The sequence below is a fragment of the Pseudocitrobacter cyperus genome, from assembly GCF_039889165.1.
Taxonomy (GTDB): domain Bacteria; phylum Pseudomonadota; class Gammaproteobacteria; order Enterobacterales; family Enterobacteriaceae; genus Pseudocitrobacter; species Pseudocitrobacter cyperus.
Genome location: NZ_JAYMYY010000007.1, coordinates 1 through 115,343, shown reverse-complemented (window position 1 = coordinate 115,343; position 115,343 = coordinate 1). Strand labels below are relative to the sequence as shown.

Below are 115,343 nucleotides of genomic sequence, written 5' to 3'. Positions count from 1 at the left end.
CCAGGAGCGCTGCGGATCATGACGCAGCACATCGCTAAACCACCAGTGACGTACACCCGTTACCTCTTCAAGCTGCGTTGGGTCGAGGTAAATCATCCGGTAACGCCAGCCGTCGGCGGTTTCTGCCTCGCCAGTGTGCAGTTCGTCGGGATTCATGGTGACAACCGAGTTTACCGACGCCACATATTGACTGCCGCGATAGCGAAAACGCTCTGCGCCCAGTTCGATGGTGCCAATACCAAAGGCTTCGTGAGTATGCGGTTCGAAAGCGTAGCGGGAGATATGCGCGTGGTATAGCTCCACGCCCGGCACCTGCGCCAGGTGTCGGAAATTGGCGCTATCTTTTTCATCTGTGAAGTAGTCAGGTACGCCCTGCACGGCTTGGCTCCTCCGGTGTCATCTTTTTATTATCGGAGATGACCCGGAGGGGCGCTACAAAAATTAACCAATTAGTAACAGTTACAGGATGCCTTTGACGCTTTCGGCAAGCGTCGTGCTCGGGCGGCCGATGAGTGTGCTGAGCGTTTTGCTGTCATCAAACAGGCCGCCTTTCGCTGCGCCAACGTCTGAGTCTGCCAGCATATCCGCCAGCCCGGCAGGCAGGCCAACACCTTTTAGCGCGGCGGCGAAATCGGCTTCGCTCAGGTTCTGATAGGTGACGGGTTTGCCACTCTGACGAGTCAGCTCTGCTACCAGTTGCGTCAGTGTCCAGGCGTTATCGCCCGCCAGTTCATAAACCTTGCCTGCGTGGCCCTCTTCGCTAATGACGCGCGCCGCAGCGGCTGCATAATCAGCACGGGTCGCTGAGGCGATTTTGCCATCGCCCGCCGCGCCGATGAACACGCCATGCTCCAGTGCCGCCGGGGCGCTGGCAAGGTAGTTTTCGCTGTACCAGCCATTACGCAGCAGGGCATAAGCGATGCCGGAATCAGCCAGCATTTTTTCGGTCTCGACATGTTCGGCGGCCAGACCAAGCGGAGAGGTATCCGCATGCAGCAGGCTGGTGTAAGCAATAAATTTCACGCCCGCGGCTTTCGCGGCATTGATTACGTTGCGGTGCTGAGGCGCGCGCTGGCCCACTTCGCTGGAGGAGATCAGCAGCAGTTTTTCTACGCCCTGAAGCGCTGCGGTCAATGCTGCTTCATCGCTGTAGTCACCCTGCCGTACATTAATGCCTTGTGCACTCAGCGCCTGCGCTTTCGTCGGGTTGCGAACGATAGCTACAAGCTGGCTGGCTGGAACGGTTTTCAGTAAGGATTCGATAACATGCTGGCCCAGTTGGCCGGTCGCACCGGTAATAGCGATCATGGGAAAGTCTTGTGAAGTGACAATAATGTTGTATATTTAAAATCAAAAAATGACATTAAAGTTGTATAGCTAAGCGGAGATAGTCCTTATTTTTGAACTGCTTAGCATTACGATTTTCCCACAATCCCAGTTACTTAATAAGCACATTTCTAGATGGAATTCATCCAGTTACTGGTGAATGCAAAGGATGATATATACCTTCGCCAACTTGTAGTGAGCATAGCGATCGTGCTCAATCATTATCTGATAGTATGTATCGTCACCATTTTTCTCGTCTGGCCGGAGAGCTGTCAAATTCGTTTTTCACTTCAGCTATAGGGGCTGAGTGTTGTATTGAAGATAAGTTAAGTTCAACACCTAAGACGCTAAAAACTCTAAATAAACGCTCAAAACTGGCGCTGACAGGATTGGATTCAAGTCTGGCATAGGCCTGCTGAGTTACTCCTAATCGTTGAGAAACCTCTTTCTGTGTGAGGCCATTTTCTTTGCGAAAACCAACCAACATGGGACGTAACTGGTTAAGGTGTTTTATCGGGTAAGTTGTATTCATATAAGATAGCCGCTGTGCTTGCGCCTGATAATTGCATCTGTAAACACATTTAACAACGTATAGGGTGTTAAAACAATAATACAGCCTATAAGTTGTTAAATGCGCATAAGGTCTGATCATAGGTTTGTAATCACAAAACTTACCTTCGGATAAAGAAGATGGCCTAACTCGCCGTCTGTAAACACTCTCAACGGAAGCCCTAGAAACAATTACCAAGTTTTCTTTCAAGTGAATACTGAATATGATGCCATAGAATAATTTTCTGTTTCAGGCATTATTGCATAGATATCATAACGTTGGCCTAGATTATTATCCTTGAGCAAGAGTATTTTATGTCGTCCAGAGTAACATAGCAAATGAAGAGGCTTATGGGCTGAATGTGTAAACGTCTACACTCTTTGCTACGGACCAGCAGGCGCAATGGAACTTTTAAGATTGCCAATATTCTCATGTGTTACAACGACCTGGCTGTAATTTATGCGGGTATTCATACATCGTGTGGGTATATACGGAGACGTAGCGGCGACATTCAAAATTTATCGAGGAGGATTCAGGATCTGAGACTGATTTACTAGGCTAGCAACAACATTTTGGTGCATGACACAGTTGGTTGTGGACAACATGCCTTAGTCTCGAACCTGAATATGCTCAAATTTATTTTTACATCAATGAATGTCGCTAACTCAATAATAAACAAGCACATAACCATACTAGTAAATTACCGGATGGCCGTTCCGGTGAGATCCGATTTTCTGGCGTATTAAAACTTTCCGGAAGTGTACCACGCACACGGAATAAGCATAGCGCCCTTTTAGGGTGGAAAGTGAGTGGACATGGGGCAGGGAGTGAACACAACATATAGCGTTACAGGCAGATGATAACACCGCTACATATTGGGATAATGGGCCGCTGCGCGCCGGAGGCCGGAAAGAAGATCCGGAACTACCTTTTTTCGGATCCTGGCAGAGGACAAGAAGGATCATTGCTGATGAGTCACCAGAAAGTAGAGTTGTTGTGATTAGGAGATTATTGAGCAGGACGCAGCTAAAAATGATTGTATACGTCATCAAATCAAAAAAAGTGTTCTTTGCTGTACGGCTGAAACACGGATCCGGGGACGGGTCAGGCGGAAAGGAGGTATCACGATTCTGCTTTTTGTGACAGGTTTTTTCTTTTTTTTCAAGTACATGACTCCAACATATTTACCGATCATCTCCGTCAGCGTCGCATACTGGTCTGCGTTATTGATCAGTTCGCCAAAAGAATAATTGATATTGTAGGGTTTACCCGACGTTTCTTTGTAATGATCCAGACTGGCACTCAGCGCGTGCAGTACATGATGCCTGAGCCGATCCGTCAGAAGTTAAGGTTGTTCGAAAGCGTCAGTAAAATTAAGAAATGAGCAGGGCCGGAACCGGCAAATTATTCAACAAGTCATTTCGGATGAGTTCGAAAAACACCAAGCCGATAACTATTACTCTATTGCTTTCAACAAAGATATGGCCACTCATGTCATGATAAGTAAAGATATCATTGATGCTATAATTGTAAAATTCAGGAACGTTATAGTCGACTATGGTGAGCTTCCGTACTTTTATGAGTAAGCCTGGCGCAGTAGGATTAATTTTTCCCGTTGCGGCCATATTTCTATGACCACAATCAGTGCCAATATTACTTTGTTTCCATAGCAGGACACTGCGCAGGATCAAATACCGTTTTCCAGTCCTTTTGCATATCCACCACCGTCCACCCTTTTTCTTTTGCGACCTGTAATCCCTCAACCAGTTTTCCACTGGCCGGAGGATGGCTGTCATAGGCATATTCACGTTGCGCATCAGTATGATGGACGATAAGACCGAATGTTTTCGCCCTCGGATTCGCCGCCGTATATTGCATCATGGCAAGATCGCCATCACTATTGCCAAAGGCCGCTACGGGCCGATGCCCCATAAACAGATGAATGGCGACCGGTTTATTGGTCGCATCATCGTTAAACGCGCCCTGCATAGTTTTCTTGATCTCTGTACCGTCCCCGGTGAGCGCAAATTCCCCGAGCGCAAAAGAGCCGACGACCTGTTCAGGCGGAATACCATACATCTTCTGCGAAAGCACCCGCATAAAGTCAATGCCACCGCCGGAGATAATCCAGGTTTTGAAGCCATTCTCGCGCAAATAGTCCAGCAGCTGGCGCATCGGCTGATAACCCAGGCGATCGTAACCGCAGCCGAAGCGCGGATCCTTTTTCGAAGAAATCCAGTTTGCCACGCGCTGATTAAATTCGGTGGTCGTAATATTGCTGTGCGTTAACGCCAGCAGCTTGATCAGTCCGGGTTCGCCTGCGGCGGCGACGGCTTTGATATCGTTGTTAAGAACCGACTGTACAAGGGGATCGTTCGCCCATTCAGGATGCTGCGGTGCCAGGCGGTTTACCTCATCAAGGGCAAACTGGATCTGGAACGTGAGCGGGGCTTCTGGCCATAAGGTTCCGTCATTATCGAAAACAACATACCTTTCTTCAGGCGGAATAAAGGTTGAACGATCGGCATCAGTTGCATTTTCCACCCACTTGACAATGGCCTTTTTGGCTGCGGTATCATTCCAGGCCGAAAGGGGCTCGGCTATTGCAGAACCGCACAGGCTGGTTAACACAAGACTAAGCAACACACGTTTCATAAATGACTCCTGTTTTAAGGGACCTGTCCCGGAAGTGCTGTGGGTTTCCAGAATCGACGGTACTGGTTACAGACAAAATAAAAGCTGCGGCGAAACGTGTGACGTAAAAACCAGAGCGTCGCACAACCCGCGATGGCCAGCACGATAAAAAGCGCAATGATGCCGGCAGGGGTGTTCGTTTTCCCCTTCAGCACTGATTCAGCACCGGCACGGGTTGCCGCGCTGACGGTATAGCGACTCCCGGGTAACTCGGCTAAGTGCCACTGAAGATGCGTTGTATCCCACCACCGCAATTTTATCGGTGGAAGCACTATCTCGCCTGCCGAGACCGGCAGGTAACGTAAAGTTTCAATACGTTGGGCACCATCAACTTCGCCTCGTCCGGAAGTGATAAAGCTATTCTGAGCCGTCAAACGCTGGGTATGTGAACCGGGTATGGCATACAGCAACTGAGGAATTTGTACAGGTGAAATATCGCCTGCGCGTATAGTCACTACACGTTCAATGACATCCCCGGCGCGAAGAACTTTAACATTAGTCGTGGTATGGATATTCACCTGCTGACTGAGCGTCAATCGGGAAGCCGGAAGGAAACGGTCGGGTTGCTGTACGTCCTTCGGCCAGGCCACGCGCTTTTCCAGAGGCGGAAGTTGGACGGTGACCGGTGCTTTTCCGGCTGCAGAAAAGGTGATTTCGTGGGCGGGTAATCGAAGTACGCCCTGATCCCACGCGGCAAGTTGCCGCTCCATGCGAATGCCGCTCCATGTGGTGGCGCCTTCACGCCGGGTCATAAGCTGATTAGGTATGGCGGTAGTGAGGAGGTCGCCGTTTTCCACAGGAAAATCGGGCCAGGACGGCGGCGGATTAAACCAGCCATCCGTCCAGAATGTGACGGCGACGCGCACGGGTTGACCCGGCACCACCTGCTCGGGCGCTATAAGTTCACGGGTAATCGTCATGGCAGCATGGCAGGGTAACGCCAGCAACAGGAATAGCCACAGGAATCTCATTCCGCTTCTCCCGGTTGCGTGCGATAAAGATTTTCCAGCAGGCCGGAAGGCGAAACGGTCAGGTTTTCGTACCACTGATTAACCTGCGGGTTAGCGCCAGCGACGGGCTGAATGTCTTTTTGATTCACCCCCTGGCCCGGCTTCAGGTCGTGTTTGATCTCATCCGGTTTGTAATCCTGCTCTTCACCCTGAGCAGACTGGCGATCTCGCTCTTTTTGCCGAAGCTGCATGATAATCGCGGCTATTTTTGCCCGATTTCCCTGGGCGAGCTGCCAGTCGGGGCGCAGGCTTAATGCCCGGTCGTAGCTGTTTAACGCCTGTTGCCACTGTTTTTGCTGAGCGTAGCTATTGCCCGTCCATACCAGCACCTCAGGGGTTTGCTGCGCCTGACGAAATGCGGCGGTAGCCGCCGGAAAATTCCCGGCCCGGTACCATGCGATACCCTGACGAAGCGGGTCAGTGTAATGCTGTGCCGCTGAATTAAAATCACCGCGCGAAAAGGCGTGTTGCCCCTGAATGTCCGGACTTATCCATGCATCCAGCCAGGCGGCATGTCCGGCAGGTTGCCAGAGCAGCAGCGGGGCGATAAGTACCCAGCAGAACAGCTGTCGCCGCCAGAAGAACAGCATACCTAACAGTGGAATTACCAGCATCCAGCCGTCGTTTCGCCAGTGCAGATCGTTACGGGCGTTATTTTGCGCCGTTACGCCCTGTTCTATATGACTCATAATAACGGGCAGGTCGTCATCTTCAGTCGTAACCAGGGTAACGGGAATGCCATCGCTGCGGACCTGTTCAAAGCGCGATACGTTCAGGCGGGTGTCGATGCCGGTCACCGCTAGCTTTTCAGGCAGTATGCCCCCTCTGGCGGTGCCGGGCACCCAGACCTGAAGCGGAAGATTTTGCTGGCCCAGCCAGGCGGCATCTTCCGCGCTGAGGTTGTCTGCGACCAGAATCATGCTGCGCGGCGCGTCAGGCATATTCTTCATCGCCAGCGATACCGCCTTCTGTAAACCAGAACCTTCCCCCTCCGGCATTAACCCCGGATTCTGTGCATGCAGAAACAGGGAATAAAAAGAGGGATCGACAGTCAGCGGCGTGGTCAGCCAGGCCCCGGCCTGATACACCACAAGGCCAAATCGCGTGCCGGGCATACGTTCCATTAATGTCATTATTTTTGTCTGCATCCGTTCATGTCGGCTGGGAGCAAGATCGCCCGCGAGCATGGCGCCGTCCTGCTGCAAAATGACCATTACGTTGCTTTGCGGCGTCAGTGCGGCAGGCAGCTGTCGCTGCCATGACGGGCCTGCAAGCGCAATAACGCCCAACATGGCTATCCACGGCAGTGCCTGCCCGACTTTACGCTGACGCCCGATGATTAACGCTTTCGCCAGCGGCTTATCCATTATCTGTGACCAGGCGCTGCGGCCTGCTGCCGGGAGCCACCAGAGCGCAATGCACAGAACCAGTAACAGTAGCCTCCAGGGATGAATAAAGTGGATGTCGCTCATGCCTTGTTCTCCCTGACGATACGATAGATCTGAAAAGCCAGTAGCAGAAGCAGCGCAGCGGCGAGAGGCCATGCAAAGAGCGGCACCCGCCAGGACCAGCCGATGCTTTTGACCTGTACCGGTGTGATGGCGTCAATCTCCTTCCAGACCGCGTCAAGAGAGGCGCCGCTGTTATCCGCCGTCCAGGAACGTCCTCCTGTCATACGGGCAATGTCCTGAAGCAGAGGTAAATCAACCTTGTCATCGCCGCTGCTTTTTACATCACCGAAGGCAATCGTATGGAGCTGCACATGGTGGCTGGTCGCCAGCTGTGCGGCGAGGCGTGGGGTTAGTTGTGATGCGGTGTCATTACCGTCCGTCAGCAGAATCGCCAGTTTACTGGCATCCTTATCGCCGGTTGAATCAAGCAACTTTACCGTTACGCCCAGCGCATCGCCAATGGCGGTTTGCTGGCCTGCCATGCCGGGCGCAAGCTGGTCGATGCGCATTTCCAGCGCCAGTTTGTCCTCGCTTACGGGGGCAAATGGCCAGGCACTATTGGCAAATATCACCAGTCCAATGCGATCTGATTTACGCGCCGCAACGAATTTTTTAACCGAGTTCTGCACCGCCTGTAGTCGGGTCAGGCCACCGGCAACGTCGTTTTTTTCCATCGATCCGGATACATCCAGGATCAGCATGATATTACGCATTGGCTTATCAATATGCTGGGGTGGAGTCAGCAGTTCCGGACGGGCAAGCGCGCAGACCAACAGGGCCCACACCAGCCAGAACATGCACGTCGCGCCCTTGCTGCTGCGCTCAGGTTGCTGATTAAGCTGTAACGCCTCGATCAACCCCGGCAAGAAGGGGACGCGAACGTACTCTTTTACGGTGCGCTCGTGGGTAAATAAAAACCGACCGATAAGGGGCACGAAAAGCGCCAGCCAGGCCCATGGCCAAGCGAAGTCGAACCGGGTGAGGTATTCAGACATAAGGGAGTCCCTCGATCCACGTGCGAAGCTGTTGACGGAGCCGCAGGGTCTCTCCCTCATTCAGGTCGTTTTCTGGCTGGCAATAGCGCAGACAGAGTTGCTCGCGTATATCCCGATCGAGAGGCACTTCTGACAAAAGGAGAGCAGGGTCAAGTGACGCGCTAACAGCTTGCCGGGAATGGTGAACCAGTAAAATCCGTTTGATCAGTACAATCCAGCTATCAACGGAGTGAGACTGCGTTATTGCTGCAAGGGCCTGGCGACGCCAGAGGTTTCGCCGCCAGCGGGCCAGGCGAATAACCGCGAAAATAAGCAGGGCAACAAGGAGCACGCCGCCCAGAATAAACCAGCCGGGCGGGAGTGGAAACCATGAGGGGGGCGCTGGCAGGAGCGGCTCGGCCAGCTCAGGTATGGAAAATCCCTTCTCTAACATTCAGACTCCTTTTTGCAGCTGCCTGAGCAGATCGCCTGCAACAACAATCTGATTAACCCTTACGCCAAGCTGCGTAAGATGTGTTTCCTGGCCGGAGAGCCGTTTGGTGATGTTCTGTTTGATGCCGTCCTGCAAGTGAGGCGAAAGCGAAAAGTCGGCCTCATGCCCTTCATAGCGTGCAGCAAGGCGCCCGCGGGAAGGTAAACGTAAATGCAGGTCGTCCAGCATAACGAACGCGCTGACTTCACCGCGTCGACGTAGCGCCGTCAGCAGGGCGTTGCATTCGTGGTCCAGATCGTGAAAATCACCGATCAATGCCACCCAGCTTCCCGCGGGAATTAACGGGATAGCGTGACGCAGCATGGCGCCAAGTGAGAGAGGATTGGGTGTTTCCCGGGGGTAATCATCGGCGACCTGATGATTGAAACGCACGATGTCGTCCAGCAACGCCGGTAACGTGCTTCCCGGGTTTCGGCATTTACGCAGTGAAAATGCGTTATCACCGAAAACCAGCCCCCCGAGCCGGTCTCCATCGTGATAGCTTCGCCAGGCCAGAATGGCGGCGACTTTGGCGGCGGCAACGGACTTGGTCTGCACCCGGGTTGAAAAGAACATATCGCGTCGCTGATCGACCAGTAAAAAGACTGGGCGCTCTTTCTCTTCGTTATAAAGCCTTATCCAGGGCGTACGCATGCGTGCTGTGGCCTGCCAGTCGATCAGCCGGACATCGTCCCCGGGTTGATACCGACGCAGGCTGTCAAAATTCATCCCCCGACCTTGCTGACGCGAGACACGCTCTCCCGCCAGCGCGCCGGGAGGAATTTGACCGGGAGGATTGGCTATGGCTCGTGCATCCGTTGCGAGTTTCATTAACGCATCGCGTTCAATCCGTACCGCGCTGCTCATCACGCCACCACTGCGTCTAACAACATTTGTACAGCATCATCCGGGGTGCAGTTATCAGCATTTGCCTGATAGCTGAGCATCAAACGATGGCGTAGCACCGCGGGGGCAACCCTTTTTATGTCTTCCGGCAATACTGCATCACGTCCTTCAAGCCAGGCCTGAGCGCGGCCACAGCGTTCCAGCGCCAGCGTTCCGCGCGGGCTGATACCGAAGGAGAGATAACCGGCCAGCGTATCGCTGATTTTCTGCGGATGACGGCTCAAATCCACGATGTTAACAATGTAATTTTCAACCGCTGGCGCGACGTATATAGCAGAAATGGCCTGCCAGCAGGCGGCAATGTCCTGCTGGCTCAGCATTAAGGTTTCCAGAGTGGGCACCTGCGCCTTTTGTGGGTCGGCCAGCTGGCGATATTTTTGCTGCTGTTCGCTGCGCACCAGCTGCATCACTTTGAGTTCGTTCTCTTTCGTCGGATAGTCTACCAGCACCTTCATCAGGAAGCGGTCAAGCTGCGCTTCAGGCAGGGGCCAGGTGCCTTCCTGATCCACTGGGTTTTGCGTGGCAAGAACCATAAACACACCCGGCAATGGCCAGGTTTTTCCTGCAACCGTGACGTGACGCTCTTCCATTGCTTCCAGAAGCGCAGACTGAACGCGCGCTGAAGCTCGGTTGATTTCATCCGCGAGGATAATATTGCCAAACACCGGACCGGGACGAAAACGGAACTGGTCTTCTTCACGCGTCGCATTTTGCTGATAGATTTCACTGCCGGTGATATCAGAAGGCAGCAGATCCGGGGTAAACTGAATGCGACGGTAATCGCCCTCAACGTGATGCGCCAGCTCGCGTACCGCACGCGTTTTCGCGAGGCCTGGCAGGCCTTCAAGCAGTACGTGGCCATCACAGAGCAGGGCAATGATCAGCATGCGCACCAGCTCCTGCTGACCAATAACCTGTTCGTTCATCCGTTGCTCGAGCTGAAGCAATTTTTCACGTTCTGTCATCGTTTCAATCCTGCAAAGTCACGTTTAACCAAGGTGGCGATCCCCACCAGAATAGGCTCGGCGTAATTGAAGAAGGCTTTAATGCCGGGGCAGAGATAGTTGAGGCCCGCTTCGCCGTCCGGAGCACGAACAATGCGGTTTTTTGGGCACTCGCCCCAGCACATCTTCAGGTAAGGGCAGGCCTTGCAATACTTCGGCAGGGTGTCGCGTTTGCCCAATCCAAACGCTTTTTGACGCTCGGAAAAGGCCAGATGTGCCAGCTGGGTATTTTCAATATTGCCAATCTGGTATTCCGGGTAAACGTAGTGATCGCAGGAGTAGATATCCCCGTTCTTTTCTATCGCCAGCCCTTTACCGCAGAACTCAGAGTGGGTACAAATCTGTGCCGGCAGCCCCATTGTCTGGGCAACCGCCGTTTCGAAGAGATTGACCTGTACGCGGCCCAAATCGTTATTAACCCACTCTTCAAAGACAGCAATTAAAAATTTACCCCAGTCGTCCGGATCAACCGACCACTCTGTAACGATAGAGTCGAGATCGCCCGGATGCGCACGGCGGCTTCCCGTGACCGGAATGACATCATCGCGCCAGAACTGCGGTGCGGTCTGCTTAAAATCGACCGGTTCTACGCACGGGTTAAACTGAACATAAGTCGTGCCAAGTTCGCGAGTGACAAAGCGATAGACCTCAAGCGGGAAGCGGGCGTTAGTCCGGTTAACCGTGACGAGGGCATTGAAGGGTACGTCGTGGCGTTTCAGCGCGTCCACACCGGTCATCACTTTATCAAATGTTGGTTTGCCGCTTCGGGTTACGCGGTAACGGTCGTGCAGTTCCCGTGGGCCATCAATTGACAGACCCACCAGGAATTTATGTTCTTTGAGGAATGCTGCCCATTTGTCGTTCAGCAAAACGCCATTTGTTTGTAAATCGTTTTCGACTCGCTGACCGGGTTTTTGATACTGTTTTTGAAATTTGACGACTTTCTCGAAAAATTCGAGCCCCATTAATGTGGGTTCACCACCTTGCCAGGAGAAGACCACCTGGTCGCCGTCCTGACCGTCTATATACTGGCGAATAAAATTTTCCAGCACCTCATCGCTCATGCCGCTGTGGCGGTCCTGATGCAGCAACTCTTCTTTGTGCAGATAAAAACAGTAGGAGCAATCGAGGTTACAGGTTGAGCCGGTCGGCTTGGCCATGACATGGAAGCGGCGCTTGTATGCTGGGCCATTGCCGTCATATTTCTCGGCGGAGGGTAACGCTTTAACGGGTAATGTGGTGCTGTACTTCATAGCATGCCCCTGAGAAGTCATATCCAACAATTGCGCACGGGTATTATAAAAAACGGGCGGATTGCGCACGCAATCCGCCTGACACAGGGTATTACTTGTTAATACCCGAGCCTTGCTCCAGCATGGCTGACGCATCGGAAATGGTGAACGAGCCCGGTTTCTGGCGCGGCGGGAACTCTTTAAACGTCGCCAGCATCTCTTTCGCGTACTTCTGCGCGCCGCCTAACAGGAAGAGACGGTCATAGAACCAAGAGTTGTAGCCCATACCATCGCTGCCTTTCTCAAGCGGATCGATCTCCAGGTCGAAGATCAGCGGCGTGCGCAGTTTGGTAAACGGATATTTCCAAAGATCCAGACCAGTGTGCTCCTGAATCATAAAATGCGCTTTCCAGCGGCCGTAACGCATGGCCAGCAGGTCGCCGTCATCACTCCAGTAGAAGAACTCTTTTCGCTGGTTTTCGCCTTTACCTTGCAGGAAGTCGAGCTGGTTGTACCCGTCCAGATGAACTTTGTAGGTCATGGCGGAGGTTTTATATCCTTTCAGCAGCTCCTGTTTGATATTCGGATCGCCCGCAGCGGCAACAAGCGTCGGGAACCAGTCATAGCTGGCAAACATGCTATCGACAATGGTGCCTGGCTTGATATGGCCAGGCCAGCGGATCATGGCCGGTACGCGGAAACCACCTTCCCAGCCGGTATTCTTCTCGCCACGGAACGGCGTCTCACCCGCATCTGGCCAGGTTGCCGTCATCGGACCGTTATCAGTGGTGTAAATGAGGATAGTGTTGTCTTCAATGCCGAGATCTTTAATTTTCTGAAGCACTTCACCAATCATCTTATCATGTTCAACCATGCCGTCGGCATACGTCCCCAAACCCGTCGCACCAATGCTGCCGTCTTTCAGATGGGTTTTGTTATGCATGCGCGTGGTATTGAACCAGGTAAAGAAAGGCTTACCGGCTTTGACCTGACGTTCCATAAAGTCGTTGTTGGCCGCCAGCGTCTCTTCATCCACGGTGCCCATGCGCTTCACGGTCAGTGGACCGGTATCTTCGATCTTGCCATCAGCGGTACTCTTAATCACGCCGCGTGGTCCAAACTCTTTACGGAAGGCCGGATCTTTCGGATAGTCCGGATTTTCAGGCTCTTCTTCAGCGTTCAGGTGATACAGGTTACCCAGGAACTCATCGAAACCGTGGGCGGTAGGGAGGAATTCATCGCGGTCGCCCAGGTGGTTTTTACCAAACTGACCGGTCGCATAACCCAGCTGTTTAAGTGCAGTGGCTATCGTAATATCTTCTTTTTGCAGGCCCTGTGGCGCACCAGGCATACCCACTTTACTCATACCCGTGCGAAATGGCATCTGGCCGGTGATAAAGGCTGAACGGCCTGCGGTAGAACTTTGCTCAGCGTAATAGGAGGTGAATTTCGCACCTTCAGCGGCAATGCTATCGATATTTGGGGTCTTGTATCCCATGGTTCCCTGATTATACGTACTCAGGTTCCAGTAGCCGATATCATCACCAAAGATGACGACGATGTTGGGTTTTGACGTGTCTTGCTTAGGGGCATTTTCAGGCGCGGTTGTGGTCGCCGGTGCGGCGTAAACACTGGATGCAGCGCCAGCTGCAAGGGTAAACAGGCTGGCAAGCATTGTCCTTTTGAAAGGCACACTCTTTTGCATGGGGAAAGCTCCGATCGTTAGTATGGCAAAATGAGTATAGCCAGGAAAAAAGTTTACCGGATTTTCTGAATGAAATTAGGCTCTTCAGCACTGTTCCTGGCATATGAACATTCGAATTCGTGACGAATGTAGAATATCTTTCGGCTCTATACAAAAGTGAAGAGTAATTACGAAATGGATTCCGAACAAAAACAAAAAAATCCAATAATAAATTTTTGAAATAGCACGTCATAAAACTGAGAAGCGAAACGCTGGCTTCACAGCAGTAATACTGCATGCTTTCGTTGTGAGGTTTTTACGCCGTTTTATTAGCTACCTGTGCAGGATGAACTATTTTTAATTAAAACATCTCTAGTTGCATCATATTGTTTCATTAAACATCTTGTTATTTCAAACAGTTAAAGCTAGCAGGATAACCTATGAACAGAGTTTACCGTCTGGTATGGAGTCATGTGGCTGGCAGCTTTGTTGCCGTTGGCGAACACGCAAAATCTCATGTTTCAGGGGGGGGCCGGGTCAGGCGTCAGCGAGCGCTGAAACTGTTATTTTTAAGCCTTACTCTCCATCCCTTTTACGCTTCAGCTGATGATGTTAACTGGTCGAGCACTTATCCTGATTACCTCTTTTCAACCGATCCCACATACAACTATGACACTGTTATTGAAACGGGTGTTGCGTTTAGCATTGATGGTCAAAACTTACCTAATCATTACGCAGCGGGCACCACGCTTAATATACTTGGACCTTTGCCGCAGTTTCCTGATGTGACGTCAGGAAGTGGCGTCACGAGCCGGGCGGTCACCCTAACCAACGCGTTACCCGGCGCGGCCGCTCCGGAGGGAAGCCGCATATTAACCATTAGCGCAACGGATTCGCAGGGCATAGTTACACCATTAACCGCTGATAATATTTCCGAATATACCTACTCACCAAATCCGGCAAATCCGCAGCAGAATCAGGAGTTGAACGTTGAGATTCCGGGCCTGGATGGCAGCTACCAGGTAATCAGTATTTATGATTCAGCTACTTTCGTTTCCGGGGATGATGTTCCTGTTGGAAACATGGAGTTGCCGGTTTACGATCCGGATTCGGTGCGGATTATGAATCAGTTTGGCATTGCCGAAGTGGATTCCCTTGGCGGCTCGGCGAATATTAACGTCGGGGCAGATACCACTGCCGCCACGCCAATTGCGGCGCCAGAAAACACTCTCGATCTACTAACCAAAAATTCTACGCTGGCAAGGGCTGACGCATCAGGCGCTGCCAGTGTCATCAACTGGCTTTCTGACAACTATATCCGTTTCCGCCCTGCGGCTGTCATCAGTGGACAGACCCAGAGCGTCGGGGCGCAAAGCACGCAATACAATTACACCCTGACATTACCAAACTATACGGCATTACCGGGCGGTAGAGTGGTGCAAGTCGGGGAACGTACGTTTGATATAACATCCTCTGCTGATATTGCTGATGTGAATGATTATCTAACCGGACAGGGGGCCTATGAGGATAAGCCACAGGTCCAGTACTGGCTAACCGCAGGCGCGCAGGTTCAGGGCGAAACCATCGATTCCGCAGTGGAAGCGCAGGCCGTTTATAACAACATCATTTCCGGGTTGCTGAATCAGGCGCAGAGCACATCCATTAATCTGACCTATAACGTATGGGAAGATAGCACGGCACACAGCAATAACGCTACGTTGGGCACGGGGGATCTCAGGGTTATTTATGCTAACGGCACAGGGGCCACTGGCACGGTGACCGAAACCAGCAGTCTGGCAGTGGATGGTGCCTCGGCGGTGATGGATGCCTTTGATGGCGGTGTGATCACGAATAATGGTGCTATCAATGCCTGGCGAAGCAGTGCCAGTAGCCCTCTGACCGTGGGTATGCAGGCGGAATACGCTACCGCAATAAACAATGGCGTGTTGAATGCCGGACTCTTCCTCGAAAAAGATGGCAGTAATCAAAATGTCAGTAACTATGGCGGCGCAGGAATGGTCGGGTTGACCAACGCCTCCCTAACCAACAACGGACTGATTAACGTTGCAGTTACCAACAACGCCACCCATAACGCCTGGGGGATGCTTGTCGGGGATAACGGCTCCATCCTGAATGCCGCAACAGGAACCATCACCGTAACAGGTAATGCCACTAATCCGGATGGTCGTGCGGGGGCATATGCTATCTACAGCGACTCGACCGGCACGGTCACCAACGATGGCCGTATTTTTATTGGCGGATCGCCCGTTACTTCATCAATGGCTGAGCCTGATCCTGTTAACCTTGTCGGCAGCGGCGATCTTAGCGCGGCTATGTACAGCACCGGTAAAGGGGACATGGTTAACAGCACGTCTGGTGTGATAACTCTGCTCGATAACACCCGCAATGCGGCTGGCATGATGATTAACGGGGGGACAGAAAACGCGACCAACAACGGTCAGATTAACGTCCTGGGTGTATTGACCTCTGCCTCCAGCGGTGATGTTTATGCAGCGGCCAATTACGGCATGTATGTGAAAGATAACGGCGGGGCGGTGACCAATAGCGGCGATATTTTTGTCGATGGTGATAACAATATTGCTCTTAACGTGCTGGCTCAAACGGCCAATGCGTCATTGACCTCAACCGACGCCAGCACCATTACCGTGGGGAGCGCGGGCGATACCGGCGGTACAGATAACCAACCCTATACCTATCGTAATTACGCTGTCTATGCCGAAGGACTCAACGGGCGTGCAGCTTCCGTATCGCTCGATTCCGATATCAGGCTGCTCTCCGCCGGGGCCATTGGTGTGCATGCGCGGGGTAACGCAACCATTGATATCGGATCCCAGGCCTCGCTCTCTTTTGAAAATACACAACAGATTGGGTATTACGCCTGGGGGCAGGGTGCCAGCATCAACATTACTAACGCCACCATTACAGATAACGCGCAAGCACAGTCAATTTTGTTTGCGGTTGATCACGGAGCGACCTTCACCGGCGATACCGGTACGGGCAGCAGCTACGATCTGATCGTATCAGGCCAGGGAGCAACGGGTGTTTTCGCCAACGGAGTTGACGATCTCAACAATACAGATATTTCAGATGATGTTGCCACGCAGCTCACAACAGGTGCAGCCTCTGTTACTGTCTCAGGCAATAATGCGATCGGCGTTAAGGTGACCGGAGGGGCCGAAGGGGCTATCACCGATGGCGCTATCACCCTGGCGGGAGACAACACCACCGCAGTGATGGTGGATGGGCGCAATTATAATATCGATGCCACCATCGATCCTGAACCGCGTGAAACACGCGTGGTTTCAGACGCAGTGATCGCGTCGAATGCAGGACAGTCAGGGATTGTCGGATATAACGTCGGCTATCTGGGTAACCTGACGCTGAATGCCGGAGCGGCAATTAACCTTCTTGGCAACAGCAGTACCGGAATTGTACTGCATAACAATGGGCAGGCCACGGTTACGGCGCCGGTGAGTGTCGCCGGAACCGACAATATTGGCGTTGATATCCAGAATGCCGGGCTGCTGAATAACGATGGCATTATTACCGTTTCTGGGGCAGCGGGTAGCGGAAATATTGGTCTGCGGGTGCAGGGCGCAGGAGCCACGGTGAGCCAGTTGGGCACCGTTTCCGCCAACGGGGGGCTGGCCGCTGTTCAACTTGCAGGGGACGGCGCAACGCTTACGGTTAACGGTTCAGGGAATCAAATAACCGCCAGTAACGGCGCAGACGGTGTGCGCATTGACAGTACGGGGGCTTCCTCGTTCGATGCCAGCAATACCACGATTGATGTAACGGGAACTGGCGCTGGCATTAATAATAACGCCAGTTCAAGCGACATTAACCTCAACAACGTGACCATTAATTCAGGCGATGGCCCGGCGATACGTACTGCCGTAACCTTTACCGCTGAGGGCAGCGGCAACACGCTCAACGTTTCAGGTAGTGGAAGTGGCTTTGCCTTTATGCAGGCTGATGGCTCGCAAACCTCCGGCAACCTTACCATCGGAACCGGTTACACCATCAATGGTAATGGGGCAGACAGTACGGGGATACTGGCGCGAACGACCGGCACTGTAAACTCCGGTTCTGCCATTACGATGGGTACAACCGCGGGTGCGGCAATAGAAGCGACCAATGCGACCAGTCTGACGAATGCCGGGGTGATTACGACCAGCAGCGATACGGGCAGTACGATCCTCGCGCAAAATGTTGCCGCGTTCAGTAACAACGGAACCATTACTTCATCCAGCACCACGAACGCGCAGTCGCTGATTGCGTTGAATGGCTCAACGACAAGCCGTTCTATCAATAATTCCGGGATAATCATCAGCAGCAGCCAGGATGCCACGGTTATCGACGCATCGGGTACGGCAAATAACACTGTAACCAATACCGGCAGTCTGCGTGCCGCAAGCGATACGGCACAGGTCGTTCTTACCGGTAGTGGCAACGATGTCATGCAAATTTCAGCCGGCACGACGCAGGGGGAAATTACCCTTGGCGGCGGTAACGATCGATTTCGCTTTACGGCAGGTGACTTTGCCGGAGGAGTGACTTTCACCGGAGTAGATGGAAATGATACCGCAACCTTTGGGGATGTTAACTTGTCGGCAGTAGGACATGTTCTGAGTGAAGGCGGTACCAACAGCACACTGACATTCAACGGGACGCACAGCAGCTCGGGATCGGCAACGATTGGCTCGCTTGCCACAGATGACCTGCTGACAGCGACCAATATTGGAACAGGGTGGAGCACACTAACCCTGGATGGCGATCCTACAGATATACGCATTATGCAGGATCTTGCTCTCTCTGGTGCCGCAGATATCAACGTCAACAATGGCGCGACGTTGCGTACAGGTGATAATGGTGTCACCAGCGGCATGGCGAGTATTCGTCAGTATGATATTGCCACCGTGGGTGCAACCAGCCTGGTCTCGTTCGATGGTGCAGGCATTCAAACCTATGGCGGTATTATTTCTGGCACTGGCAGTATCGAGCGTACTGGTGGAGGAAGTACGATCCTGCTCGGGGAGAATACCTTTACCGGGAGTACGCTGATTGGCACAGGGTCGGAAGTGGCGCTGGGCAACGGCGGCACCACGGGCAGTTTATCCGGAACCACGGATATCACCGATAACGGTTTGCTGACGGTTAACCGTTCCGATGAGGTCAATCTGAATAGCGTGATTTCGGGGACAGGAGCATTCCGTCAGTCAGGGAGCGGATTGACACGCCTGAGCGGCGATAATAGCTACGCCGGGAACACCAACGTAGAGCAAGGCACGTTGATCATCAATGGTGTGCAAACCGGAACGGGCCAGACGACGGTTCAGAGTGGGGCAACTTTGGGAGGATACGGCACGCTGGGCGGCGATGTGGTGTTCAACACCGATAGCGTGCTGCGCCCTGGCGACGACAATCGCGGCAACGGTACGGGCATTCTCTCCATCAACGGTGATTTAACGCTGGCAAGTAATACTGACAGCCAGTTCCAGCTTGGCGAAGCCTATACCCCTGGCGGAGCGTTGAATGATCTCGTCTCTGTCGCGGGGGATTTAACACTGGATGGCGTGTTGAATGTCGCGCTAACCAACGGAGGGAGCTTCCTGCCGGGAGTTTATCGCCTGTTTAACTACGGCGGAAGCCTGATTAACAATGTCATGACCATTGGCTCTCTGCCTCCAAACGATGCCGAGCTTTACAACATCCAGACCAACATTGCCAGTCAGGTCAACCTGGTCCTTGACTTTGTGGACCCCACTAACCAGCTACAGTTCTGGGACGGCGATCTGAACGGCAGTAACCATGGTGATGGTTCATCAGGAAATGGGGTCGTTGACGGTGGATTTGGTTACTGGACGGCACTGATTTCGGGAGCCAGCAATAACTGGACCCAAAGCGATGGGGTGGGCAACGCTCCCTGGTCCCAGTCTGCGTTTGCAGTCTTCCAGGGCGCATCGAACGATGTGCTGGTCAGTAATGCTTTTGGTGACGTCCGCACGTCTGGTATGCAGTTTACCACTGATGGTTATGAGTTGATGGCCGATCCCGCTAATTCGGACTCTCAACTGCACATCGTGGCGACCAATCCCCCGGATTCATCGGCGATTGATAACAGCTACGATACGGTGGGTGGGACACACGCGGACAGTTATTTCCTGATCCGTGTGGGCGACGGAGCCGCCGGCGAAGATATCACGACCACAGTAAATGTCGATCTTGTTCAGGACAGCAATGCCGATGGGGCGATTCGCCTGGTTAAAACTGACCCGGGACGTCTGATCCTTAACGGGAATAATCAGTATTCAGGCGGGACATCCGTACTAAACGGGACATTGCAGGTTTCCAGAGACAGCAGCCTGGGCGATGCAGATACGTTTGTGATGCTGAAAAACGGTGCCACGTTCCAGACGGGGGCAGATTACACCACTAAGCGCTTGTTTATTCTCGACGGCACGGCCGGAGGCACGTTTGACGTGTACGGCAACGCGTTTACGTCACAGGGCGGGATCGGCGGTGATGGTCCGCTGAAAGTAATAGATTCGTCGCTGGGTACGGATGAGGGCGTACTGAATCTGGATGTCGCCAATAGCTATCAGGGTGATACGACGCTGGAAGGTAAAAACGGCACCGGTTCATTAACGGTAAACGCAAACGTGACCGGTGCGCTGGGGAGGTCTGACAGTGATATTACCCTGACCGATGCGGCAAAACTGAATCTCAGTAATGAAAGCTCGGCAGAAGCGCATAATTTTGCCGTGACCAATGCCACCCTGGCTTTTAATGACAATGCCAGTGCGGATAACAGCACTATCGCGCTGGGCAACGGTACGCTGGAATTGAATGATACCAGTACCGGCGGAAATGCCATTATTAGCGTTAATGCTAATAGCAGAATGTTGCTTGCGGATAACGCCGATGCAGGGGCGAGCGTAACCACGAACAGCGGCACGGTTGCCTTTGCAGACAATGCGCAGGCTGCATCCGGGCGAGTCATTAACCAGACAGGAGGGACGGTAACGCTTTCGGACTCCGCAGGCAACACCTCCATCGGCTCGCTTTCTGGGGCAGGCAACGTCACGCTTGCCAGCGCCACGTTAACCGAAGGCAGCCTGAGTCTGGATGATACCATCAGCGGTATTATCAGCAGCAGCGGTGGCGGTCTGACCAAAACCGGTAACGGCACGCTGACCTTAACGGGCGCCAATAGCTATACCGGGGCGACCTCGGTATCGCAGGGCGTTCTGTTAGTGAATGGCGATCAGCGTGCGGCGACCGGAGCAGTATCCGTTACCGCCAATGCAACTCTGGGTGGGGCGGGAACGCTCGGTGGACTTGTTGATGTGGCAGATGACGGTCACTTGACCCCAGGCGCTACTGTCGGCAGCGTGGGCGAGCTCACAATGGCTGGCCTGAACCTTATGCAAAACGCCCAACTCGATTTCCAGTTTGGACAATCCGGTACGCCCGGCGGTGCGCTGAATGATCTGCTTACCGTCAATGGCGCTCTGATCCTTGATGGTCAGCTCAACATCACCCAAACCCCGGGCGGCAGTTTTGATGTGGGCGTGTATCGCGTGATTGATTACAGCGGTTCACTCACCAATAACATCCTTGAAATAGGCACTGCGCCCCAGGCCGCAGACGATCTCTATGTACAGACCTCCATTGACGGGCAGGTGAATCTTGTCAATCGCACCGGCTATACCATGCGCTTCTGGGATGGGTTTGGAGGCGACGGCGGTTCACTCAAGAATAATAGCGTGATCGATGGCGGAAACGGCGTCTGGCAGAACAGTAACGGCAACGATAACTGGACTACGGACCAGACCGATCCTGACGGGGTATTCAATACGCCATTCAGTGATGCAGCCTTCGCGGTATTTGGCGGTGAAGCGGGCACCGTCACCGTCGATAACAGCCTCGGGGATGTGACCATCAGCGGCGCGCAGTTTGCAACGAATGGTTATGTAATTAACGAGGGGGTCATCACCACCGATACTGCCGATACGCTTGTCCGCGTTGGGGATGGTACGGCGCGCGGCGCAGCCTATACTGCCACGATCAATTCGCAAATTGCTGGAAGCGGCGGTCTGAATAAAACGGATCTCGGTACGCTGATCCTCAATGGGAATAACGGCTATCAGGGAGGGACGACCATCAGCGGTGGTGTTTTACAGGTATCGCGCGACATTAACCTTGGTGCGGCAGACTCCGTGATTACCCTGGCGGGGGGAACATTGCGCTATGGCGCAGCCTTCGACACCACCCGCGATGTGGTTCTTTCTGGTGAAGGTGGAGGCGTTGATACCAATGGAAATAATGTCTCATTACTGAGTGCGGTAAGCGGCAGCGGCAATCTGAGCAAACAAGGGGAGGGGACGCTGACATTGACGCAGGACAGTACTTTCGAGGGCACAACCACTATCCGCAACGGAACATTGCAACTGGGTAACGGGGGGGAAACAGGAAATGTGCTGGGCGACATCGTTAACCTCGCCACGCTGGTCGTTGATCGTGTTGATAGTGTCGATTTAAACGGGATCATCACCGGCACCGGGGATTTCATTCAGCGTGGTCAGGGCACCACCGTGCTGAATGGGCTGAATAAGTGGTCCGGGTATACGCTTGTTGAAAACGGTACGCTACTGGCAGGCGGAATAAACAGGTTGAGCAGCGCTTCCAGCCATATTGTCAGCAGTAATGGCACCCTGGATACCGGTGGGTACAACCAGACGGTCGCAGACCTGGTAAACCAGGGAATCGTAAATCTGCGGGGGGAAAATGTCGGGTCAACCCTGACGGTCAAAGGCGATTACGTTGGGCTTGACGGCACGCTGAAAATCGCCGCTCAGCAGCACAGCCCCGGTGTAGCAGACCGCCTGGTGATAAATGGCGGCTCAGCCAGTGGAACGACCTTGCTGGATATTGACGTCAGCCGGCTCGGCGAACCAACTGAAGGTGACGGCATTATGGTGGTCGAAGCCGTTAACGGCGGCGTGACCACGGCGCAAACCACCAGGGATGCGTTCACGATCGGTTCTGACTACCTGACGGCGGGCGCCTGGGAGTACCAGCTCTTTGCGGGCGACCAGAATGGGGCCGGTGAGGACTGGTTCCTGCGAGCCGGTTATCGTCCGGATGTGCCCGGTTTCGACACCCTGCCATCCATCATTCGCCAGGCGGATCTTTTTGTACTGGGCACGCTGCACCTGCGTCAGGGTGACGAACAGCCCTATCGGGCAGATAACCCAGCCGATCAGGAAGGGCGTTTTTGGGCGCGCTACCTGACCAAAACGGTTGACCAGACCCTGGATGATGCCACCAACAGTACCAGCCACACTAACTATAACGGCATGCAGATGGGGCTGGATCTCTGGCAAAACGAGACGTGGCGTTCTGGCCTGTATACCACCTTCCTGGATACAGACAGTTCGATTGACGGTAATACAGGTATGAGTGGCGGGGCGGCGTACAACTCAACGTTTTCAACCTATCTTGGCGGTTATGCCACCTGGACGAGCACCGATGGGTTTTACGTGGACAACGTACTCCAGTATGGCTATCACTCGGTCGATCTGAAAAACCTGACCGATCATGAAACTTACCATCCGGACGGAAACTCTGTCACCGCCTCGGTGGAAGTGGGGAAACCCTGGTACTTCGGTGATACGGGCTGGGCTTTTGAACCTCAGGCTCAGTTGATCTGGCAGTGGAGCGATTTTGATGATGTCACACTCAACGACGAGGCGAAAACCCACGTCAGCGTGAAGGCCGACAACGCGGTAATAGGCCGTCTTGGGGCACGTATCACAGCGGAATACGATACCAACTACGGTAAAGTGAAACCTTACTTACGTGTAAACTACTGGCAGGAGTTAACCGACGGGCAGGATGAGGTGACTTACCGTAATACCGCCAACAGCGACGGCAAAACTACGCTGAAGGCGAACCAGCAGTTTGCCGCTACTGAAGCCGCGGTGGGTGCCACCTGGACCGTAACGGACAACGTTCAGGCCTATACCGAAGTCGGAAAGACCTGGGATAATAGCGGCAAAACCAGCCTGGATGCGGATATCTCGGCTTCGCTGGGGATGAAAATACGGTTCTGACGCGCATTGCAGAAGCGAAAGGCTGGTCTATGCTCAAAACGGTGACCGCCTTTCGCTACTCACTGAAAAATAATAGTATTCCTTACCTGTATTCGTGAGGATGAAAATGGTGCCTGAACAAAAAGCGTACAACACCCCTTCCAGTGCTCCTCAGGTCGGGACCTGATGCGCCGGCTTTTACTGGCGCTCGCCTTGCTGGCCTTTAACGCCGGTGCGGCAGGTATGATCGATCCAGAAGATGGCATGGTGGATATGAGCCATTATCTTCAGGATAATCCTTATGGATTCCTGCCGATACCGGTAGTGATTACTGAACCTGCTGTAGGTTACGGCGGTGGCCTGTTTGGGCTTTTTCTACATGGTAAGGGTAAGGAGATCGGCCACCGTTTTATTCCACCCGCGATGACCGCCTTTGGCGGCGGCGGCACGCAGAACGGCACCCGGTTTGTCGGGGGGGGGCACCGCCATACGTGGCAGGACGATCGAATACGCTACCTTGTCGCGGGTGGCTACGCCAATATCAATCTGGACATCTACTCGGGCGACATCGCCGGATTTGGCAGCAACCGCTCGGTTGAAGCCGAAACCCGCGGCTATGGCGGGATGCAAAAACTCCTGTTTCGCGTGGGCAATACGCCGTTCTTCGTTGGTGCATCGCAGTTTTGGGCGGAGATGTCGATCTCCGCCCCCAGCAATCCGGTTATCGATAAAACATGGAAACGGGTACTGGGGGAGACCAGCACCTCGTCGGGGTTGGGGATCCTGGTTGAGTATGATACTACCGATAATTTCTTCTGGCCTGGTCGGGGCGTCTCCCTCAGCGGTGAATATCAGTTTTACGGTCACTATTTTGGGGGCGATTATCGCTACGACCTAATGACCCTCGACGGTAAATATTTTATTCCCCTCTCACCACGCTGGTCCCTCTCCATTGCGGCTAACTACCAGAAACTGTCTCACTCGCAGCAGCACCTGCCGCCGATGGCACGGCCCTACATTGCACTTCGCGGAATCTCCCGCTATCGCTATCAGGGCGAGAATGTCAGTACAGTGCAAACACAGCTTGCCTGGCAGGCAACGCCGCGCTGGGTGGTTCTGGGTTTTGCTGGAGCTGGAAGCGCAGCAGACAGCGCGAGCGATCTCTATAATACGGCGGAAGTCGCCTGGGGAGCAGGTTTCCGCTATTTAATCGCTAAAGAGTACGGTCTGCATACAGGTATTGATGTTGCCTTTAGCGACCATGAGCAGGCGGTTTATTTCAACGTTGGTTCCGGGCTGTAGCCGGAGCATTTTGATCGGGAGTAAGAATGATAAGGGCTTATAGTTTCTTGCCGCTGTTATTGGCATCGGGGTTAGCCCTGGCTGAAGAGAGTGATTCGCGGACGTTTCCCATCTGGGGAGATGAGGCCAAAGCACGCGGTTATTCGATACCTTTACCCTTCGGCGTGAATGTCAGCTACATGAACATGCGTCAGAACATTGACGTCGACAGCATGAGTTTTTCCGGACTGGCCCTGGGAAACCATGCCATACCTACCGATATGTTCAATATTGATGCTGGCAGCACCCGCGAAAGGAGTAAAACAGAAAATTTACGCCTCGATATGTGGGTGTTTCCTTTCCTGAATATTTATGGGCTGGTAGGCCACACGCGTGGCTCATCGGTGTCGAAGGTGTCTGTGGATGCGGACCCCTCGCGCTATACGGGAGTCGATCGTCTTATCGCGTCATCTGTGCATCAGCTCAACAAGAGAGGTGACCTTAAAGATATTGATTTTATTCTCGATTTCAAAGGCAGACGTGGGGGAGTGGGATCACGCTGGCTGGCGGCTATGAAAACTGGTTCGCACTGGTCGACACAAACTATACCCGTACCGATTTCGATATTCTCGACGGTAAAATTTCGGCCCTGACGGTCTCGCCGCGAGTGGGATACCGTTTTCGCTTCCAGGGACCGGTTGGGGAATCTCACCTGAGTCTCTGGGTCGGCAGTATGTACCAGAACGTTCAGCAGGAGTTCCGGGGTAGTCTTTCTGACCTCCACATGCCAGCAGAGCTGCAACCGCTCATCAATACCGTGAACCAGAATGATAACGGGCGTTTCGATGTTAAACAGAAGCTGACCGCGCCCTGGAACATGTTGCTCGGCTCCCAGTATGAAATAACACCTCAATTCAACGTGCTGACGGAGATTGGTTTTAATGAACGTAACAGCTTCTTTATCGCGGGCGAATACCGATTCTGATGAAAAGTTCGGGTTTCTATTATCAGATAGCAGAGGCGTTCTGAATGGCAAAATGGTTCATTTTTATTTTACTTCTTTCCGGCATGGCCCATGCTGAAGAACATATTCTCCCAGTTAAACATGCACGTAAGGTGTATCCGGTGGTCAGCCATCTCAGCGCTCCAGAATCGCTGCGCCCGTGCTGCGCGTTTGGCTATGATCTCCGCGTCCGGGCGATGGGAGTACCCATTCCGGTCTATCAAATCGGCAATGTCTTATCGCTGGAAACGCTGGGGCGTCACCACTATAACGACAGCGCGCTGGGGGCGGTGAAAAATATCGTTGGTCTGAGTGAAGAAAAAAATGGTCTGATTTACACCCATCGCGGTGGATTTATCGATATCGCCCATGTACGCGATACGGCGGATAACACCTTCTACCTTTTCACGCGCCTTTACCCAAAACTTGGGCGGCCGTGGCGGTTTTTTTATAGCGAAGAACTTGGCGTAAGACGTATCCAGCTCCTGGACTTTACGCCCCCCGCGTCCATGGTTCAGCGCTATACTCTGGCAGCCTGGCTGGCAGGCCATCTTGCGTTTCAACTGGCCCAGTGGCATGAAATAGCGCAGTGGTATGGATTCCAGTCTGTCCCCGGATTTTCAGAAGAAATCTCCGCCTTTTCACCGGAAGATCTCTACTCCAACCTGCTGGGTGCGCGAATTGCTATTAACGTGATATTGCAGGGCGAAACGGATTCCGTAGATAGCTATAACGCTGCAATGGAAAAAGAGTTAAAACAAGCACTGCTTCAACTCGGCGTAGCCACACAAACTGAAACTGAAAGGAAATTTCGCGAACTGGACGGTGACTGGTGGAACAGCCAACGCAGAGTACCGGATAAATTCCTTGTTTTAAAAAGAAATTATAACCTGGCGCATAATCGCCTGCCGACGCCGGTCTCTTATGAGAGATCGAAACCCTTCATGCTCACGTTTCCTGCCGTCGTGACAGGGCATTTATTGTCACGCTTAGGGGAATTGCAACTCTATCCCGGGGCATCAATGCAGTCCCTCCCCAGACCGAAAAACTATTATGATCCTGCTCTATTCCAGATGCTGGCGAATAAGGCCAGTGAGGCTGACAAAACTCAACTCGAAAGGATAGAAAAATAAAGAGTTCAGGCTTGTTTTCAGTGGTTATTTGAACGTCGCATTCTATTCTTGTAGTGACAATAAATATTTCGATAATGATGATAATAAGCAGGTGGCAAATGAATAAACCTATTTTAGTCTGTCTGGGCCTGTTCGTTTCGCAGTCAGCCCACTCCAGTGGTCTCTATTTTTATGAAATTGCAACAGAGGATACCGCTCTGGCGGGGGCGGGCCAGGCTGCACGCGCGCAGGATGCTTCTACCATTGTGACTAACCCTGCGGGCATGACACGATTGCCGGATCGCATGTTCACGGGGGGACTACAGGCGATGGACGGCGATATCTCCTATCAGCTTGATGATGAAAATGGTCGAAAAAGCCCTGGGGATGTCATGCGTTTTTTCCCCAACGCCAGTGCATTCTATACCCAGAAAATGAATGACGCGCTCTATGCGGGTATTGGTCTTTACGGCAACTATGGGCTGGGCATTGATTTTGGCGACTGGACTGGGGATCGTCTCATCACCAAAAGCACCATGGTTGGCATGACTTTAAGCCCGTCGCTGGCCTATAAACTCAATGACAGGCTCTCCTTGGGTGGTTCTGTCAACGTAAACTACGGTTTTCTTTCCCTGACACGAGACGTAGGAGGCAATAACGAAAAAGAGAAGGATCACGACTGGGCCATGAGCTACCGTATTGGCCTGTTACTTGATGTCACTGACCAGACCCGTGCGGGTATCACCTGGACCAGTGAAACCAAATACGATTTTGATATTGACGGTAAAGCACGCTTCCCGAATTTACCAAACGTTGAATATGATCTTCCCATTTCCGCTCAGGTGCGTGCGCCGCAACAGATCATGTTGAGTCTGGTGCATGACCTGAATAAACAATGGTCAGTGATGGGCGATCTTGGCTGGCAGGACTGGAGTCAGTTCGGCGCGCCGCAAATCACCGTTAACGGCAAGGAACTCGATAAAAAGAGTCGCCTGAAAGACTCCTGGCATAGCGCGCTTGGCGTTCAGTACCGTCCTACAGAACAATGGCGTTTAAACGCGGGTGTAGCCTTTGACAGTACTATTTATGATTCCCAGAGTGACGTGGCACTTACTCTACCGACTGGCGATGAATGGCGCTTCGCCACTGGCGCGCAGTATCAGGTTACGCCGCAAAGTAATATTGGTTTCGCCGTCTCTTATTTACATATGCAGTCCTCTCGCGTCCAGTCGCCCGAGAGCTTAAAAGGCCATTACGATGATCCCTATCTGTGGTTTGCGAGCATAAACTACAGTTACCAGTTCTGATTTCAGGCCACAGCCAGGGAAGGCGGTATCGGGGCGTCAGAAATGGCCATACAGCGGCTACAAAATTGGAAAACAGAGATATGATCAAATACGTTTCAGCTGATTGGTTTTACCCTAGATAATTTATTGTTGTCTGCTAATAATAATGAAATTACTAACCATCAACATGGTTTGAAACAAGATAGATTGCGCGAACAAACTTTGTGACAGAAAATTTGTAACGTCCGCACCTCCACCTCCTCATAGCTCATTAGGAATATCCAGATTTACATGCCAAGTCAACAATCAATTGTCCGCTGAGGAATTTTCTGTAGGTCTATATAAATCTGGGATGTGTAACGTGAATGAAATTAAGTTTCGACTGCGGTGCCAAAACCGATGTAGTGCTGAATAGCATTTATATTCTATCAAGGATTGCTACGGTGCTGAATCTGTTTAAAGTTACTTTTCTATCCAGTAAGAGAAATAAGGCCAACATAATCAGTAGGAAATCAGGTTCCCGTCACGGTGAGTAGGCAGTGATGGGGTCTAATGAGATATAACGAATGTGCGATTGTGCCGTCTGAATTAGAAGAGACAGTCACGGCTCGCTTTTAGGTGCCTTTACCGGGCAGTTCAGGGAACTACATGTACCGCATTTGTCCGTCCCTTTATAAATATAAAGCGTTTCTGATACCTCTTTATATTCGAAAATCCCGCCATAGAGGGTTGTTGCTTTTGCATTTTCATGCCAAAAGTCAAGGAATAACCTGTTTCTTTCGTTAAATAAAGCCTTTATCATAACCGCAACCTCATATTCTTCGATATTATAAATATTTCTGTAAGGCCGCCATTTGCCTCTTTCCCTGTAGAAATCAAGTAAATAAAATATGTGTAAACTACATTTGGATGTATGGTTTATGAAATTTCGGATGGCATTTTTTAGGCAAATAGCCAGGTGTATGTAATCAGCTTTTTTGTATTCGCTTGAATTAACCTCATTTATCATTACGTAGTTTAAAGGTGGGGTTTCTTCTAGAATCTGGCTACGGTAAAGCTCACTAAAGCTGCCCTGAGGATATTCTCCTCTCAAAATTTGTTTTATTACTTCATGCGAATATCTGGCCGGTATGGCCGGGCAGAATGTTAGAGGTTTATTATGGATATCGCAAAAATTGGTCCATTTCCGCATCCATGCTGCCTTGAAAAAGCCATATCCGTTGACCCTTAACGAATCTCTGATGCAGTCGATACAAAAATTGACGGGATGACTACCGGAAATATTGTTATAGTCTCCTTTAATGGAATATAGTTTTTTTATAACTAACATATATTCCAACGGATTACCGAAAGTGTTTGTGTTTTTTCTGATGAGACCGGAGTTTTGACCAAGCGTAAGTATATCCCGGTCGCTATAACTCATAAAGTATTGTCTTATTTGTTCGCTAAGCTTTAGGTTAAATCTCCAGTGACCTTTATTGTCAGTCAAATCGGCATATTGTTCGACACCGTTAACCATGCAGACTCTGAAGATGAAACTGTGCAGCGTTTCATCTGGCTGATATGCTGTCCTTAATAACATTTAAACCTCACGTGTATTTCAGAGCAATGTCATTAACTATATCAAAAAACCTCCTTGCTTTGTAAGTATTTACATATAGATAGTTGCCTGTTTACAGGTAGGGGAAATGTTTGTGAAGCGTTGCATGTCTGTTGTTATTAACCTTGGGATAATTTACTCATGTGCATTTTTAATGCTGGGGTTGTGAGTATTAGGCACCTTCTGTAATAGCTCAGCCCGTTAGGATTGTTATTTACTTCTGGTTTCTCCCGGCGTTAACCTGAGGCCAGCATACATTATGTGGGTGCCAGATTTCAGGATACAGTCAGCTTAGCTTTAACTGATGAAGGCAATATAAAAGGAGTAAGGTTCTGGCAGGCGGCTGCGGTGAAGGGTTGTAAAGTAAGGCTTTCCACTGACTAACCATGTTTGTCCGAACAGGAAAAAGGGCTTTACAGGTATTTCCTGACCGGCTGGCCAGATGATTGATCTTCTCAAAGAGCGTTGGGGCGTTTTTTGCTGAGAGACGGTGTAAAAATCCTGCAATCAGTGGGGAATCATCATAGCTGACAAAGCCAGGCGCTGACTGACATATCAGGCTCAGCGCAGAAGCGGTGAATTTCGCAAATTCAAAATCATCATGCCCACTGAGTGAAATCATTTTTTCCCTGTTGTATGGGAAATGCAGATGCAGTGAAGAAAGTCTGGGGTCAGCGATATGATTTAAATTGACCTGATGATGATGGCAGGATGTTACGCCTGATATCTGATGCTGTCGGTGCCAGTATGCCACACCATATTTCCTGATATCAGCGTGCACACACACCGGACAGTGCTTTAACACGGCAGTGTAATGCTCTGTAAAACGGCATAATTTACACAGCGTATGTAACCTGGCGGCTGAAATGGTCAGGTCCTCAAGCTCAGCTCGGTATTCTGGTAAGGCCCATGCGTAGAGCGGGACCAGCGTCTGGTTTAACCATAGTTCGTGCCCGGTCTCTGCTGTACTCTCAGTAAGAATATTCAGCGATGTGGTTAATGAGGGATGTAGAGAATGCGCGATGTTGTTGAGAAATGACCTGAAAAAATGCTCCGCCGTCATGCCATTAACGTCCCGCGTTCTTACGCAGCGGCTGAAAAGCGTTTCCTCCGGCAGGGCGGGCAAAATGCGCATAGAACACCGTGGAAATGACTGTGACTATTTACATTATAGCTTTTACTCCAGCGAAGGGTCAGTGCACAGTAAGCCGTAAGCGGTTAAGCGGCCGAAATTTTCCTGTTCTGCAGAAAGGCTTCGAAATACCGAACGGTATTTTATACGGGTGATTTTATCCTCGAATGATTTGAGTGCATCCATCGTCTTATCATACAGCTCAGTATGCTGGGGCCGGGTCAAATCCCCTGTAATCAATAAGCATGATGACTCACTACCGTCGTCATTTATCGCTTCTGAAACAGAGTTTATCCTGTGTGTGTCAGGCTTACCGGGAACAGGATCAGGGGCTGAGAGAAAAGTTGTTATATCGGTAAAATCCTCTGCGCGTGCTGACAGGGGGGGAACGGCCGCCCTGAGCACGGCTTTATTGATGACCTCATTACCGCTTCCAATAACCTGCATTTGCGCCCTTCTGTAAATAAGTTGTGCGACGGAAAGATTGCCTCTGGAAAGCAAAAAGAGCTCTTCGTTGAGTTCCCGGGTTAACGGTGTCTCCACGTTCGTCCACTGGAGCGGCCAGAGATAGGTAATAAAAGACTGCCAGTCTGGGGTATTGTAGCCCGGCGCTGAAATTATCATAAAGCCTCCGGATTCAGCCCTTCTTGCTATCCTGAGTTTTTTAGAGAGGGTTTCTTCAAACGGGTGATTGCCACAAAAAACCAGCGAAACGCCTAGCGAATCAACAATCTCGTGCAGGAAATCAATCAGTGTGGCTTCACCTCCTGTGCGTGAGAACTTCAGCCGCTGCATTTCATCAATAACCAGAACACCGAGAAAAGAGGATTTAATCTTTTGAGCTATCTGCCGTGCCAGCGATCCGTTTCTGGTTGCCGGTTTCGTTGTGTCTGAACCCAGAACATTATCAAGCATCGCAAGGATGGATTCGCATAGGTCACGGACGCTGGCATTATAGGGACAATTAACCTTTATCCAGATGACCTGATGAGAGACACCGGGAATAGTACCCTTGTACTCTGTATGCTCAATAACCTGAGGAAAATAACCAAGAACCTGTTCCAGCATCGTCGTTTTGCCCGAACCACTGTTCCCGACAATAGTTACAGTATCGGCACTGGGATGGAAATAGCCATCCTCAGGCTCGATATCTGGTCGTTCATCCGCGTAGTAATGCAGGTATTGCTGAGTGCTGCTTTTAAGAGGGTTTCTTGCGGCGTATCCGTCCCGGATTACTCTCTCAAGATATCTATAACATTCTGTGTAGCACGTCTGGGGGCAGCGAAAATTTTTAATACGGTCAACATAATGCCTCCTGACAGAAGCTGAGCCACTCCATCGGATATGTTCATCAGGCGGAGGAAAATGGCTGAAAGCCAGCAAAATTTCCTGTTCATCAAGCATCGGGGGTAACGCTTCGATTAACGGGTTACCTCTGTGCTCGGGAAGAATGGCCTCACGATACTGTGCGATGACTTTTTTCATTTTTTATCTTCCTGAGCGTCCTTGTGACCTTTTTGCCTTGCCAGCCACTGTTCCTTTTCTTTTGGGCCCGGGAGCAGAGAGATGTTTTCGACTGTAGTCAGATGAACTCTTTGAGTTTCAGGTTTCAAAGCGTCAGTGTTTCTCCTGAGCTCCTCCTTTTTATTATTGGAAATGTTCTTCGTTCGGCTTCTGTTCTGCTCCCTGAGAGAACTGAGCCGCTGCAGCCCTGTCTCGTTTAATTTTTCAGCATAGTCATTTACGAGGTGGGTGACCGGCGTCACGGGCGATTTTTCATACTGCAGGTCAATCCAGTCGGCGAGCACATCAGATTCAAGATGAGGCATTCCTTTAAAAATATTCCGTTTCTCAAGCAGTCGGTGCTTAGAAAACGGTTTGTTTTTATCGAGACGTACATAGATATGGTCAACGCAATTATCATCGATGCGGGCATCGCAACGGGATTGACCAAACACCCGTGCAGCTGAAGCCAGGTCGTCATCACACTCATAATAAAGATTACCGTACTGTAATCCGCCGGGGGTGATGCTGACTTGTTCCGGCGGTAAAAGTCGCGAAATGACTTCATCTTCATTAATCGTATGGGCACTAAACCTGCTTTTTTTAAGGCTGATTTTCCAACTGTTCAACGGGGACATCACAAGGTCATGCTCGATCAGGAGAGGGTTTATGTACGCCAGCTCTTTAAAGATGGACTGATTATGCTCAAGAATAGCCAGAATTATTGTTCTGGTGACTTCCTGCAACGTCAAACAGGCTCGCGATGCGGGTAACGGCTCTCCTTTGATAATTTTACCGCCCCGTGTTGAGCCCAGCAGGGGATGGATTGCCTTCTGATTTAAAATCCCGAATCGCCTCTCAACCACACTTTTTCTGTCAGCCCGGTAGACAGGTGCAATTTCAAGCGCAGTCATCGGCGTGACCTTATCCTGGGGCTGGAGACCTATCATTTCACCGTTGTCACATATCAGCTTTACCGGGACGTGCGAGCATGGCCATAGCCTTTCAGAAATATTGATGTCGAACAGTTTGCAAAAATTCTTTTTGGGCATGAAACAGTTAGCCAGAGCCTGCCTGGCCGCCCTCCATGAGGCATGGTAGAGCGAGACATGGACGCCGGTAATCATTCTTGTTGCGCGGTCTACTACCGTATAAATGGTAGGTCGGCCAATCACGCTTGTCTTGTTAAGAGCAGAGACAAGATGCACATCGGCAACAGTGGCGTCGATTTCAAATACGTCTCCTGGCAGCGTACCTGTGTTCGCTGCGGAGCCTGTGCGGGCGCGCTGATTCTGTAAGAAATTCGATACGGTAGATTTTGAGCGGATCCGCGTTCCGGTGGAGATGAGTTTTTTTGACCAGTACTGAAACTGCCGCAGAGAGGGGATGTGGGGAGCTTCGTTTGCCAGCCTGGCTCTGTCAGTTTCGTCCCTGAAAAAGTCACTGGTATATTTTTTATAGGTTTCAGTAAGTGAATATCCGTTGACCTTCAGATAGTACTTCCTGAGAGACTTAACAATATTCTTTTTATCAGTATCTTTCATTAAGAACGTACTTGCGCGTTGCATCGGCAATACCCGATTTTTTTTCTTACTGCCGAGAGGCAAGGCCGTAGTTTTACGTTCTTTTCCAGGTGCTCCGCTTTTAGAGTAGGCGGGGAGAAGGCTATAAATGTTCTGACCATAACGCCAGTAAAGAACCAGTAACATTCGGAGATGAAGTGAATTTACGCCCTTCTCAGACGCGTACTTTACCAGCGCCGCCGAGCGCTTAGACAGGGCGTATTCGAAGAGGAACGTGTTATCGCTGATGAGAGGTAAAATCATTTGATAATTTTCATCCCGCTTTCTTTTACTTAGCGGGTCGATATCTCCTTCATCAACAAGCATGTAAGACGGAAGAACGAAACGGGTGCGTCCGACGGTCCGCGTTTCTACCATGTTGCGAAAGCGCTGGAATGAAAATATGAAGGGTTTGCTTATACGTCTTTCCTGAAGCTCAAAAAGAATTATGGCATCCCGATCAACATCGATGTGCAGAACCCGGTATAAGCCACGCTTCAGCTCATAAGGCCTGTTACTTTCCCAGACGCTGTTTTTTGTTATACCCATCGTTCATTCACCTTCTGATGATAGCTGTTGCTTAATACACGAAGAACGCCGAGTTCAGGTATGGGGGTGGTTAAATCAACCAGAATGAGCTTTTTGGCGATAACCACCTGAATGATGGTCATAATGTCGCTGCCTTCGACATTCAGTCTCCGGGCCTGAGACGAGCAGAGGGCTTCTAAAGCATAGTCACCTGGCTGCAATGCCTGGACAACGTCATCGAAGGGCAGGTGTTCATAGTGTGCCGTATCAATTCTTATGGCTGATGTTATCCATGCAATATTTTTACTCCTGATCCTGTTTAATTCAGAGCCAACGTACACCTTGAATTCAATGTCATGCAGAGCCCAGAAAAGGCGTTCTATTTCTAATTTTTCTGCCATCCGAAGGGTAGGGATACAGTCAGGTTTTACCGCAAAGGCTTTGTATTTAATGCCTCCGGCAGGGTCCTTAACCGTTAAAAGAAAGTCGGTAGTCATCACGTAGAGAACCGGAGGGCCTTTTACCCCTCTGACGAGAGGATGCTTTACACCGATGTGTCCGGCTATCTGTTCGGTGAGATTAAGGGGAAGGAGGGGGAACTGCTCGCGGATATCAATGACAGAATCGTTGAATTCAGCCTGGTAGAAGAAATCACTTTCAATAGAGGACATGACGTGGTGATTTCGCAGGGTTTTCAGGCCAAAGATCAAAGAACGATTACCGTGGGATTTTACATCCTGAACCCTCAGCCAGGGCTGGTAATCCTGGAGTTGACCCGAACCGACACCTTTGCTGAGTGCTTTTTCGTAATCCTCATAAGACCTAAGCCTTCGTTGACGACTCATGATAAGTATTACCGCGAAAATTATAAAAGTTGCATGAAGTGAGCCTAACTCAAATTTAAGTATACAACTTTAGTGTCATTTTTGCCCCATTGATTTACAACTTTGGCGCTTAATATACAACTTTATTGTCTCTGTACAAGTCTCCATTGGTTTGTCTTGTGTTTGAATACGCTAACACCTAAACTTACTTTTAGTAAGTACGCACAAAAAGGTAAGTGTAAAGTGAGTCAGATTAGCCTGTCGCAACAACTCAAAGAGGGGAATCTCTTCGCCGAACAGTGTCCGTCGCGTGATGTGCTGAAACACGTCACCAGCCGCTGGGGTGTATTGATTCTGGTTGCGCTGCGCGAGGGTACCCACCGGTTTAGCGATCTGCGCCGTAAGATGGGCGGGGTGAGTGAAAAGATGCTCGCCCAGTCGTTACAGGCGCTGGAACAGGATGGTTTTCTCAACCGCATCGCCTATCCGGTCGTGCCGCCGCATGTGGAGTATAGCCTCACCCCGCTGGGGGAGCAGGTGAGTGAGAAGGTCGCCGCGCTGGCGGACTGGATTGAGCTGAATTTGCCAGAAGTGCTGGCGGTGCGGGATGAGCGTGCGGCATAAATGCCCCTCACCCTACCCCTCTCCCACAGGGAGAGGGAACCGATAGTGCGGTATAAACGCTCTGCGCCGGTTTTCTCCCTCTCCCTGTGGGAGAGGGCCGGGGTGAGGGGGCATTACTTCCTCAAATCCACCTGATAAATCGCAAAACCGATATTATCCGTCTCGACCTGTTTCATTGGATACTGCGCCTTCTCTTTAATAAATGCCGCGGCTTTCTCCGATGGTGAGGTTTCAAAACGAATATCCAGCGGGGCTTTGCTGGCAATCGGCGCTAAACGCCAGTTGTTATCCGCCGCCGGATGCACCTCTCCTGCCCGTTTTGATTCGGCGCTAATCCAGTTTGCCAGCACAGAACGGTTCTCATCCGGCGAGGCAAAGGCAATATGCCCGTCGCCCGTCCCGGCAAATTTGCCGCCGTATGCGCGATAATTATTGGTCGCCACCAGGAACGTTGCGTTCGGGTCGATCGGTTTCCCGTTAAATTTCAGATCCTTCACACGTTCCGCTTTCGGGTTCACCGTCTGGCATTCGCCGTCGTAGCGGGCGGGTTGCGTAACATCAATCTGATAGGTCACGCCGTCGATAACGTCAAAATTATAGGTGCGGAAGCCATCCCAGTTGATGAGCGACTGCGGTTTTGTGCTGGTCGGGTCGATCTGATTAAACTGCCCTGCAGAGCACTCCAGCCACTCCTTCACCTCTTTACCGCTCGCTTTCACGACAACAAGCGTATTCGGGTAGAGATAAAGATCGGCGGCGTTGCGAAAGGTGAGCTGGCCTTTTTCCACTTCGACATAGCTCGCCGGGTCATTCTTACGTCCACCGGCTTTAAACGGTGCGGCGGCCGAGAGTACAGGCAGTTTCGCCAGATCCGGGTCGCCCTGAATATAGCGCTCGACGTAGGCTTTCTGCGCCATATTGACGATTTGTACGGTCGGGTCGTCCTGCACCAGCGAGAGGAAGCTGTACATATTGTCGGAGGATTTACCGATTGGTTTGCTGACAAACTCGCGGGTGGCGTCGTGATCGGCTTTTAAGATCCCGACCAGTTTGCTGTCTTCCGCCGCCAGCGATTTTTTGGCCGCTGCGTCGTAAATAGGGCGGGCTTGCGCTTTTGAGGAGGCAACCTGCCATTTCCCGCTGTCGTTATTCAGCACCAGATCCACCACGCCGAGGTGATCGCCCCACATGCCCGGCATTACCGCTGGCACGCCGTTCAGTGTGCCTTGATCAATATTCGCCCCTTTGATATTGGCAAAATCTTTCCCCGGAAACACCGCGTGAGCGTGGCCGAACATAATGGCATCCACGCCCGGTACATCGCTGAGGTAGTACACCGAGTTTTCCGCCATCGCCTGATACGGGTCGGCAGAGAGCCCGGAGTGAGCAATCACTATCACCACGTCAGCACCGTTTTTACGCATCTCCGGCACATAACGGCGGGCGGTTTCGGTGATGTCGTTGACCGTGACTTTGCCCTCAAGATTCGCTTTGTCCCAGGTCATGATTTGCGGCGGCACAAAGCCGATATAACCGATACGCAGCTTATGCGTTGCGCCATCTTTATCTTTCACCGGGGTATCTTTAATGAGGTAAGGCGTAAAAAGCGGCTTTTTGCTCTTAACGTCGATGATATTGGCATTAATATACGGAAATTTCGCACCTGCGATGGCTTTATGCAGGAAATCCAGCCCGTAATTAAACTCATGATTGCCGAGGTTTCCCACGGTGTAATCGAGCGTGTTCATGGCCTTGTATACCGGGTGCGTATCACCGGTTTTCATCCCTTTTGCCGCGGCATAATCGCCCATCGGGCTACCCTGAATCACATCACCGTTATCAACCAACACACTATTGGTACTCTCGGCTCGCGCGGCATTGATCAGGCTGGCGGTGCGAACCAGTCCGAATTTTTCGGTTGCAGAATCTTTGTAGTAGTCGAAATCCATCATATTGCTGTGCAAATCAGTGGTTTCCATAATACGGAGATCGACGGTGGCGGCATTAACGCTGGCTGCAATCAGCGTGGCCAGGAGCGTTGCGCTAAACTTAATCATCAGGAAGCGTCCTTTTCAGATCCGGGGCACAAAAGAAAATGTATATACATTCTGTTGCTTACAGGAATGTGAATCATGCCAGAAAAGACGGTGCGGAAACCGGCAGCGCTTCACAGATATCCTGGCCGTAAGGCGATGATGGGAATGGCGCAATGACTGACGATGCGATATAAATAAAACAACGAGTTAACACCGCTGCAATTTCAACGAGGTGGAGAATGTTAGAACAAGTATGTCAGCTTGCACGGAACGCGGGCGATGCCATTATGCAGGTTTATGATGGAGCGCTACCGATGGATGTTGCCAGCAAGAAAGACGATTCTCCCGTCACGGCAGCGGATATTGCAGCGCACCATGTCATTATTAAAGGTCTTCAGGCGCTGGCGCCCGATGTCCCGATTTTATCGGAAGAAGATCCGCCGGGCTGGGAGGTTCGTCAGCACTGGCAGCGTTACTGGCTGGTCGATCCGCTGGATGGCACCAAAGAATTTATCAAACGCAACGGTGAGTTTACGGTTAACATCGCGCTGATTGAGAAAGGTAAGCCGGTACTGGGTGTGGTGTATGCGCCGGTCACGAAAGTGATGTACAGCGCGGCAGAGGGGAAAGCCTGGAAAGAAGAGTGCGGCGTGCGTAAGCAGATCCACGCCCGCGATGCGCGCCCGCCGCTGGTGGTCATTAGCCGCTCGCACAGTAACGATCCAGAACTTGCTGAGTATCTACAACAACTCGGCGAGCATCAGACCACGTCTATCGGTTCATCGCTGAAGTTCTGCCTGGTGGCGGAGGGGCAGGCGCAGCTCTACCCGCGCTTCGGGCCGACCAACGTCTGGGATACCGCCGCTGGTCATGCGGTGGCCGTTGCCGCCGGGGCGCGAGTTCACGACTGGGAGGGGAAAACCCTCGATTACTCGCCGCGAGAATCTTTCCTTAACCCCGGCTTTCGGGTCTCTATTTTTTAAGTAATGTATGCAGCAGGGCTATCACCTGCTGCACCTCATCCTGCGTCAGCGCGCCGTCTTTCGCCCACTTTACGCGCCCGTCTTTATCCAGTACCGCAATCGCCGAACTCTCTTCTTCCAGTTGCCAGGCTTTCCTCACCACGCCGTTGCTGTCGACGATAATCTGTGACCATGGGAAGAGCTTTTTATTGCTCTCCAGGCTATTACGCACAAACATCCCGGTGCCGGGAATGGCGTCGTCGGTGTTGACGATGGTGGTGGTTTGATAGCGGTCATGGGGCAGGTTCGCCGCTTTAATGGCTTCAATCAGGCCGGCATTCTTCTCTTTGGCGGAAGTGCGCCCGGCAATATGTTGCACCACTCGCACTTTTCCAGGAAGCTGCGCGCTATTCCAGCTTTTGTAGCTAAACTTATCATTGTCGAGTATCAATTCACCGCGATCGGCGACGCCCACCGCGGGGACGCGCTCCCCCTCCTTCAGAGAGTGGGCGGATGCCATTAAGGGCATTAACAGGCATGAGATGGCCAACAGAGAACGTAAGGTCATGGTGTGTCCTTCTTTTTATGCAGGTGATCCGACCACTTGGCCGATGCTTTTAAGCATAAGTGCTATTGATATGTTTTTCCCGCAAGGTTAATGCCACTTTGTGGGGGAACGCACATAACCGCAGTAAATCGAAGGCTTATACTGTATTCATCGTATAGCTGAAAAGAAAATTCTCAATTATTGTAATAAAAAGGTAAATAAAGCTCCCTATACTAGGGTAGCTCTGTGGTTATGGACTATAGTTAACGGGTATTTAACATTGCGCCCCGGAGCGTTGAACCAAATTTGGAATCAACAAGGGCGTTATACTCGCAGGAGATAAGAATGAAAATTTTCCAACGCTACAACCCGCTTCAGGTGGCAAAGTACGTGAAAATCCTGTTTCGTGGACGGTTGTACATCAAGGACGTTGGTGCTTTCGAGTTTGATAAGGGGAAAATTCTACTCCCTAAGATTAAGGACAAGCAGCACTATTCTGTGATGTCCGAGGTCAACCGCCACGTTATGCGTCTGCAAACAGAGATGGCTTAACGGCAGCTAGCGGCAGAAAAGCAAACGGCTCCCGATGGGAGCCGTTGATGTTTTCAGGGCAGCTTTTTTTACGCAGCCGTTCCTTTCTCTTCGATGTCTGCCTGTTTCGGCACCAGCATCGTCGGCTTGTTATCGATACGCGTTACCAGCAACTGGTCGATGCGATAGTTATCGATATCCACCACTTCGAATTTGTAGCCTGAGAACTTCACCGCATCGGTGCGTTTCGGGATTTTGCGCAGCATAAACATCATGAAGCCGCCGATGGTTTCATAGTTGCCAGACTGCGGGAAATCGTCGATGTCCAGTACACGCATCACATCGTCAATCGGTGTGCCACCGTCGATCAGCCACGAGTTTTCATCACGCGCGACAATCTGCTCTTCCAGCCCCTGGCCGACTAAATCGCCCATTAGCGTGGTCATAACATCGTTGAGGGTGATAATACCCACCACCAACGCATATTCGTTCATGATCACCGCGAAATCTTCACCCGCGGTTTTGAAACTTTCCAGCGCTTCAGAGAGGGTTAAGGTATCCGGCACAATCAGGGTGTTACGAATCTGTACGCCGCTGTTCAGCGCCATGCTCTGATTCGCCAGCACACGGTTCAACAGGTCTTTGGAATCGACATAACCGATGATGTGGTCAATGTCTTCGTTACACACCAGGAACTTCGAGTGCGGATGTTCAGCCACTTTGTTTTTCAGGCTCTGCTCGTCTTCATGCAGATCGAACCAAATCACGTTTTCGCGCGACGTCATTGAAGACGGCACGGTACGCGATTCCAGCTCAAACACATTTTCAATCAGCTCGTGTTCTTGTTTACGCAGTACGCCTGCCAGCGCACCGGCTTCCACCACGGCATAGATATCATCAGACGTAATGTCGTCTTTGCGCACCATCGGCAGTTTGAAAATGCGAAAGATATTGTTGGCGAGGCCGTTAAAGAACCAAACCAGCGGACGGAAGACCAGAAGACAGAAGCGCATCGGGTTGATGATGCGTAAAGCCACGGCTTCCGGGGAAATCATACCGATGCGCTTCGGGGTGAGGTCAGCGAACAGAATAAACAGGCCAGTCACCAGCGAGAAGGAGAGGATAAAACTCAACTGCTCTGCCAGTTCAGGCGACATGTAGTTTAAAAACAAACTGTGGAACGCCGGTGAGAATGCCGCATCGCCCACGATACCGCCCAGAATGGCGACCGCGTTAAGGCCAATTTGCACCACGGTGAAGAACATACCGGGGTTTTCCTGCATTTTCAGGATGCGTTGCGCATTCACATTGCCTTCATCGGCCAGCAGCTTGAGTTTGATTTTACGGGAGGCGGCCAGCGAGATCTCGGATATCGAGAAAAAGGCGCTGACGGCAATCAGGCAAAGTATTACTAAAATACTGTTTAACATATCTTATCCGACCGTTAAGGCCAGATCCTCGGAAGGGAAGTTGAACGTTCGTGTGGAATACACTAAAAACCAGCCCGAAGGCACTGGGCCGGTAAATTCGCAGCTAGTATAGCGTAAAAGCGTGTAAATTCGCCAGTGGGGTGCGTTTGGCGTCGCGGGAGGGCTATTCAGCGGCGTTATTGAACCGGGCAGCGAGGCGCTACGTCGGTTGCAAAACCGCCTGAAACACCCGCGGGGGCTGGCGTTTAATTGAGTGCTTCAGGGCGGGCTATTTGAACGCCGCTTTCCGGGTGCAGGAGAGCGGCGGCAAATTTTATTGCGGCGGCAGGCAAACGCCAATTCCACCGATCCCGCAGTAGCCATACGGGTTTTTATGCAGATATTGCTGGTGGTCATCTTCCGCATAATAGAACGGTTTAGCGGCGGCGATTTCCGTTGTGATGCGGCGATCGTCGCCTGCGCTTTTCATCGCAGCCTGAAATCGTTCGGCGCTGGCGTGTGCTTCACGCTCCTGTTCTGGCGTCAGCACATAAATTGCCGAGCGATATTGCGTGCCGTGGTCGTTCCCCTGCTGCATGCCCTGTGCCGGGTCGTGGTTTTCCCAGAACACCTGCAACAGTTGCGCATAGCTAATGACGGAGGGATCATAAACGACACGTACCGCCTCGGCATGTCCGGTCTGGCCGGAGCACACTTCGCGGTAGGTCGGATTTGGCGTATAACCGCCACAGTAGCCTGCCGCGGTGCTGTAGACGCCAGGCAACTGCCAGAAGAGGCGTTCTACCCCCCAGAAGCATCCCATCGCGAAAATCGCGACTTCCATTCCGTCCGGGATGTTGGTCATCGAGTGGCCGTTAACGGCATGTAATGTAGTAATGGGCATCGGTGTATTGCGTCCTGGTAACGCATCCGACTGAGACACAAGGTGATTTTTCTCAAATAAGCTCATAGGACGGTCTCCAGATTACGAGATGTGCAGTTAAGGTTGTAACCAGGCGTGTCTTTTAACACAATAAACACGCTGAATACGACTAGATTTAAACATAAGAATAATTTGGGGTGTTGTCTCTTTTTCAACCCTTTAACTTTCAGGGTTGTTGAAAAACAGAGCGTCATACGTATGAGCAGGGAATTGGTTGATACGTTTCCGACGCCGTTATTGCCGTGGAAAGGCTTTCGTTTCCATTGGGGTGGAAACAGAATATTCAGGAGAAAATGTGCGACAAATCCGCCAGTTATGTTTGGTCAGCCTGCTGCTGACCAGCGGTGTTGCCGATGCAGCGAATATCCGTTTGCAGGTTGAAGGACTTTCAGGGCAACTGGAAAAAAACGTTCGAGCGCAGCTCTCGACCATTCAGGGTGACGAGGTAACGCCGGATCGCCGCTTTCGTGCGCGCGTCGATGATGCCATCCGCGAAGGGCTGAAAGCGCTCGGTTACTACGAACCGACCATCGATTTTGAACTTAAACCACCGCCGGCAAAAGGGCGCCAGGTGTTACTGGCAAAAGTCACACCCGGTGAACCGGTGCGCATTGGTGGCACCGATGTTGTCCTGCGCGGCGGCGCGCGCACCGATAAAGATTACCTCGCGTTGCTGAAAACGCGTCCGGCGATTGGCACCATTCTCGATCACAGCGATTACGACGATTTCAAAAAAGGCTTAACCAGCGTTGCGCTGCGTCGCGGCTATTTTGATAGCGAATTTAAAAAGAGCCAGCTCGGCATCGCCCTTGACCGACATCAGGCATTCTGGGATATCGATTACGACAGCGGCGAGCGTTATCGCTTTGGCGAGGTGACTTTTGAAGGATCGCAGATCCGCGAAGAGTACCTGCAAAATCTCGTGCCGTTTAAGCAGGGTGATTACTACCAGTCCAGCGACCTGGCTGAACTGAATCGACGCCTGTCGGCCACCGGTTGGTTTAAATCGGTGATTGTGGCGCCGGAGTTCGAAAAATCACGCGAGACCAAGATATTACCGCTGCATGGCGTGGTTTCGCCGCGCAGTGAAAACACCATCGAAACCGGTATAGGCTATTCGACGGACGTGGGCCCGCGCGTGAAGGCGACGTGGAAAAAACCGTGGATCAACTCTTATGGGCACAGCCTGACGACCAGCGCCAGCCTCTCCTCGCCCGAGCAGATCCTCGATTTCAGCTACAAGATGCCGCTTCTGAAGAACCCGCTTGAGCAGTACTACCTGGTGCAGGGGGGCTTTAAACGTACCGATCTCAACGATACCGAAGCCGACTCCACCACGCTTGCGCTGTCGCGCTACTGGGATCTCTCCAGCGGCTGGCAGCGGGCGATTAACCTGCGCTGGAGCTTCGATCACTTTACCCAGGGTAATGTGACCAACACCACCATGCTGCTTTATCCGGGCGTGATGATTAGCCGTACCCGTTCGCGCGGCGGCCTGATGCCGACCTGGGGCGATTCCCAACGTTACTCCATCGACTACTCCAACACGGCCTGGGGGTCAGATGTCGACTTCAGCGTCTGGCAGGCGCAGAACGTCTGGATCAGAACGCTGTACGATAAACACCGCTTTGTCATGCGTGGCAACCTTGGCTGGATTGAAACCGGCGACTTCGACAAAGTGCCGCCGGATCTGCGTTTCTTCGCCGGGGGCGACCGCAGTATTCGTGGCTATAAGTACAAATCGATCTCCCCGGAATACGACGACGGAAAACTGAAAGGGGCTTCTAAACTGGCGACGGGCTCGGTGGAGTACCAGTACAACGTCACCGGGAAATGGTGGGGCGCTGTGTTTATGGATGGTGGCGAAGCGGTGAGTGATATCCGCCGCAGCGACTGGAAAACCGGTGCAGGCGTTGGCGTTCGCTGGCAGTCGCCCGTGGGCCCGGTCAAGCTCGACGTTGCCGCCCCGGTGGGCGACAAAGACGAGCATGGATTACAGTTCTACATCGGTCTGGGGCCTGAATTATGAGTTTATGGAAGAAAATAAGCCTCGGCGTACTGATTTTTATCGTGCTGCTTTTGGGGGCGGTGGCGTTCCTGATTGGCACCACCAAAGGGTTGCATCTGCTGTTTAACGCCGCGAACCGCTGGGTGCCTGGGCTGGAAATTGGTCAGGTGACGGGTGGATGGCGTGACCTGACGCTGAAAAATGTGCGTTACACGCAGCCGGGCGTGGCGGTAAACGCGGGAGAGTTCCATCTGGCGGTAAAAACAGCCTGTCTGTGGGACAGCAGCCTGTGTGTGAACGATATCGCCCTGCGTGATGTTAATGTCGCCATCGACAGCAGCAAAATGCCGCCAGCGGCAGCAGCGCCGGAAGAAGAGGAGAGCGGCCCGCTCAATCTCTCCACGCCTTATCCCATCACCCTGAGCCGTGTGGCGCTCAATAATGTGAATATCAAAATTGACGATACGACCGTGTCGGTGATGGATTTCACTACCGGGATGAACTGGCAGGAGAAAAACCTGACCCTGACGCCAACCACGCTGGAAGGATTGCTGATAGCCCTGCCGAAAGTAGCGGACGTCGCGCAGAAAGAGGTCGTCGAGCCGAAAATCGACAACCCGCAGCCGGAAGAGAAACCGCTTGGCGAGACGATGAAAGACCTCTTCGCAAGGCCGGTGCTGCCAGAAATGACCGATGTTCATCTGCCGCTCAATCTGAATATCGAATCTTTCAGCGGCGAACAACTGCGCATCACGGGTGATACGGATCTGACGGTTTATAAAATGCTGCTGAAGGTAAGCAGCATCGACGGCAACATGAAGCTGGACGCGCTCGATATCGACTCCAGTCAGGGGACGGTAAACGCCACCGGTACGGCACAGCTTACCAACGACTGGCCGGTTGATATTACCCTGAACAGTACGCTTAACATCGACCCGCTAAAGGGCGAGAAAATTAAGCTCAAGCTGGGCGGCGACGTGCGTAAGCAACTGGAACTGGGCGTGAATCTCTCCGGCCCGGTCGATATGTCACTGCGTGCGCAAACCCAACTGGCGGAGGCCGGGTTGCCGCTGAATCTGGAAGTGACCAGCAAACAGGTTTACTGGCCGTTTACCGGCGAGAAGCAGTTCCAGGCTGATGATCTGAAGCTGAAGCTCAGCGGTAAAATGACGGACTACACCCTGTCATTCGCCACTGCGGTGAAAGGCCAGGGGGTACCACCCGCCAATATTAAGCTGGATGCGAAAGGCAACGAACTGCAGGTTAATCTCGATAAGCTGACGGTGGCGGCGCTGGAAGGCACGACTGAACTAAAAGCGCTGCTGGACTGGCAGCAAGCGATAAGCTGGCGCGGCGAGCTGTCCTTGCACGGTATCAATACGGCGAAAGAGGTGCCGGACTGGCCATCGAAGCTTGATGGTCTGATTAAAACCCAGGGCAGTCTCTATGGTGGTAGCTGGCAGATGGATGTGCCCTCGCTCAAGCTGACCGGTAACGTGAAGCAGAATCGGGTAAACGTCGAAGGCTCCCTGAAGGGCAATAGCTACATGCAGTGGATAATCCCTGGTCTGCATCTGGAACTGGGGCAGAACAGCGCCGACGTGAAGGGTGAGCTGGGGGTTAAAGATCTTAATCTCGATGCCACCATTGATGCGCCGAATCTGGATAACGCTTTGCCAGGGCTTGGCGGGACGGCGAAAGGCCTGGTGAAAGTGCGCGGTACGGTGGACGCGCCGCAGCTTCTGGCGGATATCACCGCGCGTGGCCTTCGCTGGCAGGAGCTTACCGTCGGTCAGGTGCGCGTGGAAGGCGATGTGAAATCCACTGACCAGATTGCCGGTAATCTTGATGTGCGCGTTGAGCGTATCGCCCAGCCGGGCGTGGATATCAACCTGGTGGATCTCAGCGCCAAAGGTAGCGAGAAACAGCATACCCTGAATCTGCGCATTAACGGTGAACCGGTCTCCGGGCAACTGGCGCTGGCAGGCAGTTTTGATCGTAAAGAGGAGCGCTGGAAAGGCTCGCTAAGCGATACGCGTTTCCAGACCCCGGTTGGCCCGTGGTCGCTCACGCGCGCAATCGCGCTGGATTATCGCAACAAAGAGCAGAAAATCAGCGTTGGCCCGCACTGCTGGACTAACCCGGACGCCGAACTCTGCGTGCCGCAGACCATCGACGCCGGGGCGGCAGGCCGCGCGCAGGTTAACCTCAACCGCTTCGACCTGGCGATGCTCAAGCCATTTATGCCGGAAGAGACGCAGGCCAGCGGCGTGTTCAGTGGTAACGCCGACGTAAGCTGGGACACCACCAAAGAGGGGCTGCCGCAGGGCAAAGTGACGCTTAACGGGCGCAACGTGAAGGTTACGCAAATCGTGAACGACGCGCCGCTGCCGGTGGCCTTCGACACCCTGAATCTGAATGCGGACTTGCATAACAACCGCGCCGAACTGGGCTGGATGATCCGCCTGACCAACAATGGTCAACTGGATGGCCAGATACAGGTTACTGACCCGCAGGGGCGGCGTAATCTCGGCGGCAACGTCAACATCCGCAATTTCTCGCTGGCGATGATTAACCCTATCTTCGCCAAAGGCGAGAAAGCGGCGGGCACACTGAACGCCAATCTGCGCCTGGGAGGTGACGTTCAGGGGCCGCAACTCTTCGGTCAGTTGCAACTGAACGGTGTGGATATTGACGGTAACTTCATGCCGTTCGATATGCAGCCGAGCCAGATTGCGATGAATTTCAACGGCACGCGTTCCACTCTGCAAGGGGAAGTGTTGACCCAGCAGGGAAGTATTAACCTCAGTGGTAACGCCGACTGGACGCAAATCGACAACTGGCGCGCCAGCGTCGCGGCGAAAGGCAGCCGGGTGCGCATCACCGTGCCGCCGATGGTGCGCCTTGATGTCTCACCGGATGTGGTCTTCAACGCCACGCCGAGCCTCTTCACGCTCGACGGCAGTGTCGATGTACCGTGGGCGCGCATCGTGGTGCATGACGTACCGGAAAGCGCGGTCGGTGTTTCCAGTGATGAAGTGATGCTTAACGACCAGTTGCAACCGGAGAACCCGAAAACCGCGTCGATCCCGATCAACAGCAACCTGACCATTCACGTCGGCAACAACGTGCGTCTGGATGCCTTCGGCCTGAAAGCGCGCCTGACCGGCGATCTCAAAGTGGCGCAGGATAAGCAGGGACTGGGTCTGAACGGACAGATCAACATCCCGGAAGGGCGTTTCCACGCCTACGGGCAGGATCTGATCGTGCGTAAAGGTGAACTGCTCTTCTCCGGGCCGCCGGATCAACCGTTGCTGAATATCGAAGCGATTCGTAACCCGGACGCCACCGAAGATGATGTCACCGCCGGTATTCGCGTCACCGGCCCGGCTGACCAGCCGAAAGCCGAGGTCTTCTCCGACCCGGCGATGTCGCAGCAGCAGGCACTCTCTTACCTGGTTCGTGGACAGGGGCTGGACAGCGATCAGAGCGACAGTGCCGCGATGACATCCATGCTTATTGGCCTGGGGGTTGCACAAAGTGGTCAGGTTGTGGGTAAAATCGGCGAGACATTTGGCGTAAGCAATCTGGCGCTGGACACACAAGGGGTGGGGGACTCCTCCCAGGTGGTGGTCAGTGGCTACGTACTGCCAGGTCTGCAGGTGAAATATGGTGTAGGGATCTTTGACTCCTTAGCGACTCTCACGTTACGCTATCGCCTGATGCCTAAGCTATATCTGGAAGCGGTGTCTGGGATCGACCAGGCGCTTGATTTGCTCTATCAGTTTGAGTTTTAGCAATGCGAATATTTGTATACGGCAGTTTGCGGCGTAAACAAGGCAACAGCCACTGGATGACTAACGCCCAGTTGCTTGGCCAGCACAGCGTCGACGACTATCAACTGTACAGCCTGGGCCACTATCCAGGCGCGGTGCCGGGAAAAGGCACAGTACACGGTGAAGTTTACCGGGTTGATGCGGCGACGATGTCTGAACTTGACGAGCTGCGTACCAAAGCGGGTGAATATGCTCGCCACCTTATCCAAACGCCTTACGGTAGTGCCTGGATGTACGTCTATCAGCGCCCGGTCGATGGGCTGACGCTGATAGAAAGCGGAGACTGGTTAGACAAAGACCGCTATTAATACGCATAACGCCACCTTCGGGTGGCGTTGTTTTTTGTGCGTCATACCGCGTTTATTCTGCAATCTGTTCCCGTTTTCTCTTCACGCTACGTTCCTCTTTCCAGATTAAAGAAAACCTTAAAAAGGACGCTGGCGCGTTTTACCCCAAAAAGGCAAACTCGACGGTGAACTGCTGAGTTATACTTTGTATAACCTCAGGAGGGCGCTATGCACGTTACCATCAAAAAATGGGGAAACAGTATGGGGATGGTCATTCCAGGTACCGTCGTCAAAGAGCTGAATCTGTCCGCCGGGCAGAACATGGAGGTCAATGTGAAAGAAAACCAAATTATCCTGACGCCGCTGAAGCGGCACTACTCGCTGGATGCGCTGCTGGCCCAGTGTGATATCAATGCGCCCGCGTTAAGCGAAGATGACATTTGGGGTAAGAGCGGCCCGCAGGGCGATGAAGTATGGTGAAAAGCTCGGAATTTGCACGTGGAGATATCGTGCTGGTGGGCTTTGAACCCGCGACCGGACACGAACAAAAAGGTGTGGGGCGTCCAGCACTCGTGCTGTCTGTCAGCGCCTTTAACCGGTTCGGAATGGTGCTGGTAGCACCCATTACGCAGGGGGGAAACTACGCGCGTTATGCCGGTTTTACTGTTCCACTGAGCTGCAAAACCGGCGACGTTAGCGGTGTTGTGCTGGTTAATCAGTTTCGCATGATGGATTTACGCGCGCGCGGCGCGAAGAAACTGGGCGAGGTGAGCGCGGAAGTGATGGAGGATGTGTTACTTCGGGCGCAGGCAATTCTTGATTAGTGCAGAGAGCACCAGGCTAGATTAGGCGTTAGCCGCTATCTTCAGGCATAAAAAAACACCGCCGAAGCGGTGTCTTTTATCACGCAAAAAGAAATCTTATTTCTTCGCACGCTCGAAGGAAGCAATGATTTCAGCTTTAGCCGCTTCAGCATTGTCCCAGCCGTCAACTTTAACCCATTTGCCTTTTTCGAGGTCTTTGTAGTGCTCGAAGAAGTGGGTGATCTGCGCTTTCAGCAGTTCTGGCAGGTCGTTCACATCTTTGATGTGATCGTACTCTTTGCTCAGTTTGGTGTGCGGTACGGCAACCAGTTTAGCGTCTTCGCCAGACTCGTCGGTCATCTTCAGCACGCCAACCGGACGGCAGCGAATAACAGAGCCTGGCTCCAGCGGATACGGCGTTGGAACCAGTACGTCAACCGGGTCACCGTCCAGAGACAGGGTGTGGTTGATGTAACCGTAGTTGCACGGATAGAACATCGCGGTGGACATGAAGCGGTCAACGAACAGTGCGCCGCTCTCTTTGTCGACTTCGTATTTAATAGGATCCGCATTCGCCGGGATCTCGATAACAACGTAGATATCTTCCGGCAGATCTTTACCCGCAGGGACGTTGAGTAAGCTCATGTCTGTTTCCTTTAAAATGTATGGCAAACAAGTGGCGGGTATTATAGCCAACTCAACACGAAAGTCTTGACCTGTTTTATCTCTTCTCTTACCTGCTACGCCTTTTTCAGCCCCTTCTGATAACTCTAAAATCCATAAAGTTAGCCGCATTCTGTATAATTTTATGAAAGCGCTTACATCTGCGCTTTCATGGCCTCTGAAACGGAGAAAAATTCTGCAATATCAATCATCGCCTGACCCCTGATTCCTCCTCAACTCCCGCCAATACTGACAATTAACATTGCATTCACTTTCCTGAATTGTGATGTAACGCATTCTGTTACATTTGTCATTGTCTATAGTTTGTCCGCAGGCGTGTTTTTCACCAACAATAACCCTACGAGGATAACTTTATGTGGAAGCGCTTACTTCTTGTCACAGCAGTTTCCGCAGCCATGACGTCTATGGTCATGGCTGCCCCTTTAACAGTGGGATTTTCGCAGGTAGGTTCTGAATCCGGCTGGCGCGCAGCGGAAACCAACGTTGCGAAGAGTGAAGCGCAGAAACGCGGCATCACCCTGAAAATCGCCGATGGTCAGCAAAAACAAGAGAACCAAATCAAAGCGGTACGCTCGTTCATCGCTCAGGGCGTTGACGCGATTTTCATTGCGCCAGTGGTGGCGACAGGCTGGGAACCTGTGCTGAAAGAAGCGAAAGACGCGCAAATTCCGGTGTTCCTGCTCGACCGATCCATTGATGTGAAAGATAAATCGCTCTATATGACCACCGTCACCGCCAACAACGTACTGGAAGGGCAGTTGATTGGCGACTGGCTGGTGAAAACCGTCGACGGCAAACAGTGTAATGTCGTTGAACTGCAAGGCACCGTGGGCGCGAGTGTGGCGATTGACCGTAAGAAAGGCTTCGCAGAAGCCATCGCCAAAGCGCCAAACATCAAGATCATCCGTTCCCAGTCTGGCGACTTTACCCGCAGCAAGGGTAAAGAGGTGATGGAGAGCTTTATCAAGGCCGAGAACAACGGCAAGAATATCTGCATGGTTTACGCCCATAACGACGACATGGTGATCGGCGCGATTCAGGCGATTAAAGAAGCGGGTCTGAAACCAGGTAAAGATATCCTCACTGGCTCTATTGATGGCGTACCAGATATCTATAAAGCGATGATTGCCGGTGAAGCAAACGCCAGCGTCGAGCTGACGCCAAACATGGCTGGCCCGGCGTTTGATGCGCTGGAGAAATTCAAAAAAGACGGCACGATGCCGGAGAAAGTGACCGTCACCAAATCAACGCTTTACCTGCCTGATACGGCAAAAGAAGAGTTAGAGAAGAAGAAAAATATGGGGTATTGAGTTTGGCCCCTCACCCCGACCCTCTCCCGCAGGGAGAGGGAGAAAACCGGGGAAGAATCTAACCATTTGCACAAGCCATCCCCTCTCCCCTCTGGGGAGAGGGTTAGGGTGAGGGGGGAAACCATGACCACCAACCAACATCAGGAAATCCTCCGCACCGAAGGATTGAGCAAACTCTTCCCCGGCGTCAAAGCGCTGGATAACGTCGATTTCAGCCTGCGGCGCGGTGAGATCATGGCGCTGCTCGGTGAAAATGGTGCAGGGAAATCGACGCTTATCAAAGCGTTAACCGGCGTTTACCATGCCGATCGCGGCACGATCTGGCTCGATGGCAAAATTATCTCGCCAAAAAATACCGCTCATGCCCAGCAACTGGGGATCGGCACGGTGTATCAGGAAGTGAATCTGCTGCCCAATATGTCGGTGGCGGATAATCTTTTCATTGGCCGCGAGCCGAGACGCTTCGGATTCCTGTGTCGCAAAGAGATGGAAAAGCGCGCCACCGCGCTGATGGGATCCTACGGTTTTTCGCTGGATGTGCGCGAGCCGCTCAACCGCTTCTCGGTGGCGATGCAGCAAATTGTGGCGATCTGTCGTGCCATCGATCTCTCCGCCAAAGTGTTGATCCTTGATGAACCTACCGCCAGCCTCGATACCAAAGAGGTGGAGATGTTATTCACCCTGATGCGTCAATTACGCGATCAGGGGGTTAGCCTGATCTTCGTCACCCACTTTCTCGATCAGGTGTATGCGGTGAGCGATCGCATCACCGTGCTGCGCAACGGCGCGTTTGTCGGCTGTCGGGAAACGCGCGAGCTTCCGCAGATCGAACTGGTAAAAATGATGCTGGGCCGCGAACTGGACACCCACGCATTGCAGCGTGCAGGGCGTACTTTGCTGAGCGATAAACCTATCGCTGCGTTTGAAGGATTTGGCAAAAAGGGCACTATCGAACCGTTCGATCTCCAGGTGCGGCCCGGTGAGATCGTAGGCCTCGCCGGGCTGCTCGGTTCCGGGCGAACCGAAACGGCGGAAGTGATCTTCGGTATCAAACCCGCCGACAGCGGCACGGCGACGATCAAAGGTAAACAGCAAACCCTGCGCTCTCCGCACCAGGCCTCCTGCCTGGGGATCGGCTTCTGCCCGGAAGATCGCAAAACCGACGGTATCATCGCTGCCGCTTCTGTGCGGGAAAATATCATTCTGGCATTGCAGGCGCAGCGCGGCTGGCTGCGGCCGATTCCGCGCAAAGAACAAAATGAGATTGCCGGGCGTTTTATCCGCCAGCTTGGTATTCGCACGCCGAGCGCTGAACAGCCAATCGAATTTCTCTCCGGCGGCAATCAGCAAAAAGTGCTGCTCTCGCGCTGGCTGCTGACGCGCCCGCAGTTCCTGATCCTCGATGAACCCACGCGCGGGATCGACGTCGGCGCGCATGCGGAGATCATCCGCCTGATCGAAACCCTGTGTGCCGATGGGCTGGCGCTGCTGGTGATTTCATCTGAACTGGAAGAGCTGGTGGGCTATGCCGACCGGATAATCATCATGCGCGATCGCCGACAGGTGGCGGAGATCCCTCTCGATAAGCTCTCCGTTCCGGCCATTATGAATGCTATTGCGGCATAAGGAGTAAATCGTGATGCCACAATCTGTTCCCCAGCCAGGCCAGCCCAAACGCCGCTTCAAATGGCCGACGGGCATGCCGCAAATCATTGCGCTTCTTCTGGTGCTGCTGGTCGATAGCCTCGTCTCGCCGCACTTTTTACAGGTGGTGTTGCAGGACGGGCGCTTGTTCGGCAGCCCGATTGATATTCTCAACCGCGCGGCTCCCGTTGCGTTGCTGGCTATCGGCATGACGCTGGTGATCGCTACCGGAGGGATTGACCTTTCCGTTGGCGCGGTAATGGCGATTGCCGGGGCGACGGCGGCCTCGATGACCGTCGCCGGGCATAGCCTGCCCGTCGTGCTGCTGGCGGCACTCGGTTCCGGCGTGCTGGCGGGATTATGGAACGGCATCCTGGTTGCCATCCTCAAAATCCAGCCCTTTGTGGCCACGCTGATTCTGATGGTTGCCGGACGCGGCGTGGCGCAACTGATCACCACCGGGCAAATCGTCACCTTTGATTCGCCGCATCTGGCGTGGCTGGGCAGCGGCTCGCTGCTGCTGTTCCCGACTCCGGTGATTATCGCGCTGGTGACGCTGCTGATTTTCTGGCTGTTTACCCGTAAAACGGCGCTGGGGATGTTTATTGAAGCAGTGGGCATCAACATCCGTGCGGCGAAAAATGCCGGGGTAAATACGCGCATTGTGGTGATGCTGACCTATGTGCTGAGCGGTGTCTGTGCGGCCATCGCCGGGGTGATTGTCGCGGCGGATATTCGCGGCGCGGACGCCAATAACGCCGGGTTATGGCTGGAGCTGGACGCCATTCTGGCGGTGGTGATTGGCGGCGGCTCGCTGATGGGCGGGCGCTTTAATCTTCTGCTCTCGGTGGTGGGGGCGTTGATTATCCAGGGGATGAATACCGGGATCCTGCTTTCGGGTTTTCCGCCGGAGCTGAATCAGGTAGTCAAAGCGGTGGTGGTGATGTGTGTGCTGATTGTCCAGTCGCCACGCTTTATTAGCATACTGAAGGGGATGCGCGGCCATGATAAAACGTAACCTACCGCTGATGATCACGCTCGGCGTGTTCATCCTCGGTTATCTCTACTGCCTGACGCAGTTTCCCGGCTTCGCCTCAACGCGGGTGATTTGCAACATTCTTACCGATAACGCGTTTCTGGGGATCATTGCGGTCGGCATGACCTTTGTGATCCTCTCCGGCGGGATCGATCTCTCAGTGGGTTCGGTGATCGCCTTCACCGGCGTGTTCCTCGCTAAAGCGATCGGCTTCTGGGGGATCTCGCCGCTGCTGGCCTTCCCGCTGGTGCTGGTGATGGGCTGCGCGTTCGGCGCATTTATGGGGCTGCTGATTGATGCGCTGAAAATCCCGGCATTCATCATTACGCTTGCGGGGATGTTTTTCCTGCGCGGCGTCAGTTATCTGGTCTCCGAAGAGTCGATTCCGATTAACCACCCGATTTACGACACGCTTTCTAGCCTGGCGTGGATGATCCCCGGCGGTGGGCGTCTGAGCGCGATGGGGCTGTTGATGCTGATGGTGGTGGTGATTGGCATTTTCCTCGCTCATCGCACCCGCTTTGGTAATCAGGTCTATGCTATCGGCGGTAGCGCCACGTCAGCGAACCTGATGGGGATTTCAACCCGTAGCACGACGATTCGAATTTACATGCTCTCTACGGGTCTGGCGACGCTTGCCGGGATCGTTTTCTCTGTCTACACCCAGGCCGGTTATGCGCTGGCGGGTGTTGGCGTCGAGCTGGATGCGATTGCCTCGGTGGTGATTGGCGGGACGTTGCTGAGCGGTGGGGTCGGGACGGTGCTGGGCACGCTGTTTGGCGTAGGGATTCAGGGGTTGATTCAAACCTACATCAACTTTGACGGTACGCTCAGTTCATGGTGGACGAAGATTGCGATTGGTATCCTGCTGTTTATCTTTATCGCCCTGCAACGTGCGCTGACGGTGCTGTGGGAGAATCGGCAGAATGCATCTGTAACGCGGATAGCAACGAACAAACTGTAAGCCCGGCCAGCAAAGCGCCGCCGGGCTTTCCATCAACGGTATTACGCGTCCGGGAACTCGCGAATAAAGCGCTCGACCTCTTCCACCATATGGTCGTTACCCACGAAGAAGGAACGACGCTGGTGCAGGGTTTCCGGCATGATATCCAGAATACGCTGTTTACCATCGCTGGCTTTACCACCCGCTTGTTCCGCGAGGAACGCCATCGGGTTGCATTCGTATAGCAGGCGCAGTTTCCCTTCCGGGTGGCTGGCGGTGCTTGGATAGAGGTAGATGCCGCCCTTCAGCAGGTTGCGGTGGAAATCTGCCACCAGAGAACCGATGTAGCGCGAGGTGTACGGGCGCTGCGTCGATTTATCTTCTTCCTGGCAGAATTTGATGTATTTCTTCACGCCCATCGGGAAACGAATATAGTTGCCTTCGTTGATGGAGTAAGTGCTGCCTTTGGCCGGGAAGCGCATGCGCTCCTGACTCAGGCAGAACACGCCCAGCGACGGGTCGTAGGTGAAGGCGTGGACGCCGCAACCGGTGGTGTAGACCAGCATGGTTGAGGAGCCGTAAACCACGTAACCGGCAGCAACCTGTTTGTTGCCCGGCTGCAGGAAATCTTCTTCAGTGACCGGCGTGCCGACAGGCGTCACGCGGCGATAGATAGAGAATATCGTCCCGACGGAGACGTTCACGTCGATGTTAGAGGAGCCGTCCAGTGGATCCATTAACACCACATATTTTGCATGTTCACACCCTTCAAAGACCACAATCTCGTCTTCTTCTTCGGATGCGATGCCTGCGACGATATCGCGGGCGCGCAGTGCGGCTTTCAGTTTTTCGTTGGCGAACAGATCGAGTTTTTGCTGCACCTCGCCCTGAACATTTTCAGCACCGCTGGCACCCAGGATATCGACCAGACCCGCTTTGTTGATATCGCGATGGATGATTTTGGCACCTAACTTTATTGCCGACAGCAGAGCGGTAAGCTCACCGGTCGCATGAGAAAACTCATGCTGTTTCTCGACAATAAATTCACCTAACGTTTTCATAACACTTTCCCTGCAGTTAATGTGGAGTAAAGCGACTGCAACAATCTTAACAAAGAATAAAAAGAATGCGCACAGGTGAATCGCGCCAGCAAAGTACGGAATATCCTGAAATGCATTTCGCTGGTGGCGAACATATGGGTAAAATGTGCGGCATATTAGAGAAGGATAGTGACGTATGCGCATTCATATTTTGGGAATTTGTGGCACTTTCATGGGCGGCCTGGCAATGCTGGCCCGCTCCCTCGGCCATGAAGTAACGGGCTCGGATGCGAATGTGTATCCGCCGATGAGCACGCTGCTTGAGAACCAGGGCATTGATTTAATTCAGGGTTATGACGCCAGTCAGCTCGACCCGCAGCCGGATCTGGTGATCATCGGCAACGCGATGACGCGCGGTAATCCGTGTGTTGAGGCGGTACTGGAAAAGAACATTCCGTACATGTCCGGCCCGCAGTGGCTGCATGATTTCGTCCTGCGCGACCGCTGGGTACTGGCCGTTTCCGGTACGCACGGTAAAACCACCACCGCCGGGATGGCGACCTGGATCCTCGAAGCCTGCGGCTATAAGCCTGGCTTTGTAATTGGCGGTGTGCCGGGGAACTTCGACGTCTCCGCGCGTCTGGGCGACAGCCCGTTCTTCGTCATTGAAGCCGATGAGTACGACTGCGCCTTCTTCGATAAGCGTTCTAAATTTGTGCATTACTGCCCGCGCACCTTGATCCTCAACAACCTTGAGTTTGACCACGCGGATATCTTTGACGATCTAAAAGCGATTCAGAAACAGTTCCATCACCTGGTGCGCATTGTTCCGGGACAGGGACGCATTATCTGGCCGGAAAACGACATCAACCTGAAGCAGACGATGGCGATGGGTTGCTGGAGCGAGCAGGAGCTGGTGGGCGAACAGGGCCACTGGCAGGCGAAAAAACTGAACGCCGATGCCTCCGAGTGGGAAGTGCTGCTGGATGGCGACGTCGTCGGTCAGGTGAAATGGGGCCTGGTGGGCGAGCACAACATGCACAACGGCCTGATGGCGATTGCTGCTGCGCGTCACGTGGGTGTTACCCCTGCGGATGCGGCCAACGCGCTGGGTACGTTCATCAACGCCCGTCGTCGCCTTGAACTGCGCGGTGAAGCCAACGGCGTCAGCGTCTACGATGACTTTGCGCACCATCCGACGGCCATCCTCGCCACGCTTCAGGCGCTGCGCGGCAAAGTCGGCGGTACGGCGCGTATTCTGGCAGTGCTGGAACCGCGTTCAAACACCATGAAAATGGGTGTCTGCAAAGACGATCTCGCCCCGTCACTGGGTCGCGCGGATGAAGTGTTCCTGCTTCAGCCGCAGCACATTCCGTGGCAGGTGGCGGAAGTGGCGGAAGCCTGCGTGCAGCCGGCGCACTGGAGTGCTGACGTCGATACGCTGGTGGACATGGTGCTGAAAACCGCGCACCCGGGCGACCACATTCTGGTGATGAGCAACGGCGGTTTCGGCGGTATCCATCAGAAACTGCTGGACGGCCTGGCGAAAAAAGCGGAACAGCAACAACAGTAACCTCACTCAGGTCAGGTTTCTGCGCAGCCAACCGGGAAACCGGTTGGCTTTTTTATTGGTAAATTTCCGCGGAGAACACGGATGCTTTCGACACATAAACTTACTTCAACAGACTCGGCGCTTTTTGCGCGCGTCGATGCGCTCTACGCGCAGGCTTTTCCGTGGCATGAACAGCGCGAAGCAGCGGCGAAAGTTCAGGCACTTAACGACCCGCGCTATGCGCTGGAAGCGTGGTTCGACGGTGAGCAATTTGTGGGGATGAGCGGTAGCTGGCGGCTGGGAAAGATGCTTTACATTGAGCATCTGGCGGTTGATAGCGCTTTACGCTCAAAAGGTTACGGCAAGATTTTGCTGGCTGAACTTCTGACCCGCGCTCCGTTAACGGTGCTGGAGATTGACCCGCTTACCACTGAGGTTGCCCATCGGCGGCTACGGTTTTATGAATCAATGGGATTTATAGCGAACCCGTGGGCGCACGCGCACCCGACCTATCATCAGGGGATTGCCGATCATGAACTGGTGGTGCTGAGCTATCCGCAGGGGCTCGATGCGGTGGGGTATCAGCGGTTTAATGAGGGGTTGTGCGGGGTGGTGATGGGGTAGACACATTCCCCTCACCCCGGCCCTCTCCCCAAAGGGGCGAGGGAGAAAATCAGCACCGGTCTGAATAACGAGTGCTTACCATCCCCTCTCCCCTTTGGGGAGAGGGTTAGGGTGAGGGGGCAAAACCTGCTCCCGCCTTACCCTTTGTTCTCCGCCAGTTCGCGCAGATACTGGAAAATCAGACGCGCAGATTTCGGCGGCTTATTCCCTTCTTTCTCTTTCTTCGCGTTGCGGATCAGTGAGCGCAGTTGCTGACGGTCAGCATTCGGCCACAGATTCAGCACTTCATCCATCGCTTCATCACCGTTATCAATCAGACGATCGCGTAACTGCTCCAGTTTATGGAACAGGGCAACCTGCTGGTTATGGCGGTTCTTCAGCTTATCCAGCGCCTGGCGAATCGGCTCGACGTCGCGGCTACGCAACATTTTACCGATCAACTGCATCTGGCGGCGGCGACCCTCTTTCTTGATACGCTGCGCCAGTTCAATGGCGGCGCGCAGGTCATCATCGAGCGGGATTTTATCCAGCGCGTTTTTACCCAGGTCGACGATCTCACCGCCAAGCTGCTTCAGCTCTTCGGCGTCACGTTTAATTTCACTTTTACTGACCCAGATAATTTCATCATCTTCGTCTTCGATATCATCACCGGGGACGTCGTCGAGCCAGTCTTCGGGCTGCTTTGTCATTTCAGGCTCCTTAAAAAAGAGGCTAATACTAACAGCTTGGGCGCACACTGAGAAAGGGTTCTCTGTTAGACTTCAGGTAACTTTACCTAACATTATGGCATTGGCGATGAAAGTAATCACACAAGTTGCAGAGCAGCGCATTGCGCTGGAAAAAGCTGTCTCCACCGCGCTGGAACTGGCATCCGGCAAATCCGATGGTGCAGAAGTCGCAGTGAGTAAGACCACGGGCATTGGCGTCAGCACCCGTTATGGTGAAGTGGAAAACGTTGAATTTAATAGCGATGGTGCGCTTGGCATCACCGTTTATCACCAGAATCGCAAGGGCAGCGCGTCCTCAACCGACCTTAGCCCGGATGCGATTGCGCGTACCGTTCAGGCGGCGCTGGATATCGCCCGTTATACCTCGCCAGACCCATGTGCGGGCGTTGCAGAAAAAGATCTGCTGGCCTTCGATGCGCCGGATCTCGATCTGTTCCACCCGGCTGAAGTCACGCCGGATGAAGCAATTGACTATGCCGCCCGCGCAGAACAGGCATCCCTGAAGGCGGACAAACGCATTACCAATACCGAAGGCGGTAGTTTTAACAGTCACTACGGCATCAAAGTGTTTGGCAACAGCCACGGCATGCTGCAAAGCTACTGCTCGACGCGCCACTCGCTCTCCAGTTGCGTGATTGCTGAAGCCAACGGCGACATGGAGCGTGATTACGCCTACACCATTGGCCGCGCGTTAGGCGATCTGCAAACGCCGGAAGCGGTGGGGGAAGAGTGTGCCCGCCGCACGCTGGCTCGCCTGTCGCCGCGCAAACTCTCCACCATGAAAGCGCCGGTGATTTTCGCCAATGAAGTGGCGACCGGGCTGTTTGGTCATCTGGTTGGCGCGATTGCTGGTGGTTCGGTGTATCGCAAATCGACCTTCCTGCTCGACTCGCTCGGTAAGCAGATCCTGCCGGAGTGGCTGACCATTGAAGAGCATCCGCATCTGCTGAAAGGGCTGGCCTCAACGCCGTTCGATAGCGAAGGCGTGCGCACTGAGCGTCGCGATATCATCAAAGATGGCGTGCTGATGCAGTGGCTGCTGACGAATTACTCTGCGCGGAAACTGGGCCTGAAGAGTACTGGTCATGCGGGCGGCATTCACAACTGGCGCATCGCCGGACGTGGGTTGAGTTTTGAAAAGTTGCTTAAAGAGATGGGAACAGGTCTTGTCGTCACCGAACTGATGGGACAAGGTGTCAGCGGCATTACCGGCGACTATTCTCGCGGTGCATCCGGTTTCTGGGTCGAAAACGGCGAGATCCAGTATCCGGTCAGTGAGATTACGATCGCAGGAAATCTCAAAGATATGTGGCGTAATATCGTCACGATTGCTGACGACATCGAAACGCGCAGCAATATCCAGTGTGGCTCCGTGCTTCTGCCGGAGATGAAAATCGCCGGGCAATAACGCCCGGTTTTTACGGACGCGCCCTGCGGCGTCTGATTGCTTAATAATAAAAAAGGAAGTGAGCAATGCGTAAAAAACTCTTAGCAATGTTGGCCGTTTCTTCTCTCGCGTTGGGCGCGGCAGCACCTGCGTTCGCCGATCTCGAAGAGGATATGGAAACGCTGGCGAAAAACCTCAAAGTGGTGGAAAGCACCTCGGATGCGACCGAACTGAAAGCGGCGCTTACCGAAATGCGTACCGCGGCGCTGGACGCCAAGAAAGAGACACCACCGAAGCTGGAAAGCAAAGCGGCTGACAGCGCCGAGATGAAAGATTATCGCCACGGCTTTGACGTGCTGGTCAGTCAAATCGACGGTGCGCTGAAGCTGGCGAACGAAGGTAAAGTTCAGGAAGCCAAAGCGGCGGCGGAAGCGTTTAAAACCACCCGCAACGAGAACCACAAGAAGTTTCGTTGATTATTAGCGAGCACCGGATGGCGGCCACGACTCGCCATCCGGCACCTCCACGCATATAAGCAAACCTTATCCACCTCACATTTCCGCACAAATCCTCAATACTGTTTCTGCCGCTGAATTTCCGTTTCAGGGCATATCCGTGTGATTAGTGTCACGCTTTTCCGCCGATAAATCGTCAAAACCGCTAATTTTGTGGCACAGATCACTGGCCTCCTTCACCTTTCCACTTCGAAGTGGAAAACAACTCGCTACAAACCCGCAACGCGCACCGTTACTTTGAACCCAGAGCCATTAACGGGGTAAGACGAGTGATGAATGCAGCGGTATTGAACAATGATGTGGCACCGGCAGCGCAAACAGAACAGCTTGCCGACACCATGCTGAAGCAGGTTTTCGCCCTGTTACGCAGCCACAACATTATCCCCAACGACGTACAGGAACAGATGTTGACCTCTCACCTGCGCGCAATGGCGCATCGGTCTGTGACCGGTGAGCCGCTGCCGGAAGTGGATGCCAGCCTGTTCGACGAAATTTCACCAGAATCAATGCAACTTGCCCGCGAAGTGGTCGCGCAGTTTGGCAATCTTCCTGAAGAAGAGTCCTGGCTGCTTTCCGTTCACTTCGAAGTCGCAAAAGAAAACCTTTAAGGAGCAAAACATGGAACAGATTACCGTTGTGATTGGCGATCGTTTAGGCAAAGGCCAGAAAGTGGCCGCAGGCGTTGAAAAAGCGGGTGGTCGTGCCGTGGTCGTACCGGGTGTCGCCGCAGACATGAAGCTGGGCGACATGATGAAAGCGGAAAACGCCACCTTCGGCATCTCCTTCTGCGGCAGCGGCGGCGCGGGTGCCATTACCGCACAGACCAAATATGGCTACAAAGCCAAATACGGCATGCGTTCCGTCGACGAAGGCGTTACCGCGATTAACGAAGGCTGCAACGTACTGGGCTTCGGCTTTATGGATAAAGAAGAGCTGGGCGAGCGTCTGGTACAGGCGTGGCAGAAGAAGTACGGCGCGTGAGTATGAAACAACAGTTCACCACCACGGTGAGAGTTAAAGGGAAAGGCGACGCCAAAGCGCGCGCCTTTGCCGACGCGCTAAATCATGTCCAGGCGGCGGTGATGAAAGGTACGCCGCATATCTTACTGCGTATTGAGCCACAGGATGTGCAGGTTGTTCATGCGTATGAAGCGGTGCGCAAAGAAGCATTCTTGTTCTTCTTTTTGCGCCGGGAACGACGCACCTACAGCGTGGAGCTGGACGTGACCGTCAACGTGACCGCCATCAATCTCGATAACGTGGATTTCGTCACGCAGAGCTAAATCACACAGAAGGGCAGACTGATGTTCTTAATTATATTAATAAAATCGCTCATTATCGGCGGCCTGGTCGGCGTCGGTGTAGGAGCCGGTGCTGCACGCATGTTCCATGCGCCTACCACGCAAGGTATGGGCGCGTTTCGTACGTTGGGGGAGCTGAACTCCTGTGAGGGCGACCCGGCATCACACTTCTCCTTTGGCCTTGGCTTCTTCTTTAACGCCTGGGCCTCTTCCGTTGCAGCAGGTTCATTTACCCAGGACGTTGACCACCGCATTATCCCGAACTGGGGCGCGGCGGCGCTGATGATCAAAAACCGTAACGTCGGCGAGACGCTGCACGATCCGAAGAAAATGGCGATTGCCTGCGGCGTGATCGGCATGCTGGTCGTCACCTTCCTCAACTTAACCGCTTCCTCCGTCCCTGAATCATTGCAGGTTACTGCGGTTAAGGTGCTGGTTCCGGCGGCAAACCTGCTGGTGAACACCGTGATGCCAGTGATTTTCTGGCTGGCGGCAATTGACGCGGGCAAGAAATCGGGCTTCTGGGCCACCGTTTTTGGCGGCGCAGCGCAGATGATCATGGGCAACGCCGTACCGGGTCTGGTGCTGGGTATCCTGATTGGTAAGGGCGTTGAAGAGAGCGGCTGGAACCGCATCACCAAAGTGATGATGAGCGCCATCGTGGTGCTGTTTGTCCTGAGCGCCTTCTTCCGCGGCTTCGACATGAAGATGATCGAATCCTTCCACCTGACCGTGCCGAACTGGCTCGATCTGATCCACAGTTCGCTCAGCGGCAAATAACGGGAGCCCCGAAATGGAACAGAATAAAGGTTTTTGGTATGCCGACTGGTCGTTCCCGATCTTCGTTGGCCTGCTCTCATCCGGCGTGTTCGCCGGGACGCACATGTACTACCTCTACGGCATCGGCGCATTTAACGAAGTGGCGTTTGTCTCGATGCTGCGCGCCGGGATTGATACCGGCGCTTACGGCGCGGTGGCGGCGTTTGGCGCAAGCTTCCTGTTTGCCCGCATCATCGAAGGTTCGCTGGTGGGGATTCTGGATATCGGCGGCGCAATTCAAACCGGCGTCGGCCTCGGCGTTCCGGCGCTGTTGCTCGGTGCGGGCATCATGTTCCCGGTGACTAACTTCATCGCGTCTCTGATTACCGGCCTGGTGATTGGCCTGGCGATTGGCTACGTCATTATTCTGGCGCGTAAGTTCACCATCAATCAGAGCGACTCGACCTACGGGGCGGACGTGATGATGGGCGCGGGTAACGCCTCCGGCCGCTTCCTCGGGCCATTGATTATTCTCAGCGCGATGACCGCTTCCATTCCAATCGGTATCGGTTCCCTGCTTGGCGCGCTGCTGTTCTACCTCTGGCAGAAGCCGATTACCGGCGGTGCGATTCTGGGCGCGATGCTGTTTGGCGCGCTGTTCCCAATCGCGATTAGCTAACTCCCCCGCGGGCGTGAATACGCCCGCACTTACAGGAGAACGAGATGTTTGATTTACTCCTGCGCGGTGCGCGCCTCGTCGACGATACCCTCACCGATATCGCCATTCAGGATGGCGTCATCCACGCGCTGGGCGACCTGACGTCACCTGCAAAAAAAACCATCGATCTTCACGGCGACTACTACGTCAGCGCGGGCTGGATTGACTCCCACGTTCACTGCTATCCGAAATCACCGATTTACCACGATGAGCCCGACAGCGTGGGTATCGCCACGGGCGTAACCACCGTTATTGATGCGGGCAGCACCGGCGCAGACGATGTTGACGAGTTTTATAACCTCACACGCCAGGCGGCGACTGACGTGTACGCGCTGCTGAATATCTCCCGCGTCGGGCTGATCGCCCAGAACGAACTGGCCAATATGGCCAATATCGACGCCGACGCGGTGCAACAGGCGGTGAAACGTCACCCTGATTTTATCGTCGGCCTGAAGGCGCGGATGAGCAGCAGCGTGGTGGGTGAGAACGGCATCACGCCGCTGGAACATGCGAAAGCTATGCAGCAAGCCAACGGCGACCTGCCGCTGATGGTGCATATTGGCAATAACCCGCCGAATCTGGATGAGATTGCCGACCTGCTGAGTTCCGGCGACATCATTACCCACTGCTATAACGGCAAACCGAACCGCATCCTGACCCCGGAAGGCGAACTGCGCGCCTCGATTACGCGCGCGCTGAAGCGTGGCGTGCGTCTTGATGTCGGCCACGGTACCGCCAGCTTCAGCTTTGAGGTAGCGAAACGCGCCATCGCGATGGGCATTCTGCCGCACACCATCAGTTCCGATATCTACTGTCGCAACCGCATCGATGGCCCGGTGCGCTCGCTGGCGCTGGTAATGTCCAAATTCCTCGCCATCGGCCTGTCGCTGCCGCAGGTCATTGCCTGCGTCACCGCGCATGCCGCAGAAGGCTTGCGCCTGACCCGTAAAGGCCACCTGGCGCCGGGGATGGACGCCGATCTGACGATTTTCACCGTAAAAGATCAACCGATGAGCCTGACCGATGCGGAAAACGTTTCGCTTCAGGCTGACAAAATTCTGGTGCCGTTGGCTGCCGTTCGCGCAGGCAAGGGCTATATGACCGAACAAGGGAGTGCAGAAAATGCCTTCGATTTTTGAGAAATACAATTTAAAACAAGTGATTAATACATCCGGTCGCATGACCGCGCTAGGTGTTTCGACGCCGCGTCCGGAAGTGGTGCAGGCGGCGATGGACGGCATGAACCAGTATTTTGAGATGAAAGATCTGGTCAATAAAACCGGCGAGTACATCGCAAATTTACTGGATGTGGAAGGGGCGACCGTTGTCTCCTGCGCATCGGCTGGCATTGCGCAGTCCGTGGCGGCGGTGCTGGTGAAAGAGAGCGACTGGCTGCTGGAAAACCTGCACGTCACGCCGATTGAAAATAATGAAATCGTGCTGCCGAAAGGCCATAACGTCAACTTCGGCGCACCGGTCGGCACCATGGTGGCGCTGGGCGGCGGCAAGCTGGTGGAAGCGGGCTATGCTAACGAATGCTCCGCAGCGCAACTGGCGGCGGCAATCACCCCGCGCACGGCGGCGATCCTCTACATCAAATCTCACCACTGCGTACAGAAGAGCATGCTCAGCGTTGAGCAGGCGGTTGTGGTGGCGCGCAAACATAATCTGCCGCTGATCGTTGATGCCGCGGCGGAAGAAGATCTCCAGTGCTACTACCGCTCCGGCGCGGATCTGGTTATCTACAGTGGCGCAAAAGCGATTGAAGGGCCGACCAGCGGGCTGGTGATTGGCAAAACGCAATATGTTGAATGGGTTAAACGTCAGTCGGCGGGTATCGGCCGGGCGATGAAAGTGGGCAAAGAGGGCATTCTCGGCCTGACCTGCGCCATCGAACACTACCTTACCGCCACCAAAGAGAGCGGTGCTGAGATGGTGGCGAAGATGACGCCGTTTATTGACGCACTGAATACGCTCAACGGCGTGTCCGCTCGCGTGGTCTGGGACAGCGCCGGGCGCGACATTGCGCGCACTGAAATTAAATTTGATGAAGCCGTCACCGGTATTGGCACGGGCGAGCTGGTCGATGCGCTCAAGCAGGGGCAATACGCCATCTACTTCCGTGGCTACAAAGCCAACGAAGGCATTATCGAAGCCGATGTGCGCAGCGTCGACCAGGCGCAACTGGAGATTGTGGCTCGCCGCATTGCTGAAGTGATCAAACAGGAGATTAACGCATGAAACTGACCCCAAACTTTTACCGTGACCGCGTCTGCCTGAACGTACTGGCAGGCAGCAAAGAGAACGCCAGCGAAATTTATGAAGCGGCGGAAGGTCATGTGCTGGTGGGCGTGCTCTCCAAAAACTACCCGGATGTGGCAAGTGCGGTAGCGGATATGCGCGACTACGCGGCGCGGATTGATAACGCGCTCTCCGTGGGGCTGGGTGCGGGCGACCCGAACCAGTCGGCGATGGTCAGTGCGATTTCCGCTGAAGTGCAGCCGCAGCACGTCAACCAGGTCTTTACCGGCGTCGCCACCAGCCGTGCGCTACTGGGGCAGAATGACACCGTGGTGAACGGTCTGGTCTCGCCAACCGGCACGCCGGGAATGGTGAAAATTTCCACCGGGCCGCTGAGTAGCGCTGCGCCGGACGGCATCGTGCCGGTTGAAACGGCGATTGCCCTGCTGAAAGATATGGGCGGCAGCTCAATTAAATACTTCCCGATGGGCGGCCTGAAGTGCCGCGATGAGTATAAAGCGGTGGCAGAAGCCTGTGCGCGCCACGATTTCTGGCTGGAGCCAACCGGGGGCATCGATCTGGAAAACTTTAGCGAGATCCTGCAAATCGCCCTCGACGCCGGGGTAAGCAAAATTATCCCGCACATCTACAGTTCTATTATTGATAAAGCCAGTGGTAACACTCGCCCGGATGACGTGCGCGCGCTGCTGGAGATGACGAAGGCGTTAGTGAAGTAATAAGGGTACCCCTCACCCTAACCCTCTCCCCAAAGGGGAGAGGGGATGCTTGTGCTCCCTCTCCCCTTTGGGGAGAGGGCCGGGGTGAGGGGAAACCAACCGCACCATTCCCAAGGAGCCAACATGCATGCATCTTGCCACCTGCTTATCGCTTCACTCTCTCTTCTCGCGACCACTGCCATCGCCCAAACGCAGTATGCGTGGGTTGGGACATACAACCCGAATGGCGAAGGGGTTTATCGCTTTACCATCGACAGTAAAACCGGTGAGTTGAAAGACAAAACCCTGGTCAGCACGTTGCCCAACGCTGCGCAGCTTACCGTCTCCACCGATGGCAAAACGCTGTATGTGGCGAGCGAAGAAGAGAAGGGCGTAGTGCAGGCGCTTCGGGTAGATGAGAAGGGCGCGCTGCATGAGTTAAATCAGGTTTCATCCGGCGGCGCGGGCCCGGTGTATCTCTCACTGACGCCGGGTGGAAAACATCTGCTGGTGGCGAATTATGTCAGCGGTTCCGTGGCGATGTTGCCGGTAAAAGCTGATGGCAGTCTGGCGGAGGCCAGCGATTTTCATCAGGATACGGGTGAACCCGGAGCGGCAAAACCCGCAGCCGCAGTGTCCGGCAGCTTTGCCGCCAGCGACCACAACGGCCCCCATGCCCATATGATCGCCGCCGATCCCAGCGGGAAATACGTTTTCTCGACCGATCTCGGCCTCGATCGGATCTACCAGTATCGTCTGGATGAAAAGAACGGCAAGTTGATCCCCAACACGCCGCCGTTTATTCAGGCCTCTTCCGCAGGTGCCGGGCCCCGTCATTTTGTCTTTACAGCGAAGGGCGACGGGCTGTGGCTGATTAACGAAGAATCTTCCACGCTCACCCACTACCGCCTCGATGCGGCGAGCGGTCGGTTACAGGAAGGGAAGACGATTTCCGCATTGCCAAAAGAGTATCAGGGCACCAGTTTTGCCGCCGGGCTGGCAATCAGCGAGGACGGTAAACAGCTCTATGTTGCCAATCGGTTGCACAACAGTATTGCCCACTTTACCGTAATGAATGATGGCTCATTGATTCATAATGATAATATATGGACGCGAGGCGATTACCCGCGCAGCCTGACGCTTGATAGCAAGGGCCGCTGGCTGTACGTGATGAATCAGCGCAGCGATAACATCACCCGTTTCAGCGTTGCACCTGACGACGGCAAGCTGACTTTTGTCCCCGAGTACACGCCCGTGGGGAGCCCATCTCAAATGGTGATTTCTTTTAACCCCTGAGGCGTAATGAGGAAACTGACGTGCGATTCCCCAACCAGCGTTTAGCGCAGTTATTTAATTTACTGCAAAACGAAATTTTACCGCAGGATGAGCTGGCCGCGAGGTTGTCCGTTTCCACACGCACCGTTCGGGCCGATATCACGGCGCTCAATGCTTTGCTGCTGCGCTACGGAGCGCAGTTTGTTCTGACCCGCGGCAGCGGTTATCAGCTTAAAGTGAGCGACCCGGGGAGTTTTAAAACGCTGGAAGAGAGCACGCCGGGCGCGCTGCGTATCCCGCGCACGGCGGCCGAGCGCGAGCATTCGCTGGCGGTACGTTTTCTGACCTCCGCGTTTTCGCTGAAGCTGGAAGACCTGGCCGATGAGTGGTTTGTCAGCCGCGCGACGCTGCAAAACGACATGATCGCAGTACGAGAGCGCTTCCAGCGCTATCAGCTTACGCTTGAGACACGCCCACGCCATGGCATGAAGCTGTTTGGCAGTGAAGTCTCTATTCGCGCCTGTTTGACGGATATCCTGTGGGAATTGCCGCAGCAGGAGGGATCCAACGGCGGATTAATGGACGAGGCGCTGAACGCCGGGGCGCTGAGCGCGCTAACGGCGACGCTCCAGGAGACCTTCAGCCGCCACGCGATTCGTCTTACCGACGAAGGTGAACGGTTTATCCGCCTTTACTGCGCGGTTGCGGTGCGCCGCATCAGCGAAGGTTATCCGCTGGCAGAGTTCGCCGCAGAAGAAGAGGTGTCGCAGAATGTGCGTGATGCGGCGCGGGATATCGCGGCGGCGATTCAAACGCTGGCCGGAAAGCCGCTGGCGGAGCCTGAAAAAGCGTGGCTGTGTGTGCATATTTCCGCACGCCAGACGCAGCAGGTTTCACCCAGCGCCATCAGCGCTGACGATGCTGAAGCGTTGGTGAACTACATCCTCAGCTATATCAACAGCCACTATAACTACAATCTGCAAAACGACGACCAGCTACACGCGGATCTGCTCACCCATATCAAAACCATGATCACCCGCGTGCGCTATCAAATCATGATCCCCAACCCGCTGCTGGATAACATCAAACAGCACTATCCGATGGCGTGGGATATGACCCTGGCGGCGGTTTCAAGCTGGGGGAAATACACCCCGTATACCATCAACGAAAATGAAGTGGGGTTCCTGGTGCTGCATATCGGCGTCGGACTGGAGCGGCACTATAACATTGGCTATCAGCGTCAGCCGCGCGTGCTGCTGGTGTGCGATACCAGTACGGCGATGGTGCGCATGATTGAAGCGGTGTTACAGCGCAAATACCCGCAGATTGACGTGACCGATGTGCTCTCGCTGCGTGACTACGAACAGCGGGAGAGCATTAGCGAGGACTTCGTCATTTCCACTGCGCGTATCAATGAAAAAGATAAACCGGTCGTCACTATTGCTCCTTTCCCGACGGAGTTCCAGCTTGAACAAATCGGCAAGCTGGTGCTGGTGGATCGCACCCGTCCGTGGATGCTGAACAAATACTTCGATGCCGCACATTTTCGTATTATCGACGGCGATATCGACCAACAGACGTTATTTAGCGAACTTTGCGCTCAGCTTCATGATGAAGGCTTTGTTGATGCCGAGTTCCACTCTTCAGTTGTGGAGCGTGAAGCCATCGTCAGCACCATGCTCGGCGACGGCATCGCGCTGCCTCACGCCCTGGGGCTGCTGGCGCAAAAAACGGTGGTCTACACGGTGCTGGCGCCGCAAGGAATTGCCTGGGGTGACGAAACCGCGCATGTCATCTTCCTGCTCGCGATCAGCAAACGTGAATATGAAGAGGCGATGGCGATCTACGATATTTTTGTCACCTTCCTGCGCGAACGCGCAATGGCGCGGCTGTGTACCTGTCGGGATTTCGAGGCGTTTAAAGCGGTGGCGATGGAGTGTGTGAGCCGGTTTTGAAGAGGGGCGGGCGACGCCCCATCATTAACGCAGGTGATGCACCACCTGATTACTGCTGCCACGCCAGATAAGCGATGGGTCTTTTAAGTCCTGCACAAACTTACCGTCGACCAGCACGTTGATGAGATCAACGACTTCCATCTGCGCAGCGTTGAGCTCGTCCAGCTTGTAGCCAGTCCACACCCAGATATCTTTCCCCGGGCATTCGGCGTGGATGCGTTGCACCAGTTTTAGAATTTCCGGCACGTTTTGCGGATGCAGTGGGTCGCCGCCGGAGAGCGAAATCCCCTGGCGTTTTACGCGCGTATCGTTGAGATCGGCAATGATGCGGTCGGCCATTTCGCTGGTAAACGGCTGGCCGGAGTTCACGCGCCAGGTGCTTTTGTTATAGCAGCCGGGGCATTCGTGAACGCAGCCTGCCACAAACAGTGTGCAGCGGGTGCCGGGGCCATTAACAATATCGACGGGGTAGTACTGATGGTAATTCATGATTGTTCTTCTTGAGTATTGTGCGGGCTGGAGCCCCTCACCCTAACCCTCTCCCACAGGGAGAGGGGACCGACTGAGCAGAACATTTAGGCCGGCGTGGTTTTCTCCCTCTCCCTGTGGGAGAGGGCGGGGTGAGGGGCAGTCGTTTAACCGATCTGCCCGTTGCCGAGGTGTTTCACGCGGCGTTTCACTTCTTCCTGCTTACCGGCGTTAAACGGACGTGCATCGGGGCTGCCTAAGTAACCGCACACGCGGCGGGTGACAGACACGCGGGAGGCGTCGTGGTTGCCGCATTTCGGGCAGGTAAAGCCTTTGCTGGTGCACTCAAACTCACCGGTAAAACCGCACTCATAGCACTCATCAATCGGCGTGTTGGTGCCGTAGTACGGCACGTGCTTGTAGCTGTAATCCCAGACATCTTCCAGCGCTTTCAGGTTGTGCTGGATGTTCGGGTATTCGCCGTAGCAAATGAAACCGCCGTTCGCCAGCGGCGGGTACGGGGCTTCAAAGTCGATTTTGTCGTACGGGTTAACTTTTTTCTCAACGTCTAAGTGGAAGCTGTTGGTGTAGTAGCCCTTGTCGGTCACGCCCGGAACCACGCCAAATTCGGCGGTATCGAGACGGCAGAAGCGGTCACACAGGTTTTCACTTGGGGTGCTGTAGAGGCTGAAGCCGTAGCCGGTTTCCTCTTTCCACTGGTCAACGGCCTGACGCAGGCGCTCAACAATCGCCACGCCTTTTTCACGCAGTGCCGCGTTATCATAGACGTGCTGATTACCGAACAGGGCATTGATCGTTTCATGAATACCGATGTAGCCCAGTGAAATTGATGCGCGGCCGTTTTTGAAGATTTCGGAGACGTCATCGTCAGCCTGCAAACGCACGCCGCATGCGCCTTCCATATACAGGATAGGGGCCACGCGCGCTTTTACGCCTTCCAGGCGCGCGATACGGGTCATCAGCGCTTTACGCGCCAGTTGCAGACGTTCGTCCAGCAGTTTCCAGAACGCAGCTTCGTCGCCTTTGGCTTCCAGCGCGATGCGCGGCAGGTTCAGGCTAATGACGCCCAGGTTGTTACGGCCATCGTGGATCTGTTCGCCGTCTTCGTTTTCCCATACACCGAGGAAGCTGCGGCAGCCCATCGGCGTCTTGAACGAACCGGTCACTTTCACCACCTGATCGTAGTTCAGGATGTCCGGATACATGCGCTTGCTCGCGCACTCCAGCGCCAGTTGCTTGATGTCGTAGTTAGCATCGCCCGGTTTATGGTTCAGGCCATCGCGGATGGCGAACACCAGTTTCGGGAACACGGCGGTTTTACGATTTTTGCCAAGGCCCGCAATACGATTACGCAGAATGGACTGCTGAATCAGGCGAGATTCCCAGCTTGTGCCAAGGCCAAAGCCGAAGGTAACGAACGGGGTCTGACCGTTCGCGGTATGCAGCGTGTTGACTTCATATTCCAGCGACTGGAAGGCGTCATAGCACTCTTTCTCGGTACGGGAATGCGCATAGCCTTCGGCGTCCGGGATCTGCCACTCTTCCGCGGTCTGACGGTGCTTATTGAAACTGGCGGTCACAAATGGAGCCAGCACTTCATCAATACGGTTAATGGTGGTGCCGCCATAAATGTGGCTGGCAACCTGCGCGATGATCTGCGCAGTAACGGCCGTGGCGGTAGAAATGGATTTCGGCGGTTCGATTTCCGCGTTACCCATTTTAAAGCCCTGCGTCAGCATCCCTTTCAGGTCGATCAACATGCAGTTGAACATCGGGAAGAACGGAGAGTAATCAAGATCGTGATAGTGGATAACGCCGCGTTCGTGCGCCATCACCACGTCGTGCGGCAGCAGGTGCTGACGCGCGTAGTGCTTCGCCACGATGCCTGCCAGCAGGTCGCGCTGGGTTGGGATCACTTTACTGTCTTTATTAGCGTTTTCGTTCAGCAGCGCCGAGTTGGTCTGCTCAACCAGGCCGCGGATCTCCTGATTCAGACGGCCGCGTTTTTCACGCTGACTGTCACGATCGTGGCGATATTCGATATAAGCGCGCGCCAGTTGCTTGTACGGGCCAGACATTAACTGGTTTTCAACCGCGGTCTGGATCTCGTTGATATCAACCTGGCTGCGACCCTGCATCTGCTCGCTTACGATTGCCGCGACGGTGGCGCAATAGTCTGCGTCATCGACTCCCGCTGCTTTAGCAGCACGCAGGATAGCTTCCTGGATGCGCTCTGATTTGAACGGCACTTTACAGCCATCGCGTTTCATCACATGCGGTGTCATGATCACTCCATTATAAAAACAGGTTATCCACAGAACTGAAGTCGGGGCGGCGGCGTGATTTACAAAGTCTTCCCGCGAGTTAGCGCTTCTCCAGTCAATTTTATCCACATATCATCCCCTTTCTTCACTGGAAGGGTATGGTGATATTATAGACGGTAAACCCAATATGTTGGGTTGGGATGCATTCTAAGTTCTATATGTAGTGATTTGCATCAAACAAGTTTGCGATTTTATTGATATAGAACAAAGTAAAAATAGAAGCGTACAGATGACGGGCACTACGGCTAATGTAAATTTTGCAGGATTGACAAGTGCTTAAATAGCAAACAAAAACGGTAGGGTTTACATGGAAACTGGCGGCGTTACACCGCCAGTTTAGAGGCGTTATTCCTGCAGCCACCAGATGGCCTCAAAGGGCCGTAGCGTTATTTCCGCAGGCGCGCCTGCGACCTCATCGTAGTTACTCATTAACGTGCGCCACTCGCCGGGGAAGGCCTCTGGCTGCCAGCGCTGCAATGCCGCGCTGAGGTTGGCGGCGACGATTAGGGTCTGTCCCTGCCACTGGCGACGATAGCACCACAGTGAAGGGTGATTCGGCAGCAGATCCTGATAATCACCCCAGATCAGGATCGGCGTGGTTTTACGCAACGCGATCAGTTGTTGATAGGTATAGAAAACGGAATGTGGATCGTTAAGCGCCGCATCGACGTTGATCGTCTCAAAGTTATCGCACAGGGCGATCCACGGCGTGCCGGTGGTGAATCCGCCGTGCTCGTCGCGGTTCCACTGCATGGGGGTGCGGCTGTTATCGCGTGATTTACTGGCAAGGATTGCCAGCAATGTCTGTGCATCATCGCCCTGCGCCAGCCGCTCGGCGAACATATTATGGCTTTCCACGTCGCGATAATCAGTGATCTGCGTGAAATGCGGGTTGGTCATGCCGATCTCTTCACCCTGGTAGATGTAGGGCGTCCCCTGCATGCCATGTAGCACCATCGCCAACATTTTGGCAGCGGGCAGGCGATACTCGCCTTCATCGCCAAAGCGCGAAACAATACGCGGCTGATCGTGATTACACCAGAACAGCGCATTCCACGCGCGATTGTGCATACCCTGCTGCCAGTGGCTGAACAGCGCTTTCAGGGCGACGTAGTCCGGCTTCGCCAGCGTCCATTTCTCGCCACCGGGGTAGTCCACTTTCAGATGGTGGAAGTTAAAAGTCATCGACAGTTCGCGGCCATCCAGGGCGGCATACTGCTGGCAGTTCTCCAGCGAGGTCGAGGACATTTCACCCACCGTCATCAGCCCCCGCGGGGTAAAGACGTCGCGGCTCATTTCCTGCAAAAATTCGTGAGCGCGCGGGCCATCGGTATAAAAACGACGACCGTCACCGTCCGGGTCGGAAGGGAATGCCTGATCTTTTGAAATCAGGTTCACGACATCAAGACGCAGACCATCGACGCCGCGATCGGCCCAAAATTCGCACACTTTTTTCAACTCGGCGCGCACTGCCGGGTTTTCCCAGTTGAGATCCGCCTGTTCTGGTGCGAATAGATGGAGATAGTACTGCTCGCTCTCCGCGTGCCACTGCCAGGCGTTACCGCCAAACTTAGAACGCCAGTTATTCGGTGGTGTACCCGGCTCGCCGTCGCGCCAGATATAAAACTGACGGTATGGGCTCTCTTTATTCAACGACTCGCGAAACCACGCATGCTGCGTGGAAGAGTGGTTGAGCACCATATCCAGTACGATGCGAATACCGCGGGCTTTGGCTTCGGCCATCAGTTCATCAAAGTCATCCAGCGTACCGTAAGCGGGGTCGATGGCGGTGTAGTTCGCCACGTCGTAGCCGTTGTCCACCTGTGGCGACACATAGAACGGCGTCAGCCAGATGGCGTCCACGCCCAATTTTTTCAGGTAGTCGAGGCGGTAGGTCACGCCGCGCAGATCGCCCGTGCCGCTACCGGAGGTGTCCTGAAAACTCTTCGGATAAATTTGATAAATAACGCCGTTCTGCCACCAGTGGGGAAGGATATTCATAGTGCTGTCCTGAAATGCGAAGGGGCGCAAAGGCGCCCCAAAATGAAAATATTAAACAATCTGCAAGGTGCCCTGACGGAACTTACGCTGGTAAACCACAGTGGTGAGGACGATTGGGATGATGATAGCAATCAGCATCGCCAGGCTGAAAACCTGCCAATAGGTTGGCTGAATGGAGAGGATGCCCGGTAAACCACCGACACCAATGCCGTTCGCCATGACACCGCTCAGGCCGCACAGCAGGCCAGCGAGGCCGGAGCCCACCATCGCGCAGAGCATCGGGAAGCGGTACTTCAGGTTGATACCGTACATAGCCGGTTCGGTCACGCCGAGGAAGGCGGAGATTGCAGCAGGCACCGAAATTTCACGTTCGTTTTGTTTGCGGCTGCAAATAATGATGCCGACGACGGCAGACGCCTGCGCGATGTTAGAGAGCGCAATCAGCGGCCAAACCGGCGTGCCGCCCATGCTCTGAATCATCTGCATGTCGATAGCAAGCGTAGTCTGGTGCACACCGGTGATCACCAGCGGGGCATACAGGAAGCCGAACAGTGCCGCGCCGACTGGCGCGAAGCTGCCGGTCATCAGGTGACGCACGGCAAAGGCGACGCCGTCGCCAATCATGCGGCCAAAGGGGCCGATAAAGGCGTGGGCAAGGAACACCGCCAGAATCAGTGAACAAACCGGAACGACGACCAGGTAAAGATAATCAGGCACAATCCGCTTCAGTCGCGTTTCAATCATGCCCAGCGCCAGACCCGCCAACAGTGCCGGGATAACCTGCGCCTGATAACCGACTTTGGCGATAGTAAACAGGCCGAAGTTCCACACTTCCGGCACCTGCTGGCCCAGCAGATAAGCGTTCATTAACTGTGGAGAAACCAGCGTCACCCCGAGCACAATACCCAGAATCGGCGTGCCGCCCATTTTGCGCACCGCCGACCAGCAGATACCCACAGGCAAATAGAAGAAGATTGCCTCGCCAATCAGCCACAGGAAATCGTAGATGGATTGCAGTGAGGGATACATTTGCGCCAGCGTCTGGCCGTTGCTCATCGGCAGGTCGCCGATAACGTTACGGAAACCGAGGATCAAACCCCCGCTGATCAGCGCCGGCAGCAGCGGGAAGAAGATCTCCGCAAAGTGGGAGATCATGCGCTCATGCCATTTCATGTTCTGACGCGCCGCCAGTTTAGCCTGCTCTTTATCCGCCGCGGCCTGACCTGTGGAGGCAATCAACGCCTGATAGTAATCGCCCACTTCGGTGCCAATCACCACCTGGAACTGCCCGGCGTTGGTAAAGCAACCTTTCACCATCGGCAGTTCTTCAATCGCCTTCGGGTCGGCTTTTGCCGGGTTGTTGAGGACAAAGCGTAAGCGGGTAATGCAGTGGCTGACGGTGGCGATGTTATCGCGTCCGCCGACCAGCTCGATAAGTTTATCGATGTTCTGCTGATTTATTTTACTCATTATGAAAACCTCAGTGCAGAGGAGAGATGTTGTGTGTATGACCTGAGCAATAGCCTATCTGCTAACCGATTTTGGGAGAATGGGAACGTTCCCGAAACGCAGCGAGGATCACATAATTAACGCATTTGGGTTTAGATGAGGTTGGCGGGAATAACTATCTGACGCGGTTCAGCGCGGCCGGTTATCTGGCCTATCAACTGTTCTGCCGCCTGGCGTCCTGCTTCCGCATAGCCAGGATCAACGGTGATAATTTCCGGGTGCAGGAACTTCATCAACGGTGTATTCCCGACGCTCGCAAGTTGTACGGAATCCATGCGTTGCTGCTGAAAATATTTGCTCGCTCCCAGCGCCAGTGTATCGGTGGCGCACAAGAGCGCGGTGGTTTCCGGTGTCATGACTTTGCTGGCGTATTCAAAGCCCTGCTTCATGGCGAGGCCGGGGAGGGCGGCGACCGGGTTGAGTTTATGTTTCTTACAGAAGGCAAGATAGGCGTCGTGACGGCGCTGGCCGGTGGTGACATCGCTGTGAGGCACGCCGAGGTAGCTGATGTGGCGGTGGCCCTGATCGTAAAGACGCTGCATTAACACGCTGATAGCGCCTTTATCGTCATAACACACGGAAGCAAAACCTTTGGCATCGCGCGCCACCATCACCAGCGAAGAGCGCCAGTTTGTCAGCATCGCTTCTGTAACGCCGGTGAAGCCAAATAGCACCACGCCATCGATATTGCGCCGTTTCAGCATGCCCAGATGCTCTTCCACTTTCTCCGGCGAAAACTGGCTTTCCATCATAATCGGGTCATAGCCCTGCTCATAAAAAACGGGCAGCATGGTTTGTACGGCAAGGTTTTCCGACAATGAATCAAGACGCGTGACGATAATAGCGACCACTTTGTCACTCTGCCCACGCATCGCACGCGCGGAGCGGGAAGGGGAAAAACCGTGCTGATTCATCACTTCTTCAACACGTTCACGGGTACGATCGCTGACACCGCTTTCATTATTCAGCACGCGGGACACGGTCGATTTCCCCACTCCACTCAGGCGCGCAATATCTTTAATGGTCAGCCGGTTCTGCATCTCGTTTCCCGTGTTAACAAAATGTTATTTAAATTGAGGGTCTCATCCTACGCAAACAATACGCAATGAGCAAAGTCTGGTTTACGTTCGGTTTAGTTGCTGACAGGTATTATACCGCCCGAACTGCCACGAACATTATGGTTTTATACGTATAATGTGCGGCGTTGTTAATCTTTCATCTTACCGGAGGCCGTATGGATCCCGATCCCACCCCTCTCCCGCATGGGAGCATAATTTTCCGGTAAGTCAGTTTTCACTGCCTTACCGAATACGTGAGGCAGTGACATCCCCGATGTCCCTGTAAAAAATTAAGTGCCTGACAGGTACTGCTTTGTTGCGCCTGTCAGCCGAGCTGTGTCCGCACGTTGCGGATGCGGGGGACGTTTTATGTTGAAAAATATGACCCGGCAGTTGCTTGCACAACTTAGCCGCCACCTGCCACGCCGTTTAGTCCAGCGCGACCCGATGCCGGATGGCAAAAATCTCTCGTCCGTACCGATGCCCGACTCTTTGAGCCAGCACTGCCTGAACGTGGCAATGATGGACGAGCCGGCTGTTTGGCAAACTTTTGCCACTCACCCGGAAGGGCTAAACGATGCTGAAGTCGCCGCGAAACGCGAGCGTTTTGGCGATAACCAAATCCCGGCGCAGAAGCCTGCGCCGTGGTGGGTTCACCTGTGGAGCTGCTATCGCAACCCGTTTAACCTGCTGCTGACGGTGCTTGGTATCGTCTCCTACTCGACGGAAGATCTCTTCGCCGCCGGGGTGATTGCGTTGATGGTAGCGATCTCCACGCTGCTCAATTTTGTGCAGGAAGCGCGCTCCACCAAAGCGGCCGATGCGCTGAAAGCGATGGTGAGCAACACCGCAACCGTTCTGCGCGTAGTGAATATTCAGGGCGAAAGCCGCTGGTGTGAAATCCCTCTCGACCAGCTTGTCCCCGGCGATATTGTCAAACTGTCGGCAGGCGACATGATCCCAGCAGACCTGCGGGTTGTGCAGGCGCGCGATCTTTTCGTCGCTCAGGCATCGCTCACCGGCGAGTCGCTACCCGTTGAAAAAGTCGCTCGCAGCCGTGACCCACAGCAGGTGAACCCGCTTGAGTGCGATACCCTCTGCTTTATGGGCACCACCGTGGTGAGCGGCTCGGCGCAGGCGATCGTCACGGCGACGGGCGGAAATACCTGGTTTGGACAACTTGCCGGGCGCGTCAGCGAGCAGGAGAGCGAGCCGAACGCGTTTCAGAAAGGCATCAGCCGCGTCAGTATGTTGCTGATTCGCTTTATGCTGGTGATGACGCCAATCGTGCTGCTGATCAACGGCTACACCAAAGGCGACTGGTGGGAAGCGGCGCTGTTTGCGTTGTCGGTTGCCGTCGGCTTAACGCCGGAAATGCTGCCGATGATCGTCACCTCGACGCTGGCGCGCGGGGCGGTGAAACTCTCCAAACAGAAAGTCATCGTCAAGCATCTCGACGCGATTCAGAACTTTGGTGCGATGGATATTCTCTGCACCGATAAAACCGGCACCCTGACGCAGGATAAAATCGTGCTGGAAAATCATACGGATATCTCCGGCAAAGTGAGCGAGCGTGTGCTGCATACCGCCTGGCTCAACAGCCATTACCAGACCGGGCTGAAAAACCTGCTCGATACCGCCGTGCTGGAAGGTGTAGAGGAAAATGCCGCGCGTGCCCTTTCAACACAGTGGCAGAAAGTGGATGAGATCCCGTTTGATTTCGAACGCCGCCGCATGTCGGTGGTGGTGAGTGAGCAGCCGTCGGTGCACAAACTCATTTGCAAAGGTGCGTTGCAGGAGATCCTTAATGTCTCTGCGCAGGTGCGTTATAACGGCGAAATCGTCCCGCTGGATGAAACCATGCTGCGCCGCATTAAACGCGTTACCGACACGCTGAACCGTCAGGGGCTGCGTGTGGTGGCGGTGGCGAGTAAATATCTGCCCGCACGCGAAGGGGACTACCAGCGTATTGATGAGTCCGACCTGATTCTGGAAGGCTACATCGCGTTTCTCGACCCGCCGAAAGAGACCACTGCACCGGCGCTGAAAGCGCTGAAAGAGAGCGGTATCACCGTGAAAATTCTCACCGGCGACAGCGAGCTGGTGGCCGCGAAAGTGTGCCATGAAGTGGGGCTGGATGTGGGCGATGTGGTTGTGGGGAGCGATATTGAAACCCTGAGCGATGACGAGCTTGCAGCGCTGGCGCTGCGCACCACGCTGTTTGCTCGTCTGACGCCGATGCATAAAGAGCGCATCGTGACGCTGCTGCGCCGCGAAGGCCATGTGGTTGGTTTTATGGGCGACGGCATCAACGATGCGCCCGCGCTGCGTGCGGCCGATATTGGTATTTCTGTCGATGGCGCAGTGGACATCGCCCGTGAAGCCGCTGACATCATCCTGCTGGAAAAGAGCCTGATGGTGCTGGAAGAGGGGGTTATCGAAGGCCGCCGGACGTTTGCCAATATGTTGAAATACATCAAGATGACGGCCAGTTCTAACTTCGGTAACGTCTTCAGCGTCCTGGTGGCGAGCGCGTTCCTGCCGTTCCTGCCGATGCTGCCGTTGCATCTGTTGATTCAGAACCTGCTGTACGATGTATCCCAGGTGGCGATCCCGTTTGATAACGTCGACGATGAGCAGATCCAGAAACCGCAGCGCTGGCAGCCGTCTGAACTGGGGCGCTTTATGATCTTCTTCGGGCCGATTAGCTCCATCTTCGACATTCTGACCTTCTGCGTGATGTGGTTCGTCTTCCACGCCAATGTGCCGGAAGCACAGACGCTGTTCCAGTCCGGCTGGTTCGTGGTGGGGTTACTGTCGCAGACGCTGATTGTGCATATGATCCGCACACGGCGTATTCCATTCATCCAGAGCCGTGCCGCCTGGCCGCTGATTATCATGACGCTGGTGGTGATGGTCGTCGGTATCGCGCTGCCGTTCTCGCCGCTGGCGGAGTATCTCCAGTTACAGGCGCTGCCACTCTCTTACTTCCCGTGGCTGGTCGCGATTCTGGCGGGATATATGACGCTGACGCAGATGGTGAAAGGGTTCTTTAGCCGTCGGTATGGCTGGCAGTAATCATATTACAAGGTGGCGCTGAACTTACCCGGCCTACAGGAGATGCTCTCGTAGGAGTGATAAGCGAAGCGCCATCGGGCGATAGCGCTTAGCGACGCACCGCAATTGCTTCGATTTCAATCTTCACGTCTTTCGGCAGACGCGCGACTTCTACACAAGAACGTGCCGGGAAGGTGGCGTTATGCTCGGTGAAGAAGGCTTCGTAGGTGGCGTTAACGGTCGCGAAATCATTCAGATCTTTCACAAAAACGGTAGTTTTCACGATGTCGCCCACCTTCAGGCCCGCGGATTCAACGATCGCTTTTACGTTATCCAGCGACTGACGCGCCTGAGCGGAGACATCTTCCGGCACTTCGCCGGTTTTTGGGTTCACCGGGATCTGACCGGAGGTGATGATCATGCTACCCAGATCAACGCCCTGAACGTATGGGCCGATAGCGGCTGGTGCATTTTCCGTCGCGAGTACTTTGCTCATGTTTTCTCCAGAATTACAGCGTTAAGAATGTTCCCGGCCATTATAACAGCCGGGATTTCTTTACCAACCTCAATTAGTTGGCCAGCACCACATAATGGGAAAACTCTTTTTCGCAATATTTACATTTGAGTGCGATGTCATCGACACGTTTTTTCACTGCAAAACTCGATGAGACCGGCTCGGCGTGGCTGATGCAGTTGCTGTTTGGGCACACCAGCACGTTATCGATGCGTTCCGGCAGGCTGGGGCGTGATTTCCCGACCACTTCATACTCTTCAATGCGGTTTACCGTTGCCTGCGGCGCATAGAGTGAAAGCTGGTTGACTTGTTCATCAGTCAGGAAGGTGTTTTCGATTTTAATCAGATCCTTACGCCCCATCTCGCCGGAAGGCAGGTTCAGGCCGATGGTGATGCGCTGATCCGTCTCGGTCAGTTTGAACAGGGTCAGTAATTTAAAGCCCACCTGCGCCGGGATATGATCGATTACCGTGCCACGTTTGATGGCTTCTACCTGAAGTTTATTGTCGTGTGTCATAGTCATTTCCCCTTACAGATCCAGGTCGCGAGTCAGAACCAGTGCCAGTAACGCCTGGCGGGCGAAGATACCGTTGCCGGCCTGCTGGAAGTACCAGGCGTGCGGCGTTTTATCGACATCGGTGGTGATTTCATCAATACGCGGTAGCGGGTGCAGCACTTTCATATTGTTGCGCGAGCCTTCCAGATCCGCGGCGCGCAGCACGAACTGCGCTTTGACGTTGGCATATTCAGATGGATCAAGACGTTCTTTTTGTACGCGGGTCATATAAAGGATATCGACTTCCGCCATCACTTCTTCAATCGCGCTGTGCAGGCTCCAGGCAATCCCTTTTTCATCGAGCATATCCAGGATGTACTGCGGCATCGCCAGCGCATCCGGGGCGATGAAGTAGAAGCGGTTGCCGTTAAATTTCGCCAGCGCCTGCGTGAGAGAGTGAACGGTGCGGCCATATTTCAGGTCGCCGACCATCGCCACGTTGAGATTTTCCAGACGACCCTGCGTTTCCTGGATGGTGAAGAGATCGAGCAGCGTCTGCGTCGGATGCTGGTTGGCGCCGTCACCGGCGTTCAGTACCGGAATGCCGCCGGAAAATTCAGTTGCCAGACGTGAAGCGCCTTCCTGCGGGTGACGCATTACGATAGCGTCGACGTAAGTGCTAATCACCGAAATGGTGTCCGCCAGCGTCTCGCCTTTTTTACCCAGCGAAGTGTTGTTGCTGTCAGAAAAACCCACCACGCTCGCGCCCAGGCGATGCATCGAGGTTTCAAACGATAAACGGGTACGGGTTGACGCTTCGAAGAAACAACTGGCAATCACTTTGTGCTTCAGCAGCTCCGGTTGCGGGTTTGCTTTCAGCTTTGCAGCGGTAGCCAGTACCAGTTCCAGATCGTCGCGACTCAGGTCGTTGATGGAAATGATATGTTTTTGATACAGCGGATTAGCCATGTTTTTCTCCTGACGCCTGCGCAAAAAAAAAGCCCCTTAAATAAGGGGCTTCGAGAATGAGTGAGCAACGGAAAGAAAACGGCAGGCCAGCGTCTGTTTTCAGACGCGGTAAGACGCGATGTCGTACACACTGAACCATAATTCCTCCCGGCAAACGGGACGGGATTATACGCAGGTCTGTTGTTGAATCAAGTATCAGATTCATAATTTACGCGACGAAAACGATTCTATTTGAATATAAATGCACATGATCGCCATTGCTATGCAGTTGAAAACCCATCGCTGCCATCATCATTCAATAACTATGCGCCAGCGCAAATCCCCAGCACAAAGTAGTGGTATGGCAGTCGAAATTCTCGTATAACAGCTAAAATGAAACAATGTTTTAATTGAGGTATAACCATGATTGTTGGCAACATCCATAATGTGCAGCCGTGGCTGCCAGAAGCCCTGCGCCAGGCGATCGCGCATGTCAAAGCTGAAGTGACCGACGCCACTGCGTTGGGCAAGCACCCCATTGACGGCGACCGCGCTTTTTATCTGGTATCGGAAGATATGACTGAACCGTTTGAAAAGCGCCGTGCCGAGTATCACGCACGTTACCTGGATATCCAGATCGTCGTGAAAGGGCAGGAAGGCATGACCTTCAGCACGCTGCCTGCGGGCACACCGGAAACCGACTGGCTGGCGGATAAAGACATCGCCTTCCTGCCGGAAGGAAAAGAAGAGAAAACGGTTATTCTCAATGAGGGTGATTTTGTCGTTTTCTATCCAGGCGAAGTACACAAGCCGCTGTGCGCAGTGGGCGCGCCGGCGAAGGTGCGTAAGATTGTGGTGAAAATGCTGGTGGCGTAATGCCATTGTGCCGCCGGATGGCGCAAGCCATCCGGTTCATCAACAGACTATTGGCTTAACGTCGCCACCATCACCGCTTTGATGGTATGCATACGGTTTTCTGCCTGGTCGAACACCACGCTTGCCGGAGATTCAAACACCTCATCGGTAACTTCCATTCCGCCGTGCATCCCATACTCTTCGGCCATTTGTTTACCGAGCGTGGTCTGGTCGTCATGAAATGCGGGCAGGCAGTGGAGGAATTTCACCTGCGGGTTGCCGGTCAGTGACATCATCGTGCTATTTACCTGATAATCACGCAGCAGCGCAATGCGCTCCGCCCATTTCTCTTTGGCTTCACCCATCGATACCCACACGTCGGTGTAGATAAAGTCCGCATCTTTCACGCCAGCCGCGATATCTTCAGTCAGAGTGATGTTGCCGCCGTTCTTTTGCGCCAGCGCTTTGCACTCGGTGACAAGGCTCTCTTCCGGCCAGCAGGCCTGCGGGGCGACCAGACGCAAATCCAGCCCGGTTAACGCGGCGGCTTCCAGCATCGAATTGCCCATGTTATTACGCGCGTCGCCTGCATAAACCAGCGTCATCTCATTGAACGCTTTACCCGGCAAATGTTCCTGCATGGTGAGCAGATCCGCCAGCAACTGTGTCGGGTGAAATTCATTGGTTAAACCGTTCCACACCGGCACACCCGCATACTCTGCCAGCGTTTCGACAATCTCCTGGCCGTAGCCGCGATACTGAATACCGTCATACATGCGGCCCAGCACGCGAGCGGTGTCTTTTATCGACTCTTTATGGCCAATCTGGCTGCCGCTTGGGCCGAGATAGGTGACGCGAGCGCCTTGATCGTATGCGGCAACTTCGAAAGAGCATCGTGTGCGGGTCGAGTCTTTTTCGAAGATGAGCGCGATGTTTTTACCGGTCAGTTTTGGTGTCTCGTGGCCGCTTTTTTTATCGGCTTTCAGTTGGGCGGCGAGTTGCAGCAGTGCGTTCAACTCGGCAGGGGTGAAATCGAGTAATTTTAAAAAGTGCTTTTGATAAAAATTCGGCATCTTGTCCTCGCATGGCTCAAGCCACTTATTGAATTAAAATTCAATTTATATGTATGAATATGCAATTGCAACCCCGGAATATAAATCTTTATCGGAAAGGTGGAGGCAATGCTTGCTGTATGTGACAATAAGAGTAACGCCACATTACGAGGAACGAGCCATGGCAAACCCGGAATTACTGGAAGAGCAGCGTGAAGAGACGCGCCTGATCATTGAAGAACTGCTGGAAGATGGCAGCGATCCTGACGCGCTGTATACCATTGAACATCACCTCTCCGCTGACGATTTTGAAGCGCTGGAGAAGTTTGCGGTTGAAGCTTTCAAAATGGGCTATGAAGTCACCGAGCCGGAAGAGCTGGAAGTGGAAGAGGGCGACACGGTCATCTGCTGCGATATCCTCAGCGAATCCGCGCTGAACGCCGATCTGATCGACGCGCAGGTTGAGCAACTGATGACGCTGGCCGAGAAATTCGACGTCGAGTATGACGGTTGGGGCACCTACTACGAAGATCCTAACGGCGAAGAAGGCGACGACGACGAAGATTACGTCGATGAAGAAGATGATGGTGTGCGTCACTAAGCATCACTCTCCCACGGCAGCGCTCGCTGTCGTGGGGCAAGGATAAGGTATGGATTACCCGCAAATTCTCTCTCCTGTTCTCAATTTTCTCCACTGCGCTACGCCGCAGGCCTGGCTCGAAAAGGCGCGCGATCCAGCGAATCTGCCACTTTTGTTAACTGACCATCTGGTGTGCGAACTCAAAGCCGCGCAAACCGCCATGCTGCTGGTGCGTAAATATGTCGCCGATAAACAGGGGGCAGAACCGTTGCTGGCGTGGCTGCAGCCGTATGAGGTCTTTGCCTTCCGCGAAGGGCCGGAGCCGGATTTTGTCGCGCTGCATAAGCAGATCGGAAAAAGCGTCATGCCGCAGACCGACGACCCGTGGGGGCAGGCGTTGATCGACAGCATGGTGCTGTTGATCAAAGAGGAACTGCATCACTTCTGGCAGGTACGCGAAGCCATGACCGCGCGCCAAATCCCGTATGTGAAGATAACCGCCAGCCGCTATGCGAAAGGCATGCTCAAAGAGGTGCGCACCCACGAGCCACTGACGCTGATTGATAAACTGATTTGCGGGGCGTACATCGAAGCGCGCTCCTGCGAACGCTTTGCTGCGCTGGCGCCCTATCTCGATGAGCCATTGCAGAAGTTTTATCTCTCGCTGCTGCGTTCTGAAGCCCGCCATTATCAGGATTACCTGGTGCTGGCGCAGCAGGCGTCGAAAGTGGATATTACCCCGCGCGTGCGCTTCTTTGGTGAAGTGGAAGCCGCATTAATTAGCACGCCGGATGCGGAGTTTCGTTTTCATAGTGGGGTGCCGATGTGAGGGATAATCTTACAAAGCTTTCAGCATCCGCACTTCGCAATCCACATGCCCGGTGCAGCCCAACGGTTCGCTGATGTGCTCGAAGCCTAAGTGTTCATACAGACCAATGGCTTCGCGCAGAAACTCGGTGGTTTCGAGATAGCAGTGCCTGAATCCCTGTTCACGCGCGTAATCGAGCGCCATCAGCGCGAGCTTCTTCGCCAGCCCCTGGCCGCGCGCAGACGGGAGAAAATACATCTTCTGCAATTCACAGATATCCGGCTCACTACAGCCTAATGGGGCGACGCCGCCGCCGCCAACCACCTGACCATCCTGCTCAACCACCCAATATGCGGCACCTGGCTGGCTGTAAAGCTGGTACAGCTCGTCCAGATTCGGATCGGCAACGGTGTAGCCTTTGTCGGCGGTCAGGCCATATTCGGCAGAGACCTGGCGGATAACGCTGGCAATAGCAGCGTTATGTTCCGGCATGATACGACGTAACGTGAGCGTTTGGGGGGCGGCAACATTCATAGCTCTACTCAATTTACTGATGTTCAATAATATATTTATTTAATACCACTCTCCGTAACCCGGTGCAAGAAGAATATTTGGAGTTGAAATATATTCACGCATACGAAATAACCGTGTATTTTAATTAACGCAATTAAATTGCTTTATTTTTATGGATTATAATAAATGGTTAGGGATTCCGTATATGAATGATATTGTGAATGGTAAACATGCTGAACGGCATAAGTTTGTATTTACCGGAAAGGGATGGCAGTTTTTTATTATTTCTCTCGTAAATGTGTTGCTGGTATGTATTACACTCGGAATTTATTTGCCATGGGCTGTTGTGAAGTGCCGTCGTTATGTGTATTCACACATGTCGTTAAATGGACAAGTATTTAGCTATAAAGCCACTGGCGGGGCTATACTGGCAAGTTTTCTTTTAGTGATTGTTGTATATGCTTTGAGTTTTTATTTTATTAGTCGTGAACAATTTGTCATTGGTTCTATCATCTTAGGAATGTTGATTTTGTCCATTCCATTTATGATAGTTAAAAGTTTGCAGTATCAGGCAATGATGACATCGCTTAACGGCATAAATTTTAGCTTCGAATGTTCAATGCTCAAAGCGTGGTTATACCTTTTTGCATTACCATTCATTATTGAAGTCATATTAGGTGTTGTACTTTATTTTGTTTTCAGTGTGACGGGATTTCTGGGCGTTATTCCAAGACTGATCTTGCTTGGCCTGGTAATGATTTTGGGGTTAGGTGTGGTTAATGGCGTCGTATATGGGAAGTGGATGACGTTAATGGGGAATGGTGGGCATTTTGGTATTCACCGTTTTTCTATTCAAATCAGTATCAAACAATGTATTAAAGGTTGTGTGCTGGCACTGTCAACATTATTACCCTTTATCGTGGTAATTGGCTATTTGATTAGCCCTGTATTTATGCAGTTGCTGCAGATGTCAATAATGGGCGGGGAGCCTGATACGATAACAAGTGCTATTATCATGGAGAACTATAGCCGTATCATGACAGGCTATGCGCTCTATTTTATCGCAATCCTGGTGGTAGTGAGTTATATGTATTCGACACTGCGTAATCTCTTTTTGAACCACTTAACTCTGGCCAACGAGACGTTACATTTCCACTCTTCAATAACCGGCTCTGGTATGTTTTTAAGAATGTTGATGGTTATGGTGGTCAGCAGTATCACACTGGGCCTGGCTTATCCCTGGTTAAAAATGTATTTGGTTGGCTGGATGGCACGCAATACGTATGTGATCGGCGATTTAGATGCGCTTGAGTTGGTGAATGGTGAAACCCCGCAAAACGGTGGCTTCCTGATGTGGATATCGCGTGGCATTATGCCATACGTTCCTTTCATCTGATGATGTAAAAGAGGCCGGAGCAAGCTCCGGCCTTTCTCACAAAGCGTGTACAACACGCATTACAGCGCGGCGATGACCGCCTGCTGTTCAATCAGCTTCGCTTTCGCTTCTGCGTAACCATCCAGCTTCTCACGCTCTTTAGCGATCACCGCTTCCGGTGCGCGCGCCACAAAGCCTTCGTTAGACAGTTTGCTTTCGATACGGCTGATTTCACCTTCAATCTTCGCCACTTCTTTCGCCAGACGTGCCAGCTCATCTTCTTTGTTGATGAGGCCAGCCATCGGGATCAGCAGCTCAGCGCCGTCGATGATTTTGGTCACGGATACCGGGCCTTTGTCATCGGCTGGCAGCACGGTGATGCTTTCCAGACGCGCCAGGTTCAGCAGGAAGCTACGGTTATCGTTTACACGACGCTCCGCATCCTTACTGCAACCACGCAGCAGCAGTTCCAGCGGTTTGCCCGGTGCAATGTTCATTTCCGCGCGGATGTTACGTACCGCAACGATCGCCTGTTTCAGCCACTCGGTGTCAGCAAGCGCCGCTTCATCAACCTGAGACGCATCGTATTCCGGGAACGGCTGCAGCATGATGGTGTCGGCGGTGATACCGCAAATCACTTTCACACGCTGCCAGATGGTTTCGGTGATGAACGGGATGATCGGATGCGCCAGGCGCAGCAGACCTTCCAGAACCGTAACCAGCGTATGGCGAGTACCACGCAGTTCAGACTCAGAACCCCCGGTCATAACTGGCTTGGTCAGCTCCAGATACCAGTCGCAGAACTGGTTCCACGTGAACTCATACAGAATGCCCGCGGCGATATCGAAGCGGTAGCTGTCCAGCGCTTCGCGGTACGCTTTCACCGTCTGGTTAAATTCCGCCAGAATCCAGCGGTCTGCCAGCGACAGCGTCATTTCGCCGCCGTTAAAGCCGCAATCCTGCTCTTCGGTGTTCATCAGCACAAAGCGGCTGGCGTTCCACAGCTTGTTACAGAAGTTACGATAGCCTTCCAGACGCTTCATATCCCAGTTGATGTCGCGGCCGGTGGAGGCGAGTGCGGCCAGGGTGAAGCGCAGGGCGTCAGTACCGTGCGGCTCAATACCGTTCGGGAACTGCTTCTCGGTACGCTTGCGGATTTTCTCCGCCATCTGCGGCTGCATCATGTTGCCGGTGCGTTTCTCCAGCAGGTCTGCCAGTGAAATACCGTCAACCATATCCAGCGGGTCAATGACGTTACCCTTGGATTTAGACATCTTCTGGCCTTCGTCGTCACGAATCAGGCCGGTCATGTAGACGGTGTGGAACGGCACCTGAGGCTTGCCGTTTTCATCTTTGATGAAGTGCATGGTCATCATGATCATGCGGGCAATCCAGAAGAAGATGATGTCGAAGCCGGAGACCATCACGCTGGTTGGATGGAACTGACGCAGGGCGTCGGTGTTTTCCGGCCAGCCGAGGGTGGAGAAAGTCCACAGCGCGGAGGAGAACCAGGTATCGAGTACGTCTTCGTCCTGACGCAGCGCAACGTCCGCGCTCAGGTTATTTTCCTGACGCACTTCTTCTTCGGTACGGCCAACGTAGACGTTACCCGCTTCGTCGTACCATGCCGGGATACGGTGGCCCCACCACAGTTGACGAGAGATACACCAGTCCTGAATATCACGCATCCAGGAGAAGTACATGTTTTCGTACTGCTTCGGCACAAACTGAATGTCGCCGTTCTCGACTGCTTCAACCGCTGGTTTTGCCAGCACATCGGCGCGCACGTACCACTGGTCGGTCAGCATCGGTTCGATAACCACGCCGCCACGGTCGCCGTAAGGTACGGTCAGGTCGTGTGGTTTGATCTCCTCAAGCAGGCCAAGAGCGTCGATAGCCGCAACCACCGCTTTACGCGCGGCAAAGCGCTCCAGTTTCTGGAACTCCGCCGGGATATCGCTGGAATAGATATCAGACTCGTTGCCTTTGGTGTCGTACACTTCCGCGCTTTCACGGATATCACCGTCAAAGGTCAGAATATTGATCATCGGAAGCTGATGACGACGGCCGACTTCGTAGTCATTGAAGTCATGCGCCGGGGTGATTTTCACGCAGCCGGTGCCTTTTTCCATATCGGCATGCTCATCGCCCACGATCGGAATGCGGCGGTTAACCAGCGGCAGGACAACGAATTTGCCTATCAGATCTTTATAACGTGGATCTTCCGGGTTCACCGCCACGCCGGTATCGCCCAGCAGGGTTTCCGGACGCGTGGTGGCGACCACCAGATAATCTTTACCGTCAGCGGTTTTCGCGCCGTCGGCAAGCGGATAGCGGATGTGCCACATCGAGCCTTTTGACTCGCGGTTTTCCACTTCCAGGTCAGAGATAGCGGTGCGCAGTTTTGGATCCCAGTTTACCAGGCGTTTGCCACGGTAAATCAGGTCTTCTTTGTAGAGGCGCACGAAGACTTCTTTCACGGCATTGGAAAGCCCTTCATCCATGGTGAAGCGCTCGCGCTCCCAGTCCACGGAGTTGCCAAGGCGGCGCATCTGGCGAGTAATGGTACCGCCGGATTCCGCTTTCCACTGCCAGATTTTGTCGATGAACGCATCGCGTCCATAGTCGTGACGGGTTTTACCTTCTTCAGCGGCAATTTTGCGCTCAACCACCATCTGGGTGGCGATACCGGCATGGTCGGTTCCCGCCTGCCAGAGGGTGTTTTTACCCTGCATGCGCTGGTAGCGGATCATGGTATCCATGATGGTTTGCTGGAAGGCGTGACCCATATGCAAACTGCCGGTGACGTTCGGCGGCGGGATCATGATGCAGAAACTTTCCTGGCTTTCATCGCCATTCGGTTTGAAATAGCCCTGCTTTTCCCAGTGCTCGTAAAGCGGCTGTTCGATATCGTTTGGGTTGTATGTCTTTTCCATTATTTCCAGGTTGCCGTGTTCAGGTTGAAACCAGCCACGCGGTAAGCTTTGTATCGTTCGCGCGCCAGTTGTTTAAGCGAATCTTCGTAAGGGACGAAGTCTATCACTTCTGTGAAAGCGGTGGCAAAATCTGCGAAATTGAGTCGCAGACTGATCAGTATATCGCGTGGGCTGCTGTTACGCTTTTGCGGCCAGGCGATCTCGACCGGCGCACCACCCCGCGGGCCTTCGCCTGCGAGATTATGCGGCACGAAGCTCTCCGCCGGACGCGCCCACAGCGCTTCATCCAGGCGAATAGCCTGCTGCTCATCCTCACAGGCAATCAGCACGCGCTTACCGCTGCGCCAACGTTCTGCGGCAACGTCGCACACCAGTTGCTCGACGGCGCTTAAGCCATCAACGGTGGTTTCGTTGTCCAGAAGATAGAACGTCGCATTCTTCATATATGGGGCTTCTTGTGGTGGATTTAAATGTATTGACCCCTCACCCTAACCCTCTCCCTTAGGGAGAGGGGACTGACAGCGCAAAATTGAAAGACCTGCTCTGGTTTTCTCCCTCTCCCTAAGGGAGAGGGCGGGGTGAGGGTGTTTCCCTTAAAGCCTTAACTTACTCTTCGCCGTTAAACCCGGCGCGGTTCAGCAGGAACTGAGACAGCAGCGCCACTGGGCGTCCGGTTGCGCCTTTCGCTTTGCCGGAGCGCCATGCGGTACCGGCGATATCCAGGTGTGCCCAGTTGTACTTACGCGTAAAGCGCGACAGGAAGCATCCCGCCGTGATCGCCCCACCAGGGCGGCCACCGATGTTTGCCATATCGGCAAAGTTAGACTCCAGTTGATCCTGGAACTCATCGGCCAGCGGCAGTCGCCAGGCGCGGTCGCCCGCCTGCTCGGATGCGCCAATCAGTTCATGCGCCAGCGGGTTGTGATTCGACATCAGGCCGGTGACGTGATGACCAAGGGCAATCACGCACGCGCCGGTCAGGGTTGCCACATCGATAACGGCTTCCGGCTCGAAGCGCTCAACATAGGTGAGTACGTCGCACAGCACCAGGCGGCCTTCAGCATCGGTATTCAGCACTTCAACGGTCTGGCCGGACATGGTGGTCAACACATCGCCCGGGCGATAGGCGCGCCCGCCAGGCATGTTTTCACAGCCAGCCAGCACGCCAACCACGTTAATCGGTAACTGAAGTTCCGCCACCATGCGCATCACGCCGTACACTGCCGCCGCGCCGCACATGTCGTACTTCATCTCGTCCATGCCTTCGGCAGGCTTGATAGAGATGCCGCCGGAGTCGAAGGTCAACCCTTTACCGACCAGCACGATCGGGCGGGCCTCTTCGGAGGCGTTACCTTTATACTCAATCACCGACATCAGCGATTCGTTCTGTGAACCGTGGCCGACCGCCAGATAAGAGTGCATGCCCAGTTCTTTCATCTGCTGCTCGCCAATCACGCGAGTAACGACATTTTTGCTGTAGCTGTCTGCCAGTTGACGCGCCTGAGACGCGAGGTAGGCGGCATTACAGATATTCGGCGGCATGTTGCCGAGGTCTTTTGCTGCTTTAATCCCGGCAGCAATCGCCAGGCCGTGCTGAATCGCGCGCTCGCCGCTGGTCAGTTCACGGCGGGTCGGCACGTTGAAGACCATTTTACGCAGTGGGCGACGAGGTTCGGTTTTATTGGTTTTCAACTGGTCGAAGCTGTACAGCGTCTCTTTAGCCGTTTCAACAGCCTGACGCACTTTCCAGTAGTTATTGCGGCCTTTGACGTGCAGTTCCGTCAGGAAGCAAACGGCTTCCATCGACCCGGTGTCATTCAGGGTGTTGATGGTTTTCTGGATAACCTGCTTGTACTGACGCTCATCTAATTCCCGCTCTTTACCGCAGCCAATCAGCAGAATGCGCTCTGACAGCACGTTCGGAACGTGGTGTAACAGTAGCGTCTGGCCCGGTTTCCCCTCCAGTTCACCGCGGCGCAGCAGGGCGCTGATATAGCCGTCGCTGATTTTATCGAGCTGTTCGGCAATCGGGGAGAGACGGCGCGGTTCAAAAACGCCGACCACGATGCAGGCACTCCGCTGTTTTTCCGGGCTACCGCTTTTTACACTGAACTCCATGGACTACGCTCCTGAATCTTAAAGACAACGGCGGTGGCTACAGTTAGAATTGCAAGCTTTCGTAACTCATTTCCGCTGTTGCGGTGACTTCGTGTTAATCTTAACGTTATTACGGTGTTGGTACGTCAGAACCGAGTCCTGAACGTGAAACCGCTGAGTCATATAATCTTAGCGATGTTTTCGACGACTCAAGAGAATAAATGACGTTTAAGCCATGAAACAAGCTATTTTCCTGCAATAAGACGGGTTTTTACGGGCGTATTTATAGTGATAATCATAAGATATCTGGTGCGGGAGACGCTAAAAAGCCAGCTTGCGATCCTCTTCATCCTGCTTCTGATCTTCTTTTGTCAGAAACTGGTGAGGATACTCGGCGCGGCGGTAGACGGCGAGATCCCGACAAATCTGGTGCTCTCATTACTGGGGCTGGGCGTGCCTGAAATGGCGCAATTAATCCTCCCCTTGAGCCTGTTCCTTGGCTTATTGATGACGCTTGGCAAACTGTACACCGAAAGTGAAATTACGGTGATGCATGCCTGCGGCCTGAGTAAAGCGGTGCTTATTAAAGCCGCAATGATACTGGCTCTATTTACCAGCATTATTGCTGCAGTCAATGTCATGTGGGCGGGGCCATGGTCGTCTCGCCATCAGGACGAAGTGCTGGCTGAGGCAAAAGCCAACCCTGGTCTCGCGGCGCTGGCGGCGGGTCAGTTCCAGCAGGCGACGAACGGCAGCGCGGTGCTGTTTATTGAAAGCGTCGATGGCAGCAGTTTCAAAGATGTTTTCCTTGCGCAGTTGCGCCCTAAAGGCAACGCGCGTCCTTCCGTGGTCGTAGCGGATTCCGGCCATCTTTCGCAGTTGAAGGATGGTTCTCAGGTGGTGACTTTAAACGAAGGCACCCGCTTCGAAGGCACTGCGATGCTGCGTGACTTCCGCATCACCGATTTTAAAGATTATCAGGCAATTGTCGGCCACCAGGCGGTAACGCTGGATCCTAACGATACTGACCAAATGGATATGCGTACCCTGTGGAACACCAATAGTGACCGCGCGCGCGCCGAACTCCACTGGCGTATCACGCTTGTTCTGACCGTGGCGATTATGGCGCTGATGGTGGTTCCACTGAGCGTGGTGAACCCGCGCCAGGGACGTGTGCTGTCGATGCTGCCAGCCATGCTGCTTTATCTCGTCTTCTTCCTGTTGCAAACCTCGCTCAAATCGAACGGCGGGAAGGGCAAGCTCGACCCGGCAATCTGGATGTGGGTGGTGAACCTGGCATATCTGGCGTTGGCGATTGCGCTGAACCTGTGGGATACCATTCCGATGCGCCGTCTCCGTGCGCGTTTCTCGGCTAAAGGAGCGGTGTGATGCAGCCATTTGGTGTACTTGACCGCTATATCGGTAAAACCATTTTCACCACCATCATGATGACCCTGTTCATGCTGGTGTCGCTATCCGGCATCATTAAGTTTGTCGATCAGTTGAAGAAGTCCGGGCAGGGGAATTATGACGCGCTGGGGGCCGGGGTTTATACCCTGCTCAGTATGCCGAAAGATGTTCAAATCTTCTTCCCGATGGCGGCTCTGCTGGGCGCGCTGCTGGGGCTGGGGATGCTGGCTCAGCGTAGTGAACTGGTGGTGATGCAGGCTTCTGGTTTTACCCGTATGCAGGTGGCCTTGTCAGTGATGAAAACGGCTATTCCGCTGGTGCTGCTGACCATGGCAATGGGTGAGTGGATTGCACCGCAGGGTGAACAGATGGCGCGTAACTATCGTGCGCAGGCAATGTATGGCGGTTCGCTGCTCTCAACCCAGGAGGGGATGTGGGCGAAAGATGGCCATAACTTTGTCTATATAGAACGCGTCAAAGGCAGTGATGAACTGGGTGGTGTAAGCATTTACTCCTTCAACCAGGAAAAACGTCTGCAATCCGTTCGCTATGCGGCTTCCGCAAAGTTTGACGCGGAAAACAAGGTGTGGCGTCTGTCGCAGGTGGATGAATCTAATCTGACGGACAGTAAGCAAATCACCGGCGCGCAAACCGTCAGTGGCACCTGGAAAACCAACCTGACGCCGGACAAACTCGGCGTGGTGGCGTTAGATCCGGATGCGCTCTCCATTAGCGGCCTGCATAACTACGTGAAGTACCTGAAGTCGAGCGGTCAGGATTCCGGCCGTTACCAGCTCAACATGTGGAGCAAAGTCTTCCAGCCACTCTCTGTGGCGGTGATGATGCTGATGGCGCTGTCGTTCATCTTCGGCCCGTTGCGTAGCGTGGCGATGGGCGTTCGTGTCGTGACCGGTATCAGCTTTGGTTTTGTGTTTTACGTGCTTGACCAAATCTTCGGGCCGCTGACTCTGGTTTACGGCATCCCGCCGGTGATTGGCGCGCTGTTACCAAGCGCCAGCTTCTTCCTTATTAGCCTCTGGCTGATGATGCGAAGAGCGTAGGTGATGGAAAAGGGAGCGAAAGCTCCCTTTTTTACGCCATCAGGCAAGCGGCCTTTAACGTCGTCTTCCCCCCAGCAAACTTCCCAGCATCCCGCGTACTATTTGATTGGTCACCTGACGCACCGCGCTTTTCGCCGCCGTCTGGACAATGCCATCTTTCTTGCCGCCGCGTGGCCCGGTGGTGCCGAACAGAATATCCTTCAGCCCGCCTAAAATGCCGTCATCTACCTCAACCGCTTTCCCTTTTGCCGCTGGCGCATTGGCCTGCTCTGCGCTGGCTTGCACGCCTTTTTGCAGCATCTCGAACGCGGATTCGCGGTCGACTGCATCTTCATATTTTCCGTACAGTGATGAGTTATTAATCAGACCATTACGTTCGTCGTCGGTCACAGGCCCCATCCGCGAGCAGGGCGCAATGACCATCGCACGCTCGACCACCGAAGGGCTGCCTTTGGCATCGAGGAAGGAGATAAGCGCCTCGCCCGTACCCAGCTCCTGAATGGCTTTCTCCGTATCGAAGGCCGGATTTGCCCGCATAGTCTGTGCCGCTGTTTTCACCGCTTTTTGATCCTTTGGCGTGAAGGCGCGCAGCGCATGCTGGACACGGTTCCCTAACTGACCCAGCACCGCATCAGGAATATCCGACGGGTTCTGTGAAACAAAGTACACGCCCACGCCCTTTGAGCGAATCAGGCGGATCACCTGCTCGATTTTATCCAGCAGCACCTGTGGCGCATCGTTAAACAGCAGGTGCGCCTCATCGAAGAAGAACACCAGCTTCGGTTTTTCGAGATCGCCCGCTTCCGGCAGTTGTTCATAAAGTTCAGAGAGCATCCACAGCAGGCTGGCCGCGTAGAGCTTGGGCATCTGATACAGTTTCTCGGCGCTGAGAATATTGATTATCCCTTTGCCGTTACTGTCGGTACGCATCCAGTCTTTGATATCCAGCATCGGCTCGCCGAAGAAATGCTCGGCGCCCTGTTGCTCCAGGGTCAACAGCCCGCGCTGAATCGCCCCAACCGACGCGCTGCTGATATTGCCGTACTGATTCTGGAACGACTTCGCGTTATCGCCAATGTACTGGGTGATGGCGCGGAGATCTTTAAAGTCCAGCAGTAACAGACCCTGGTCATCGGCAATGCGGAAGATAATGTTCAGCACGCCGCTCTGCACTTCGTTCAGGTTGAGCAAGCGCGCCAGCAGCAGCGGGCCGAGATCTGACACTGTTGCGCGTACCGGGTGACCCTTCTCAGCGAAGATATCCCATACTACCACCGGGTTGGCATGTGGCTCCCAGTCGGTGACGCCAATCTTGTTCAGGCGTTCCTGAAGCTTCTCTGATGCCTGGCCTGCCTGTGCAACCCCCGTCAGGTCACCTTTCACATCCGCCATAAACACCGGCACGCCAATCTCTGAGAACGATTCGGCCATCTTTTGCAGGGTGACGGTCTTCCCGGTACCGGTCGCGCCGGTAATCAGCCCATGACGGTTAGCCATACCCGGCAAGAGATGCAGTTCTTTATCCTGCGTGCGTGCAATTAGCAAAGGTGCGCTCATTTTTTTCCTCCATTTATCTGCGTCGAGTATAGGCAAATTGTCAGCAAAAGGCGGCAGGAAATTCCTGGCTTTGCGGCGCTTTATCCAGTGCGGACTATGCTTTGCATACGGTTTGCATATTTTTGGAACGCTATGTCCAGATTCTTTTTTAACGATCGCAAACAACTGGTCAACGATGCGATTGAAGGTTTAGTGTTATCTGCACCGCATGGCAATCTGATGCGGCTCGATATCGACCCGGCAATTCGGATTGTCGCGCGCAGCGACTGGGATAAAAGCCGGGTGGCGGTGATCTCCGGCGGCGGCTCTGGCCATGAACCTGCACATGCCGGCTTTGTTGGTAAAGGGATGCTCACGGCGGCGGTGTGCGGCGATCTCTTCGCCTCGCCAGGCGTCGATGCCATATTAAACGCCATCGTGGCGGTCACGGGCGATCGCGGTTGTCTGCTGATAGTAAAAAATTACACCGGCGACCGACTCAACTTCGGCCTGGCGGCGGAGAAAGCCAAACGTTATGGGCTGAAGGTCGAGATGGTCATTGTCGCCGACGACATCGCGCTGCCGGACAACAAACAGCCTCGGGGTATCGCGGGAACCGTGCTGGTGCACAAAATCGCTGGCTATGCCGCCGAGCACGGCAAATCCCTCAGTGAAGTGCGCGACATTGCCCAGCAGGCATGTGACAGCGTCTTCAGTCTCGGCGTGGCGATGGAGAGCTGTAATTTGCCGGGTAGTGACGACGCAGAAGGGCGCATCAAGCCGGGAATGGTGGAGCTGGGCCTTGGCATTCATGGCGAGCCGGGCGCATCGGTGGTGGAGAGCCATAACAGCAAAGCGCTTATTGACAGGCTGGTTCAACCGCTCAAAGAACAGGTTGGCGACGCCCGCGTGGCGGTACTGATCAACAACCTGGGCGGCGTATCGGCGCTGGAGATGGCGTTGCTCACCAAAGAGCTGGCGCATTCGGCGCTACAGGCACAGATTGCATGGCTGATTGGCCCGGCGCCGCTGGTGAGTTCGCTGGATATGAAAGGTTTCTCCCTGTCGGTTTTAAAACTGAACCCGGATTTTGAACGGGCCTTACAGGCGGATGTGGAAACGGCGGGCTGGTTAAAACCGGTCGTATTCGGCCCGGTAAAAACCGTTAAACACAGCAGAGTATATGATGGCCTGGAGATTCAACCTTCCGATAACCCTGAGGTTGCCGCTCGCGTTGAACAGATAACCCGGACGCTTATCCAGCTAGAGAACCGCCTGAACGCGCTGGATGCCAAAGTGGGCGACGGCGATACCGGCTCAACGTTTGCGTTGGGCGCACGCGATATCGCCGAACTACTCGACAAGGGCGAACTGCCGCTCAACAACGGCGTGCAGTTGTTGCAACTGGTGGGAGAGCGCCTGGCGACGGTGATGGGCGGCTCCAGCGGCGTGCTGATGTCTATCTTTTTCACTGCCTCCGGGCAGTCGCTGCAGCGCGGAGATACCTTACCGAATGCTTTACTGAAAGGGCTGACGCAAATGAAACACTACGGTGGCGCCGATCTCGGCGATCGCACGATGATCGATGCCCTGCAACCGGCGCTGGAAGCGCTGCGCGATGACAACCTGCAATCTGCGGCTCGTGCCGCGAAAGCTGGCGCAGAGAGCACCGCCGCAATGCAAAAAGCCGGAGCGGGGCGCGCATCGTATGTGAACAGTCAGCACCTGGCTGGGGTTACTGACCCGGGGGCGCTGGCTGTTGCTGAAGTATTCGCCGCGCTGGCAAAAGGCTAGCCTGGAGAACCGGCGGCAGAACGCCGCCGGAATAACATTAAAAATCAGCCTTCAGCACCACGCGGTAGCGGGCTTTGCCATCGCGCAGATGCTGCAACGCATCATTGATTTTTGACATTGGGAACAACTCAGTTGTTGGCGTCACACCGCTGCGGCCAGCGAACTTCATTAGCTTACGTAGTTCGAACGGGTTACCCGTCGCCGAACCGGAGATACTGCGATCGCCGCCAATCAGCGTAAAGGCCGGAACCGGAAGCGGCTTCAGCACCGCGCCAACCGTATGGAAATTACCGCCATAGGACAGCGCTTCGAAGTACGGCTGCCAGTCGAGGTCGACGCTTACGGTGTTGATAATCAGGTCGAACTGACCTGCCAGCGCTGTTAGCGCTTCCGGATCGCGGCTGTTCACCACGTTATCTGCGCCCATCGCCCTAACTTCCTGCTCTTTCGACGGATTTGAACTGAACGCCGTCACTTCCGCCCCCATCGCGCGCAGCAGTTTGATGGCAATATGCCCCAGCCCGCCAATACCGATCACCCCGACGCGGCTGGTGGCCGTAACGTGATGCATCAGAAGCGGTTTGAAAACGGTGATACCGCCACACAACAGCGGGCCTGCGGTTTCAATATCGATATTCTCAGGCAGTGGGATCACCCATTGCCAGTCGGCACGAAGTTTCTCGGCAAAGCCGCCGCGATTCAGAATGGTCGGCAGCGACCCTTCGGTACAGTTAACCTGATTGCCGCTGATGCAGGCATCGCAGTGCCCGCAGCTACGTGCTGTCCAGCCAATGCCCACGCGTTGACCCACTTTCAGGCCTTTATTCTGCGCAGCGCTACCCAGCGCCACCACATGACCAATCACCTCATGACCCGCAACCAGCGGATACTGAGACATCCCCCATTCGTTATCGATCATCGACAAATCGGAATGGCAAACCCCGCAGTAATCAACCTGAACTTCCACATCCTCCGGCAGAAGTTCCCCTGCGCCATACTCCCAGAGTTCCAGAGTATCGCCTGCATTTTTCGCGGCGTAGCTTTTGATGATGGACATCGTACTTCCCTCACTATGGTGTTGAACTGTCAGTGTAGAGCAAGCGAAAGGGGGATGCTTAGCGGAACTCGCCGGGAAAAATGTTTTGACGGGGAAAAGAGTGTGATGGTGTTCAGGGAACGCTGGTTTTTTCGACACTTAGCGAGAAGAACGCGCGGTGTTGCTTGCAAGGTGACGTATGACAGGTATAATTCACCCGTTTTCCGCATACCCTTCAGTGCCGAAGTGGCGAAATCGGTAGACGCAGTTGATTCAAAATCAACCGTAGAAATACGTGCCGGTTCGAGTCCGGCCTTCGGCACCATCGGAACATCAATAGACGTCAACGGACGTCTTTTTTTGTGCCTGAAATCCAGTATCCGCAAGGCTTTCCTCGCTTTTTCACTCAACCTAAGTCAACCTGATTCAATCTACATCAACTTACTGATGCGGGTACAATTGCGGGTATATCCCGGTTCGATAATGTTTGTACCCACACAGAACCCTTGAAAGGATACTCATCATGGCTCTGAGTGATGTGAAGGTTCGTTCGGCAAAGCCTGAAGCAAAAGCCTACAAACTGACTGACGGTGATGGCATGGTTTTGCTGGTTCACCCTAACGGCTCCAAATACTGGCGACTGCGTTATCGCTTCGGTGGTAAAGAGAAGATGCTGGCGCTGGGGAAATACCCTGAAGTGTCGTTGGCGGATGCCCGGGCTCGTCGCGATAAAGCCCGTAAGCTGTTAGCTAATGGCGTCGATCCCAGTGAGAACAAGAAAGCCGTTAAGGTAGAGCAGGAGCAAGAGGCGATAACGTTTGAAGTGGTTGCCAGAGACTGGCACGCCAGCAATCAGAAGTGGTCTGCATCGCATAGCGCTCGTGTACTGAAAAGCCTCGAAGATAATCTCTTTACTGCCATCGGTAAGCGGAACATTGCTGAATTGAAGACTCGGGATCTGCTTGTACCCATCAAAGCTGTGGAGTCATCCGGGCGTCTTGAAGTCGCCGCCCGTTTACAGCAGCGGACTACCGCGATTATGCGCTTTGCCGTGCAGAGTGGCTTAATCGACTATAACCCCGCACAAGAGATTGCCGGTGCGGTTGCTACGGCGAAAAGAAAGCACCGTGCGGCTCTGGATCTTGAACGTATTCCCGAATTACTTCACCGCATTGATCACTACTCTGGCAGACCGTTAACTCGACTTGCTGTCGAACTTACCTTGTTAGTCTTTATCCGCTCGAGCGAACTGCGATTTGCCCGTTGGTCAGAAGTAGATTTTGAAACGGCCATGTGGACGATCCCCGGTGAGCGTGAACCGCTGGAAGGCGTTAAATATTCTCAGCGTGGTTCAAAGATGCGGACACCTCATCTTGTTCCTTTGTCACGGCAAGCCTTAGCTATTCTGGAAAAGATCAAAAGCATGAATGGGAACCGAGAGCTGATCATCGTTGGCGATCACGATCCGCGTAAACCCATGAGTGAGAACACGGTGAACAAGGCTCTACGAGTCATGGGCTATGACACGAAAACGGAAGTATGTGGGCATGGTTTCAGGACTATGGCGTGTAGTTCGTTAATTGAGTCTGGATTATGGTCGAGGGATGCGGTTGAGCGGCAAATGAGTCACCAGGAGCGTAACTCTGTGCGTGCAGCTTATATTCATAAGGCCGAGCACTTGGGTGAACGCAGGCTAATGCTGCAGTGGTGGGCGGACTATCTGGATGCAAATCGGGGAAAAGGAGTAAGTCCGTTTGATTTTGTAAAAGTTAAAGATTTTTAAAAAGTACTACACAATAGAAAATGAGAATGCTAAAATAAGAAAAATCATATCCTTAATGTACATGAAAATTCATGAAAAGTGATCTTAAAAGTTCTCCTGCGATGAATGAGCTCCTACGTGAGTTACATCACTTAATTGAAGCAGGGGAACGGCAACGCATTAGTCAAGCAATGATGGCAGAGAGGCTTGGGATTTCCACGCGAACTTATCTTGAGTATTTGCGGGGGAAAAATTCGCCTGTCGGAATGAGAGTTGTTCTTGAGCTTTTATGCATGCTTGAAGATCACGCGATAATTCAAGTTGTTCAACATTGGCGTGAAGCCAAGCAAATTAATAAACCAACGGCTTCAGAGGCTAAAATATGAAGGTTGATGTATCTATGAATCAAGCTATCGAAGACGATATTGTTACGTCGGACGGATTGTCTGAGCAAGTTACACAAGTTAAAAAGCGTGGGCGGCCTCGTAAAACCTCTGTAGTAGCTACCGAAGTGAATGCAGCAGTAATCAAAGATGAACCTGCCCAACCTAAAACAGTTGACCCACGTAATGCAATGAATGAACTTACATCAACTGAATGGTTGCCTGAAACCGTTTCGGTTTGGAATCAACGTGGTTTAGGTGCTAATCATCCCGATGCTCAGATTGAGCGTCAACATCCAGCACCATTTTCTTTCACAGATGTTGGGCGATTAGTTCGATTTTTCACCAAAAGCAAAGAAGTTATTTTGGATCCATTTGTAGGAGTAGGATCTACATTGAAAGCTTGTGCTGTTGAGGGTAGAAATGGTATTGGATTCGAATTAAATCCTCGTTATGCTGAGTTAGCACAAGAACGTTTACTTGTTGAAGTAAAAGATATTTCTTCTAGTGAGGTAACTCAGGATGTTCGTGTTGGAGATGCCCGAGAGCTGATCAAAGGGCTACCTGACGATTCTCTGGATCTCATTATTACTAGTCCTCCTTATTGGAATATTCTCCATAAGGTAGATCATAAAGCCAAGCAGGAACGCGAAAAACATGATTTAGATACTAAATACAGTGATGACAATCGCGATTTAGGAAATATTGACGATTATAATGTATTTCTCGAGGAATTAGCTTCAATACTTGGGGCTTGTGGACGTGCATTAAAGCCAAAAAAATATATGGCTGTAGTTGTCAGTGACTTTAGAGATAAATCAAAATTTGTTATGTTTCATGCTGACTTAGCAAATTCACTTGAAAAGTACAAATTAGAATTACGAGGATTGACAGTTCTTTATCAGCGTCATAAAAGAGTATTTCCTTACGGATATCCATATGCATATGTCCCTAATATTCATCATCAATACATATTAATTTTACAAAATATGAAACATAAATAATATGAAAATTAATTTTTCAGATAGCATCGATACAATTCTAAATAAAGATTGTATCGATGGAATAAGGAGTTTGCCGGACAGCTGTGTAGACTTAATCGTTGCGGATCCTCCCTATAATCTAAATAAAGATTTTGGTGAATGGAAGGAGTCGCTTAAGAAGCATGAATGGTTGGAATGGACAAAATGCTGGCTTGATGAATGTAACCGAGTGTTACGCCCTGGCGGAAGCATTTTTGTGTATGGAATCCACCATCATCTTTGCTGGGTTCAATGTCATCTATACGAGCTAGGCTTAAACTATAGACGTCAAATTATTTGGCATTACGAAAATGGTTTTGCTGGTTATACTAAATCATTAGCAGCGCATTACGAACCACTATTATGGTTTTCAAAAGGTAAAGATTATACTTATCATCCCATTAGAGAACCATATAAGAGTACTGAGCGCTTAAAACATAAGGTTATTAAGAATGGAAAGGTATGGCAGCCTCATCCTGATGGTCGATTAGCAGGGGATGTCTGGCGTTTTCCCGTTTTAGCTGGACGTCGTTTTAAAGCGGAAAAAGTTGATCATCCAACTCAAAAACCGCTTTCTATATCTAATCGAATAATTCAGCATTTTTCAAATCCTGAAGAACTGGTATTAATTCCATTTGCTGGTAGCGGTTCTGAATGTGTTGCAGCTAAAGCTTCGGGACGTCACTTTCTAGCATATGAACTAAATGCAACTTATATTGCTATTGCTGAATCTAGATTAGCTGATACTGAGTTTGGTTCAGAGTGTAAAGTTCAGGATGTAATTTCTGATTTAAAAACTACAGAATAAAATATTGTAATATTCTGGAGTTTTTTTCATTTATTGCCTTATTGTTATATAAGATTTATCTATCCCCGTATCAAATAATTTTGTTAATACATTTATGTTACGGGGATATCTTATCATTTATAATTTCCATAAAAGATATCGATAGTAATTTAACCGTATCTTATTGAAAAATAAAGTATTCTTGCTATTTTGCAGGTGTAAATGCTCCTGGATAAGGCTCTGGTAATTTTTTACCGTTCATTGCTAAAGAGTTTGTAAGGTCAATAATTTCATTATTGATAGCAAAGTTATCTCCATCAAATCCTTGTAATTTATGAAAGTTCCAGAGCATAGCGATAAGTGCACCAATCGTTAATGTCCGGCAACGTATCCCTAATACTTTTTCGATATCACGAATAACTTGATAGTATTCCGAACGGATGTTAGGAAATGCCAGGATTATACTTACAGGATCTATTTCCTCTATCGCATAACCATATCTCGAGTGAAGAATTGCAATATCTTCTAAAAGTGCACGTGGGGATTCTAATACTCCAACGCTTGTCTCAATCTCAGCAACAAATGGCCTCTCACGCCGAGAAAAACCAACAACATCTATACGCATGTTAGTATCTCCTCTACGTCTTGTACGCGCATTTAGCCCAACTTCATTAAGAAGATTTCTGACTAACAGAGTTGTTTGTATATCTCGCAAAGATCCCACATTTGATAAAATATTTGCCGCAGCTGGTGCATCTAACGTTGCTATATGCCCTTTTCTAATAACTGTTGGATGTTCAGTGATAGTTTTTCCCACAACGGTTAATTTATCAGGATCATTTATTTCGACATTTGCAAACAGTCCATTAACCAAGCTAATTGCGCCATATGGGCATCTACTAATACATAAACCGCATCCTATACATTCGTCGGAAGTGACAACTGCAACAGATTTTTCTTTGTTCCATTTAATTGCTCTAGTTGGGCAAACCTCTCGGCTAGGATCTCCAGGAAAAGCATCTAGGGAACCAAATAGAGCGAGTTCAGTTATATTTTTTTCCATACATGGGGCGTTACCACAGCCTAAACAGCTCCCAGCTCCTGATCGACCATCGGCTAACATTACTGCAGTATTTTCTCCATGTTCATAGTGAACATCAGTAACTTGCGAACCGTAATGTCTTACAAATGAACCTTGTTCTCGTTGACCTTTGTGAACGACAAAATCAGACATCGAGAAATCCTCTTAGATGACTTAGCTGATCGGCATGAATCGTTACTTCGTCCCGTATGGCACATAAAGCAAGGTGAGCGAGAGTTGTTAAATCAATCACACCAAGATTCAAATTATAGGTATTATATACATCGTCAATTAAATTTGACATTTCTCCTCGTTCATTCGGTAGGCGAAATCCAACAACTAAACTTGTTAATTCTCGCTGTGTATTTAAACCACCACGCGAAAGAAGAACTACTTTATTTTCTAATGCTTGTCTAACTGCTTTAGTAGAGAGCATTTTTTCTTCTGTAGGCGATTTTATCTCCACTGGAATTGCATAATCGCCAACCCATACACAGGCATCCCATCGCTGGTAATTAACACCTGCTCGAGAATAGTCGCTTTTGAAACCTAATATTTTAAATAGATGGGTAACTAAAGGATAGAAGGATGTTTGGGTGTCTTTTGAATGATTCTCGGAAAATACAGCTGCAGCAACTTCAATCTTTTCGAAATTTTTGAGCAGTATTTCCAGTTCGTTACGGGTGATATCTGAACCGTCAGAGCCAGATTCTCCAATAGCCACCATTTTGGGGGGGATGAAAAGATGTGAGCGATCATCACGTCCATTAAGTGTTTCCAACATTGGCGCCACGAGCTCATCTTTTTCAATTTTTGATTTTTGCTCGGTGTATGGAAATATTGTTTCAATGTCTTTTAACGATATCGATTGAAAAGGTGAAAATAATAGAGAATCCCAGTCTTGATCTTTTATATTAATAGTTGAGCTTCCTACTTTCTCAGCTTCTTCTATACGTTCTAAAACTGGCGTAATATCGAATCCTGCACGCTCAAGCATCCGATAATGAGCAACTAATGCAAGTGCATTAAGTTGTTCAAATGTAAATTTTTCAAGATCACTAACTCGCAAATCAATTGCTTCTTCAAGTCTCTTAACCAGAGCGTGGCCTGTATCACTTAGTTGAAATGTCTTATATTTTCGACCGTCTTTAAAGCTTGCTCTCCCTTGGAGCACCCAGCCTGAATCCCGAAGAATAGCTATTGGCCAGCGAGTATAATTATATAATGTATTTATCTTTATTGCGCGAGTCTGTGACACTGCAGCCATATATTTTTCAGTTGATATTTTACTTGCGCGAGCGGAGTGAATTAATTCTACAACTGCATCAAGTTTATCGTCGCCACGATCACTGGCGGCGCTTAAAGGACCAATAATCATCTCATCTCGCGAGAGGTGTCCATCGCAAGCAGCCATCACTCGAAGGATGAAAGCAAAGGGCCTAAGATCAAAATCACCCTTAATAGTAATAGTTGGCGTAGGGTATACTATTCCTAATACACACTCTTCGAGAAGAGGCCAAAAATCACGACCTGCAGCTACTATCTGTTTTCCTAGTAACGTAAATGTATAATTAAGTGCTTTATCTTGTGTTGGGTGAAGCCAACCCAATGTTCGAAACAATTCAGCATACATTTTTAGCTGATTATAAAGCTGATCGCGGCTTCGATCGGCCCTTGTGGAACGAGCAATGGCTTCGTCACCAATATATCCTGATGAAGTAGCAAGATTATCTGCAACGACTGCACGAACTAGATCGTCGAGATCAATGACTTGACCATTGAGACGTTCAAAAGCGGCACTGTATACTCTTACAAAGTTTTCTATTGTCGAACCGGGGTTTGGGAAGCGTAGCACTGTTCAATGTTCCATTTATTAGTATGGCAAAATTGTTCTGGCAATGAAGGCTCCGCTATGAGCCCTTCTATATGATTTTATTGTGAAAACTACATAACATCTATTGATTTTTATCATTATAATACACAAATACTTGCGTGAAATTGAGCTCTTCTTTCAGCTGGGCCATACGAGAAAAGGTGTTGAAGCCGGTTTCTCTGTCTGACTACACCACATTGGGCTGACCTGCTCCCCGTTGATTAATACACATGATTGTTAATCAATGGAGCAGTATCTATGAGATTGAAAATACGATCCTTTGTACATTTTTTAAATATGAATTAGTGCATAACTATTTTCAGAACTAAATCATTTTCATGAGCAACAGATATTCTCTTTCTAACAATACAGAATACGACAGGTTATGTCATTTTTTGATAATGACTTTACTTTAAATTCTAGTAATTGAATTAAATTTCAATGGCTTACATGATGACAGTTGCCCCGCAATTTTTTCAATCCACCTCCCTTTGGTACGACATAACGTGTCGTACCAGTACGTCATAATCTCCCATATCAATATCAGGTTATTATGGGTGTTCAGGACTGTTCTCACCATGAAAACACAACATGATCATTATGACCGCCTGTCCGTCAGATTATCGGTCATTATCAGCCGATTATTGGCTGGTCAATCCTTGGAGTTGAAAGCGCTGGCAAATGAGTTTGGTGTTTCAGAGCGCACTCTACAGCGGGATTTTCAGCAGCGTCTAATCCATTTGGATCTTGAACATTCCAGTGGCTGCTATCGACTTATGAGGCGAACGGGTCGAGAGCACTTACCTAATACCTTTGCGTTTATTCTTAACTCTGGCATTTCGGGGATCATTCCGGCTCAGAACCGCAGACTAATCCGGCTGATTACCAGCAGTTCTGGCGGCTCTCCATGCCTTATTGGGCATGGAGGGCTGCCATCGCCAATCACCCAGACTACCTACTTTTTGGAGCTGGCCGAAGCTATCCGTGACTACCGGGCCGTCACGCTATTAGTCAATGGTAAGAGTTACGAAGGAGTGGCTCCTCGCCGCCTGATCTTCCAGTCCAGAAACTGGTTCCTTGTGGCTACTCGAGCGAGAAAGCTACAGGTGTTTCGGATGGAAGACGTTAACGCTGTGACTGTTCTTGACACCTCTTTTCGCAGAAAGCCTGAACTTGATGCACTTACCGCCAGTGAGGAGTTTATTTCGGCTCTTCCTCACTTTCGTTTCATCAGCGACGTTATTCACACCTTCAAAGAGTAATTGGCAACGTTCATTTCAACATAAGCAAGGAGACCTTTATGGATGACCCAATAAAGGGCGAAGGCCGGATGATTACTGATGCTAATGGCATCACCAGAAGAGAAGGGGGGATTTCAGGGATATGGAACAATATGTTTAATGATAGCAATGCGATAAAAGCTGACAGCCCGCCACTCATACCTGACATCAGGGATATTCTCGAGGTTTTCCCGCAGTCACTGCGGGAAAACCTGGTTAACAAAATCAGTGAAGCTATCGACTATGAACCTGTTATTGGTGTTATGGGTAAGACCGGTGCAGGTAAATCAAGCGTGTGTAATGCGTTATTTCAAGGCGAAGTGTGTGCAGTCAGTGACGTTGAAGCCTGTACGCGGGAGGCTCAGGAGCTGCGCATCCGCTTCGGCAAACGTTCGCTGAAGATAATCGATATCCCCGGCGTCGGTGAGAATGCTTTACGGGATAAAGAGTACGAAGATCTTTACCGTACTTTGCTTCCCTCACTGGATCTCATCCTTTGGGTGATAAAAGGCGATGATCGAGCTTTTTCTGCAGATGAGCATTTCTACAATAATGTCCTGCTCCCAGCAGGTGGTGGTGAGCGCGTTTTGTTCGTCCTCAACCAGGTTGATAAAATCGAGCCCTTCCGTGAGTGGAATACATACCTGCATCAGCCGTCCCCAGCACAGCGCATCAACATCGAAAAGAAAGAATCTTACATTACTGAACGTTTTGGCTTTACGCGATATCCGGTAATCCCAATCTCAGCCGATGAGGGCTACAACATCCTTCGTCTGGTGGAAACGATGATCCGTGCTTTGCCTGATCGAGCTAAAAGCAGCACAGCCTCGCAGTTTAAGGAAGAGTATAAAACCGATGACGTAAAGACGGAGGCGAAAGGCGGCTTTGCCAGCGTGCTCTCCGGGATACTTGACGACGTTATTGATTCTGTTCCGTTACCAAAGCCCGTCAAAGAGCTTGCCCGTAAGGGGAAAGATAAGGTTATCGAGTGGGCGGGTAACGTATGGGACCATTTTTTTTGGATAAGGAAAATATGTAATGAAACCACTGATTATTCCTGCACTGCTGATAGCGTTATTTGCTGCTCAGTCTGCTCATGCAGGTGGCGGTTACGACCTGCAATGCCTGCTTGAAAACGGCGAGCAAATGACGCTCAGCCATGCCAGTGATACCGTTTATATCAGTTTTGAAAAGCCAGGCGGTGACGCCGAAGAGGGCGGCTCCGTCATTAAACTGGACATCCCCTCCGGTGAGGCGAAGCAAAATGTAATCCCTAAATCAGATGCGGGAACCGCTTCTTTCACGTTGCGCGGAGAAAGTGACGATATTGAAGGCGCTATCGCACTTAATTATTCGGAATATGACGGTGCAGGTGATGCTTATTACACGGTCATGAATTCAATGGGTCAGGAAACCAGCACCGTATCCTGCAAGCCGGGTGCCATTAAAGTTTCCAAGAGCCTCCTCCAGAATGGTATTAATGGCGTTGGTAGCCAGCAGACTAATAAACCTACACCCTCTCAGCAACAGCAACAGCAAGTGCAGCAATCTACGACACCACCGTTTAAAGTACAGTTTGGCAGCTCAGTCAGCAATGAAGGCTGGAATACTAAATATGGCGTTATTCAGCTCACTATCACTGATGACAATGTGGTACTAAAATCCATCCGGGTTAACAGAGGGAACTGTAAAATGGAGAGTGTCGGTAACAGAACCTTGCCTGCAACTTATAAATTCGGTGATGTAGCCACATTCAAATATATGAAATGTGACCGTATAATAGAAGCCAATATTGCGACCGATTCCGGTAGCTGGACCTTCAATAATTAAATTTAACTATGGTGAGACCGGGGAGTAAGTGTCAGTCAATTATCCGACACTTCCCCTTTTAATTATATTTAACCCCGCTGGGATTTCATTCATTTCATCCCTACATTGCCCCTTAACAAATAACGTGCAGCAACAGCCCAGCCAGACGTTTACTGACATAGCGCTTGTGTCGGTTACTGTTTACGGATAAGGCGCGTGGAAGTGGCCTCAAGGGCATTATTTGCGGGATTCTTCTATGCGCTCCATCAGCCAGCGCCTGACATCACTTTCCCGCCAGCGGGAACTGCGACCAAACTTGATGGGGCTCGGAAACAGACCGTCCTTAATCAGCTTGTAGAACCACTTATCGGTTAGGCCCGTAAATGTGGTGATAAACACCATGTCCACTAGCTTATCGTTCATCAGGTCGGTCTCGGGTGTCGGAAGATTGTTCATGACGATTGTCCTTCTGTCTTTGAATGGGTAAAAGACAGGAGCCGCAGAACTAACCTGTTGATTTAAGGCCATGTTGCGTGCTCCGTCATTACAATCACTTCTCCGGTAATAAATTACTTTTCGCTTTGGCCTTAAACTGACTACAGCCAAAATTACGCTCACCGTCGTCATTTTCTTTGGAGCGTTTTTTGGCGAGATAGCAGATACGGTTCAGGTAATTCATATAATCCGGGGAGTCAGTTCCCTCTCTGCGGTTTAACTCGAAAACCCCGGGCAGCCAAAAGCGAACGTTTTCTTGTGTTCCAGCCCGTAGCTTCAAAGCATGGTGCCATGCTTTGACAGCCATCATCAGCAGAAATCCTCTCGCCTTTCCATTCATGTCCCTTGCCAACATCGACTTAGTGAACACCTCACGGTTAACCAGCAGCACCAGGTGATAATGTTTATTGCCATTAATTTCACCGAACTCTCTGGCCCATGCGTAATACACCGGGCAAGGGTATAGGCGTTTACCTACCCTGCTGCGTTTTTTCAGATAAGCGGCAATCTGCGCTTTCAGTGAGGCAATAAAACGGGTTATCACCGCAGATTCGTGGCCCTTATGTTGGTTATGCTGCGGCAGGTATAGATCCAGCCCGAAGGCTAATACACGGGCATGCTTATTCATCACGAAGGCTGTCAGCGCTTCCAGACGCTGCATATGGTAGGCATTCTTCTCGCGGTTACTTTCTTTGAGTATCATTTCCGGACTCTCATGTAGTTGGAGACATATCCATGAGTGCCTCAGTAACTTTTAATGCAGGTACAGGACGAGCAAAGAAAAAACTTCCTCACTCTACTACTGGCTTTAGCCTCTGATGGTAGCAAACTCCCTTTCTTGACGGTGCTATACCCCCTTTCCGATGATTCTCTGTATACCCTATATCTGTAAGGTTCTGTTCATACTGTAGAGAGCAACTATAAACATATAATTGGTACCGGCAGTAAAGAATCACTGATATCGCCACCTGTCACCCCGTATACCCCTGCGGTATCGGGTTTCTGGCTGTTATTACTCCCCTTCATTCGGTCTAAAACCACTCTTAAGTTATCCCGGCACGCTGACTACGGGCTATTTCTTGCTCCGGTTTGCGGATGAACATTTTACTGCCACTCATGTCACCATGCCGGGTATTGCCGAAAACGGTTGTTTTTGCATGGAATATTCACTTGATTTAAATCAGTTTTTAAAAAGGTGCAGCACTGTTAAAATCTAAAAAGTGCTGCACCTTATAAGGAATGTGTGATGGTAAGTAAAAAAAGGATAACGGTTAATCTTTCCTATCCTGAACTTCATCAGATGATAGTGAGTCTGGCGAAAAGGACGGGTAGTAGTAGTTCAGCTGTTATTCAGGACATGATTTTGGATGCCTTGAAGTACAGGATGGAAAACGAAGCACTTTTACCTTCAGGTAAACTGGTGGCGAATAAAAATCTGGTGCCGGAAAGGGTTTTTAATGCGGGTTTTGAAATCAATAACCTGACTATTGATGGAATGGTCAGGGGAACAACCGATGCGTTTCATCGTTTATTTCAAAGAGATAGTTTTATCGAAACGCTTCCTTACATCATGTTTAGTGACGTGCCAAAGCCTGCGGAAGCAATAAACAAGAATGATATACTCAGAAGAGTAATTGCATACCTGCAGACAAAACTTTATGTCCCTGATAATAGTGAATTCAAACCAGCGTTATTTTTATTTTTTATCGGGAAAGTAACAGTAAAATATAGACAGCACACCGCTGATGGCCTCGAAGTGAAAATTGATTTTTCAAGTAAAGTGATTCCTGTGCACACTAACAGATCAAGCGGCGATGAAGCGCTTTTGTTCGATCTGAACAACATTAAGTACAGAACATTTCATGACATGGCCAAAAATGGATGGAACAGAAAAAAACATTCACACCAGTTGTATATTAATGGTCTGGAAGGCATGCGTGGGGGCGGTTTTTTTGTCGGGGTTTTGTATGAGCCACAATCACCAGATGAATTGGTAACCCCATCAGAGGGAGACTTTATTAGCAGTACAGGTCTCAGATATCGATTTTTTAGACACCCATCAGCTGTTAAAATCATAAAGAATCATTTTCCGAAATCAGTCACTATTGACCCGAATGGCACCACCTATACAGTAAAAGAAAAAACTATACATGATTTGGACACGCTCAACCGGGCTATCAGGAAGCAGAATGCTGGCTGGTAATGTTTAAATTACAGTCGTTTTTATCTCTGTACTATCCGTGTGATCTTACCCGAATTTTACACAATCTTTTTTCATCGTTCACTTTCAGAAAAGACCATGCCTCACTCTTAGGCATGGTCTTTTTTTCATATCTCAATAAGGAACTAATAATGACACGTTTAGCCAGCCGCTTCGGTGCGGTCAATCTCGTTCGACGCGACCGCCCGCTAACCCGCGATGAATTGGCGCATCATGTGCCGAGTGTATTCAGCGAAGAAAAGCATGAATCCCGCAGTGATCGGTACACATACATTCCGACCATAACCCTGCTTGATAACCTGCAACGTGAAGGCTTTCAGCCATTCTTTGCGTGCCAGACTAGAGTCCGAGACCAGAGCAAACGCGAACATACTAAGCACATGCTACGTCTGCGTCGCGAAGGCCAGATCACTGGCAAGCAGGTGCCTGAGATTATACTGCTTAATAGCCACGACGGCTCCAGCTCATATCAGATGCTACCGGGGTTATTCAGATCGGTTTGCCAGAATGGACTAATTTGCGGTGAGAGTTTTGGAGAAGTACGTGTGCCACACAAAGGCAACGTGGTGGAGAAAGTCATTGAAGGAGCTTACGAAGTGCTGGGGATTTTTGATCGCGTAGAAGAGAAACGCGATGCCATGCAGTCGCTGATGTTACCGCCACCTGCTCAGCAGGCGATGGCAAAAGCGGCATTAACTTATCGCTTTGGTGAAGAGCATCAACCGGTGACGGAATTGCAAATCCTATCCCCGCGCCGCTGGCAGGATGAAAGTAATGACCTGTGGACCACTTATCAGCGCATTCAGGAAAACCTGATTAAAGGCGGTCTGTCTGGACGAACGAGCAAAGGTAAACGCGCCCATACACGCGCTGTAAAAGGTATCGACGGTGATGTGAAGCTTAACCGCGCTCTGTGGGTGATGGCTGAGAATATGCTGCAGCTTGCCTCCTGAACCTTTTTTATTCTCCCTTCCCTCAGGCCTCATTAATAAACTGGCGAGCCTTTTTGTTTCAAGGAGCAATTATGTCTGTGTTCAATTTATCCCCGGTATTTCCTGCAAACGAGCAACGCGTCATTCGTCGGGCATTACGACTTCTGGAGAAGTATCAGCGTCAACCGAGTGAGCCATTTACCTCCACCAGCTTCACTAAGACCTGGCTGCAATTACAGATGGCTCATCATGAGCGTGAAGTTTTTATTGTGATGTATCTCGACAATCAGCACTGCCTGCTGGGATGTGAAACACTGTTTACCGGCACACTCAGCCATACCGAAGTGCATCCCCGCGAAGTGGTTAAATTGGCTCTGAAATATAATGCCGCTGCGGTAATTCTGGCGCACAACCATCCATCCGGTACGACAGAAATCAGTCAGCAGGATAAACACATCACTCAGCGGATAGTGAAAGCGTTAGCACTGGTAGAAGTGCGAGTGCTGGATCATTTGGTTGTTGGGAATGAAGTGATTTCTTTTGCTGAGCAGGGTTTGCTTTAAATGGAGGTTTTCATGTCAATCACACCACCTCATGAATGGGGGCTACAAAGCGATATCACCCCTCGATTTGGCGCAAGATTGATTCAGGAAGGCAACCGGCTGTATTACTTGGCTGACAGAGCTGGATTGACGGGGGTCTTTACCCCGAAGCAACTGCAGAAATTGGATCAATTTTTCCCTTTATTTATCAGCCAACTAGAAGCAATGCTGTGTTCCGGTAAGCTAAATCCACAGCAGCAACAGCAGGGGACCATTCAGCTTATGGGGTTAACCTGCATAGCTGATACCCGTGGTAGCTGCGGCTACGTTTACATTTCTATTTATCCAACCCCGTAACACCTTCTCTCTTCTTCTTTTCTCAGGATTCTACTCATGCACATTTCATCTGTACCGGCCACGGTGCCAGTTTCGTCACGTCTATCGCCCGTGCGGGTCTGGCAGCAACTTTTAACGTATCTGTTGGAGCATCATTACGGCCTGACTCTCAACGACACACCATTTCATGACGACGCGGCCATTGAGGAGCATATCGACGCGGGAATAACGCTTGCGGATGCGGTTAATTTCCTCGTGGAACGTTATGAACTGGTACGTATCGACCGTTATGAGCAGACATCATTCTTGACCGCTACCGATATTCTCAAAGCCAGGCGAGCTACCAGATTAATAAATACCTGAATTCTTCGAGCCTCATTCCTGATTTTTACGTCTGAACTTCCCACCTTTTGTATTCATCGCATGATGCGCCTGCCACTCCCGGCAGGCGTGTTTGCTCTAATGGACGATTAACGATGCAAACAGAACCCGACGTGTATCGGCGGTCGCCATAAAGACGATCGCGGGCTTTATGTTAGTACAGGGGGTTTTACGAAAGATGCTCGATATGAAGCCGACCGTTCGACAATACCACTGACGCTCCGGACACTTGATGATCTCGTCCGTGCGCTTATTGAGAACTACGAACAAGTTGATATCGAGACTAGACTTTTGGTGCCTCTGAAGAAAACGTTCCTGCCTGCCTGAATCTTGCTTTGACAGCCATATCGGTGTTCTACTGGTATGGCTTTATACCCGCTAGTAATGTCTATTTTTTGTACGGATTTTAACTTGTGGGTACAAGTGCGGGTATAACTAATTATTCCTGATAATAAAATATATTGATATCAGTCTATTGGGTGTGAAATTCGAGTCCGGCCTTCGCACCATTAGTACTTCCAAGACCATCCGAGAAAGTCCAATTATCCCTTAAAAATCAATGCTTTCCGCGATTTTTCCTTCCTGAGTTGTCCGAGATTGTCCGTTGAAATCCGGATGTCATTGGGGGCATAATTGGGGGCATCTTAACTTCGATTAGAAATGTGCCCCCAAATGAAGCGCAACGCCAGACAGGTCGAGACCGCAAAACCAAAATCAAGCAAGAGCAAAGCGCGATGAAGCCAAAAAGCTGTTAGTGCAGGGTATTGACCCAAAAGCCGAACAGAAAGAAGCTCAGGCAGAGAATTCGGGGGCATATACATTCGAAACTATCGCTCGTGAATGGCATACCAGCAACAAGCGCTGGAGCGAAGACCATCGATCGCGCGTTCTTCGCTATCTTGAGCTTTATATCTTCCCTCATATAGGTTCGTCCGACATTCGCCAGCTCAAAACCAGCCACCTGTTAGCCCCGATTAAAAAAGTTGATGCGAGTGGTAAACACGACGTCGCTCAGCGCCTGCAACAGCGCGTCACGGCCATTATGCGGTATGCCGTACAGAACGATTACATCGACTCAAATCCAGCCAGTGATATGGCCGGTGCGCTATCGACAACTAAAGCGCGACATTACCCCGCTTTGCCATCAAGCCGGTTCCCTGAGTTTCTTGCTCGTATTGCTGCTTATCGTGGCCGTGTAATTGTAAGCATCCCGGTAAACCGAACCATTCACTTTTAGAGATCTTCCGACATACTGATTATGTCCTGTGAGGAGATCACCATGCGTAAAGCCCGATTCACCGAA

The 115,343-nt window shown here is 52.3% G+C and carries 95 protein-coding genes, 1 tRNA gene and 4 pseudogenes (1 of these 100 running past the window's edge); 55 read left to right on the top strand and 45 right to left on the bottom strand.

Features of this window, described 5'->3' with window-relative positions; all coding sequences use genetic code 11:
• The 12 genes from VSR74_RS19490 to VSR74_RS19435 form a co-directional block, all read right to left on the bottom strand.
• Positions 1-378, bottom strand: the start of a protein-coding gene (locus VSR74_RS19490) for an AraC family transcriptional regulator (RefSeq protein WP_347796231.1). Its footprint begins 447 nt before the window's first position; the window shows 378 of its 825 coding nt (coding positions 1-378); the start codon lies at positions 376-378; its stop codon lies off the left edge, out of view.
• Positions 379-459: 81 nt separating this feature from the next.
• A complete protein-coding gene (locus VSR74_RS19485) occupies positions 460-1,308 on the bottom strand; it encodes an SDR family oxidoreductase (RefSeq protein ID WP_347796230.1) in 849 nt (282 codons plus the stop codon).
• 259 nt (positions 1,309-1,567) lie between these two features.
• A complete protein-coding gene (locus VSR74_RS19480) occupies positions 1,568-1,858 on the bottom strand; it encodes a helix-turn-helix domain-containing protein (RefSeq protein WP_252066499.1) in 291 nt (96 codons plus the stop codon).
• Positions 1,859-3,529: 1,671 nt separating this feature from the next.
• Positions 3,530-4,531: an HAD family hydrolase gene (locus tag VSR74_RS19475; protein WP_347796229.1), complete on the bottom strand. Its 1,002-nt coding sequence runs from the start codon at positions 4,529-4,531 to the stop codon at positions 3,530-3,532.
• Positions 4,532-4,545: 14 nt separating this feature from the next.
• The gene (locus VSR74_RS19470) at positions 4,546-5,541 is read right to left on the bottom strand and encodes an oxygen tolerance domain protein (RefSeq protein ID WP_347796228.1); all 996 of its coding nucleotides are present in this window, start codon (positions 5,539-5,541) and stop codon (positions 4,546-4,548) included.
• Positions 5,538-7,052: a vWA domain-containing protein gene (locus tag VSR74_RS19465; RefSeq protein ID WP_347796227.1), complete on the bottom strand. Its 1,515-nt coding sequence runs from the start codon at positions 7,050-7,052 to the stop codon at positions 5,538-5,540. Before VSR74_RS19465 ends, VSR74_RS19470 begins: the two co-directional genes overlap by 4 nt.
• On the bottom strand, positions 7,049-8,026 hold the full coding sequence (locus tag VSR74_RS19460; RefSeq protein WP_171932352.1) for a VWA domain-containing protein: 978 nt from the start codon (positions 8,024-8,026) through the stop codon (positions 7,049-7,051). Before VSR74_RS19460 ends, VSR74_RS19465 begins: the two co-directional genes overlap by 4 nt.
• Positions 8,019-8,459 carry a DUF4381 domain-containing protein gene (locus VSR74_RS19455; RefSeq protein ID WP_171932353.1) on the bottom strand — a complete coding sequence of 147 codons (441 nt, stop codon included), beginning with the start codon at positions 8,457-8,459 and terminating at the stop codon, positions 8,019-8,021. Before VSR74_RS19455 ends, VSR74_RS19460 begins: the two co-directional genes overlap by 8 nt.
• Positions 8,460-9,365 (bottom strand): DUF58 domain-containing protein, encoded by a 906-nt coding sequence (locus VSR74_RS19450; RefSeq protein WP_171932354.1) that lies wholly within the window; start codon positions 9,363-9,365, stop codon positions 8,460-8,462.
• On the bottom strand, positions 9,365-10,369 hold the full coding sequence (locus tag VSR74_RS19445; protein WP_171932355.1) for an AAA family ATPase: 1,005 nt from the start codon (positions 10,367-10,369) through the stop codon (positions 9,365-9,367). The genes VSR74_RS19450 and VSR74_RS19445 overlap by 1 nt, the downstream gene beginning before the upstream one ends.
• Positions 10,366-11,661, bottom strand: coding sequence for an anaerobic sulfatase maturase (locus tag VSR74_RS19440; RefSeq protein WP_171932356.1), 1,296 nt, complete (start codon positions 11,659-11,661; stop codon positions 10,366-10,368). The genes VSR74_RS19445 and VSR74_RS19440 overlap by 4 nt, the downstream gene beginning before the upstream one ends.
• A gap of 91 nt (positions 11,662-11,752) precedes the next feature.
• A complete protein-coding gene (locus VSR74_RS19435) occupies positions 11,753-13,345 on the bottom strand; it encodes an arylsulfatase (protein WP_171932357.1) in 1,593 nt (530 codons plus the stop codon).
• A 419-nt stretch (positions 13,346-13,764) separates the two neighbouring features.
• On the opposite strand from VSR74_RS19435, the gene VSR74_RS19430 reads away from it, so the two are divergent.
• The 5 genes and pseudogenes from VSR74_RS19430 (at position 13,765) to VSR74_RS19410 (ending at position 28,145) form a co-directional block, all read left to right on the top strand.
• Positions 13,765-23,463: an autotransporter-associated beta strand repeat-containing protein gene (locus tag VSR74_RS19430; RefSeq protein WP_347796226.1), complete on the top strand. Its 9,699-nt coding sequence runs from the start codon at positions 13,765-13,767 to the stop codon at positions 23,461-23,463.
• Positions 23,464-23,628: 165 nt separating this feature from the next.
• Positions 23,629-24,744: a BamA/TamA family outer membrane protein gene (locus VSR74_RS19425; RefSeq protein ID WP_347796225.1), complete on the top strand. Its 1,116-nt coding sequence runs from the start codon at positions 23,629-23,631 to the stop codon at positions 24,742-24,744.
• Positions 24,745-24,770: 26 nt separating this feature from the next.
• Positions 24,771-25,708, top strand: a pseudogene (locus VSR74_RS19420) (hypothetical protein).
• 44 nt (positions 25,709-25,752) lie between these two features.
• Positions 25,753-26,859: a DUF4056 domain-containing protein gene (locus VSR74_RS19415; protein WP_171932360.1), complete on the top strand. Its 1,107-nt coding sequence runs from the start codon at positions 25,753-25,755 to the stop codon at positions 26,857-26,859.
• 98 nt (positions 26,860-26,957) lie between these two features.
• Positions 26,958-28,145, top strand: coding sequence for an OmpP1/FadL family transporter (locus tag VSR74_RS19410; RefSeq protein WP_347796224.1), 1,188 nt, complete (start codon positions 26,958-26,960; stop codon positions 28,143-28,145).
• A 580-nt stretch (positions 28,146-28,725) separates the two neighbouring features.
• On the opposite strand, the gene VSR74_RS19405 is transcribed toward VSR74_RS19410, so the two are convergent.
• The 5 genes from VSR74_RS19405 to VSR74_RS19385 all read right to left on the bottom strand — a co-directional run bounded on the left by VSR74_RS19405 (position 28,726) and on the right by VSR74_RS19385 (position 35,294).
• Entirely contained in the window at positions 28,726-29,706 is a 981-nt protein-coding gene (locus VSR74_RS19405) for a hypothetical protein (protein ID WP_347796223.1), read from the bottom strand.
• A gap of 304 nt (positions 29,707-30,010) precedes the next feature.
• The gene (locus VSR74_RS19400; RefSeq protein ID WP_171932750.1) at positions 30,011-30,859 is read right to left on the bottom strand and encodes a TniQ family protein; all 849 of its coding nucleotides are present in this window, start codon (positions 30,857-30,859) and stop codon (positions 30,011-30,013) included.
• Positions 30,860-30,901: 42 nt separating this feature from the next.
• Positions 30,902-32,341, bottom strand: coding sequence for an AAA family ATPase (locus VSR74_RS19395; RefSeq protein WP_171932751.1), 1,440 nt, complete (start codon positions 32,339-32,341; stop codon positions 30,902-30,904).
• Complete coding sequence (locus VSR74_RS19390; RefSeq protein WP_171932752.1) at positions 32,338-34,470, bottom strand: transposase; 2,133 nt, start codon at positions 34,468-34,470, stop codon at positions 32,338-32,340. Before VSR74_RS19390 ends, VSR74_RS19395 begins: the two co-directional genes overlap by 4 nt.
• Positions 34,461-35,294 carry a TnsA endonuclease N-terminal domain-containing protein gene (locus tag VSR74_RS19385; protein ID WP_171932753.1) on the bottom strand — a complete coding sequence of 278 codons (834 nt, stop codon included), beginning with the start codon at positions 35,292-35,294 and terminating at the stop codon, positions 34,461-34,463. Before VSR74_RS19385 ends, VSR74_RS19390 begins: the two co-directional genes overlap by 10 nt.
• Before the next feature lie 222 nt (positions 35,295-35,516).
• Between VSR74_RS19385 and VSR74_RS19380 the strand changes: the two genes are divergently transcribed.
• Complete coding sequence (locus tag VSR74_RS19380; protein ID WP_347796222.1) at positions 35,517-35,897, top strand: winged helix-turn-helix transcriptional regulator; 381 nt, start codon at positions 35,517-35,519, stop codon at positions 35,895-35,897.
• Between the two features lie 113 nt (positions 35,898-36,010).
• Here the strand turns inward: VSR74_RS19380 and VSR74_RS19375 are convergent, their stop codons facing one another.
• The gene (locus VSR74_RS19375) at positions 36,011-37,954 is read right to left on the bottom strand and encodes a bifunctional 2',3'-cyclic-nucleotide 2'-phosphodiesterase/3'-nucleotidase (protein ID WP_347796221.1); all 1,944 of its coding nucleotides are present in this window, start codon (positions 37,952-37,954) and stop codon (positions 36,011-36,013) included.
• Positions 37,955-38,172: 218 nt separating this feature from the next.
• On the opposite strand from VSR74_RS19375, the gene cysQ reads away from it, so the two are divergent.
• Entirely contained in the window at positions 38,173-38,916 is a 744-nt protein-coding gene (gene cysQ / locus VSR74_RS19370) for a 3'(2'),5'-bisphosphate nucleotidase CysQ (protein ID WP_347796220.1), read from the top strand.
• Here the strand turns inward: cysQ and VSR74_RS19365 are convergent.
• On the bottom strand, positions 38,906-39,463 hold the full coding sequence (locus VSR74_RS19365; RefSeq protein ID WP_347796219.1) for a YtfJ family protein: 558 nt from the start codon (positions 39,461-39,463) through the stop codon (positions 38,906-38,908). The genes cysQ and VSR74_RS19365 overlap by 11 nt on opposite strands.
• Before the next feature lie 324 nt (positions 39,464-39,787).
• Between VSR74_RS19365 and VSR74_RS19360 the strand changes: the two genes are divergently transcribed.
• Positions 39,788-39,994: a DUF1107 domain-containing protein gene (locus VSR74_RS19360; protein ID WP_015966176.1), complete on the top strand. Its 207-nt coding sequence runs from the start codon at positions 39,788-39,790 to the stop codon at positions 39,992-39,994.
• Between the two features lie 68 nt (positions 39,995-40,062).
• Here the strand turns inward: VSR74_RS19360 and paeA are convergent, their stop codons facing one another.
• Both paeA and msrA read right to left on the bottom strand, forming a co-directional pair.
• Positions 40,063-41,403, bottom strand: a complete 1,341-nt coding sequence (gene paeA / locus VSR74_RS19355; protein WP_347796218.1) for a polyamine export protein PaeA — start codon at positions 41,401-41,403, stop codon at positions 40,063-40,065.
• A 313-nt stretch (positions 41,404-41,716) separates the two neighbouring features.
• Positions 41,717-42,352, bottom strand: a complete 636-nt coding sequence (msrA, locus tag VSR74_RS19350; RefSeq protein ID WP_347796217.1) for a peptide-methionine (S)-S-oxide reductase MsrA — start codon at positions 42,350-42,352, stop codon at positions 41,717-41,719.
• Positions 42,353-42,620: 268 nt separating this feature from the next.
• On the opposite strand from msrA, the gene tamA reads away from it, so the two are divergent.
• The 5 genes from tamA (at position 42,621) to VSR74_RS19325 (ending at position 49,280) form a co-directional block, all read left to right on the top strand.
• Positions 42,621-44,354, top strand: a complete 1,734-nt coding sequence (tamA, locus tag VSR74_RS19345; protein ID WP_347796216.1) for an autotransporter assembly complex protein TamA — start codon at positions 42,621-42,623, stop codon at positions 44,352-44,354.
• Entirely contained in the window at positions 44,351-48,130 is a 3,780-nt protein-coding gene (gene tamB, locus VSR74_RS19340; protein ID WP_347796215.1) for an autotransporter assembly complex protein TamB, read from the top strand. The genes tamA and tamB overlap by 4 nt, the downstream gene beginning before the upstream one ends.
• A 2-nt stretch (positions 48,131-48,132) precedes the next feature.
• Entirely contained in the window at positions 48,133-48,477 is a 345-nt protein-coding gene (locus tag VSR74_RS19335; RefSeq protein WP_347796214.1) for a gamma-glutamylcyclotransferase family protein, read from the top strand.
• 207 nt (positions 48,478-48,684) lie between these two features.
• Positions 48,685-48,936 (top strand): AbrB/MazE/SpoVT family DNA-binding domain-containing protein, encoded by a 252-nt coding sequence (locus tag VSR74_RS19330; protein ID WP_347796213.1) that lies wholly within the window; start codon positions 48,685-48,687, stop codon positions 48,934-48,936.
• On the top strand, positions 48,930-49,280 hold the full coding sequence (locus VSR74_RS19325; RefSeq protein WP_347796212.1) for a type II toxin-antitoxin system ChpB family toxin: 351 nt from the start codon (positions 48,930-48,932) through the stop codon (positions 49,278-49,280). The genes VSR74_RS19330 and VSR74_RS19325 overlap by 7 nt, the downstream gene beginning before the upstream one ends.
• A 96-nt stretch (positions 49,281-49,376) precedes the next feature.
• On the opposite strand, the gene ppa is transcribed toward VSR74_RS19325, so the two are convergent.
• Positions 49,377-49,904 (bottom strand): inorganic diphosphatase, encoded by a 528-nt coding sequence (ppa, locus tag VSR74_RS19320; RefSeq protein WP_004857176.1) that lies wholly within the window; start codon positions 49,902-49,904, stop codon positions 49,377-49,379.
• A gap of 392 nt (positions 49,905-50,296) precedes the next feature.
• Here ppa and ytfQ point away from each other — a divergent pair, with 392 nt between their 5' ends.
• The 4 genes from ytfQ to yjfF all read left to right on the top strand — a co-directional run bounded on the left by ytfQ (position 50,297) and on the right by yjfF (position 54,897).
• A complete protein-coding gene (gene ytfQ / locus VSR74_RS19315; RefSeq protein WP_347796211.1) occupies positions 50,297-51,253 on the top strand; it encodes a galactofuranose ABC transporter, galactofuranose-binding protein YtfQ in 957 nt (318 codons plus the stop codon).
• Positions 51,254-51,376: 123 nt separating this feature from the next.
• Positions 51,377-52,879: a galactofuranose ABC transporter, ATP-binding protein YtfR gene (gene ytfR, locus VSR74_RS19310; RefSeq protein WP_347796210.1), complete on the top strand. Its 1,503-nt coding sequence runs from the start codon at positions 51,377-51,379 to the stop codon at positions 52,877-52,879.
• Positions 52,880-52,889: 10 nt separating this feature from the next.
• Positions 52,890-53,915: a galactofuranose ABC transporter, ATP-binding protein YtfT gene (gene ytfT, locus VSR74_RS19305; protein ID WP_347796209.1), complete on the top strand. Its 1,026-nt coding sequence runs from the start codon at positions 52,890-52,892 to the stop codon at positions 53,913-53,915.
• Positions 53,902-54,897: a galactofuranose ABC transporter, permease protein YjfF gene (yjfF, locus tag VSR74_RS19300; RefSeq protein WP_347796208.1), complete on the top strand. Its 996-nt coding sequence runs from the start codon at positions 53,902-53,904 to the stop codon at positions 54,895-54,897. Before ytfT ends, yjfF begins: the two co-directional genes overlap by 14 nt.
• Positions 54,898-54,938: 41 nt before the next feature.
• On the opposite strand, the gene fbp is transcribed toward yjfF, so the two are convergent.
• Complete coding sequence (gene fbp, locus VSR74_RS19295; RefSeq protein ID WP_347796207.1) at positions 54,939-55,937, bottom strand: class 1 fructose-bisphosphatase; 999 nt, start codon at positions 55,935-55,937, stop codon at positions 54,939-54,941.
• A 175-nt stretch (positions 55,938-56,112) separates the two neighbouring features.
• Between fbp and mpl the strand changes: the two genes are divergently transcribed.
• Both mpl and VSR74_RS19285 read left to right on the top strand, forming a co-directional pair.
• A complete protein-coding gene (gene mpl / locus VSR74_RS19290) occupies positions 56,113-57,489 on the top strand; it encodes a UDP-N-acetylmuramate:L-alanyl-gamma-D-glutamyl-meso-diaminopimelate ligase (RefSeq protein WP_347796206.1) in 1,377 nt (458 codons plus the stop codon).
• Between the two features lie 81 nt (positions 57,490-57,570).
• Positions 57,571-58,092 carry a GNAT family N-acetyltransferase gene (locus VSR74_RS19285; protein WP_347796205.1) on the top strand — a complete coding sequence of 174 codons (522 nt, stop codon included), beginning with the start codon at positions 57,571-57,573 and terminating at the stop codon, positions 58,090-58,092.
• 137 nt (positions 58,093-58,229) lie between these two features.
• Here VSR74_RS19285 and yjgA read toward each other — a convergent pair whose 3' ends face one another.
• Complete coding sequence (gene yjgA, locus VSR74_RS19280; RefSeq protein ID WP_347796204.1) at positions 58,230-58,781, bottom strand: ribosome biogenesis factor YjgA; 552 nt, start codon at positions 58,779-58,781, stop codon at positions 58,230-58,232.
• Positions 58,782-58,875: 94 nt separating this feature from the next.
• Here yjgA and pmbA point away from each other — a divergent pair, with 94 nt between their 5' ends.
• From pmbA to VSR74_RS19220, 12 genes are all read left to right on the top strand, one after another.
• Positions 58,876-60,228 (top strand): metalloprotease PmbA, encoded by a 1,353-nt coding sequence (pmbA, locus tag VSR74_RS19275; RefSeq protein ID WP_347796203.1) that lies wholly within the window; start codon positions 58,876-58,878, stop codon positions 60,226-60,228.
• 65 nt (positions 60,229-60,293) lie between these two features.
• On the top strand, positions 60,294-60,683 hold the full coding sequence (gene cybC / locus VSR74_RS19270) for a cytochrome b562 (RefSeq protein ID WP_347796202.1): 390 nt from the start codon (positions 60,294-60,296) through the stop codon (positions 60,681-60,683).
• A 308-nt stretch (positions 60,684-60,991) separates the two neighbouring features.
• Positions 60,992-61,330 (top strand): glycine dehydrogenase, encoded by a 339-nt coding sequence (locus tag VSR74_RS19265; protein WP_411914269.1) that lies wholly within the window; start codon positions 60,992-60,994, stop codon positions 61,328-61,330.
• A 10-nt stretch (positions 61,331-61,340) separates the two neighbouring features.
• Positions 61,341-61,703: an SFCGS family glycine-rich protein gene (locus VSR74_RS19260; protein ID WP_015966151.1), complete on the top strand. Its 363-nt coding sequence runs from the start codon at positions 61,341-61,343 to the stop codon at positions 61,701-61,703.
• A 2-nt stretch (positions 61,704-61,705) separates the two neighbouring features.
• A complete protein-coding gene (locus VSR74_RS19255) occupies positions 61,706-62,005 on the top strand; it encodes a DUF4312 family protein (RefSeq protein WP_347796201.1) in 300 nt (99 codons plus the stop codon).
• Between the two features lie 21 nt (positions 62,006-62,026).
• On the top strand, positions 62,027-62,803 hold the full coding sequence (locus tag VSR74_RS19250; protein WP_015966149.1) for a DUF4311 domain-containing protein: 777 nt from the start codon (positions 62,027-62,029) through the stop codon (positions 62,801-62,803).
• 13 nt (positions 62,804-62,816) lie between these two features.
• The gene (locus VSR74_RS19245; RefSeq protein WP_015966148.1) at positions 62,817-63,461 is read left to right on the top strand and encodes a DUF4310 family protein; all 645 of its coding nucleotides are present in this window, start codon (positions 62,817-62,819) and stop codon (positions 63,459-63,461) included.
• A 44-nt stretch (positions 63,462-63,505) separates the two neighbouring features.
• Positions 63,506-64,639, top strand: coding sequence for an amidohydrolase/deacetylase family metallohydrolase (locus VSR74_RS19240; protein WP_347796200.1), 1,134 nt, complete (start codon positions 63,506-63,508; stop codon positions 64,637-64,639).
• Positions 64,623-65,741, top strand: coding sequence for a DgaE family pyridoxal phosphate-dependent ammonia lyase (locus tag VSR74_RS19235; protein WP_347796199.1), 1,119 nt, complete (start codon positions 64,623-64,625; stop codon positions 65,739-65,741). Before VSR74_RS19240 ends, VSR74_RS19235 begins: the two co-directional genes overlap by 17 nt.
• A complete protein-coding gene (gene dagF, locus VSR74_RS19230; protein WP_347796198.1) occupies positions 65,738-66,478 on the top strand; it encodes a 2-dehydro-3-deoxy-phosphogluconate aldolase in 741 nt (246 codons plus the stop codon). The genes VSR74_RS19235 and dagF overlap by 4 nt, the downstream gene beginning before the upstream one ends.
• Positions 66,479-66,601: 123 nt before the next feature.
• Positions 66,602-67,753 (top strand): lactonase family protein, encoded by a 1,152-nt coding sequence (locus tag VSR74_RS19225; protein WP_347796197.1) that lies wholly within the window; start codon positions 66,602-66,604, stop codon positions 67,751-67,753.
• 20 nt (positions 67,754-67,773) lie between these two features.
• The gene (locus VSR74_RS19220; RefSeq protein WP_347796196.1) at positions 67,774-69,687 is read left to right on the top strand and encodes a BglG family transcription antiterminator; all 1,914 of its coding nucleotides are present in this window, start codon (positions 67,774-67,776) and stop codon (positions 69,685-69,687) included.
• 24 nt (positions 69,688-69,711) lie between these two features.
• Here VSR74_RS19220 and nrdG read toward each other — a convergent pair whose 3' ends face one another.
• The 5 genes from nrdG to treR all read right to left on the bottom strand — a co-directional run bounded on the left by nrdG (position 69,712) and on the right by treR (position 77,050).
• Complete coding sequence (nrdG, locus tag VSR74_RS19215; RefSeq protein ID WP_347796195.1) at positions 69,712-70,176, bottom strand: anaerobic ribonucleoside-triphosphate reductase-activating protein; 465 nt, start codon at positions 70,174-70,176, stop codon at positions 69,712-69,714.
• 146 nt (positions 70,177-70,322) lie between these two features.
• Complete coding sequence (gene nrdD, locus VSR74_RS19210) at positions 70,323-72,461, bottom strand: anaerobic ribonucleoside-triphosphate reductase (RefSeq protein WP_347796194.1); 2,139 nt, start codon at positions 72,459-72,461, stop codon at positions 70,323-70,325.
• 384 nt (positions 72,462-72,845) lie between these two features.
• Positions 72,846-74,501 (bottom strand): alpha,alpha-phosphotrehalase, encoded by a 1,656-nt coding sequence (treC, locus tag VSR74_RS19205; protein WP_347796193.1) that lies wholly within the window; start codon positions 74,499-74,501, stop codon positions 72,846-72,848.
• Between the two features lie 51 nt (positions 74,502-74,552).
• Positions 74,553-75,971 carry a PTS trehalose transporter subunit IIBC gene (gene treB / locus VSR74_RS19200; RefSeq protein ID WP_347796192.1) on the bottom strand — a complete coding sequence of 473 codons (1,419 nt, stop codon included), beginning with the start codon at positions 75,969-75,971 and terminating at the stop codon, positions 74,553-74,555.
• Between the two features lie 131 nt (positions 75,972-76,102).
• Positions 76,103-77,050 (bottom strand): trehalose operon repressor TreR, encoded by a 948-nt coding sequence (gene treR / locus VSR74_RS19195; RefSeq protein WP_347796191.1) that lies wholly within the window; start codon positions 77,048-77,050, stop codon positions 76,103-76,105.
• A gap of 387 nt (positions 77,051-77,437) precedes the next feature.
• On the opposite strand from treR, the gene mgtA reads away from it, so the two are divergent.
• Positions 77,438-80,146, top strand: a complete 2,709-nt coding sequence (mgtA, locus tag VSR74_RS19190; RefSeq protein WP_347796190.1) for a magnesium-translocating P-type ATPase — start codon at positions 77,438-77,440, stop codon at positions 80,144-80,146.
• A gap of 88 nt (positions 80,147-80,234) precedes the next feature.
• Here mgtA and ridA read toward each other — a convergent pair whose 3' ends face one another.
• The 4 genes and pseudogenes from ridA to pyrL form a co-directional block, all read right to left on the bottom strand.
• Entirely contained in the window at positions 80,235-80,621 is a 387-nt protein-coding gene (ridA, locus tag VSR74_RS19185) for a 2-iminobutanoate/2-iminopropanoate deaminase (protein WP_347796189.1), read from the bottom strand.
• A 73-nt stretch (positions 80,622-80,694) separates the two neighbouring features.
• The gene (pyrI, locus tag VSR74_RS19180) at positions 80,695-81,156 is read right to left on the bottom strand and encodes an aspartate carbamoyltransferase regulatory subunit (RefSeq protein WP_347796188.1); all 462 of its coding nucleotides are present in this window, start codon (positions 81,154-81,156) and stop codon (positions 80,695-80,697) included.
• Between the two features lie 12 nt (positions 81,157-81,168).
• Complete coding sequence (gene pyrB / locus VSR74_RS19175; protein WP_347796187.1) at positions 81,169-82,104, bottom strand: aspartate carbamoyltransferase; 936 nt, start codon at positions 82,102-82,104, stop codon at positions 81,169-81,171.
• A gap of 5 nt (positions 82,105-82,109) precedes the next feature.
• Positions 82,110-82,243, bottom strand: a pseudogene (pyrL, locus tag VSR74_RS19170) (pyr operon leader peptide); the annotation flags it as partial.
• Between the two features lie 263 nt (positions 82,244-82,506).
• Between pyrL and VSR74_RS19160 the strand changes: the two are divergent.
• Positions 82,507-82,959 carry a YhcH/YjgK/YiaL family protein gene (locus VSR74_RS19160; RefSeq protein ID WP_347796186.1) on the top strand — a complete coding sequence of 151 codons (453 nt, stop codon included), beginning with the start codon at positions 82,507-82,509 and terminating at the stop codon, positions 82,957-82,959.
• A 47-nt stretch (positions 82,960-83,006) separates the two neighbouring features.
• Here the strand turns inward: VSR74_RS19160 and argF are convergent, their stop codons facing one another.
• Positions 83,007-84,011 carry an ornithine carbamoyltransferase gene (argF, locus tag VSR74_RS19155; protein WP_347796185.1) on the bottom strand — a complete coding sequence of 335 codons (1,005 nt, stop codon included), beginning with the start codon at positions 84,009-84,011 and terminating at the stop codon, positions 83,007-83,009.
• Entirely contained in the window at positions 83,981-84,154 is a 174-nt protein-coding gene (argL, locus tag VSR74_RS23275; RefSeq protein ID WP_411914270.1) for a putative translational regulatory protein ArgL, read from the bottom strand. The genes argF and argL overlap by 31 nt, the downstream gene beginning before the upstream one ends.
• A 17-nt stretch (positions 84,155-84,171) precedes the next feature.
• Between argL and rraB the strand changes: the two genes are divergently transcribed.
• Together rraB and miaE are read left to right on the top strand one after the other, a co-directional pair.
• Positions 84,172-84,591: a ribonuclease E inhibitor RraB gene (rraB, locus tag VSR74_RS19150; RefSeq protein WP_347796184.1), complete on the top strand. Its 420-nt coding sequence runs from the start codon at positions 84,172-84,174 to the stop codon at positions 84,589-84,591.
• A gap of 49 nt (positions 84,592-84,640) precedes the next feature.
• Complete coding sequence (miaE, locus tag VSR74_RS19145; protein ID WP_411914268.1) at positions 84,641-85,399, top strand: tRNA isopentenyl-2-thiomethyl-A-37 hydroxylase MiaE; 759 nt, start codon at positions 84,641-84,643, stop codon at positions 85,397-85,399.
• A 9-nt stretch (positions 85,400-85,408) separates the two neighbouring features.
• Here the strand turns inward: miaE and VSR74_RS19140 are convergent, their stop codons facing one another.
• Positions 85,409-85,912 (bottom strand): GNAT family N-acetyltransferase, encoded by a 504-nt coding sequence (locus VSR74_RS19140; protein ID WP_347796183.1) that lies wholly within the window; start codon positions 85,910-85,912, stop codon positions 85,409-85,411.
• A 184-nt stretch (positions 85,913-86,096) separates the two neighbouring features.
• Between VSR74_RS19140 and VSR74_RS19135 the strand changes: the two genes are divergently transcribed.
• Positions 86,097-87,287, top strand: coding sequence for a YjgN family protein (locus VSR74_RS19135; RefSeq protein ID WP_347796182.1), 1,191 nt, complete (start codon positions 86,097-86,099; stop codon positions 87,285-87,287).
• Positions 87,288-87,346: 59 nt separating this feature from the next.
• Here VSR74_RS19135 and VSR74_RS19130 read toward each other — a convergent pair whose 3' ends face one another.
• The 3 genes from VSR74_RS19130 to pepA form a co-directional block, all read right to left on the bottom strand.
• Positions 87,347-90,202, bottom strand: a complete 2,856-nt coding sequence (locus VSR74_RS19130) for a valine--tRNA ligase (protein WP_347796181.1) — start codon at positions 90,200-90,202, stop codon at positions 87,347-87,349.
• Positions 90,202-90,645 carry a DNA polymerase III subunit chi gene (gene holC, locus VSR74_RS19125; RefSeq protein ID WP_108476199.1) on the bottom strand — a complete coding sequence of 148 codons (444 nt, stop codon included), beginning with the start codon at positions 90,643-90,645 and terminating at the stop codon, positions 90,202-90,204. The genes VSR74_RS19130 and holC overlap by 1 nt, the downstream gene beginning before the upstream one ends.
• 163 nt (positions 90,646-90,808) lie before the next feature.
• Entirely contained in the window at positions 90,809-92,320 is a 1,512-nt protein-coding gene (gene pepA / locus VSR74_RS19120) for a leucyl aminopeptidase (RefSeq protein WP_347796180.1), read from the bottom strand.
• 153 nt (positions 92,321-92,473) lie between these two features.
• On the opposite strand from pepA, the gene VSR74_RS19115 reads away from it, so the two are divergent.
• From VSR74_RS19115 to lptG, 3 genes are all read left to right on the top strand, one after another.
• The gene (locus VSR74_RS19115) at positions 92,474-92,524 is read left to right on the top strand and encodes a hypothetical protein (protein ID WP_217448718.1); all 51 of its coding nucleotides are present in this window, start codon (positions 92,474-92,476) and stop codon (positions 92,522-92,524) included.
• A 63-nt stretch (positions 92,525-92,587) separates the two neighbouring features.
• Positions 92,588-93,688 (top strand): LPS export ABC transporter permease LptF, encoded by a 1,101-nt coding sequence (lptF, locus tag VSR74_RS19110; RefSeq protein ID WP_347796179.1) that lies wholly within the window; start codon positions 92,588-92,590, stop codon positions 93,686-93,688.
• Complete coding sequence (lptG, locus tag VSR74_RS19105) at positions 93,688-94,770, top strand: LPS export ABC transporter permease LptG (RefSeq protein WP_347796178.1); 1,083 nt, start codon at positions 93,688-93,690, stop codon at positions 94,768-94,770. The genes lptF and lptG overlap by 1 nt, the downstream gene beginning before the upstream one ends.
• Positions 94,771-94,824: 54 nt before the next feature.
• On the opposite strand, the gene VSR74_RS19100 is transcribed toward lptG, so the two are convergent.
• Positions 94,825-96,327 carry a helicase HerA-like C-terminal domain-containing protein gene (locus VSR74_RS19100; RefSeq protein ID WP_347796177.1) on the bottom strand — a complete coding sequence of 501 codons (1,503 nt, stop codon included), beginning with the start codon at positions 96,325-96,327 and terminating at the stop codon, positions 94,825-94,827.
• A gap of 132 nt (positions 96,328-96,459) precedes the next feature.
• Here VSR74_RS19100 and VSR74_RS19095 point away from each other — a divergent pair, with 132 nt between their 5' ends.
• Entirely contained in the window at positions 96,460-98,100 is a 1,641-nt protein-coding gene (locus tag VSR74_RS19095) for a dihydroxyacetone kinase subunit DhaK (protein WP_347796176.1), read from the top strand.
• A 37-nt stretch (positions 98,101-98,137) separates the two neighbouring features.
• On the opposite strand, the gene ahr is transcribed toward VSR74_RS19095, so the two are convergent.
• The gene (ahr, locus tag VSR74_RS19090; RefSeq protein WP_347796175.1) at positions 98,138-99,157 is read right to left on the bottom strand and encodes an NADPH-dependent aldehyde reductase Ahr; all 1,020 of its coding nucleotides are present in this window, start codon (positions 99,155-99,157) and stop codon (positions 98,138-98,140) included.
• 219 nt (positions 99,158-99,376) lie between these two features.
• Here ahr and VSR74_RS19085 point away from each other — a divergent pair.
• From VSR74_RS19085 to VSR74_RS19065, 5 genes are all read left to right on the top strand, one after another.
• A tRNA-Leu gene (locus VSR74_RS19085) sits at positions 99,377-99,461 on the top strand.
• 198 nt (positions 99,462-99,659) lie between these two features.
• Complete coding sequence (locus VSR74_RS19080) at positions 99,660-100,919, top strand: tyrosine-type recombinase/integrase (protein ID WP_347796174.1); 1,260 nt, start codon at positions 99,660-99,662, stop codon at positions 100,917-100,919.
• Between the two features lie 71 nt (positions 100,920-100,990).
• The gene (locus VSR74_RS19075) at positions 100,991-101,284 is read left to right on the top strand and encodes a helix-turn-helix domain-containing protein (RefSeq protein WP_083605371.1); all 294 of its coding nucleotides are present in this window, start codon (positions 100,991-100,993) and stop codon (positions 101,282-101,284) included.
• On the top strand, positions 101,281-102,285 hold the full coding sequence (locus VSR74_RS19070) for a DNA methyltransferase (protein ID WP_203453143.1): 1,005 nt from the start codon (positions 101,281-101,283) through the stop codon (positions 102,283-102,285). The genes VSR74_RS19075 and VSR74_RS19070 overlap by 4 nt, the downstream gene beginning before the upstream one ends.
• Before the next feature lies 1 nt (position 102,286).
• Complete coding sequence (locus VSR74_RS19065) at positions 102,287-103,111, top strand: DNA-methyltransferase (protein WP_203453144.1); 825 nt, start codon at positions 102,287-102,289, stop codon at positions 103,109-103,111.
• 184 nt (positions 103,112-103,295) lie between these two features.
• On the opposite strand, the gene VSR74_RS19060 is transcribed toward VSR74_RS19065, so the two are convergent.
• On the bottom strand, positions 103,296-104,324 hold the full coding sequence (locus VSR74_RS19060) for a 4Fe-4S dicluster domain-containing protein (RefSeq protein WP_343646807.1): 1,029 nt from the start codon (positions 104,322-104,324) through the stop codon (positions 103,296-103,298).
• Positions 104,317-106,026: a hypothetical protein gene (locus tag VSR74_RS19055; RefSeq protein WP_203453146.1), complete on the bottom strand. Its 1,710-nt coding sequence runs from the start codon at positions 106,024-106,026 to the stop codon at positions 104,317-104,319. Before VSR74_RS19055 ends, VSR74_RS19060 begins: the two co-directional genes overlap by 8 nt.
• A 596-nt stretch (positions 106,027-106,622) precedes the next feature.
• Between VSR74_RS19055 and VSR74_RS19050 the strand changes: the two genes are divergently transcribed.
• Genes VSR74_RS19050 through VSR74_RS19040 form a run of 3 tightly spaced genes read left to right on the top strand, consistent with a single transcriptional unit; the run spans position 106,623 to position 109,154 of the window.
• A complete protein-coding gene (locus VSR74_RS19050) occupies positions 106,623-107,306 on the top strand; it encodes a WYL domain-containing protein (RefSeq protein ID WP_203453147.1) in 684 nt (227 codons plus the stop codon).
• 38 nt (positions 107,307-107,344) lie between these two features.
• Complete coding sequence (locus tag VSR74_RS19045; RefSeq protein ID WP_347796173.1) at positions 107,345-108,457, top strand: GTPase family protein; 1,113 nt, start codon at positions 107,345-107,347, stop codon at positions 108,455-108,457.
• Positions 108,363-109,154 (top strand): hypothetical protein, encoded by a 792-nt coding sequence (locus VSR74_RS19040; protein ID WP_347796172.1) that lies wholly within the window; start codon positions 108,363-108,365, stop codon positions 109,152-109,154. Before VSR74_RS19045 ends, VSR74_RS19040 begins: the two co-directional genes overlap by 95 nt.
• Before the next feature lie 216 nt (positions 109,155-109,370).
• On the opposite strand, the gene VSR74_RS19035 is transcribed toward VSR74_RS19040, so the two are convergent.
• Positions 109,371-109,589: a helix-turn-helix transcriptional regulator gene (locus VSR74_RS19035; RefSeq protein WP_203453150.1), complete on the bottom strand. Its 219-nt coding sequence runs from the start codon at positions 109,587-109,589 to the stop codon at positions 109,371-109,373.
• 94 nt (positions 109,590-109,683) lie between these two features.
• The gene (locus VSR74_RS19030; protein WP_203453151.1) at positions 109,684-110,331 is read right to left on the bottom strand and encodes a YagK/YfjJ domain-containing protein; all 648 of its coding nucleotides are present in this window, start codon (positions 110,329-110,331) and stop codon (positions 109,684-109,686) included.
• Positions 110,332-110,874: 543 nt separating this feature from the next.
• Here VSR74_RS19030 and VSR74_RS19025 point away from each other — a divergent pair.
• The 7 genes and pseudogenes from VSR74_RS19025 to VSR74_RS18995 form a co-directional block, all read left to right on the top strand.
• A complete protein-coding gene (locus VSR74_RS19025) occupies positions 110,875-111,831 on the top strand; it encodes a hypothetical protein (protein ID WP_203453152.1) in 957 nt (318 codons plus the stop codon).
• A 149-nt stretch (positions 111,832-111,980) separates the two neighbouring features.
• The gene (locus VSR74_RS19020) at positions 111,981-112,802 is read left to right on the top strand and encodes a DUF932 domain-containing protein (protein ID WP_203453153.1); all 822 of its coding nucleotides are present in this window, start codon (positions 111,981-111,983) and stop codon (positions 112,800-112,802) included.
• Positions 112,803-112,873: 71 nt separating this feature from the next.
• Positions 112,874-113,344, top strand: coding sequence for a RadC family protein (radC, locus tag VSR74_RS19015; RefSeq protein WP_347796171.1), 471 nt, complete (start codon positions 112,874-112,876; stop codon positions 113,342-113,344).
• Between the two features lie 12 nt (positions 113,345-113,356).
• On the top strand, positions 113,357-113,680 hold the full coding sequence (locus VSR74_RS19010) for a type IV toxin-antitoxin system YeeU family antitoxin (RefSeq protein ID WP_347796170.1): 324 nt from the start codon (positions 113,357-113,359) through the stop codon (positions 113,678-113,680).
• A gap of 36 nt (positions 113,681-113,716) precedes the next feature.
• A complete protein-coding gene (locus VSR74_RS19005) occupies positions 113,717-114,022 on the top strand; it encodes a TA system toxin CbtA family protein (protein ID WP_203453156.1) in 306 nt (101 codons plus the stop codon).
• A gap of 135 nt (positions 114,023-114,157) precedes the next feature.
• Positions 114,158-114,367 (top strand): annotated as a pseudogene (locus tag VSR74_RS19000) (restriction endonuclease); the annotation flags it as partial.
• A gap of 388 nt (positions 114,368-114,755) precedes the next feature.
• Positions 114,756-115,268, top strand: a pseudogene (locus VSR74_RS18995) (tyrosine-type recombinase/integrase); the annotation flags it as partial.
• Positions 115,269-115,343: the final 75 nt, after the last annotated feature.

Excerpts from the sequence above, each read along its gene's own strand:
- VSR74_RS19485 (WP_347796230.1), bottom strand. The coding sequence starts at position 1,308 with ATGATCGCTATTACCGGTGCGACCGGCCAACTGGGCCAGCATGTTATC.
- VSR74_RS19480 (WP_252066499.1), bottom strand. The coding sequence starts at position 1,858 with ATGAATACAACTTACCCGATAAAACACCTTAACCAGTTACGTCCCATG.
- VSR74_RS19475 (WP_347796229.1), bottom strand. The coding sequence starts at position 4,531 with ATGAAACGTGTGTTGCTTAGTCTTGTGTTAACCAGCCTGTGCGGTTCT.
- VSR74_RS19470 (WP_347796228.1), bottom strand. The coding sequence starts at position 5,541 with ATGAGATTCCTGTGGCTATTCCTGTTGCTGGCGTTACCCTGCCATGCT.
- VSR74_RS19465 (WP_347796227.1), bottom strand. The coding sequence starts at position 7,052 with ATGAGCGACATCCACTTTATTCATCCCTGGAGGCTACTGTTACTGGTT.
- VSR74_RS19460 (WP_171932352.1), bottom strand. The coding sequence starts at position 8,026 with ATGTCTGAATACCTCACCCGGTTCGACTTCGCTTGGCCATGGGCCTGG.
- VSR74_RS19455 (WP_171932353.1), bottom strand. The coding sequence starts at position 8,459 with ATGTTAGAGAAGGGATTTTCCATACCTGAGCTGGCCGAGCCGCTCCTG.
- VSR74_RS19450 (WP_171932354.1), bottom strand. The coding sequence starts at position 9,365 with ATGAGCAGCGCGGTACGGATTGAACGCGATGCGTTAATGAAACTCGCA.
- VSR74_RS19445 (WP_171932355.1), bottom strand. The coding sequence starts at position 10,369 with ATGACAGAACGTGAAAAATTGCTTCAGCTCGAGCAACGGATGAACGAA.
- VSR74_RS19440 (WP_171932356.1), bottom strand. The coding sequence starts at position 11,661 with ATGAAGTACAGCACCACATTACCCGTTAAAGCGTTACCCTCCGCCGAG.
- VSR74_RS19435 (WP_171932357.1), bottom strand. The coding sequence starts at position 13,345 with ATGCAAAAGAGTGTGCCTTTCAAAAGGACAATGCTTGCCAGCCTGTTT.
- VSR74_RS19430 (WP_347796226.1), top strand. The coding sequence starts at position 13,765 with ATGAACAGAGTTTACCGTCTGGTATGGAGTCATGTGGCTGGCAGCTTT.
- VSR74_RS19425 (WP_347796225.1), top strand. The coding sequence starts at position 23,629 with ATGCGCCGGCTTTTACTGGCGCTCGCCTTGCTGGCCTTTAACGCCGGT.
- VSR74_RS19415 (WP_171932360.1), top strand. The coding sequence starts at position 25,753 with ATGGCAAAATGGTTCATTTTTATTTTACTTCTTTCCGGCATGGCCCAT.
- VSR74_RS19410 (WP_347796224.1), top strand. The coding sequence starts at position 26,958 with ATGAATAAACCTATTTTAGTCTGTCTGGGCCTGTTCGTTTCGCAGTCA.
- VSR74_RS19405 (WP_347796223.1), bottom strand. The coding sequence starts at position 29,706 with ATGTTATTAAGGACAGCATATCAGCCAGATGAAACGCTGCACAGTTTC.
- VSR74_RS19400 (WP_171932750.1), bottom strand. The coding sequence starts at position 30,859 with ATGCGCATTTTGCCCGCCCTGCCGGAGGAAACGCTTTTCAGCCGCTGC.
- VSR74_RS19395 (WP_171932751.1), bottom strand. The coding sequence starts at position 32,341 with ATGAAAAAAGTCATCGCACAGTATCGTGAGGCCATTCTTCCCGAGCAC.
- VSR74_RS19390 (WP_171932752.1), bottom strand. The coding sequence starts at position 34,470 with ATGGGTATAACAAAAAACAGCGTCTGGGAAAGTAACAGGCCTTATGAG.
- VSR74_RS19385 (WP_171932753.1), bottom strand. The coding sequence starts at position 35,294 with ATGAGTCGTCAACGAAGGCTTAGGTCTTATGAGGATTACGAAAAAGCA.
- VSR74_RS19375 (WP_347796221.1), bottom strand. The coding sequence starts at position 37,954 with ATGATTAAGTTTAGCGCAACGCTCCTGGCCACGCTGATTGCAGCCAGC.
- cysQ (WP_347796220.1), top strand. The coding sequence starts at position 38,173 with ATGTTAGAACAAGTATGTCAGCTTGCACGGAACGCGGGCGATGCCATT.
- VSR74_RS19365 (WP_347796219.1), bottom strand. The coding sequence starts at position 39,463 with ATGACCTTACGTTCTCTGTTGGCCATCTCATGCCTGTTAATGCCCTTA.
- VSR74_RS19360 (WP_015966176.1), top strand. The coding sequence starts at position 39,788 with ATGAAAATTTTCCAACGCTACAACCCGCTTCAGGTGGCAAAGTACGTG.
- paeA (WP_347796218.1), bottom strand. The coding sequence starts at position 41,403 with ATGTTAAACAGTATTTTAGTAATACTTTGCCTGATTGCCGTCAGCGCC.
- msrA (WP_347796217.1), bottom strand. The coding sequence starts at position 42,352 with ATGAGCTTATTTGAGAAAAATCACCTTGTGTCTCAGTCGGATGCGTTA.
- tamB (WP_347796215.1), top strand. The coding sequence starts at position 44,351 with ATGAGTTTATGGAAGAAAATAAGCCTCGGCGTACTGATTTTTATCGTG.
- VSR74_RS19335 (WP_347796214.1), top strand. The coding sequence starts at position 48,133 with ATGCGAATATTTGTATACGGCAGTTTGCGGCGTAAACAAGGCAACAGC.
- VSR74_RS19330 (WP_347796213.1), top strand. The coding sequence starts at position 48,685 with ATGCACGTTACCATCAAAAAATGGGGAAACAGTATGGGGATGGTCATT.
- VSR74_RS19325 (WP_347796212.1), top strand. The coding sequence starts at position 48,930 with ATGGTGAAAAGCTCGGAATTTGCACGTGGAGATATCGTGCTGGTGGGC.
- ppa (WP_004857176.1), bottom strand. The coding sequence starts at position 49,904 with ATGAGCTTACTCAACGTCCCTGCGGGTAAAGATCTGCCGGAAGATATC.
- ytfQ (WP_347796211.1), top strand. The coding sequence starts at position 50,297 with ATGTGGAAGCGCTTACTTCTTGTCACAGCAGTTTCCGCAGCCATGACG.
- ytfR (WP_347796210.1), top strand. The coding sequence starts at position 51,377 with ATGACCACCAACCAACATCAGGAAATCCTCCGCACCGAAGGATTGAGC.
- yjfF (WP_347796208.1), top strand. The coding sequence starts at position 53,902 with ATGATAAAACGTAACCTACCGCTGATGATCACGCTCGGCGTGTTCATC.
- fbp (WP_347796207.1), bottom strand. The coding sequence starts at position 55,937 with ATGAAAACGTTAGGTGAATTTATTGTCGAGAAACAGCATGAGTTTTCT.
- mpl (WP_347796206.1), top strand. The coding sequence starts at position 56,113 with ATGCGCATTCATATTTTGGGAATTTGTGGCACTTTCATGGGCGGCCTG.
- VSR74_RS19285 (WP_347796205.1), top strand. The coding sequence starts at position 57,571 with ATGCTTTCGACACATAAACTTACTTCAACAGACTCGGCGCTTTTTGCG.
- yjgA (WP_347796204.1), bottom strand. The coding sequence starts at position 58,781 with ATGACAAAGCAGCCCGAAGACTGGCTCGACGACGTCCCCGGTGATGAT.
- pmbA (WP_347796203.1), top strand. The coding sequence starts at position 58,876 with ATGGCATTGGCGATGAAAGTAATCACACAAGTTGCAGAGCAGCGCATT.
- cybC (WP_347796202.1), top strand. The coding sequence starts at position 60,294 with ATGCGTAAAAAACTCTTAGCAATGTTGGCCGTTTCTTCTCTCGCGTTG.
- VSR74_RS19260 (WP_015966151.1), top strand. The coding sequence starts at position 61,341 with ATGGAACAGATTACCGTTGTGATTGGCGATCGTTTAGGCAAAGGCCAG.
- VSR74_RS19255 (WP_347796201.1), top strand. The coding sequence starts at position 61,706 with ATGAAACAACAGTTCACCACCACGGTGAGAGTTAAAGGGAAAGGCGAC.
- VSR74_RS19250 (WP_015966149.1), top strand. The coding sequence starts at position 62,027 with ATGTTCTTAATTATATTAATAAAATCGCTCATTATCGGCGGCCTGGTC.
- VSR74_RS19245 (WP_015966148.1), top strand. The coding sequence starts at position 62,817 with ATGGAACAGAATAAAGGTTTTTGGTATGCCGACTGGTCGTTCCCGATC.
- VSR74_RS19240 (WP_347796200.1), top strand. The coding sequence starts at position 63,506 with ATGTTTGATTTACTCCTGCGCGGTGCGCGCCTCGTCGACGATACCCTC.
- VSR74_RS19235 (WP_347796199.1), top strand. The coding sequence starts at position 64,623 with ATGCCTTCGATTTTTGAGAAATACAATTTAAAACAAGTGATTAATACA.
- dagF (WP_347796198.1), top strand. The coding sequence starts at position 65,738 with ATGAAACTGACCCCAAACTTTTACCGTGACCGCGTCTGCCTGAACGTA.
- VSR74_RS19225 (WP_347796197.1), top strand. The coding sequence starts at position 66,602 with ATGCATGCATCTTGCCACCTGCTTATCGCTTCACTCTCTCTTCTCGCG.
- nrdG (WP_347796195.1), bottom strand. The coding sequence starts at position 70,176 with ATGAATTACCATCAGTACTACCCCGTCGATATTGTTAATGGCCCCGGC.
- nrdD (WP_347796194.1), bottom strand. The coding sequence starts at position 72,461 with ATGACACCGCATGTGATGAAACGCGATGGCTGTAAAGTGCCGTTCAAA.
- treC (WP_347796193.1), bottom strand. The coding sequence starts at position 74,501 with ATGAATATCCTTCCCCACTGGTGGCAGAACGGCGTTATTTATCAAATT.
- treB (WP_347796192.1), bottom strand. The coding sequence starts at position 75,971 with ATGAGTAAAATAAATCAGCAGAACATCGATAAACTTATCGAGCTGGTC.
- treR (WP_347796191.1), bottom strand. The coding sequence starts at position 77,050 with ATGCAGAACCGGCTGACCATTAAAGATATTGCGCGCCTGAGTGGAGTG.
- mgtA (WP_347796190.1), top strand. The coding sequence starts at position 77,438 with ATGTTGAAAAATATGACCCGGCAGTTGCTTGCACAACTTAGCCGCCAC.
- ridA (WP_347796189.1), bottom strand. The coding sequence starts at position 80,621 with ATGAGCAAAGTACTCGCGACGGAAAATGCACCAGCCGCTATCGGCCCA.
- pyrI (WP_347796188.1), bottom strand. The coding sequence starts at position 81,156 with ATGACACACGACAATAAACTTCAGGTAGAAGCCATCAAACGTGGCACG.
- pyrB (WP_347796187.1), bottom strand. The coding sequence starts at position 82,104 with ATGGCTAATCCGCTGTATCAAAAACATATCATTTCCATCAACGACCTG.
- VSR74_RS19160 (WP_347796186.1), top strand. The coding sequence starts at position 82,507 with ATGATTGTTGGCAACATCCATAATGTGCAGCCGTGGCTGCCAGAAGCC.
- argF (WP_347796185.1), bottom strand. The coding sequence starts at position 84,011 with ATGCCGAATTTTTATCAAAAGCACTTTTTAAAATTACTCGATTTCACC.
- rraB (WP_347796184.1), top strand. The coding sequence starts at position 84,172 with ATGGCAAACCCGGAATTACTGGAAGAGCAGCGTGAAGAGACGCGCCTG.
- miaE (WP_411914268.1), top strand. The coding sequence starts at position 84,641 with ATGGATTACCCGCAAATTCTCTCTCCTGTTCTCAATTTTCTCCACTGC.
- VSR74_RS19140 (WP_347796183.1), bottom strand. The coding sequence starts at position 85,912 with ATGAATGTTGCCGCCCCCCAAACGCTCACGTTACGTCGTATCATGCCG.
- VSR74_RS19135 (WP_347796182.1), top strand. The coding sequence starts at position 86,097 with ATGAATGATATTGTGAATGGTAAACATGCTGAACGGCATAAGTTTGTA.
- VSR74_RS19130 (WP_347796181.1), bottom strand. The coding sequence starts at position 90,202 with ATGGAAAAGACATACAACCCAAACGATATCGAACAGCCGCTTTACGAG.
- holC (WP_108476199.1), bottom strand. The coding sequence starts at position 90,645 with ATGAAGAATGCGACGTTCTATCTTCTGGACAACGAAACCACCGTTGAT.
- pepA (WP_347796180.1), bottom strand. The coding sequence starts at position 92,320 with ATGGAGTTCAGTGTAAAAAGCGGTAGCCCGGAAAAACAGCGGAGTGCC.
- lptG (WP_347796178.1), top strand. The coding sequence starts at position 93,688 with ATGCAGCCATTTGGTGTACTTGACCGCTATATCGGTAAAACCATTTTC.
- VSR74_RS19100 (WP_347796177.1), bottom strand. The coding sequence starts at position 96,327 with ATGAGCGCACCTTTGCTAATTGCACGCACGCAGGATAAAGAACTGCAT.
- VSR74_RS19095 (WP_347796176.1), top strand. The coding sequence starts at position 96,460 with ATGTCCAGATTCTTTTTTAACGATCGCAAACAACTGGTCAACGATGCG.
- ahr (WP_347796175.1), bottom strand. The coding sequence starts at position 99,157 with ATGTCCATCATCAAAAGCTACGCCGCGAAAAATGCAGGCGATACTCTG.
- VSR74_RS19080 (WP_347796174.1), top strand. The coding sequence starts at position 99,660 with ATGGCTCTGAGTGATGTGAAGGTTCGTTCGGCAAAGCCTGAAGCAAAA.
- VSR74_RS19075 (WP_083605371.1), top strand. The coding sequence starts at position 100,991 with ATGAAAAGTGATCTTAAAAGTTCTCCTGCGATGAATGAGCTCCTACGT.
- VSR74_RS19070 (WP_203453143.1), top strand. The coding sequence starts at position 101,281 with ATGAAGGTTGATGTATCTATGAATCAAGCTATCGAAGACGATATTGTT.
- VSR74_RS19065 (WP_203453144.1), top strand. The coding sequence starts at position 102,287 with ATGAAAATTAATTTTTCAGATAGCATCGATACAATTCTAAATAAAGAT.
- VSR74_RS19060 (WP_343646807.1), bottom strand. The coding sequence starts at position 104,324 with ATGTCTGATTTTGTCGTTCACAAAGGTCAACGAGAACAAGGTTCATTT.
- VSR74_RS19050 (WP_203453147.1), top strand. The coding sequence starts at position 106,623 with ATGAAAACACAACATGATCATTATGACCGCCTGTCCGTCAGATTATCG.
- VSR74_RS19045 (WP_347796173.1), top strand. The coding sequence starts at position 107,345 with ATGGATGACCCAATAAAGGGCGAAGGCCGGATGATTACTGATGCTAAT.
- VSR74_RS19040 (WP_347796172.1), top strand. The coding sequence starts at position 108,363 with ATGAAACCACTGATTATTCCTGCACTGCTGATAGCGTTATTTGCTGCT.
- VSR74_RS19035 (WP_203453150.1), bottom strand. The coding sequence starts at position 109,589 with ATGAACAATCTTCCGACACCCGAGACCGACCTGATGAACGATAAGCTA.
- VSR74_RS19030 (WP_203453151.1), bottom strand. The coding sequence starts at position 110,331 with ATGATACTCAAAGAAAGTAACCGCGAGAAGAATGCCTACCATATGCAG.
- VSR74_RS19025 (WP_203453152.1), top strand. The coding sequence starts at position 110,875 with ATGGTAAGTAAAAAAAGGATAACGGTTAATCTTTCCTATCCTGAACTT.
- VSR74_RS19020 (WP_203453153.1), top strand. The coding sequence starts at position 111,981 with ATGACACGTTTAGCCAGCCGCTTCGGTGCGGTCAATCTCGTTCGACGC.
- radC (WP_347796171.1), top strand. The coding sequence starts at position 112,874 with ATGTCTGTGTTCAATTTATCCCCGGTATTTCCTGCAAACGAGCAACGC.
- VSR74_RS19010 (WP_347796170.1), top strand. The coding sequence starts at position 113,357 with ATGTCAATCACACCACCTCATGAATGGGGGCTACAAAGCGATATCACC.
- VSR74_RS19005 (WP_203453156.1), top strand. The coding sequence starts at position 113,717 with ATGCACATTTCATCTGTACCGGCCACGGTGCCAGTTTCGTCACGTCTA.